The sequence below is a fragment of the Rhizobium sp. C4 genome, from assembly GCF_021026315.1.
Classification (GTDB): domain Bacteria; phylum Pseudomonadota; class Alphaproteobacteria; order Rhizobiales; family Rhizobiaceae; genus Ensifer_A.
In genome coordinates this window covers 170404-285746 of sequence record NZ_JAJNCX010000005.1, presented here as the reverse complement: position 1 = coordinate 285746, position 115343 = coordinate 170404, and the positions used below count along the sequence as shown (strand labels likewise).

The following is a 115343-nucleotide window of genomic DNA, read 5'->3' as shown; positions in this document are numbered from 1 at the left end:
GATGTCCAGCGGGTTCATCAGCGAAACGCCGGCACCGGCGCGCACGAACTGCTTGACCGCCTCGGTCGTGTTCGTCTCGATCACCGGCTCGACCGCAACGGACAGGGGCGCCAGCGCAAAGTCGATGACTTCGCGCAGGCTCAGCGATTTCATGACCAGCACGAGCCGTTCCTGGATCAGCTCGCCGAGGCCCACCTGGGCATGCTGCGTCAGTGGATGTCCTGGCGGCAGGACAGCGCCGATCGGCACATCGAAGACGGCCAGCGTCCGGATGCCGGGCGAGGCCGGAATGTTGAGGCCGATGCCGATATCCACCTCGCCCACGCTCACCGGATTGAGCGTCGTGCCCGAGCCGATGTCATTGCGCATGAAAATCTTGACGCGTGGATGCTCGGCAACAAATTTCGCGACGATGACGGGCATGGGACCGGCGGCAAGTCCGGTCGTCGTGACAATCCGCACCTTCCCCGCATCCGGCATTTTCAGGGTTTTGACGCGGGATTCAAGCCGGTGGTAGCTCTTCATCACATCGCGGATATGCTCGACATAGAGCTCGCCCGCCGATGTCAGCCGCAGGCCACGCGGCAGGCGCTCGAACAGTGCCGCACCCACCTCCTCCTCCAGCTCGATGATCTGCCGGTTGATGGCCGAGGATGCGACATTCAGCTTGGCCGCGGCCTTGCGGATGGAGCCCGTGCGGGCGATTTCGTCGATGTAAAGGAGTTTGCGGGAATGCAGCACCGTTGACCCTCTCGAAATCCTGCGTCGATGCATTCCGACATAGCGCAAAAAGGCATCAATGCGAACGAATTTTGATGCTTTTCAAAGAGCGAAACCCCAGCGCACTATCCTGTTGCAGCGCAAAAAGCGCCTTCCAGATAAAGCAGGGAACAGTCTTGATGTCGCACTCTCTCAAATCTCTTGCCGCTTCGGCGTCGCTTTGCCTCATGGCGGCAGCGCCCGCGCATGCACTCGACAAGGTCTCCTTCGGGACGAACTGGCTCGCAGAGCCCGAACATGGCGGTTACTATCAGGCCGTCGCAGACGGGACCTACAAGAAGCATGGCCTTGACGTGACGATCGTTCAGGGCGGTCCGAATGCGGCCAACAGCGCGCTGCTGATCTCCGGCAAGATCGAATTCTACATGGGCGGCGAAATGGGTTCGCTCAATGCCGTCAAGGCCGGCATTCCGCTGGTTGATGTCGCAGCCATGTTCCAGAAGGATCCGCAGATCCTGATGGCCCACCCCGACCAGGGCATCGAGAAATTCGCGGATCTCGCCAAGGCCAGCGCCATCCTGATGGCGAAAGACGGCTATCTCACCTATTTCGAGTGGATGAAGGTCAATTTCAAAGGCTTCAAGGACGAGCAGTACAAGCCCTACAATTTCAATCCGGGCCCGTTCATCGCTGACAAGAAGTCGGTGCAACAGGGCTACCTGACCTCCGAACCCTATGCCGTCGAGAAGCAGACCGGCTGGAAGCCCAAGGTCTTCCTGCTCGCCGATGAAGGCTACAGCCCCTATTCGACCACGGTGACCGTCAAGGCCGACCTGATCAAGAGCAATCCGGACCTGATCCAGCGCTTCGTCGACGCGTCGATCGAGGGTTGGTACAATTACCTCTACGGCGACAACAAGCCCGCCAATGATCTGATCAAGAAAGACAATCCGGAAATGACGGATGAGCAGATCGCCTTCTCCATCACGCAGATGAAGGAGCATGGCATTCTGGAATCGGGCGAGGCACTCACCAAGGGCATCGGCTGCATGACCGACGAGAAGTACAAGAAGTTCTTCGACGAAATGGTCAAGATCAAGCTTTTCGACGCCAGCATGGACTACAAGAAGGGCTTCACGACCCAGTTCGTCTGCAAGGGCGTCGGCATGGCGCTGAAGAAGTAACCTGCCAGAGAATGTCTCCGCTCCCGTCCACTCGGGAGCGGGGAGCCCATTTCCAAGCATAGAGTTGATGGCATGAACGCTCAGGCGGCCGACAAAACAGTCGCGACAATGGCACAGACCCGCCCGCTCGTTGCGATGGACCATGTGTCGAAAATCTTCTCCAACGGCACGCTTGCCCTTCAGGACATGTCGTTGACGGTTCGGGGCGGCGAGTTCCTCAGTCTCCTCGGCCCCTCCGGTTGCGGCAAGTCGACAGCGTTGCGCATCATCGCCGGGCTCGGTGGTGTCAGCAGCGGCTCGATCGACTGGCCGAGTTCCCGCATCAACTCGAAAGGCCTGCCGGAAGGCGATATCAGCTTCGTCTTCCAGGAGCCGACGCTGATGCCCTGGCAGACGGTGTTCGGCAATGTCTTTCTGCCGCTGCGTCTGCGCGGCGTCAGCAAGAAGGCCGCCGAAGAGCCTATCATGGAAGCTCTAACGGCCGTCGGTCTCGGTGACTTTGCGAAAGCCTATCCACGCGAACTCTCCGGCGGCATGAAGATGCGCGTTTCGATCGCCCGCGCCATGGTGACGAAGCCGCGCCTTCTCCTGATGGACGAACCGTTTGCCGCGCTTGATGAAATCACCCGGCAAAAGCTGAACGACGATGTCCTCAACCTGTGGCGGAGAACCGGCATCACCGTGATTTTTGTCACCCATTCGGTTTTCGAATCCGCCTATCTTTCCAACCGGATCGTCGTGATGAAGGCTCGTCCCGGGCGCGTTCATGCGGATTTCCCGCTTGTGACCGCCAGCGAGCGTGATGCGCTTTATCGCAGCTCCGAAGATTACCGTCAGGCCTGCGAAAAGGTCTCGGCCATGTTGCTGGAAGCCATGGGCGATGCCCCGGAGGGCCATTGATGACCAGCTCCGTACCTGAAATGAACGCTTCATCCGAACGTCGCAAGGACATTGCGCTGCGGATCGCCGTCCCGCTTGTGATGGTCGTCGGCCTGGTGCTGATCTGGCATTTCGGCGTCGTGATGTCGGGCGTCCCGCCCTATATCCTGCCGAGCCCCGGCGCGGTTCTCAGCGCGCTGATCGGGGATTGGAGCCTGCTGTTTCCGGCCCTCGTGGTAACGACGAAGATCACCCTGATGTCGCTGGCGCTAGCACTGATCGGCGGAGCCGGTTTTGCGATCTTTCTGGTCCAGTCCCGCTGGATTGAAATCGCCTTCTATCCCATCGCCGTCATCCTTCAGGTCACACCGATCGTTGCGATCTCGCCCCTTATTCTGATCTATGCGCCAACCACGCAGGTGGCACTGCTGATCTGCGCCTTTCTGGTCGCCTTCTTCCCGATCCTCTCCAACATGGTTCAGGGTTTGAAGAGCGTCGATCACAATCTCCTGAACCTTTTCGACCTCTACGGTGCGTCGCGCTGGCAGACATTGATCTATCTGAAGATCCCGGCAGCCCAGCCCTATTTCATGACAGGCCTGCGAATTGGCGGCGGGCTTGCCCTCATTGCTGCCGTGGTGGCGGAGTTTGCGGCGGGCTCGGCAGGAGCCTCCTCAGGCCTCGCGTTCCGTCTGCTGGAATCGCAGTTCCGCATGAACATCCCTCGCCTTTTCGCCGCCCTCCTGATGCTTTCGGCACTGGGTGTTACGATCTTCGCGGCGACCTCCTTCATCTCCTGGCTGGCGCTTCATCGCTGGCACGAGAGCAACCTCAAGCGGGAGAACTGAGCCGTGACGTCGGATCTGGAAATACCCTCCACGACAGCCTATGTCCTTGCCGGCGCCACCGTGCCGCTGAGTGCCACGCAGGCGAACCTGCCGGGGGCGAAGGAAGGTCTTGCCGCCGCCGATATCGTCGTGCGCGATGGCGCCATTGCAGACATCCTGCCGGCGGGCGCAGCGGCAACTGATCTGCCTGCCGTGGCTCTTGGGGGCCGCATGGTCTGGCCGTGCTTCACCGACATGCATACGCATCTCGACAAGGGCCATATCTGGGACCGCAATCCCAACCCTGACGGGAGCTTTCCTGGCGCGCTCGATGCCGTCAGGGCAGACCGCGAGGCGAACTGGTCGGCCGAGGATGTGGCCCGCCGCATGGATTTCTCGCTGCGCTGCGCCTATGCGCACGGCACGTCGCTGATCCGCACGCATATCGACTCGCTCAACCCGCAGCACCGCATATCCTTCCCCGTATTCCAGGAGACGCGGGAACGCTGGAAGGGCAAGATCGACCTTCAGGCAGCCGCACTGTTTCCGCTCTACGCCATGGCGGATGATGCCTTCTTCCGCGATCTTGTGGCCGTCCTCAAGGAGACCGGCGGCATCCTTGGCGGCCTGACGCAGGTCGGGCCGGACCTTGATCAGGAACTCGACAAGTTGCTGCGGACCGCCGCAGCGATGGGCGTGGATGTCGATCTTCATGTCGACGAAACCGCCGACCGCGAGGTCCTGACGCTCGCCTCCATTGCCGAGGCTGTGATCCGCAACGGCTTTGAGGGAACGGTGACCGTCGGCCATTGCTGCTCGCTGGCGCGGCAGGACGAGGAAACGGCAAAGCGGACGGTCGATCTTGTTGCCAGAGCCAATCTGGCCGTCGTGTCGCTTCCCATGTGCAACATGTATCTTCAGGATAGGCATTCAGGCCGGACGCCCAGGTGGCGCGGCGTGACGCTGTTCAACGAGCTTCGCGCGGCTGGCGTTCGCACCGCCGTCTCCTCCGACAACACCCGAGACCCATTTTATGCCTATGGAGATCTCGATCCGGCGGAAGTCTTCCGCGAAGCCGTTCGCATCCTGCATCTCGACCATCCGCTGACCGATGCGGCGTCAGTGGTGACCGCAACGCCTGCCGATATTCTCGGCCGGAAAGACAAAAGCCGCATCGCCGTCGGCGCGTCTGCCGATCTCGTCGTCTTCAAAGCCAGACGCTGGAGCGAATTCCTGTCCCGCCCCCAATCGGATCGCACCATCATCCGGGCCGGTCGCGTCATCGAGCGCGTCATTCCCGACTATGCCGAACTCGATGCCATTCACGGAGCATGAACATGGTTGATTACGTACAGATCAAGAAGGATCTCGAGGGGATTGCGGTCGAGGACCATCCGGCGCTCGTCAAGCAGAAGAGCCGGGATTTCTACTGGTATTCGCCGATTCAGAGGAGCCAGCTCGACAATGTCACGGCGGATCTCGTCGTTTCGCCGGTGACGGAGGAAGAGGTGATCCGCACGCTGAAGGTCGCCTACGCGCATGGCGCGCCGATCACGCCGCGCGGCGGCGGCACCGGGAACTACGGACAGGCCATGCCACTTTCCGGCGGCATCATCCTCAACATGGCCAATATGAACAAGGTCAAGCAGATCCTGCCCGGCCGCGTGATTGCCGAAACCGGCGTCATCATTTCCGAGCTCGACAAGCAGACCAAGGCGCATTCGGGACAGGAATTGCGCTTCCATCCCTCGACGGCGCAGACGGCGACGATCGGCGGCTTCATTGCCGGCGGCTCGGGTGGTGTCGGCTCGATCACCTGGGGCGGCTTGCGCGATCTCGGCAATATCCTGCGCCTGCGCGTGATCACCATGGAAGCCGAACCGCGCATTCTCGACCTGACCGGCTGGGACCTTCAGAAGGTCAGCCATGCCTATGGGACCAATGGCATCATCACGGAAGTCGAAATGCCGCTGGCGCCCGCCTATGACTGGGTCGATGTGCTGGTCGGCTATGATGACTTCATGGACGCCGTTCGCTTTGCTGACGCGGTGGCCCATTCCAACGGCCTGCTGGTCAAGGAAATCGCGCCTATCGAGGCGCCCGCCCCGTTCGACTATTTCACCCGGCACAAGCCCTATCTGAAGGAAGGCCAGTCGATCGTTGTGATCATGGTGGCGCCGCATTCCATGGGGCCGTTCGAAGCGCTGGTCTCGCGCTACAAGGGCGACATCCGCTTCCGCTCAGACAAGGTGGAAAGCATGAAGGGCATCCCGCATGCCTATGAACTGGCCTGGAACCATACGACGCTGCGCGCGCTGAAGATCGATCCGAGCATCACCTATCTTCAGGTTCAGTATTCAGCCCCCGACCATGTGGAAAAGGTGCGCAAGACGGTCGAGACCTTCCATGGCGAGGTGGTCGGCCATCTCGAGTTCACGCGCTTCGACGGCACAGTCCAGTGCGCCGGCCTGCCCATGGTCCGCTACACGACGGCGGAGCGACTGGAGGAAATCATCCGCATCCATGAAGATCTTGGCTGCCCGATCTTCAATCCGCATCGCTACACGCTCGAAGAGGGTGGAATGAAGCAGACGGATACCATCCAGCTTGCCTTCAAGAAGGAAACCGATCCGAAGGGCCTGCTCAATCCCGGCAAGATGATCGCCTGGGACAATCCGGATTTCGACTTCAAGGCGGGCAAGAACTATCTCTTTCAAGGTCTCGCAGCCTTCATGGAGGCGTGAATGCGCGTTCTCGTCCTTTATTCGCACCCGGTGGAAGACAGCTATGGCGCCGTCCTCCATGCCAAGACGGTGGAGAGCCTCAAGGCCGCTGGCCACGAGGTCGATGACTGCGATCTCTATGCCGAGGGGTTCAATCCGGTGCTGTCACGCCACGATCGGATCATCTACCACACCTATCCGGACAATACGGAACTGGTTTCCGGCTATGTCGAACGGCTGAAAAAGGCCGAAGCCCTGGTCATCTGCACGCCCGTCTGGAATTTCGGCTTTCCGGCCATGCTGAAGGGCTATTTCGACCGGGTCTGGCTGCCCGGCGTCACGTTCGAGCTGGTCGATGGCAAGGTGCAGTCGACGCTGCGCCATATCCGGAAGCTCGGTGCCGTGCTCACCTATGGAGCCGATCCGTTCCGCGCCTTCGTTGCCGGAAATCCGCCCAAGAAGATCATCAAGCGCGTGATCCGGGCTCAGATCAACCCGCTCGCCAAGGTGCGCTTTCTGGCCCATTACGACATGAACCGCGCCACCGAAGAAACCCGCAAGCAGTTTCTCGACAAGGTCGCGCGCGAAATGTCAACTTTCTGAGGCAGCGGCCCATGAGGCGATCCATCAATCCGGACACCGTGCGAAAACCATTCGGGAACTACAGTCACGGGCTCGCTTTGCCCGCGGGCGGCACGTTGCTCGTCACATCCGGCCAACTGGGCATCCGCCCGGACGAAACCATTCCCGAGAGCGTCGAAGAGCAGGCGGTGATCTGTTTCGAGACCATCGGGGCAATCCTCGAAGAGGCCGGAATGAGCTTCTCCGACGTCATTCGCATCGCAGGTTTCGTCACCCGGCGGGAGGATTTCGCTCCCTATATGGCGGTCCGCGACCGCTACACGGCTGCACCCCTGCCGGTCTCCACACTGCTGATCGTTAGCGGTTTCACCCGACCTGAATTTAAGGTTGAGGTCGAGGTCACCGCCCTGAAGTCGTGAAATGACGACAGGCGCCCAATATCGAGAGCGTGTTTGAGCCGCCCCGCTGCTGGTACCGAGCTGCCGGTGGCTGATCTCATTGTCGCGGGGTGGCAACCGGCTTGTCCACATCACCGGGCCGGACAGTTTCGTTGCGGCACTGGATCGTGTCGCTGCGTTTCGCCGGTTCGCCGGGCCGAGACGGTCCAGATGCGGGTTCGCTCCGGCCTCGGCGACAGCTTCAAGGAGACTGTCAGGGCCTTCAATGCCGGTCACACCTGCAAGGTTGATCTGACCGAAATACCGCAAGGCGCCCTCGTTCAGAAATATGCCTCTGTCATTGCCGGCGGTCAGGAGCCCGACGCGCTCGATGCAATTCGTCCATCTTCATAACAATTGGGTATATAAACTGACGGAAAAATCATCAAGTGTCCGGTTTCCGCCTGCTAGCATGAACGCGTGGGGGGAGCCATGGCAGAATTGTCGTTCAGCGAGAGCAATTCGGTGCAGCGCGTCGTAGAGCGCGTGGACCGTCATGCCGAAAGTCCGTTGCACGATTTCATGCTGCCGATCATCGAGCATGTCCACAAGCTTATCCGCGAGACCCGACCGACGCATGCCGACTGGCGCAAGACGGTAGAATTCCTGACCGAGGTTGGCCATGCCAGCGACGGCCGCCGACAGGAATGGGTACTGCTCTCGGATCTGCTGGGCGTCACCGCACTCATTGAAGAGATCAACACGAGCCGCCCGAAGGGCGCGACGCCAAACACCGTGCGCGGCCCCTTCTATCGCGCCGATGCCCCCCGACTGCCGCTGGACGCCAATATCTCGCTCGACGGGATCGGTGCACCGCTATGGGTGACCGGGAAGGTGTGCGATCTTGACGGCCAGCCGATTGCCGGCGCGACGATCGAGACCTGGCAGGCGAATTCGCAAGGCTTCTACGAAAACCAGCAGCCCGACCAGCAGCCCGAGTTCAACCTGCGCGGCGTCTTCACCGCGGATGCCGCGGGTTCGTTCCGTTACCGTACCGTGCGGCCGGCCGGCTACACGGTCCCCTCCGATGGACCCGTCGGACTGCTGCTCGGGGACCTCGGCTTCTCGCTTCGCCGCCCTGCGCATCTGCATTTCCTGATCAAGGCCGACGGTTTCGAGACGATCAGCACCCACATCTATGACAGTTCCGATCCGGAGCTCGGCCGTGACGCCCTGTTCGGCGTGAAGCAGGAGCTTGTCGCGACATTGAAGCCCAGGGGCAAGGCGGACGAGTGCTCGCTGGATTTCACCTTCGTCATGGTGCGCGCAAAGAAGGGACGCAGAGCCCCATGACACGGACATCAGACTTTCAGGGCAGTGCTGCTGCCCGCGGGCCCCAGGCCCTGACGAAAAACACCTGCAATCATGTGCGGCTGATCGAACGGGAGTCGATCAGCGCGCATGGACATGACGCCGTGGGAGGTCATCAACTGCCACGTTGAATTCTTTTGGGAGGAAGAAGGCAAATGTTTACCAGACGCGATCTTTTGAAATCCGCAGCCGCCACGGGAGCACTGGCGGCCACATCAGGCCTCGCCATGCCGGCGATTGCCAAGGGCGCTGCCATCAAGCTCGGCTATGTCAGTCCGCAGACAGGGCCGCTGGCGGCCTTTGCCGAGGCTGACAAATTCATCATCGACGGGTTCTTGGCGGCCACCAAGGCGGCCGGGCTGAACTACGAGGTCGTGGTGAAGGACAGCCAGTCCAACCCCAACCGGGCCGCCGAAGTCACCAAGTCGCTCATCGTCGATGACGAAGTGAATGCGGTGCTGGTTGCCTCGACGCCGGAAACGACGAACCCCGTGGCGACGACCTGCGAGGCCGAGGAAGTCCCCTGCATCTCCACCATGGCGCCCTGGCAGCCCTGGTTCATCGGCCAGCAGGCCAATCCGGGCGACCCCAACTCTTGGAAGCCGTTCAACAGCGCGTTCCATTTCTTCTGGGGCCTGGAAGATGTGATCGCCGTCTATACCAACATGTGGAGCCAGGTTGCGACCAACAAGAAGGTCGGCGGCATGTTCCCCAATGACGGCGACGGCAATGCCTGGGGCGACAAGCAGGTCGGTTTCCCGCCCGTGCTCGACAAGCTCGGCTATTCGCTGAACGATCCGGGCCGCTACCAGAACCTGACGGATGACTTCTCGGCGCAGATCAACACGCTCAAGTCCGGCCAGTGCGAGATCGTCACGGGCGTCATGATCCCACCGGATTTCACCACCTTCTGGAACCAGGCGCAGCAGCAGGGCTTCAAGCCGAAGGTCGCCTCCATCGGCAAGGCGATCCTGTTTCCACAGGCGGTCGAGGCACTTGGCAAGAACGGTCACAACCTGTCGAGCGAAGTCTGGTGGTCGGCAAGCCATCCGTTCAAGTCGTCGCTCACCGGCGAGAGCTCCAAGGATCTTGCCATGGGCTTCACCAAGGCGACCAACCGGCCCTGGACCCAGCCGATCGGCTTTGTCCATGCGCTGTTCGAAGTGGCCGCCGACGTGATGAAGCGGGCCGATCCGACCGACAGCAAGGCGGTCATTGCCGCGATTGCGGCAACCAAGCTCGACACGATCGTCGGCAAGGTTGCCTGGGACGGCGCCAACGTGCCGCCCTTCGCGGCCAAGAACATCGCCAAGACGCCGCTGGTCGGTGGCCAATGGCGCCTCAAGGACGGCGGCGGCTACGATCTCGTCATCGTCGACAACAGGACCGCACCGAACATTCCGACCGGCGGCAAGATGGAGGCGATCGTCTGAGCGCAAGCTCGGACGATACTCTATCTCTTTGTTTTAACGCAATTCCGGACGCGAAGCCGGTTTCGACTTTTGCTGGAATTGCTCTAATCCGAGGCGCCGATGCCCATACTCGTTCTCGACCAACTCTCGAAAAGCTTCGGCGCCCTCAAGGTCGCCGACCAGATCTCGTTCGCGTTGGACGAGGGCGAGGCACTCGGCGTGATTGGCCCGAACGGTGCCGGGAAATCGACGCTGTTCAACCTGATCACCGGCAACTTCCGCGTTGATTCCGGCCACATCCAGTTCGATGGCCGGGACGTGACGCGGCAGCCACCAATGGCGCGCTGCCTTGCCGGTATCGGGCGGACATTCCAGATCCCGCAGCCGTTCGAAAAGCTGACCGTGTTCGAAAATCTTCTGGTCGCAGCCTCCTTCGGCTCCAACAGGTCAGAACGGGAGGTCGGCGACCGTTGCGCCGACATCCTGGTGGAAACCGGCCTTTATCCGAAGGCGAACCAGCTTGCCGGGTCGCTCGGGCTCCTGCAGCGCAAGCGCCTCGAACTCGCCCGGGCGCTCGCCACCGACCCGAAGCTGCTGCTGCTGGACGAAATTGCCGGTGGGCTCACGGAAGGCGAGTGCCAGGAACTGGTGGAAACGATCCGGGCGATCCATCGCCGCGGCGTGTCGATCATCTGGGTGGAGCATGTGCTGAATGCGCTGACGTCCGTGGTCGGCCGGCTGGTGGTGCTGCATTTCGGGCGATTGATCGGCATCGGCGATCCCGCCACCATCATGGCCTCGCGAGAGGTCCGCGAAATCTATCTGGGGATCGAAGTCTGATGGCGCTGCTCGAAACCCACGGTCTGACGGCCTTCTATGGCGATTTCCAGGCTCTCTTCGGTGTCGATCTCGTGCTCAACGAGGGCGAGACGGTCGCCGTGATCGGCGCCAACGGTGCGGGCAAGTCGACCCTCTTGCGCTCGATCTCAGGCCTGCTGCGCAATGCGCCCGGCCATATCCGTTACGACAATGCCGAGATCGGCGCGCTTTCCGCCCCGGACGTCGTTCGCCTGGGGATCGCCATGGTGCCGGAGGGGCGAAAGCTCTTCCCCTCGCTGTCGGTCGAGGAAAACCTGCTGATCGGGAAATATGGCCGCAGCGTCAGCGGCACCTGGACGCTCGATGCGATCTACGATCTCTTCCCCGTTCTGAAAGAGCGGCGCTCAAGCCCCGGCACTGCACTATCCGGCGGGCAGCAGCAGATGGTCGCGATCGGCCGCGCGCTGATGTCCAATCCGCGCGTCCTGCTCTGCGACGAGATCAGCCTCGGCCTTGCGCCGGTGGTGGTGAAGGACATCTACGCCGCCTTTCCGAGGATACGGGCAACCGGCGCGTCCATCGTGATCATCGAACAGGATATCGGCCAGGCGCTGAAGGTGGCGGATCGCTTCTATTGCATGATGGAGGGACGGGTGACGCTGTCCGGCACGCCCGGCACGGTCAGCCGCGAGGATATCCACGCAGCCTATTTCGGAGCACACAAGCCATGAACTGGGCCGATACCATCATCCAGGGCGTCCTTCTGGGGGGACTTTACGCGCTCTTTGCCGCAGGCCTCAGCCTTGTCTTCGGCATCATGCGGCTGGTCAATCTCGCCCATGGCGATCTCATCGTGCTGGCGGCGTTCCTCATTCTGCTGCTGGTGTCGACGCTTGGCCTCAATCCGTTCGTTGCTGCGGCGGTGGCGCTTCCCGTCATGTTCGCGATCGGCTGGGTGCTGCAATATGTCGTGCTCAACCGCACGCTCGGCGATGATATCCTGCCGCCGCTTCTGGTGACATTCGGCCTCTCGGTCGTCATCCAGAACGGCCTGCTGGAGGGCTTTTCTGCCGACAGCCGCCGCATTTCCGCAGGCAGTCTCGAGACCGCCTCGATCCAGGTCGGTCCCATCAGCATCGGCACCATGCCGCTCCTGACCTTCCTCTCTGCCGTTGCCGTCATCGTCGCGCTCAATCTGGTCTTCTACCGGACCTCGCTCGGCCGGGCATTCCGCGCGACCTCGGACGACAGTTCAACGGCGGGCCTCATGGGCATCCGCTCGGAGCGCATCTTCGCAACGGCGACCGGCATTGCCATGATGGTGGTCACAATCGCCTCGCTCTATCTCGGCACGCGCGCCAATTTCGACCCGACGCAAGGGCCGGCGCGACTGATCTACGCCTTCGAGGCCGTCATCATCGGCGGGCTCGGCTCCTTCTGGGGGACGCTCGCAGGCGGCATCATCATGGGCGTGGCGCAGACCGTGGGGGCCGCGATCAATCCGGAGTGGCAGATCCTTGCCGGGCATATCGCCTTCCTGCTGGTGCTTCTCGTCCGCCCTCGCGGCCTCTTTCCTCGTGCGGTGGACTAAGATGACCGACCACGTTTCTTCCGCCTGGACCGTTACGACCCGCACACGCGGCACCTCCGTGGCCATTGCGCTCATCGCCGTGGTGATCGTCGCCGGTTTCGCGACCCCGTTCTTTGCTCCACGCGCGGTCATCCAGGACCTCTTCTTCATTCTGACCATGCTGGTCCTGGCACAGTGCTGGAACCTGCTGGCGGGTTATGCGGGCCTCGTCTCGGTCGGCCAGCAGGCCTTTGTCGGCTTCGGTGCCTATGCCATGTTCGCGGCCGTCAGCCTGCTCGGCATGGACCCGTTGCTGGCGATCGTCATCGGGGGGCTTGCGGCGCTTGTGCTGTCGGTGCCGACAGCCTTCTTCGTTTTCCGGCTGCAGGGCGCCTATTTCGCCATCGGCACATGGGTCATTGCCGAGGTGGTGCGGCTGTCTCTGGCGCAATGGAAGGCGCTGGGCGGCGGCACCGGCACGTCGCTGCCTTCCGGGGCGACGCGCGACATGCCCGGCGTGCGCTTGGTGGCAGATCTTCTCCACGTGCGTGGACCACAGGCAACCGACATCGTCTGCTATTGGCTGGCGCTTGTCCTCGCCATCGTCACGATCGGCCTGATCTACCGGCTGCTGCGCTCCAAGCAGGGCTTGGGTCTGGCCGCCGTTCGCGACAACAGGGAAGCGGCGCGATCCCTCGGCGTCGATCCGCTCTGGACGAAGTCCTTCGTCTATCTGGTCGCTGCACTCGTTACGGGGCTGACGGGCGCGCTGATCTATGTGCAGAAGGCGCGCATTTCCCCCGACGCCGCCTTCTCCGTTCCGGACTGGACGGCCTATGTGATCTTCATTGTGGTAATCGGCGGGATCGGCACGATCGAGGGGCCGATCGTCGGGGTGATCGTCTTCTATATTCTCCAGAATCTCTTGGCTGACTATGGGTCGCTCTACCTGCTCTTCCTCGGCCTCCTCGGCATTCTGATCATGCTGTTTGCGCCGCGCGGCCTTTGGGGCGTTTTCGCCAGCCGCAGCGGGATCCAGCTTTTCCCCATTCGCCGCATGCTTGCGGCCAGAACTGACACGAAAAACGACTGAGGAGGTGCCTGATGGCTGACATTCAAACCGACGTATTGATCATTGGCACGGGCCCTGCCGGCTCGGCCACCGCAGCGCTGCTCGCCAGCTACGGCATCGAGAACATGGCGATCAACCGCTATCGCTGGCTCGCCAACACGCCGCGCGCCCACATCACCAATCAGCGCACCATGGAAGTGCTGCGCGATCTGGGCCGGGAGGTCGAAGCCGAGGCTTATCTCCATTGCAGCCCGCAGGAGATCATGGGCGAAAACGTGTTCTGCACGGCCATTGCCGGCGAGGAACTCGGACGGCTCAAGACCTGGGGAACCCATCCCACATCCAAGGCCGAGCATCTACTCTCCTCGCCGACCGAAATGAACGACCTGCCGCAGACCTTCATGGAGCCTCTGCTGTTCAAGACCGCCTGTTCGCGCGGCACGCAGGCACGCATGTCGACCGAATATGTCAGCCATGTTCAGGACGCCGAAGGCGTGACCACCACCTGCCGCGACCGGCTGACGGGCAAGGAATTCACCGTCCGCTCGAAATATCTCGTCGGCGCCGATGGCGGCAATTCGCTGGTCGCCCAGCATCTCGGCCTGCCCTTCGAGGGCAAGATGGGCGTTGCCGGGTCGATGAACATCATCTTCAAGGCCGATCTCAGCCGCTATGTCGCCCATCGTCCCTCGGTGCTCTACTGGGTGCTCCAGCCGGGCTCGAATGTCGGCGGCATCGGCATGGGCCTCGTGCGCATGATCCGGCCCTGGAACGAGTGGCTGATCAACTGGGGCTATGACATCACGCAGGGCGTGCCCGATGTCGACAATGCCTTTGCCGAAGGGGTCGCCCGAGACCTGATCGGCGATCCCGACATCGAGATCGAGGTGACCTCGGTTTCTACCTGGACGGTCAACAATTGCTATGCGGCGCGTGCCCACAAGGGCCGGGTGTTCTGCATGGGCGATGCCATCCATCGCCATCCGCCGTCGAACGGGCTTGGCTCGAACACCTCCATCCAGGACGGTTTCAACCTCGCCTGGAAACTTGCGATGGTCCTGAAGGGACAGGCTGGTGCCGGTCTGCTCGAGACCTACACGGATGAACGGGCGCCGGTTGCCAAGCAGATCGTGACCCGCGCCAATCAGTCGATCGAAGAGTTCGGCCCGATCTTCGGCGCGCTTGGCCTGCTCGATTCCATCGATCCGGTGAAGATGCAGGAAAACATGGACCGCCGCTGCGATGACAACCCGACAGCGGAGAAGCAGCGCGCGGCGCTGCGCGAGGCGATTGCCTACAAGGTCTACGAGTTCGATGCGCATGGCGTCGAGATGAACCAGCGCTACAAATCCTCGGCCGTTGCCGCCGACGGCCAGCCGGAACCGGCCTTCACCACGGACCGCGAACTGCATTTCGAACAGACGACATGGCCGGGCGCGCGGCTGCCGCACACCTGGTTGTTCGGCGACGGCAACAAGAAGGCTTCGACGCTTGATCTCTGCGGTCACGGCAGCTTCACCATCCTGACCGGGATCGGCGGAAAGGCCTGGGTCGATGCCGCCGCTGCCGTCTCGTCCGAACTCGGCCTGCCGCTTGCAAGCCATGTCATCGGTCCGCGCCAGCAATGGCAGGATCACTACGGCGACTGGGCGCGGGCGCGGGAGGTGGATGACGCCGGCGTCGTTCTGGTGCGCCCCGACCACCACGTCGCCTGGCGCTCCAAGGGCATGCCGGCCGATCCCGCCGGCGAGTTGCGCCGCGTCTTGAAGCGCATTCTGGACAGGTAAGGCGATGGTTGAAGCGCGCCACGTCGCTTTGGCGCGCCTCAAGCCAGCATGAAATCACATCAAGGCCGAAGCCGACCAACGGCTTCGGCGCCAACACACGCTAGACAAGCCCATCCGCAGCCGTCTTGCGGTCGCTCATGAAAGGACCCGGCAGCCAGTTGATCGTCGTTTCATGTTTCTCGACGGCGCGGCGAAGCTCGGAGAATTCCCGGCGGAGATGTCCGAGGAACTTGCGACCGGCAGGGTTTGAATAGGGCTTCTTCCGCATCATGATGCCCAGAACCCGTTCCGGCTGGGGAATGTCGAGCGGGATGACGCTGATCTTATCTTCCCCGCGGAACGCATAGGCCACCGAATGGGGCAGGATGGCGAGCGCATCGGTGCCGGCCAGATAGTTCACCACGCTCAGCAGCGATCCGCCGGCATACCGCAGGCTCACCTCCTCCAGGCCGAGTGTGAGCAGGATGTTGTTCAGGTCGAGCACCAGTGGAGAGCCCGGCAGCGGCGTCACCCAGGGAAAGCTGACGAGGTCGCCCGTCGCGATGTTGCGTTTACGCAGAAGCGGATGACCCGCGCCGCAGGCCAGAATGTTGCGCGCCGGCAGGATGGGCTCGAAATGCAGATCGGCGCGAAGATCGACGGAGCCCGTCGGCGTCACTGCCAGGTCGATCTGACCGGAATCGAGCTCAGCCACGAGATCCGGATAGTTGCCGTAGGATTGGTGCACCATGATGCCCGGCTCGCTGCGCTGGAACGAGGCGATCATTCGCGAAACGGCCGCATCCATGAAGAAGGGCACGCCGCCGATGCGCACCCGGCCCGACGAACCGGACTTGAAGCTGCGGATGATTTCCATCGCCTTGCGTGACGAGGCGAGAATGGACTTGCCCTGCAGGCCGAGCTGTTCGCCGAGCGGCGTCGGCTGCATGGGCCGGCGGCCGGACACGAAAAGCGGCTCGCCGATGCGTCTTTCGAGAACCGACAGGGTGCGCGACACCGCCGACTGCGTCATGCCCAGCATGGCGGCCGCTTCGGTGACCCCGCCCGTCTCGATGACGGCGGCGAGCTGGACGAGATGCGCTTCCACGATCTTCATAGCAAATTGCTATATCTTGCATGAATATACTAAATCAACGGGAAATTGAATCGTCTATAGTCTAGGCGATCACGGACGATGCCCATGCGGCATCGCCAGTGGCTCCGGATGATCACGGCGGAGGAACCGCATCCGGGCTTTGGATCTGTTTCGGAGGAGAACACTATGGCTCTTGTCAGCGGCTATCACCACCTGACGCTCAGCACCGACGGCGTGCAGGAAGACTACGATTTCTACACGAAGGCGCTTGGCCTCTATTCGGTCAAGCGAACCGTCCTGTTTGATGGCGTGATCCCGGTCTACCATCTCTACTACGGCTCGCGAACCGGCGAGGCCTCGACCATCATCACCACCTTCCCCTTCCGCAAGCCCGCCGTCTATGGCCGCCGCGGAACCAACCAGTCGAAGATCATCCAGCAGGCTATCCCGGTCGGTGCCGCCGATTACTGGGTAGACCGGCTGAACGGCAAGGGGATCGAGGCTCACAAGATCGAGCGTTTCGGCATCACCCGCGTTGCACTCAAGCACCCCTGCGGCATTCCGCATGAACTGGTCGAGAGCCCGGCAGACAGCCGCCCGCCGATCGTCAACGAGGCGCAGGGTGTCACCGCCGAACATGGCATCAAGGGCATTTACGGTGCGGCCATTGCCGTCTTCGACCGCACGTCCATGGACGACTTCCTGTCCATCGGCCTGTCGATGAAGAAGGAAGCCGACAACCACGAGGGCCTGATGTTCTCAGTCCCGAACAATAGCGGCCCGAGCAGCATGGTGGAAATTCTGCATGAGGCGACCGGTCCGCAGGGCACCTGGACGCTGGCCGGCGGCACGATCCATCATCTCGCGCTCAACACGCTGAATGAGGAAAACCAGCTCAAGCTCAAGGCGCATATCGAGGGCCTGGGCTTCACGGACGTTTCCGACCAGAAGGACCGCAACTACTTCAAGTCCTGCTATGTCCGTTCGCCGGGTGGCGCGCTGTTCGAGATCGCATGGTCGGTCGAAGGCGGCTGGGCGCTTGACGAGCCCGCAGACCAGATTGGCACGACGCTGGTCTTCCCGCCATGGTTCGAGGACCGCAAGCAGGAACTCATCGCCGGTCTTGAGCCAGCGAATTTCTGAGCCGGAGCGATGGTGGCCCATCATGAACCGCTCCTCCTCGGCGCGAGCCCCGAGGAGGCCCTTGTTCACTGCATCTTCATCCACGGGCGCACGCAAACGCCCGAGGATATGCAGGAACAGGTGATATCCAGGCTCAAGGCAAAGGGTGTGGCTTTCATCATGCCCCGCGCCAGCGGCAACAGCTGGTATGCCGCGCGTGCGGTCGAGCCCTTGACCGATGAGACGCGCCGCGAACTGGAGAACTCGGTCAGTCACATCCGGGATCTGGTGAACGGGCTTTCAAGCGACGGTCCGCATCCCAAGGCGCTCGTCATCGGCGGGTTCAGCCAGGGCGCCTGTCTGGCACTAGAATATGCCATGCGGCATGGGCCGTGGCATGGCGCGATGGTGAATTTTACCGGCTGCCGCGTCGGCACGTCGGCCTGCGACCGCCCGTTCGCCGATCTCGATCAACTGCCGGTCTATCTCACCGGGTCGGATCGCGACCCCTGGATTCCTGCGGACGCCACCGCGAGCGCTGTCGAAGCCCTTGCGCGGGCCAGAGCCCGGCTGCGCTGCGACCTCCTACCGGATCGCGGGCATGAGGTGTCGGAGCCAGAGCTCGCCACGTTTGACACGATGCTGATGGATCTCGCCCGGCAGAACTGGTGGTGACTGAGCCGGACGCCTCGATTTGAGGCGCCTCGGCTCCCTCCATCATCCGCTTGCCAACCTGTTTGGCAACCTGAGCCACGGCCCTCCCCCAATTGCCATCATCGCGGACTGCGTATGATGCCGCATCCATGGAACGCGGCCCGGAATGCAACCGCCCGCTGCTGTGAGAACATCAAACTTTCGATGGAATGGTCGAGCTTCCAGGCTGCCGTACCCAGACGACGTCTCCTCTCCCATTTTAGCACAAGTCTCGCAGCGCCAGGTATCAGCATCTGCAACCTACAGTCGACAACAATATGCATCCGAAGGATGTTTCTCATAGAATAAGATGAATATAAAAAGACAAAATATGAGCCGCACGGCCCGGAAATATCTATAAGTTTGACCTAATAGGTTCCAGAAGCGACTTAACCTGAGGCTGCAAATTCGTAAACATGCGATTAACTATTTTCGATGTAAGTTATTAAACCAAGTACTTTGCTGATATATTCATGTATTCCTTGCAAAACGTAGACACAGCAGGGAGTTTCATGATGAAGAACGATGCCGGTATCAGCAAGGAAGCGCTCACAGGTAGCCTGAAGGATTACAGAGCCCCGACTGGGCTTGATCTGATTGGCCGTACCGACGCGTTTTTCGGCTGGCAGGACGAACGCCGCCGGCAGTCGGTCTGGCCTTACGCGCGCACGATCTCGAGCCCGCCCGCGGCGAACTGCGAAGCAGTCTCGGATTCGAACGAAACGCTGTCCGGCGTGAATTTCGGCTCGCAGGACTACATGTCGCTGTCGTCGCATCCCAAGGTCAAGCAGGCAGCGATCGATGCCATCGGCCGTTTCGGCGTGCACAGCGCAGGCTCGGCAGCACTGCTCGGCAACACCGCACTGTCGCGTGAGCTGGAACGGAGCCTGAGCGAATTTGTCGGAGGCCGCGAGATCGTTCTTTATCCAACCGGCTGGGCGGCTGGCTATGGTTCGATCCAGGGTCTTGTCAGACCGAAAGATCACATTGTCATGGATATTCTCGCCCATTCCTGCCTGCAGGAAGGGGCAAAGGCGGCAACCGCTAATGTGCATTTCAACCGGCACCTCGATTTGGGATCGGTGAAGGGAAAGCTGCAGCGCATCCGGCAGCAGGACAGCAAGAACGCCATCCTTGTCGTGACGGAATCACTCTTTTCCATGCATTCCAACACGCCGGACCTGAAGGCGCTGAGAGAGCTCTGCGATCGCTACTCGGCAGTCCTCCTCGTCGACTGCGCCCACGACCTGGGCTGCATGGGCGAGAACGGCCTGGGCCAGCTCGAAGCGCAGGACATGCTTGAGGGCGCCGACATCATCATCGGCAGTTTTTCGAAATCCTTCGCCTCGAATGGCGGCTTTGTCGCCGTCAAGACCCGTGCCGCGGCCGAATACCTGCGTTACTACAGCGCGACCACGACCTTTTCGAATGCCATGTCGCCCGCACAGGCCGCAGCGGTTCTCAGCGCGATCGAGATCATCCGCTCGCAGGAAGGCAAGAAGCTGCGCCGTGCACTCCTGTCGAATATCCTCAAGCTGCGCACCGATCTGTCGCGTGCCGGCCAGGAGGTCCTGGGCGTCGCCTCGCCCATCGTGCCTGTTCATGTCGGCGACGAGGCGCGGGGACGCATCATATCCAGGGAGATGTCGGCAATCGGCGCAATCGCCAATCTGGTCGAATATCCGGCCGTGCCGCTGGGTCAGTCGCGCTTTCGGCTGCAGGTGATGGCACAGCACACCGACAGCGATATCGAAACCATCGTGACAGCCTTCCGCAACTGCATGGATAACACTGCGGCCTCGGACGGCACGAATAAGCTCGCAGCCGACTTGAATGCGAAGAACCGAGGCGTAAGCGCCGCATAACGATCGCGCGGTAAGGTGTTGCGCAAATCACGAAGCATGTTGGGCAACGAGACTTCTGAAATCAGCAAGGGAAAGTGCAATGGCGATCAAAATGCTCGATGAATTGATTGACATCTTTGCCCCGCCGCAGCAATGGCCCGAACTCGATGCACGCAAGCGGGTTCGAATTTTCGTGCTGAGCCATCTCTGCGGCCCCTTCCTGGGTCTGCCGATCCCCCTCCTGCTGTTTTACGTTGATCCGAAGCCCTTTCCGCAGGTTCACATCCTGGCGGCTTCCGTTCTCGCGTTCTGGCTGTTTCCCTTCGTCCTGCGCCGCTGGCCGCAGCACTATAACGTCCTCTCCTTCGTTTCGATCCTCAATCTCAATTTTGCAGTCCTTTGGGGAGCATACAATTACGGAGCGGTGAGCTCGCCCTTCCTGCTCTGGTATATCCTGATCCCGCTCCTGGCGTTCTTCTACCTGGGCGGTGGCTTGAAGGCGCAGCTGCAGGTTTTCGGCCAGATTGTCCTTGGCCTTGGAAGTTTCAGCATTGCGTCCCTGATCAGCGGAAACAATCTGCCGGAGCATATCCCCGTCCATAGCATGATGACGGCCGGCCTTCTGTCAGTCTTCTGCTCGACCACCTATGCTTTCGTGATGGCGAGCTACTACTCCGCCATTGTCGACAATCAGTCGGAGCTCATCCGGGAGATCGAGAGGCACAAGGAAACATTGCATCAGCTCGTCGCGGCCAAGGACGAAGCCGAGAGCGCGACGGAACTGGCTGAGGCCCGCAATGCGGAGCTTGTGGAAGCGAAGAGCCGGCTGGAAATTACCGCGCTCCACGACTGGCTGACAGGCCTTCCAAATCGCCGGTACCTTGACGACATTCTGGCCCAGTACTGTTCGCATCTCGGAGAAATCGGCGGCTCGATCGCGGTCCTCCACATCGATCTCGACCTCTTCAAGCAGATCAACGACAGCATGGGCCATGTCGCGGGCGACGCAATGCTCATGCATGTCGCCAAGTTGCTGAGCGACAGCGCTGATGCGGACGATTTCGTCGCCCGCGTCGGGGGTGACGAATTCATCATCGTGCGCACGGTGGAGACGGATAATGACGGCCTTGCCAATTTCGCGGCAACCCTGATCGAGGAGATCTGCCTGCCTGTTCCCTATGGCGGAAAGATGTGCCGCTTCGGCGCCTGCATCGGCATTGTCGTGGAAAGCGGGCATTCGGTGCGCGCAGAAAACCTGTTGATCAATTCGGACGCCGCACTTTACCGCGCCAAGTCGCGTGGTCGAAACAGATACGAATTCTTCAACGAAGAGCTTCGGGCGTATCTGGAAGCGCGAACCCGCCTGTCCGAGGACCTGCTGCGCGGTATCGCGAACAAGGAATTCATTCCCTACTATCAGCCCCAGATCGATGCCCGGACACGGGAGGTCATCGGCCTCGAGGCTCTGGTCCGCTGGATGCACCCCACCCGGGGCGTGCTTGCGCCGGGCGAATTCCTCCAGGTCGCCGAAGAGCTGGGTGCTGTCGACCTGATCGACATGGCCGTGCTCGACTGTGCGGTCGACGATCTCAGGGAATGGCTGCGCAACGGGTACATTGTCCCGAAAGTTTCAGTCAACGTTTCTGCCAAGCGCATCACCGATGACAATCTGATTCACAATCTCAGCGCCATGAACCTGCCGAAGGGAGTGATCACGTTCGAACTGGTTGAATCGATATTCCTCGACGACACCGATGCCAACCTGGAGAACAACATCAAGCAGATCAAGGACATGGGCATCGATATCGAGATCGATGATTTCGGGACCGGCCACGCCTCCATCGTCAGCCTGCTGAAGCTCAACCCGAAGCGTCTCAAGATCGACCGCCAGTTCATCGAGCCCATTCTGCGGTCCAAGGAAAACGCCAAACTGGTGGAATCCATCATCGAAATCGGCAAGACACTTAACATCGAAGTCATCGCGGAAGGCGTGGAGACGATGGAACAGGCAGCCCTCCTGCAAAAGCTGGGATGCGACGCCCTCCAGGGCTATGTCTTCGCACGCCCCCTGCCGAAGCCGAACGTCGCCGCTCTGCTGATGAAGACACAGCACCAGGCGGCCTCGTAAGACGACTGTCATGGTTGCTGGCGCAGTGAGCATTCAGGACGCCGAAGCGTGGCGTCCCCATGCTCCTCTATAAGGCCTTCTCAATTCGGGGCCATGTGCACGCCGTGCAGCCGGAACCTGACCTCAATCAGCAACCTCGAACGCGGCCTTCACGAGCTTCTGCGTGTAGTCGGTTTGCGGCCGACTGAGGATATCGTCGACCGGCCCCTGCTCGACGATCTTGCCATGCTGCATGACGATGACGCGGTGGCAGAGCGCGCGGACGACCTTCAGGTCATGCGAGATGAAGAGATAGCTCAGCCCCCGTTCATCCTGCAGCTTGCGCAGCAGATCGATGATCTGCGCCTGTACCGAAAGGTCGAGCGCGGAGGTCGGTTCATCCAGAAGCACGAACTCGGGCTCAAGCGCGATGGCACGCGCGATCGCGATGCGTTGACGCTGACCACCGGAAAACTCGTGGGGGAAGCGGCCGGTGATATTGTCCGGCAGCCCTGAATCCCGCAGCGCCGCGCGCACGCGATCCTGCCGCTCCGCACTCGAAACGCCGATCCCGTTCACGACCAGCCCCTCGCCGATGATCTGGCCGACGGTCATGCGGGGATTGAGCGACGAGAAAGGGTCCTGGAAGACGATCTGCATGCGGGATCGCAGAGGCCGCATTTCTTCCCGGCTCTTGTCGTGGATCGGGACGTTGTCGAAAAGGATCTCGCCGCCCTCCTGGTCGATCAGCCGTGCGAGTGCCTGCCCGAACGTCGTTTTTCCCGAACCGGATTCGCCGACGAGCCCCAAGGTCTCATGACGGCGCAGACGAAGCGACAGGCTGTCGACCGCGACCAGTTCCTGATAGGCCGGCTTGAAGAAGCTGCCGCTGCGCAGTGCAAAGGACACGCGCACGTCACGCCCTTCCAGAAGGATCGGTTCCGCATCGCCGAGCGGCTTGGCGGTGCCACGGGGCTCGGAGCCCAGGAGGTGGCGGGTATAGGAATGTTTCGGGGCTGCAAACAGCGCCGCGGTCGTATTGTGCTCCTGCAGTGCGCCCTTCCGCATGACGTAGACATAGTCAGAAAACTTGCGCACCACCGTCAGGTCATGCGTGATCAGGATGACGGCCATGCCGTGCTTGCGCTGCAAATCGCGCAACAGATTGAGGATCTGCGCCTGCACTGTGACGTCCAGCGCCGTGGTCGGTTCGTCGGCGATCAGCACATCGGGATTGTTGGCAAGTGCCATGGCGATCATGACGCGCTGGCGCTGGCCACCGGACAACTGATGCGGATACTGGTCTATCCTCAGTTCCGGACTTGGAATGCGGACCTCATCGAGGAGTGCGATCGCCTGCCGACGTGCCTCGGCCCGGCCGACCCGCCGATGCGCGCGGATTGCCTCGGCGATCTGGTTGCCGACCGTGTAAAGCGGATTGAGCGAACTCATCGGCTCCTGAAAAATCATGGAGATGCGGCGGCCCCTAAGCTGGCGGCGCTTTTCTCGCGAATATTTCAGGATGTCCTGTCCGTCGAACAGAACCCGTGCCTCGGGGCTGATGGTCGCGCGTTTGGAGAGCAGCCCCATGATCAGCCGCGCCATCACCGATTTTCCCGAACCGGACTCCCCCACAACGGCAATGGTCTCGCCGCGATAGAGCTGAAGCGAGATATCCTTCACGGCTGGCACTTCGCCGTGCTCCGTCCAGAAGGTCACACCGGCATTGCGGACATCCAGCAGCGGCTTGTCCGCGTGAAGCGCCGCATCAAGCCTGAGGTCGGGAATGAGATTGTCTGTCATCGCGATCTCCTTCACCGCTCAATAGGGGTCGATCGCGTCGCGCAGACCGTCGCCCAGCGCATTGAAAGCGAAGACGGTGATCAGCACGAAGCCGACGGGAGCCAGGATCCAGGGATAGGACCCGATGACGGAATAGTTCGCGGTATCCTGGAGCATGAGACCCCAGGAAATCAGCGGCGGTTTCACCGCGAAACCCAGAAAACCGAGGAAGGACTCAAGCAGGACGATGTTCGGGATGTTGAGCGTCACCGCAACGATCACATGGCTCATCACATTGGGGAAGATGTGCTGGAAGATGATGCGCCGGTCGGTCGCGCCGATGGCGATCGCCGCCTTCACATACTCGATCCGCGCCAGAGCCAGTGTCTTGCCACGCACCTCGCGCGACATCTGCGCCCAGCCGAGCGCCGACATGACGACAATGACGAAGGCAATGAAGACATTGGTCGGCGCCGTCACCGGGATCAGCGAAGTCAGAGCGAGATAGAGCGGCAATTGCGGAAAGGCGAGAACGAGTTCCACAAATCGCTGCGCCCAGACATCGAAGGCGCCGCCGAGATAGCCCGAAACCATGCCGACTGTCGTTCCGATGATGGTCACGATCGTCACCACGGTCAACGCGATCACCAGCGAAATGCGGGACCCGTAGATGGCGCGCGAGAGGATGTCGCGGCCGAGCTTGTCGGTGCCGAGGAAATGGATCGGCTTGCCATCGGTCGAACCGAAGAAATGGATCGTCGTCGGAATGAGACCGAAGAGCCTGTATTCGAACCCGGAGACAAAGAAGCCGAGCGTGCGGGGGTTGTCGAAGTCCGGACCGCTGATGGGCTGGAAGGTAATAGGGTCGAGCTTCTCGGAATCGACCAGCGGGTAAACCCGCGGCATGACGAAGCCGCCGTCCTTGTCACGGATCGAGACTGACTCGGGCGGCATGAACGAGGCATCCGACTGGATCGGATCGACCGGCGCAAGGAACCCGGCAAACACGGCCATGATCAGCAGCATGCAGACGAGCACGAGACCCAGCATGCCGGTAAACGACCGTTTGAGGCGCCGCCAGACAAGAGCCTGGTAGCTTTCGCTGCCGGAAGGCGCGGATTTTACGGTTGGCTCGATTGTGGTTTCGGCTGGCACCAGCATCAATGTGCCCCTCCCAGTCTGACGCGCGGGTCAAGCGCCGCAAGCAGCATGTCCGCGATGATGTTGCCGATGATGAGCGTCGCGGCGAGCACCAGCATGAAGGTTGCCGTAACGTAGACATCGCCCACATGCATGGAGCCGACGATTGCCGGGCCGACTGTCGGCAGCGCGAAGATGATCGCGACCTCGATTTCCCCCGTCAGCATGTAGGGCAGCACCACGCCCTGATACATGATGAGCGGGTGGAGCGCATTCGGCACCGCGTGGCGCATGATCACCGCCCCCTCGCGCAGGCCCTTCGCGCGGGCCGTTTCGATGTACTGGGCGTTCAGCGTGTCGAGAAGATTGCCGCGCATGACGCGCATGTTGTAGGCGAGCCCGCCGAAGGTGGCGATGGCGACCACCGGCCAGACATGTTTCACCAGATCGACGAACTTGTCCCAGGACCAGGGCGCGCCGCCATAGCGGGAGGAGTAGAAGTTGCCGATATCGCTCATGTTGAACTGGAAGACGAGCAGATAGACCATGATCAAAGCCATGAGGAAGCGCGGCACGGTCATTCCGAGAAAGGCAACACCCGAGAGCAGCGTATCGACCCAGCTATATTGCCTGGTGGCAGCCAGCACGCCGAAGGTGATGCCAAGCACGGATGCGAAGATGTGGCAGACAAGCGCGAGAAGAAGCGTGCGCGGCAGGCGTTCGGCGACAATCTCGCCGACGGGCCTGTTGTAATACATGCTGTAGCCGAAATCGCCCTTCGTCACCATCGCACCGATCCAGTTGAAATACTGGACGATCATCGGCTTATCGAGGCCGTGTTCGGCCGCATAGGCCTTGGCCTGCGCATCTGCCTGCTCGTAGGACGCGCCACCGAGATTGATCAGCTGCGATCGGATGTAATCCGAATAGTTGCCGGGCGGCGCCTGGATGATCGCGAAGGTCACGATGCTGAGGATCAGCAGCACCGGAATTGCGGACAGGAGGCGGGTAACCAGAAACCTCAACATCAGACATTCTCCTCAGAAGGGCGGTGGCGGCTTCGGGCTTGCACGCCCCAAACCGCCACCTTTTGAAGTCCGCGCGCCGCCTTCGACAGTCAGAGCGCGGATCCGGGAGGATAAGCTTACTTCTGCGGACCCTCGCCACCCGGCTTGCCCGGCAGCGTGTCCTTGAAGAGCTGGTAGTCGCCCTGGTCAGCCGTCGGGACGTAGAGCCGTTCGCGGATCACCGAGTCTTCAGCCCAGTTGAACATGTAGATCGGCGTTCCCGGGGGCACGTTCTTGAAGCGCTTGTTGATGATGAGCGCACCGGGATACTCGACAAGGCCAACCGTGTTCACGTTGGAGGTGTAGATCTTCTGGTACTTCTTCATCAGCTCGGCCTGCTCCTTCGGGTCGCTCGAGACGATGAACTTGTTGACGGTGTCGGCAAGCTCCTTCTCGAACGGCATCAGGTCGAGTTCGTTCTTGTTGTTGGCGCGGTGGAACCAACTGGTGCGCGGTCCAGTCGCAGCCAGCTGCGGCGTGTTCTGAACGACGGAGGCGAGCTCTGCAGAGGTGCGCAGAACCATCCAGTCGAACTTGCCGGCCCCGGCGGCGTTGTCACGATCCTTGCCGGCCTGCGCGTTAAGCACGACGCGGATGCCAAGCTTCTGCATCTGGGCGACAACGCCTTCTGCAAGGCTCTTGTCCGTCGTGTAGTCATTGGTCATCAGCAGCGAGATTTCGACATCCTTGCCGCCATTGACGCCTGCCGGGAAGTTGACGATCCCGTTGCCGTCCGTATCCTTCAGACCGGCTGCTGCCAGTTCCTTCTTCGCCCCTTCGAGGTCAAAGGGATAGTACATGGTCGACTGGCGGTCGTAGAAGTTCGAGCCCGACAGGATGCCGCCCGGATAGGTCGCGACGAACGGCCCCTTGACGAGGGAATCGCCGAGTTCCTTGCGGTTGATCGCCATGGTGACGGCCTTGCGGAAGTGCTCGTTGCGGTTCAGATCGCGAACCGCCTGCGACCGCTCGTCCGGATCGCCCCAGCCATTGGCCGAGAAGTTCAGATTGATGTTGTAGCCGATCAGGCGCGAACCGAAGGCCAGCCGGGCCGGAGCATCCTTCTGCGCGGCGCGCTTCAGGGATTCGACAAAGTTTTCCGGCTGCTCGAGGTTCGAAAAGTCGCCCGAACCGGCAACGGCCTGAACGTCGCGATCAGCCCAGGTCGAGAGCTTGTAGTGCATCTCGTCCAGATAAGGCAGCTGATTGCCCTTCTCGTCGACCTTCCAGTAATACGGGTTGCGCCGCAGGACGATGATGTCGTCCGGACGATAGGCGACAGGCACCCAGGCCCCCATGACGGGGAAGTTCATGTAGGTCGGCGGGAACGCGTTCTTGTACTGCTCGTAGGTGTTCTTCGAGTACTTCGGATGCTGCGGCTTCAAGACATGCGACGGACCCGGGCAGAATGTGCCGTAGGCCATGTTGTAGATGAACTGCTTCGGGAACGCATCCTTGAAGGTCCATTCGACGGTGTACTTGTCGATGGCCTTGAGCGTCGTGCCGACGCCGAAGGTCTCCGGCGTCGCACCGTTGAGCGGCTTCACATTCGTGTCGAGAACGTTGTCGTTCCAATAGAACATCAGGTCGTCGGAGGTGAACTCGACGCCGTCGGACCATTTCGCACCTTCGATCAGATGCATGGTCAGCGTATGGCCGTCCTTGGACCATTCCCAGCTCTTGGCAAGGTTCGGAAGCGGCTGCAGGTCGTCAGCCTTGACCTGGAAGAGCGGGCCGGTACGCGTCAGGCATTCGCTGAGGCCGATGTCGATACCGCCCCACCCTTGCGTCTGGCCGGCCCAGTAGTTCCAGCCTTCAGGGCGTCCACCGATGACGTGACGCATGGTGTCACCATAGACACCGATGCCATCGGCCATGTTGCTGGTCTTGTAGACCATGGGCTCCTTGGGCAGACGATCCTTGACCGGCGGCAGCTTGCCCGCATCGACAAAGTTCTTCTTGACCCAAGCGGGTTCATTATATTGTGAAAGCGCCTTGTATTCGAGGATGGCCTTGCCATCCACATACTGCACCTTGGTCTGCGCCGGAAAATCCGGCGGCTGCGGAACGGCCGTCAGGTCCGATGCCACAGCTCCCGTCGTCAAGGCGGACACACCCCAAAGAAGGGCCGCCGTCTTCAAAAGATATCGGTTTTTCATCCTCACTCCCCTTTGAAAGGGCGGTCTCCTCACCGCCGTATAGTTTATGCTACCGAGCCTCCCGCCCGGTTTGACGGCGACCCTCAAGGCCGCCGCAATTCACGGCACGCAATCAGCTTGCCTGCTTGACCGCGCGCAGTTCCTCGATCGAGCGCACTTCGCGGCGGGCGGAGCCCTGCCAGTCGCGCGTCTTGACGGTAGACGTCTTCAGTCGTTCGCGTGCTGCGGGAATGGCGTCTGCAAATTGCGGCAACCATTGCGCCTGCGCGACCAGCATCTCGTCCACCATCTGCCAAACCTCCTCCGGTGTGCAGATCGCGCCGACCAGCGGGTCGTGAATCATGGCCTGCTTGAGCAGATCCACATCGCCGGTCACCGCCGCATGAACCGACATGCGCTGGACGTTGATCGAGGCCATGCAGGTTGCGGCCGCGGCTTCCGGAAGCGTGACCCCGGCCACCATGTTGATGCCGAAGCGATCGACGAAGCCGGGCGATTCAATGATCGCATCAGCCGGCAGGTTGGTGATCACGCCATTGTTCTTCTGATTGAAATGCCCACGATAGACGCGTCCCGTCTCGATGGCCTCCAGAATGTAGCTCGCATGCTCACTGGAGCGCTTATAGTCGGCAAGCGGCCGCTTGGCGCGTTCGAGCACGGTCGGGAATTCGGTTTCAAACCAGTTGCGGTTCTCCGTCGTGTAGCGCAGATACCCACCCGTCTCGCCATGGATCCAGTCGGACATGTCGATCCACTTGACGATCTCGTCCGGACGCTTGCGATACCAGGGCAGATATTCCGACAGATGACCGTTGCTCTCGGTGGAATAGACGCCGAAGCGCTTCAGGACGTCGATGCGAACCTTTTCCTGCTGGCTGATGACCGGATGGCGCTCGAAGGCGGCAACGAGTTCGTCCTTGCCGATCTTGCGGCCCTTGACGCGAACATCGACGTACCAGGTCTGATGATTGATGCCCGAGCAGACGAAGTCGAGGTCCTCATGGGCAACACCCAGAACCTCGGCGATCTGCTCGCCGCCGTGCTGGACGCCATGGCAAAGCCCGATCGTATCGACCTTGCCGTATTCGATCGCCGCCCAGGTGTTCATGGCCATCGGGTTCGCGTAGTTCAGGAACCTTGCGCCCGTCTCCGCGACTTCACGGATGTCCTTGCAGAAATCGAGGATGACCGGGATGTTGCGCTGACCGTAAAGAATACCCCCCGCACAGATCGTATCCCCGACGCATTGGTCGACGCCGTACTTCAGCGGAATGCGAATATCGTCCGCATAGGCCTCCAGGCCACCGACCCGGACACACGAGACGACGTAGCGGGCGCCTTCGACAGCCCTGCGCCGATCTGTCGTCGCGCTGATGCGGACTTTCAGACCATTGGCTTCCTTGATCGTGTTGAGAACTTTCTCAATGAGGGAGAGATTGTGCTGAGACGTATCCGTCAGCGCGAATTCGACGTCTTCGAATTCCCGAACCTTCAAAATGTCCGAGAACAGCTTTCGCGTGAACTCGACACTCCCCGCGCCGATGATGGCGATCTTGAAACTCATTGCTCTCTCCCATGGATCTCGGCACTTCGACACAACATGAACCACAACGCAGAGTATCCCTCTCGTTGCAGTGATCGCATTTGCCTGTGCTTCCTCGCTCCGTTGCACATTGATTAACCTGACAGCGCCGACGATGAAAAGAGCAGCGTTATGCTATTGAGGGTAAAATTGTGCTCAGGAAGGTGGCAACGTTTCCTGCCGCGGGTGATCGGCCTGAAATCATAGAGAACAAGGCGTTAGGGCGACTGCGGGGACCGACCGTCCCACCTCGGGCCCATGAAAATTTCTTCCGCAAGCCCCCATCGAAATGCCAAGCCGCGCGCTATCGAGCAGGCGGATTTATCAGCGGTCGGGTTGCGGCAACGTGGACGGGTCTAGCCGGTTTTGCATCGGCTAATGCACCGCCTCTTCACCAGCTCTCAGGAAATGCCGCTCAATCGCATAGAGTTTGCTGAAGAGCCGAGATGTCCGTCGCGCCGAGCCCGATATGGCGGAGGTAGGTCTCGCAATCACCGTAGCTACTGTCGATATGGGCCAATGCACGGGCCATGCTGGCAGGCTCGGATGCGAGAATGATATCGATCAGACCGTTGTCCAGGCCACGGGAGACGGCGCGGGCGCGCAGATGCGGGATCAAGGGGCCGGAAATCGATGCGGTCAGCACGTAGTCCTCGATGATCACCGATGCCTCGACACCGGCATTGGCGAGCAGGAGCGCAGCAATGATGCCTGTACGGTCCTTGCCCGCGCTGCAGTGAAAAAGCAGCCCGCCGTTCGAACTCTGTGCAATCGTGGTCAGCACCTCGGCGATCGCTGACTGGCAGTGATCGAGCGCATGACAATAGCGCTCCCCCATATCGAATTCCGGAACCGCCGCCGCCATCAGTTCGACCGGCGACAGGGCCTGAAACAGGGGAATGTTGACATAACGAACCTGATCATGCTGCGAAAACGGGTTCGCCTCGGCCGCAATTTCCTTCGCATTGCGCAGATCGATCACCGTTGCCAGCCCATGGCCGACAAGCGTTTCCATGTCCTGGGGCGTCAGGGCATGCAGTGCATCTCCGCGAAAAAGCCGACGCCAACGGGTATGCCCTCCTCGTCCTTTTGGATAACCGCCAAGATCGCGCACATTGTGAGCGCCCTCAAGCGCGATAAGCCGGTCATGGTTCTGAGGCATCAGCGGATTCCGGATTTCATGAAGGATTCGATGACATGGCGTTGCAGCACAAGATAGACGATGAGGATTGGCAGGCTGGCCAGGCACGCCGCCGCCATCAGCGGCCCCCACAGATTGCCTTCCTGTGTCATGAACATCTGCAGCCCAATCTGCACGACCGAGTTCTCCGGCTTGCGCGACAGCAGCAAGGGCCAGAAATACTCGTTCCAGGCAGAAATGAAGGCAATGATCGACAGGGAGGCGATCGGCGCGCCCATGTTCGGAACCACGATCTGCCAAAGGATTTTCGAACTTCCGGCCCCATCGATGCGCGCCGCCTCAAGGATCTCGTTGGGGAAGGAGCGCATGGCATGGTAGAGCAGGAGGACCGCAAAGGCATGCGACGCATTGGGAATGATCAGTCCTGCCAGGGTGTCGAGCAGACCGAGCTGCGAGGCCAGGACATAGTTCGGGATCATCGTCACCTGAAACGGCACGAGCCAGGACAGGGCAATCAGACCATGCACAACGCCTGAAAGCCGCATGCGCCAGCGCACCAGCGCATAGGCGGCCAGCATGCCCGTCACAACCTGCAAGCCTGCCGTCATGGCCGCCACGATCACCGTGTTGGCCAGCATCTGCAGCATCGGCACGCGCGTGAGAACGAAGATATAGTTCTCGAAGGTCGGCGCCGAAGGCCAAAGGGCGGTCGAGAAGATTTCGTTGGCGGGCCGAAACGAGGTCACGAACATCCAGTAGATCGGGAAGATCGACAGGACGGACAGCAGGATCATCACCCCATGGACGGCCAGCCGGCCCAGAAGCGGCTGAAGGAACATCCCGCCGGGATTTGTTGTCGGTGCGTCAATGTCAGTTGTCATAGACCGCCAACCTCTTCGTCAGCCACATGCAGCACGCTGCCAGAACCGCAAACCCCGCAAAGGCGATCATACCGGCCGCTGAACTCCAGCCCGCCGACATGGTCTCGAAGCCATATTGCCAGAGCAGATAGAAGATATTTGTCGTGGATTTCAGCGGGCCGCCATCCGTCAGCACGTTGATATAGGCGAAGCTCCATTGCGCACCGAACAGGATCGTCATCATCGACAGCAGGAGAATGGTGGGCGAAAGCAATGGCAGGCGGATATCGCGGATAATACCCCATCGGGTCGCTCCATCGATGCGAGCCGCCTCTATATAGGCTGAGTTGATGCCGGAATTTGCAGCGGAGAACAGAAGCGTCGAAAAGCCGATCAGCTTCCAGCCGGTGATCCAGGTCAGCGTTGCCAGCGCATAACGCGGATCGGTCAGGAAGCCGATGCGCTCCAGGCCCAGCCAGTCAAGGCCGCGCGTCACGATACCCTGATCCTCGTTGAGCAGCCAACGCCAGAGAATGGCCGCGACGACGGGTGCGACAATCATCGGAACGAAGATCAGCGCCCTGTAGATCTTTCTCGCCCGGCCAGTCAGATCCTGGGTCCAGATCGCGACGAACAGCGGGATGACGACCGACATCGGAAACAGGCCGAGCGTGTAATAGAGCGTGTTCCAGAGGGCATTGCGCATCTCCGGCAGGGCTATCAGCCGCTCGTAGTTCTTGAGACCAATATATTTCGGAACAGACGTCGGCAGCATGTTCCACTGGTAGAAGGACAGCCTGAACGCCTCGACCAGCGGGATATAGGTCCAGACCATCAGGAGCACGAGTGCCGGAGCCAGATAGATCCAGGGCGCGATGGTGATGGGTTCGCGCGGTCGCCGGACCCAGGCGCGACCTGCAGCCCTTGCCTTTGGCAATACAATGTCTGCCTCGATACTCGTCATCGGACCACTCCCTCATGAAATGGTGGCGGGCCGGAAACCCAGCCCGCCACCTGCCTGATCGCGTTCAGGGCATCAGGTCCTGAGCCTGGTCTTGCGCGCTCTTGAGGGCCGCAGCGGGGTCGCCCTTGCCGAAGACGGCTTCACGGACGGAATCCATCATCATCTTTTCAACCTGACGGTAGTTGGCGCCGGGGAAGGCCAAATTGGCCGTCAACCGGTTCAACTGCTCCAGATTGGCCCGGAACATCGGGTTTTCCTTCAGCCAGCCGCCGAGATAGTTGGGATCGTCGACGATATCGAGACGCAGCGGCAGGTAGCCGATCTTGCTGGTGATGATCGTATAGGCTTCGCGGCTCGTCAGGTATTTGAGAAGCTCATAGGACGCCCGCTGTTTCAGCGGATCCTTGCTGAAGATGAACAGCGCGCTGCCGGAGTTGGTCGGGGCCGTCGGCTTGTCGCCGAAGGCCGGCATGGCGGCCAGTCTGAGTTCAAACTTGCCGGCTGCAGACTTCTTCATGCTCGACAGAAGCGCACTCGTATAGAGGAACATGCCCATGTTGCCGCTGCCAAACGTGTCGGATGCGCTGGCAGGATCGATCTTTGCATGGGCGCCCGACGCCACCATGTCATGCAGCATCTTGACGGCGTCTGCCGCATTGGTGTCGGCAAATGTCAGCTTGTTTCCGTCCCGGACCTTGCCGCGATTGGACATGACGATCGACTGGTAGACGAAGGTTCCGTCAGTCGGGCCGTAGGCGCCCGGGAAAAAGCCGTTCTTGCCGGTCTTTTCCTTGATGGCCTTGCCGGCCGCTGCCACATCCGCCCAGGTCTTCGGCGGCTCATCCGGATTGAGCCCCGCCTGCCTGAAGAGATCGGCATTGTAATAGAGGATCGGCGTCGAGAAGGTATAGGCCAGTCCATAGGTCTTGCCATCGACCTTGCCGAGTTCCAGCCCCCGCGGGATCATGCCTGCCAGCTGCTCTTTGAGTTCAGCCGGCTTGACCATGTCTTCCAGCGCGTTGCCGCCGAGATCGCTTGCAATGTAGATCAGGTCGCGGAAGACGAGCTGCGCCACATCGGGCTGACGGCCGGCAACGATATCCGCCTGCACGCGCGACATGATCTCGTTCGACGGAACGGCGATCGGCTCGACCTTAACGTTCGGGAACTTCTTCTCGAAGCCCGCGATCAGCTCCTTCGTCGCGTCGGCGCCCGCACTCGCGGAAGCGAGATTGTAGTTGTAGAAGGTGATCGTGACCGGCTTGTCGACCGTTGCGGCCATTTCGGCAGAGGCGCCAAAGGGGACGAGGAGGCTTGCCGTAAAGGCCGCCATCAGCTTGAGAGAGTGTCTGCGCAGCATGTCTTTATCTCCGAGAGGATTATTCGGCGGCAACCGGCATGGCCCGCGCCAGAAGCAGTTCCAGAGGATAGGTGTTGAGTTCGGCGCGATCTGAAGGGAGCGGCACGAAGGCCATCGTCAGGCCGGAAGGGCGGATGGTGCCGATGCCGAAGGACGCACCGCGCACCATGCGCAGAATGTCTGTGCGCAGGATATCCGTTGCCGCATGTTGCCCCGTGCCGACGACCACCGGAATGCCATGCCAGACGGAGACGCGGTCATGATGAATATGCCCGCTCAGGATGCCGATGATGTTGCGGCCCTTCAGCATGTCGCGCAGCCGTTCGGACTGCGGGAAGTGAATGGTCCGCCAATGGGTGACATCCGCCTCTTCGCCCAGTGCCGGCGGGTGATGCACGACAATCAGCTTCGGCAGGTCCGGATGACGATCGAGGGCTGCCTCCAGCCAGTCGAACTGCTCCGGATCGATCGTGCCGCCAATCAGGCCGGGCGTGGATGAATCGAGCGTGATGATATGGATGTCACCAATGACGGTGTCATGGTCGTAAGGCGCGTTCTGGTCTTCGACTGCAATTCCCATGCCTTCATAGAAGCCGGGACGCGTGTCATGATTGCCCAGCGCATAGATGACAGGGACATGGATCCGGGCCTCCAGGATCTCCTTCAGCCGACGGAAGCTCGCCGCGTCACCGCGATTGGTCAGATCGCCGCTGGCGATGAAGAATTGCGGCTTCGGCGTGACCGTGTCGACCAGATCCAGGACCTGCAGGAGCGTCTCTGTCGTATCGCTGTAGAGATGATCATCGTCGGGCGTGCCAATATGCAGATCGGTGAGATGGATGAACGTGGTTTCCCGGCGCATGGAAGGCCTCCGTAACAGTGTTGTCCGTAAGCCTTGATAGAAGCGCTGTGTCTCGCGGGCGTGACGGAATTCAAATGCTGTTCGAAACAGGCTGAGCCTCAGCGGCGAAACATCGGGGCGATCACCTCGACCATCCGCGCAATGACGAGTTCGGGATCGTCCAGGTTCATCTGATGATCTGTCAGAAGCTCGGTTCGCTGGCGGCTGCGCGTCACCTGCGAGCGAATGCCAAGCGCGCAGTTCAGGCGCCAGCCGATATCGACCTCGTCAAGCCAAGGGGCGATCCGTTTCAGTTCGGGGATAAAGGCCTTGTGATGCTGCACATCCTCAATGATCCGGCGATAGTGGGCCGTGTCATCGCGGTGCGCATGCGCCATGGAAGTGAAATAGGACAATACCGGATAGCTTGACTGAGGGTCTGCCGCCCAACGGATCGAGGGACCGACAAGCGCAGCGATCACCTCGTCCAGATCCGCCGGCTCGGGAAAACGACGATCCACGGCCCTGCGCAACAGTGCAAGACGCTCGGCGTTCAGCCGGCGGTAGACGCGCTCGGCAACCGCAGTGATCAATTCTTCCCGAGAGCCAAAATGATAGATGATCGCTGACGGCGTCGCCTGCGCATGCTCCGCAATCCGGCGTGTCGTCAGCTCCTCATGCGCGTCGGTTTCGCATAGCAGGGCCTGGCAGGCATCAAGGAGACGGTTTGCGGTGACACTGGTTCGGGTGGACATGCGGCAATATCCTTCATTCCGATCATGAAGGAGGACTGTGTAGGGTCGATGACGATCATCGTCGTGTTTTTGCGACGTCCCATGCCTGTCGCTGGCTGCTGCCTTTAGAAGCCCGGAAGCCGTTGCGGACGCAACGGTCTCATGTCACAGCTTGATCAATCCGCGCCGGGGAGGTCGTGCAGGATCATCGCTGCCGCGCCGAAGGCCACGGCATCGGTCGCGGAACTCTGCGGCACAATGATTTCGGGTTGAAGAACCCGGGCACCTGCGAACGGGTCGGATTTTCGGAAATCCAGCCAATCAGCCAGCCGGTGTCGCACGACCCAGGGCAGAGTGCCGCCGAGATAGATCGCGGCTGGCGCAAGGATTGCGGCCATCATGAAGGCCAGTCTTGCTGTTTCAGGGCCGGCGCGCTCCAGCCAGGCTTCCAGCACCGCGCCATGGCGGTCGAAATAGCTGCTCCATTCTTCGCTGGAGCGACCTTCGGGAATATGGCCGACACGCGCCAGAGACCATGCAGCGAGATCTTCGAAGGATGGGCGGGGCAACCCCCGCGCCCGCAATGCGCCAACCTCCCCCGCATTGCCGGTATGGCCGCGATAGAGTTCCTTGTTGATGATCACGCCGCTGCCGATCCCTTCGGAGAGGTAGAGATAGACGAAGTTTTCGTGATCGGCGGAATTGCCCAGCGCCACTTCGCCCATCGCCGCCGCATTGGCATCGTTCTCGATGACGATCGGGCAGCCGAGCGCATGCTGCAGGGTGGACGCAAAGTCGACCTCGGCCCAGCCGATCACTTCATCGGCGAGATCGAGAAACCCCTGCCCCTGGCGGAAGCGCGTGGGCATGGCAATGCCCGCGCCGATCAGCAAGCGCTCATCGATCCTGTTCATGCCCAGAAGCTCGGACTTGAGCGCTTCAATGGCCGATGTCAGATCTGTAACGCTGTCGAACGGACCTTGCTTGCTCCGCTCATCGATACGCGCGCCGCGAAAGTCGAGCAGGACAAGGGTGGCGGTGAACCGGTTGGCGTGAATGCCCAGTGCGTAGCCAACCTTGTCGGCAAGCATAAGATCGACATGCGGCGCACCGCGCGCGCCTGACCGCCGCGCGCCTTCCACGACGATGCCGCGCTCGATCAGGTCACGCGCGAGCATGCTGACAGCCGCGGCTGTCACGCCACAGATATCCGCCAGATCGCCGCGCGAGGCAGCACCTTTCCTTCGCAGGTGCCTCAGCATTTCCACCTGTGTCCGTCCGATGCCGTCAAAGGGACGCTGTCTCGTCAGCATGCGATCGCTCCGATGATTTCACAGCCGATGTCATGAAAGTTTTATTTAAGCAACTTAATTAAAGAAAAATCATCAACCGGGATCGATCACCCATGACCAAGACTTTCGCCCTCTTCGCCACCGTTGCGCTTTCCGCTCTCGTCGCCGGAATGGCGCAAGCCGAAGACATCAAGATCAAGCTCTCGACGCTTGTGGACAAGACCGCACCGGCCCGCGTCACCAATATCGAGGCTGCCGCCGCCATCATCAATGACCAGTTCAAGGCCGCCGGCATCGACAAGCATATTGTCGTCGAGACGAATGTCAGCGCCGCCAAGGGATGGGACGATCTGGCGCTGGAAGACATGAAGGCATTTTCCGTCGGTCAGGGTCCCGACATCTACGTTCTGCCGCATGAATGGATCGGCAAGTTCGCCGAGGACGGCAATGCCCTGCCGATGGATAGCAAGATTGCCGCAAACCCCTGGGCCTATGCCGATATCCTGCCGGTTCTGTGGACCGCCGCCAAGGCGAAGGACGGCAAGATCTATGGCATCCCGCAGGACGCCGAAATCCGCATGTTCTTCTACAACAAGGACATGCTGCGCAAGATCGGCAAGGACGAGGCCTTCATCGAGAGCCTGCCGGCCAAGGTCGAAGCGGGCGAATTCACGCTTGATGATCTGACCGCTCTCTCCAAGCAGGTTGTCGACGGCAAGGCCGCCCAGTACGGCATGCTGCACCGTCCGAATGTCGGCATCGACTACCTGATGGTCTTCCAGTCCTATGGCGTGAAGTTCATGGACGACAAGACCGGCAAGCTCATGTTCCCCAAGGCCGAAATGTTGAAGGCGCTTGGCTGGTACGAGCGCAACGCGCGTCAGGGCGTCACGCCGGCCGACAATACCGCGATGAGCTGGGATGCCATCCAGGGCGCCTTCAAGCAGGAAAAGGCCTTCATCTTCCATCAGGGTGTCTGGGCTGTGGCCTGGCAGCTGGGCGACAAGAACGGCGCCACCTGGCCGACGGACAAGGACGGATATTTCCACAAGATCGGCTGGATCCCGGCGCCGGCTGCAGAAAAGGGTGGCAAGCCTGCGAACCTCTCGCATCCGCTTCTCTACACCGTCAACGCCAAGAGCAAGAACGCGGATCTCGCCGCCGATCTCGTTGCGCTGGCAACGCTGCCCTATTTCAACACCGAACATGATGTCGCCTCCTACCACACTGCCATCAGCAACGCTCAGACCGCCATGCCGAAATACAAGGAGAACTGGGTGCTTTCCGCAGCGTCTCCGATGATGGCGCATGCGCAGTTCGTCCCGAACCACACCCAGTTCGGCAGCTACAACAAGGTGCTGTTCAGCGGTCTGCAGGCCGTCGAGACGGGCAAGATGACGGCCGCTCAAGCCGTCGATTTCATTGCCGACGAGCTTGGCCTGCAATTCGGCGCCGATGTCGAGATCCGCGAAGCCGTCAGCAACTAAGCGCGTCTCTTTCTGCTGAGAAAAACGCTCTTCCGCCGGAAGCCAGAAGATGGCTTCCGGCATTCTTCAAGAAACTGCGGCGTCTCGCCGTCTCCGGATTGACAACTCATGGCCACACCGAACCTTCGGACGCATCGTCCAGCCAGGCCGGTCCTTTATCTTCTGCCTGCAATCGGCCTTCTAACGGTCTTCTTCCTCGGGCCGATCATCGTCAATGGCGTGATCGCTTTCACGGATATGGGCGAGAACCTGCGTATCGGGAAGTTCACGCTCCTGAATTTCGAGCGGATCGTTCAGCGCGACGCGCGCATCCCGACAGTGCTCCTGACAACGCTGATCTATGTCGGCGCCACCTTGTTCTTCTTCAATGTCGGGCTCGGCGCGCTGCTGGCCATCACGACGACCGCTATCCCCGAGCGGCTCGGCAGCTTCTTCCGCGGCCTTTGGCTGCTGCCGCGCATGAGCCCGGCCGTTCTCTATGGCATCTTGTGGATCTGGATTGCCGATCCGACACCGACAGGACTTCTCGCGCAGGTGACATCCGCTTTCGGCTTGCCGGTGCTCAATCTGCGCAACGACTTTCCGCTGTTTCTCATCATTCTGGCAAACGGCATCGTCGGAGCATCCTTCGCCATGGTGATCCTGACTTCGGCAGTGCGCTCGATCCCATCGCATCTGTCGAATGCGGCGCGCGTCGATGGCGCGAGCGAATGGGGCGTTCTGCGCCATGTCGTGGCGCCCGCCCTGTCGCAGCCCATCCGTTTCATCACCCTCTATCAGGCGCTCTCGCTGATGACGACCTATGAATATATCCTGCTGATCACCGGCGGCGGTCCGGTCTATGATTCCACGCCCTATGCGCTCTACATCTATCGCCGCGCCTTCGAGAACGGCGCTTACGCCTATGGCGCGGCGCTGGCGCTCGGCCTGATGGTGATCGGCATCGTCGTCACGCTGCTGCAATGGCGGCTCACCGACATGCGTTCGACCTTTGCCGCACCGAAGATCGAGGTGCTGTGATGGCTGTGGCTGAAACACATATGCCCGCCAACACCGATTGGGCACGTCTGGAACGGCGAGGAATGGTCAATCGGGCGGGGTTTGTCGCCTTCATTCTCGTCTTCCTGACGCTCGTCTCCATCCCGGTCCTACTGCCCTATCTGTGGCTGCTGGTTAAATCGCTGACGCTGTCCGACGACAAGGTCAGCCACATGGTGCTCTGGCGCAGTGGCGCGATTGTTGCGGTGGCCTATCTTGGTGCGCTGGGCCTGAGCCTTGTGGCGACGCGGATGCCGCGCGTGTGGCTTGCCTGGACCGTGCTCGGTGTTGCCATAACCATTCTGGTGGCACTCTTCGTTGCGCCCTATCTGACCTTTGTGAACTATCGTTTTCTCTGGAACAGCGACATCAACGGAACGGGGACGAACCGGACCGACCTGATGCCGTCTGTCTGGTCGGCGCTCAGCAGCTCACTGATGTTTGCCATCGCGCAGACCACGATCGTCACGCTGGTTGCGACACCCGCCGCCTATGCGCTCTCGCGCTTTGCCTTTGCCGGCCGCGAGACATTCCTGCGCGGTCTCCTGATCCTGCATGCGTTTCCGGCGCTCGCCCTCACCGTCGCGGTCTTCGTGCAGCTTTATTACATGGGATTGCTCAACAGCCTTGCCGGCGTCGTGCTCGTGCTGAGCGCGCTCGAACTGCCTTACGCGATCTTCGTGCTCAAGGGCTTTTTCGACAACGTGCCGTGGGACATCGAAATGAGCGCGGTGACCGATGGCGCGACGCGGGCACAGGCGTTTCGCATGGTCGTGCTGCCGCAGGTGCGCGCCGGGCTGATTGCGGTCGCCACCTTCACCTTTCTCAGGGGCTGGGAGGAATATGTCTTCGTCCAGACCCTGCTGATCGACAAGAGCCGGATGACGATGAGCCTTTATCTCTTCTTCGTCTCTCACGACAATATGGGCGTGGACTATGGAATGGTGGCCGCCGTCGGCGTCGTCTACCTCCTGCCTGTGCTCATCCTTTACACCTTCACGCAGAAATACATCACGCAGATGAGTTTCGGCGGCATCAAGGGATAATCGCCATGGCCAAGATTACACTGAACAATGTCACCAAGAGCTGGGGCGAGACCCATGTCCTGAAGCCGATGAACCTAACCATCGAGAATGGCGAATTCGTCGCCATTCTCGGGCCGTCCGGCTGCGGCAAATCCACCACGCTTTTCCTTCTGGCGGGCCTTTATGCGCCGAGCGCCGGCGAAATCACCTTCGACGGGCACAATGTCGGCCGGGTCGATGCGCGCGACCGCAATGTCGGCATCGTCTTCCAGTCCTATGCGCTCTATCCGAACCTGACGGTGCGCGAAAACATCGCGTTTCCGCTGCGCTTCAAGGCCATGGACAAGAACGAAGCGGCCAGACGCGTCGAAGAGGCCGCAGCCCTCGTGCAGATCGGCGCGCTGCTGGATCGGCGTCCATCGCAGCTTTCCGGCGGTCAACAGCAGCGTGTGGCGCTTGCCCGCGCGCTGGTCAAGGAGCCGAACATCCTCCTGCTGGATGAGCCGCTTTCCAATCTCGACGCCACCCTGCGCATCACAATGCGGGCTGAGCTGAAGGCTATCCAGAAACGTCTCGGTTTCACCACGCTGATCGTCACACATGACCAGATCGAGGCGATCACCATGGCTGACCGCATCATCTGCATGAACAATGGCGAGATTGCCCAGATCGGTACGCCGGACGATCTCTATCGCCGGCCGGCTAATCTTTTCGTGGCAGGCTTTATCGGCACGCCACCGATGAACCTGATCAAGGGCGAGGCCGCCGGCCGGCAGTTGCGCCTCGGCCAGGCCGCCCTCGATCTGTCCTCGGATCGCTCCGGGAGCCTGACGCTTGGCATTCGGCCGGAGGATATTGCCCTTGTCGCAGCCGACAAGGCGGCGCTTTCGGGCTCGATCACCGCAGTGGAGCCGATGGGCCGCGAAGTGTTCTACACGGTCATGACGCCGGCCGGGCCGCTTCACGCGCTCGAATATGGCGAGGTCGTCCGCCACCTGCCCGGTACAAGCGTCGGCCTTGTCTGCAAGCAGGAGCTTACGCTTCTCTTCGATCAGGACGGCAGGCGCATTGCCGACCTTCACGTCAATCTTTCGCATCGCGCCGACACAAGAGCCGCAGAGCTCGCTCCGGCAAACTGACAGGACATTCCCCTTGACCAAGATCGTCTCCCATCGCGGCGCAAACCATTTCGCGCCGGAAAACACCTTTGCTGCCGCCGATCTCGCGCTGGAACAGGGCGCAGACTATATCGAGCTGGACGTGCGCGAGAGCGCCGACGGCGTGCTTTATGTCCTGCATGACGAAACCTTCGAGCGCACGACCAATGGCAAGGGGCCGATCGGCCACGCGCTTGCCCGCGACATCGACATGCTCGACGCAGGAAGCTGGTTTGGTGCGAAGTTCAAAGGCGCCGTCGTTCCGCGCCTCGACGCCTATCTCGAACATCTGCGCGGTCGCGCCGGCGTCTATCTTGAGCTGAAATACTGTGATCCGGCCAAGCTGGTGGCGACCGTGCGCGATCTTGGCATGGTGCGCGAGACCTTCTATTTCTCCTTCTCCGAAGAGATGCGACGCGGTCTGGTCGAGATCGCGCCGGAGTTCCGCAAGATGATGACCCTCAACATCGCGAAGTCGCCATCATTGATTGGCGCAGTTCATCATGCCTCGATCATCGAGATGACCGTGGATCAGATGCGTCGTCCGGGCATTGTCGAGGCGAGCCGCAAGGCGGGCCTTGAGGTCATGGTCTATTATGGCGGGGACGACATGGCCGTCCATCAGGAGATCGCCGAGGCAGGCGTCGATTATGTCAATCTCGACCGTCCGGACATGTTCGATGCGGCGCGGCGGGCACTTCGCGGAGCCGCCGCCTGATGAAGAATATTGCCGTCGTCGCCGATATTCATCTGCACGATCTTCATGGCGGCTACGGGCTCAATGACGGACAGGGGCGTGCGTTTGCCTTTCGCACATTCGAGGACACGGTTGCCTCCACCCGCGTGTTCAACGAGAGCTATCCCGCCCTGATCGCAACTCTGGACGACATCGCCCGCCGCGGCCTGCGCGATGTCGTGCTGCTGGGTGATTATTCCGACGACGGACAGCCGGCCGCGGTCGCTGCCCTGAAGGAAATCCTGTCGCATTACGAAACTCGGCATGACTTGCGCTTCTTTGCCACCTTCGGCAATCACGATTGCTTCGGTCCCGCAGCGAGAGAACAGGCCAAGCGTCTGAACCTCGGAGAGGGTCGCAGTCGCACGCTCGTGACGAGCGATGAAGGTGCGGCCCCACCTGCCATCGCAAGCCCGTTCATGCGCGGCATGTCGACGGCTGAGGCCATGAAGGCGATGGCGGATTGCGGTCTGGTGCGGCCAAAGGAGGTGTTCCACTGGGAAACGCCTTTCGGCGACCGGACCGGACTCGATGAGCGCTATCCGCCGGGGGGCGATCCCACACAGCCGGATGCATCCTATCTCGTCGAGCCGCAGGAGGGGCTGTGGCTCCTCGTGCTGGATGCCAATGTCTTCTCGAAGGTCGAGGGCGGCTGGCAGGTCGAGGCGAATGCCGCCTGGGACCATGTCCTGGCAAGACGGTCCTATCTCCCTGGCTGGATCGAGGACGTGGCGCGCCGCGCCGCGCGACTTGGTAAGACGTTGCTTGCCTTCTCACATTATCCCGCGCTGCCGCTGGCTCTATCCGGCAAGGGCTCCGAAGTTGCCGCCATCGGCACACCGGAATGGCTCTCCCGCATGCCCTCGCTGGAAAGTGGTCGGCGTCTGGCAAAGGCGGGCCTGCGCTGGCATTTCAGCGGGCATATGCATGTTGCTGGCCATGTCACTCTCGATGGCCTGACCAATATCGCCGTCCCGTCACCTGTTGCCTATCCCGGTGGCTATGTCATCGTTCAGGTAGAAAATGAGACGGTCGACATCGAGACCGTGTCCATGCCCGACACGCCCGGCTTCAATGTCGCCTTCGCAGCGTATGCAGCCGAAACCGGCACCGCAGGGGCGCCTCACCCGATGCTTGACGCAACCACATACGAAGGTTTCCTCGAAGCGCATTTGCGCCAGCTCGTCATCACCCGGCATCTGCCGAAAGACTGGCCGGAGCTTGGCGACTGTCTGGACGCGCCGCATGGCAGCCCGTCACCGGTCCTCACGGCGCTCGAAGCCTACTATCTGCACCGCGCCCGCGGGTTGACGGCATCTGCCACAGATGAACTGGCGCTTCTGCATTCCCAAAAGATGGCATTCGGCGGGAACGCGTGATGCAGGGTTCCGATCTGTCGCCAGCGCACATCGTTTCGGACCGGTCTTTTCAGCCGTTAGACATGCTTTAGCTCCAGCGCATCACAAACGTTCCCGTTAGGCTTACGATAGCGCCGCGGCTCGCTAACTGTGCAACGCAGTTGCGCCTGAGACGCGGCTAAGGTCGGCTTGGGTGCGGGCGGTTGGCCGGACAGCCAGCCTTTCGTTGAGAAGCGCGCGAGCAAGGGTCTGCTGGCCTGCGCGTTCCGCCGCAACAATCAGCGTCTGCGTCAGGAGGTCGCGCTGCGCGTGGCTGCCGCCGATGCGGATGATCTTGTAGCGCACCGGCAGAAGCCGCTCGATTGCACGCGCATAGTCTTCTTCCGCGAAGGCGAGCACGCCATCGATAATACGCCGACCGACATCGATCGTGATCTCGTGATTGTCGCCCTGTCCATCACGGGCGTAGACGTCCAGCGAATGCCGGAGCTGTTCGACGCCGGCAGGATCGCCAGCCCGCGAGACGGCCAAGGCGATGTGCAGGTCATTGAACACCAGCACATGGTCGTCGACATGCGTCAGCCACTGTGCGGCGACCGGCCCCCAGCGATCGCCCACATCGCCGCCCGCCAGTTCGATGCGCCAGAGAAGCGCTGAGGCATCCACCAGATCCAGAAGCGAGTCCTCTGCGAGCCGGGGCGCGATGTAACGATCGTAATCGGCCAGCACCTCGGCGATCCGGCCTTCCTCGATCAGATAGAGCGCCAGATGCCAGCCATTATGGATCGAAAGCGCATGCGCCTTGCTCCAGGCCGGCTGGGACGCTTTCAGAAACGCAATGCCCTCGCTCTGCCGGCTTTCGGTCTCCAGCACATGGGCGACCGCATGAACGGCCCAGCCGTCCTCCGCATTGCGGCGAATGGCCTCCAGACCGACCTGCTCCGCCCGCTTCGTTTCGCCGGCCTCTTCCAGACCGAAGGCATATTGGCCGAGCACAAAGCCGTAGGTGTCGCTCTGCTGGTCCCATGCGGGCAGCACGCGCGCGACGGAATCGCGAATATTCAGGGAATGGCCGAGATAGAAATAGGTGTCATGGGCAAAGCGCAGAGCCAGGGCGTCGGTCGGATTGTCGAGGAGAATATCCTCCCAGATCCCGGCGGCGTCGATGATACGCCCGCCCGCCCAGGCTTTGGCGGCGGAGAGATGAAGGCGCTCGCGGCCGGTCGCCCCGCCGATGCTCGCCTCAGCGGCTGCGATCGCCTCTGTCACCAGAGGATTGTCGCCGCGAACGCCATTGAGGGTCAGAAGCGAAGCGATTGCGCTGTGACCGAGGCTGAAACCCGGATCGCGCTCCGTCGCTTCCCGCAGAAGGGCAATCGGATCGCCCTTCCAGGCGTAGTAGTCGGCGATGGCCCGATCGAGCAAATCCGTCGAGCCGGCTGTTCCTGTTACGACAAGTCCCTGTGCGTCCTTAGGCATTGGTTTTCTCAGCTCCCTTTGCAGCATTTGCTGGACGGTGATGCGTCAGCACGAAGTCCCTGATGTCCTCAGCGACGCGTGACGGAATTTCCCAATGGGGCGCGTGTCCGACATCAGGATAGGTTATTTCGGTATGCCGGGGTGCCGCCTGCGACAGCGCCAATTGCGCCTCGCGGTCGAAGATCGCGTCCTCTTCTCCCCACAAGGAGAGAACTGCGACGTCAGCGGGCAAAGCTGGAAAGTCGGAAGGCTCCTCGATCAACCCGTCGAGAGCACCGCGCCAGGTCTCCAGATCAAGCTTCGCGCTTTCGCCAACTAACACCGCCAGTTGCGTGTCCGACAACGGTGTATGTGTTGTGCTTGACTGAAACTGCTCGATGAAATCGGCCGGCACCGGATCCGCCAGTTGCTTGAGCTCTTCGCGGAACTCGAGAAGCCCGGGATGCGCCCTTGCCGTCCGTGTCGGGCCGATCAGGGTCAGGCTCGCCAGAAGATCCGGGCGTTTCTCTGCAACTCTCTGGGCAACGATACTCCCCAGAGAATGACCAATCAGATGCACGGGGCCGACCGCCAATTGCTCGATGAAGGCAATGCCATCGCTTGTGAAGTCTGCGATGCTGTAGCGCGCCGCGCGCCCGGACGTCCCGTGCCCACGCTGATCGGGCGCGATCAGACGAAACGCGGCAGGCAACAGGGAAAACAGAGGCTCGAAACTGCGCCAGCTGTCGGTATAACCATGCAGAAAGACGATGACCGGGCCGCCGGCACCGTTATCGACATAGCGCAGCGTCTGACCATTCGGGAGCGTTGTGACATGGCTTGCAATAGTCTGCGATGTTGCCGGCGCGCTCATTTCTGTACCTCACCGTCTGTGGCCAGCAGATCGGCCTCAAGGGCCGCGAGTTCCTGTGGCGCCGTGGTCTTGATGAAGACAAACCATGCCACGCCCAGAGCCAGCAGCGCCAGGAAAATATAAGGCAGGATCGAGAACGGCCATGCCGGCACGGGATAGATGCTGCCGATCAGCGGGATCAGCAGAAGCAGGACCGTGATGACGCTGACAAGCACATGCCATGGCTTCAGCACGCCAATGCGCTTGAGAAAGAACATGGTTCCGGCCGCTACAAGGATATAGGCAAACAGGAAGCCATAGGTGGCGATGGTGCCGAGCAGACCGAATGTATCAAGCAGACCATAACCGGATTGCGTCAGCGCAAGCGACAAGAAGGCCGCGATGATGGCGAGAATGGTCACGGCGACATGAGGTGTCGCATTGACCGCATGCGCGCTGCTGGCCGATTTGTGGAAGAGACCATGGCGCGACAAGGCGAAGAGCACGCGTCCACCCGCATTGAGGCTGCCCAACGTGCAGGCAAAGAAGCTGAGCGCAACGCCCAGATCGATCAGGCTGCCAACAAAGCTGATCCCGAGCTGGCCCGCAGCGGTGGTCAACGGCGCCTCGGCCTTGTCGAGCGAGACCGGCAGACCGTGAAACGCTTTCGTCAATCCATAGGAGCTGATCACGAAGAGCAGGCCGATCGAGACGACGCTGATGATCACAGCGCGCGGGATGGACTGATACGGCGACTTGGCCTCCGAACCCAGTGTCGTGGCGCTTTCAAAACCGACGAAGCTGAAAAAGGCGAGGACCAGACCCAGGCGCAATGTATCGGCGCTGACACCATCGAAATGCGTCTGCGCGGGATCGACGACAGGTCCGACGGTCAGGATCGAGCCGATCACGACGATGAGGATCAGCACAACCGTCGCCAGTTCAATGGCCAATATGGCCCGCGTTGAAAGGACGATATCGCGATAGGCAATCCACCAGGCGCCGAGGATCACGGCGAGGCTGATAACGATCGTGAGAAGTCTGTCGGCCCCGGCTATACCGAATGTGTGGACCAGAACGAGCAGCGAATTGACCGAACCGCCGATCACCGCCCCGGCGGTGAACAGATAGGCGATCAGCAGAGACCAGCCGGCAATCACACCCCAGAACCCACCGAGCCCCTGCCCTGCGAACACATAGAGAGCACCGGGATTGGCGGTGCGGCGGGCGAACTGGTTGATGTTCCAGGAGACGAACAGCAAGGCAATCGTGGCAAACAGGTAGGCGACCCAGGTCGCATTGCCGGCCACCGCGAAAACCACCGGAATGACCAATGCAGGCGTTCCGGATGGCGCGACCGTGCCAATCGACTGGGCGATCACCTCCGGCAGGGAAAGACGTCCGCGGGCGAGATGACCTCGCGCTTGCGCACCCTCCCGGATTCTTGTCGTTTCTGTAACAGGCGTCGTCATCTTCTCATCTCCTAAAAATATAAATCGGATGAAGAAGAGGCCTCTTCTTTAATAATATATAATATTTATAGATTTTATGTACAAAAGGTACATGCTTTCAACATTGCCGACCTGGCTGGAAATTCCTACCCGCTGATTGCAGACTTGAGAACCAAACAGCCCTGCGAGGCAGCGATCAGCCGATCGGCAACCCTCATCCGAATTCGGCAACGTCGACGCGGATGCTCTGAAGCGACGAGGGAAAGATCGATTAAGCCTCCCACGCCGTCCATTAGCGTATCCAGAAAGACTGCCCGACCCGACGATATAGGGGAGCGGATCATCGCACTCGTGCTTGATCACACCGATTGTTCAGATCCCCAGAAAAGGGACCGTGCATAACTGGGGTAATCCCACTTCACTGCTCCCCTGCCGTCCGGGCGAGAAGCGCGGTCTCCATCCGACGAAGGCCTTCTTCCAGCGACGCTCTGGAACATCCGAAATTCAGGCGAACATAGTCCCGGTAGGCAGAGCCAAACTCGGACCCCGCGCTGAATGCGACCTTCCCCTTTTCGAGGAAGAAGGATTGGGGATCGGGTGTCAGCTGAAGCGCGCTACAGTCGAGCCAGGCGAGGAACGTTCCCTCTGGCGCAACACAGCGGATGGCCGGAAAGCGTCTTGCAATCTCGCCCATCAGGAAATCACGGTTTGACTGAAGATAGGCCAGAAGCTCAGCTTTCCAGACCGTCGCACCACGAAAGGCCGCAAGTGTCGCCTCCAGCCCGAGAATGTTGACACTGTCGACCATGCCCAGTCTGGAAGACGCGAATTTTTCTCTGGTTTGCGGGTTTTGAATGATGGCGAAAGCGGTCTTCATGCCGGCAATATTATAGGTCTTGCTGGCAGCCATCAGCGTGATCGTCCGCTGCGCGGCGTCAGGCGAAAGGGTTGCGATCGGAATGTGCCGGCGGCCATCCAGAAGCAGGTCGCAATGGATTTCATCGGAAATGATGAGAGTGTCGTGCGTTTGGCACTCGCCCGCAATCCAGGTCAGCTCGTCGCGTGTGAAGACCTTTCCAGTCGGATTGTGCGGATTGCAGAACAGGAGCGCCTTCGACGAGGCAAGTTTGGAAGAAAAGGCGTCCTTATCGATCATCCATCCCGAAGGGGATGGCGCGAGCGCAGCGTCTTCACGAACAAGCCCCCAGTGGCCAGGGGCATTCAGGATGGGACGATAGATCGGCGTCTGGACGACGACGGAATCACCCGGCGACAGCATGGCCTTGAGCGCCATGTTGAAACCCGGCTCCACGCCCGGCAGGAAAACAATGTCGTCCCGCGTAATCGCCCAGCCATAGAGCATCGCCATGTCCGCGACGATCTGGTCGCGCAATTCATCGCGGGCCACGCCGTAACCAAGGACGGGATGCTCGAGACGTTTTTGAAGAGCCTCGATGATCGCCGGCGCGGCGGGAAAATCCATATCCGCAACCCACATGGGCAGAACGTCCTCGGCATAGCGGCTCCATTTGGAGCTTCCAGTGCCCAGACGGTTCGGTACGGTGTCGAAGCTCGTCATGTTTACAATCCCCGGATCATGCCGCCATCGACGCGGATGGTGGAGCCGTTGATATAGCTTGCCTGTGCGCTGGCAAGAAAGGCCGCAACGGCGGCAAATTCCTCTGGCCGCCCATAACGGCCGACCGGGATATCGTTTCTGGACGCTTCCTGGACGGCCGAGAGGCTGGCGCCGGTCTTTTCCGCCTTGATCGTATCGAGTTCGCGGACGCGATCGGTATCGATGCGCCCCGGGAGGATCATGTTGACCGTGATCCCATGCCGACCGACTTCGCCGGCCAGCGTCTTCGACCAGCCCGCAATGGCGGCGCGCACGCCGTTGGAGAGCGCGAGATTGACGATCGGCTGAACGACACCGGAGGAGCCGATCGTGATGATGCGGCCCCATTTCTTCTCGATCATGACCGGCAGAAGCGCGTCGGTGATCGCGAAAATCGAGGTGGCCATCATCTGGAAGGCCGACTGCCAGGCCTCGCGCGTCTGCCCCATCGCCGGACCGGCCTTCGGGCCGCCCGTGTTGTTGACAAGAATGTCCACCCCACCCTGCTCTCGAACAGATGCAATGAGGTCGTTCACGGATGTCTCGTCCGCCAGATCGACACGCATCGGCTTGATGTTGCACTGTGCGGGGATCGCATCCACGTTGCGGGCGGCGGCGAAAACGGTCACGCCCTCTGCGGCAAGCGCTTGCGCAATCGCGGCGCCAAGGCCACGGCTGGCCCCCAGAACGAGCGCCTTCTTTCCGGAAATATTGAGATCCATCAGGCCAGTGCCTCCAGCTTGCGCGTCTGACGCGCGATCAATCTGTCGATTTCCGCCATGGCGGCGGCGTTCAAAGACGCGCCGGGACGGCGCTGCGCGGCACTGGCGATGGCGCCGCGCTTGGCGAGAATGTACTTGCGCACGGCCAAGCCTACGCCCGGCTGCTGCTCATAGCGCACGAGCGGCAGATAGGCGTCGAACAGGTCCTGGGCGGCATCCAGCTTGCCATCATTGCTCAGACGCACGACATCCGCCATCATTTCGGGGTAAGCGAAACCCGTCATCGCGCCGTCGGCCCCGCGCTGCATTTCCTCAGGCAGGAACACGCCGGCATTGCCGCACAGGATGGAAATGCGGCGCCTTCCGTTTGCTTCGGCCTTACGAAGATCGGAAATCTTTTGCAGGCCCGGCCAATCCTCATGCTTCAGCATGACGATGCTCGGCTGCGCCTCGAAGATCACGCCGAGCGTCTTGGTGGAAATCTGTACGCCGGTCGACAGCGGAAAATCCTGCAGCACAACCGGCACGGCTTCGCCAACCGTTTCCACGACGTTGCGGTAATAGGCGATGATCTGCTCATCCGTCCGCAACGTCGAGGGCGGCGCAACCATGACCCCGGCAGCGCCGAGATCCATGACGGCCTTGGTGAGTTCGCCGATGGCGGCAAGACCGGGAGCGGACACGCCGACCACGACCGGCTTGCCACCGGCACGCGCCATGGTTCGCCGTGTCACCTCGATCGATTCCGCCTGCGTCAGCTTCGGCGCCTCGCCCATCATGCCAAGGATTGTCAGGCCATCAGCGCCCTTGTCCTCGTAAAAATCGACCATCCGGTCGATGCTGGCGTGATCGAGCGCACCGGTCTCCGTAAACGGCGTTACGGCAATCACGAAGACGCCTTTGGAATCTGCTGTGATGAGTGTCATTGCAAATCTTCCTATTCGAACCAGTGGGATTGGTCGCGGCGGACATAGCGCCCGTCGCCCGGCTTGTTGAGAACGGTCCGACCGTCGAATGCGAGGTGGCCTGAGAGATAGGTGCGCTCGACCGTGATGGTGAAACGGCGTCCGTCGAACGGGCTCCATTGCAACGCGTCATGGGCATTTTGCGCATCCCAGGTCTGGGCCGTCCGGCTCACAATCGCAAGATCCGCATCCGCGCCGACCCGGATCGCGCCCTTATGGGGCCAGAGACCGAAGAACTTGGCGGGACGCTCGCACAACATGTCGACCGTCAGGCTCGCGGCGTCCAGTCCGCGTTCCTCTGCTGCGGTCCAGAAGGCCGGGAGAAGGGTTTCCAGTCCCGGCACGCCGGCGCCGGCATCGAAAATGGAATCAGTCAGCTTGTTGTCGATTGGCCAGCTTGAATGGTCCGAACTGACGAAGGCGACACGGCCCGAGAGTATCTCATCCCACAGTGCATCGATCTGGCCCGGACGGATGGGCGGATTGACCTTCATGCGGGCACCCAGTGCCGCGCCGTCCCGATCAGGATCGAACCAGAGATAGTGGACGCAAAGCTCGCCCGTCGCCCGAAACCCGTCCGTCAGGTAATTGTCGACGAGCTGGAAGCCGCGCGCGGTCGTCAGATGCACGATATGAGCATGGGCACCGGCAGCGGCACCAAGTTCAAGGAAGAGTGCCGTGGCCGCGAGTTCGGCGGCGGGCGGGCGGCTCGCCGAATGGGCTTCTATCCCGTTCTGACCGGAAGCTCTTGCCGCTGCGATATAGGCACGGACGATTTCCTGGTCTTCATTATGGACGCCCAGCGGAACGGGCGTATCGGCGAGCGCGTGGAAAATATCGAAGATCTGATCCGATCCAATGCGGGGAAAGCGCGTCGGGCTGCTCTCGAAGGTCGAGATCTTGAAGGCAACCACGCCGCCGTCGATCAAACTTGCGATCGCATCCGTCGATTGGCCCGGCATGATCGTGCCGTAGAGCGCGACATGCGAATGCGCATGCTCTTCAATCGCCGAAACCTTGTCCGCCAGCCGCGCAGTATCGTTGAGCGGGGCCGGATTGTCATAGGGCATGTCCACGATCGTGGTCACGCCGCCGGCAATGGCCGAGCGGGTCGTTGAACGAATTCCCGGAAGCCCGCCATAGCTGCAGGCATGTGTTTGTCCGTCGATCACACCCGGCAGGATCAGATCCTCGCCGCAGTCATGCACAGCCGCCGCTTGCGGAGCATCGCCTGTGCCAATGGCACTGATCTTGCCGGCCGTGATGCCGATCCAGGCATCCTCCAGCGGTCCATCTGGCAGGACCGCGGTGCCGCGGATGACGAGGTCGAAGGACATGGGTGTTACCTCCAGTAGGACATATCAAGATGATTGGCGGCGAGGGATACGCCTGCCTGCACGGGATCGATAATCGGCAGTCCCAAGGCGTCCTGCAGCGACGCGCGATAAGAGCCCAGTCCCGCGCAGCCCAGAATGATTACATCAGCCTTGTCCTCATCGCGAAGAAGGCGCGCAGTGCGGGCAACCGTTTCCACGACATCGGTTGCCATCAACTGCACGACCGTCATGTCGATCGATCGATCGCCTGCCAGTCGGTGGTGAAGCTCAAGGCTTTGCAGATAGCGAAGATGCCGTGCGATCGAGGATGGGCCGAGCGAGATGATGCCGAAGCGCTTGCCGAGGGAAAGCGCCGCCAGATAGGCGGATTCCGCGATACCCGTCACCGGCTTGCCCGTGGCAGCCCGGACGCGGTCAATGCCCGGATCGGAGAAGCAGCCGAGGACAAAAGCGTCAGCATCGGACGACGCAACGGCTTCCAGAATATTCGGGATCACCTGCGCGACATGGTCGTCAGTTTCGATCCCGGGGGGCGATTTTGCCAGTTCCGTGCAAAGGATTTCGTGGCGGGTGGCCGCGCGTACCGGCGCAAGACACGCCTCCATCGATCGCGTGACGGATACGGAGCTGTTGGGATTGATGACGAGGATTTTCGACATGTTGCGCTCCAAGGGGCTGGCCGCCATAGCGTTCTGGAACTAAATATATTACGTAGTATATCACAGGAAGCAACGTGTCAAAGCGGATGAAGCGCCCGCGCCAAGCGGAAAGATACGAAACTTTTTGACATCGGCCCGATTGATCGTAACAAGAGAAGACAACGCCCGGTTCGGGCCCAAGGAGACTGAACGTGAGAGGCATGGGGCAAGCTTACGCGGGGGCTGAAAAGCGCACCAAATCGCTGACGGAACAGGCCTATGCGATCTTGCGCGAGCGAATCATCACCGGCGATCTGGCACCCGGCACCGAGGTCTCCGAGCCGGAACTCGCCGAACATTTGGAGATGAGCAAGACGCCGGTGCGCGAAGCGCTGGGGCGGCTTTGCGTTGAAGGCTTCATGGAAGCCTATCCGCGTCGCGGCTACCGCGTCAGCCCGGTGACGATCAAGGACATGAACGACCTCTTCTCGGTTCGCGGCGTGCTGGAGGGCACGGCTGCGGGGCTGGCCGCCGAAAATCTGACGGTCGAAGAGCTGGACCAGCTGGATGAACTGGCCGACGCCAGCTATGTGATGGGCGAGGAAGTCAGTACGCGCACCTTCGTGTCGCGCAACGAAGGCTTTCACGCGCTGATCGCCCAAGGGTCGCGCAATCAACGGCTCTACGCGCTGGTGATGAGCCATCTCGAGGAATGTGCCAGGCTCTTCTACATGGGCACGCGGCTTCGCGACATCAATCCGGAGACCAGCAACGACCATCACCGCATCCTTGCGCATTTGCGGGCGCGCGATGCGGAAAAGGCGCGACTGGCGATCATGGAGCATAACGAAAACACCCGCAAAGGGCTGTTGGCGGCGCTCATTGCCAACGGTCGCGCCGAACTGACCCTGTGAAGACAGGTCAAGGGCGGGCGCCACCTTCATTCAGTTCTGCTTCACCAGATGGCCGGGCGCATGCTCCCGGTAGCTGGCTTTGACCGGGACGAAATCCGCCGGACGCACAGCACTGCCCAGCTCGAATTCGGCCCGGACCCGACGGTTGCTTCTGCGCGACGGATCGGCAATCGGAACCGCGTCCAGAAGCCGGCGCGTATAGGGATGCTGCGGGTCGCCAAAGATCTGTTCACGCGCCCCGATTTCCACGATCTCGCCGAGATACATGACAGCCACCCGGTGGCTGACCCGCTCCACCACGGCCATATCGTGGCTGATGAAGAGATAGGCGATCCGAAGGCTTTCCTGCAACTCCAGCATCAGGTTGACGACCTGCGCCTTGATCGAGACATCGAGAGCCGACACCGCCTCGTCGGCGACGATCAGACCGGGATTGAGCGTCAGGGCGCGCGCAATGCTGATGCGCTGACGCTGGCCTCCCGAAAACTCGTGCGGAAAGCGCCGCCCCATATCGGCCGTGAGCCCCACCTTCTCAAGGAGTTCCGTCGCCTTCGCCATGGCGTCGCGCTTGTTGGCCAACTTGTGAACAATCATCGGCTCGGCAATGGCCTCGCCCACACGCATCCGGGGATTGAGGCTGGAAAACGGATCCTGAAAGATCATCTGCATCTGCTTGCGGCGATCCTTCAGCTCCGTCTTCGACAGGGCCTGGATATCTTCGCCATTGACGCGGATCGTGCCGCTCGTCGGATTGACCAGCCGGAGCACCGACCGGCCTGTCGTGGACTTCCCGCAGCCGGATTCCCCCACAAGCGCCAGGGTCTCCACTTCCCGCAGGTCGAAGGAAACGTCCTCGACGGCGTGGACACGGCTCTTCACCCGGCCGAGCAAGCCGCTCTTGTTGTCAAAGCGAGTCACGAGATTGCGGACTTCAAGAACGGTTCGGGTTCCGGCGGCAGGCATCTCGCGCTCCGGCACGGCGGATGCCGTCTCGGTATCCAGCAGAGCGAAGGTCGCCGGATTGGTCCGCCCCTCCATGGAGCCGAGCCGGGGTACGGCTGAAAGCAGAGCGCGGGTGTAGGGATGCTGCGGCGCCCTGAAAATCTCCTCCGTCGCCCCCGTTTCCAGCGAACGGCTCCGGAACATGACGGTGGTGCGATCCGCGATCTCGGCGACGACACCCATGTCATGCGTGATGAAAAGCACCCCCATCTCCTCCTCGTCCTGCAGTGACTTGATCAGCTGCAGGATTTCGGCCTGAACGGTGACGTCGAGTGCGGTTGTGGGCTCGTCGGCAATCAGCAGGCGCGGCCGGCAGGCGAGCGCCATCGCGATCATCACGCGCTGCAAGGTGCCGCCGGACAGCTGATGCGGATATTCCTCGAAGCGGCTCGCGGCGGATGGAATGCGCACCCAGTCCAGAAGGGCGATGGACTGCCGGCGCGCCTCATCGACGGAGACATTGCGATGTCGGCGAATGGCTTCCGAAATCTGCCGCCCCACCGTCATGACGGGGTTGAGCGATGTCATCGGCTCCTGAAAGATCATGGCGATCTGGTTGCCGCGGACATCTTCCATCTCGCGGTCGGTGAGGCCCAGAAGGTCCCGTCCCTCCAGTCTGACCTCGCCGGTGACACGCGATGTCTTTTCAGGAAGCAGGCGCATGATCGACATGGCGGTGACGCTCTTGCCCGAGCCGGATTCGCCGACGATCGCGACGGTTTCGCCGGTGTTCACCTCCAGGCTGACATCGTTCACCACCGCATGCCACTCGCCGTTGCGGCGGAAGGACGTCGTCAGATTGCGGACCGAAAGGATGTTCATGGCTGATAGATTCCAAAGACTGCGATTGCGGGCGGTCAAGGCAATTTTTTCTAATATACTACGTAATATATTTTAACTTGCCAAGCGCCTTGTTGTGTTCGAAGCTACACTGCTGAAACCTGAAAATTGGGAGGCGGCATGACGCCTGAGCAAATCCGAAGCAGCGCCTTGCTAACTCCGCAGCAATTGCACGAGCGTCTGCAGAACCGTGATGATGTCACGATCCTCGCCGTGCAATCCATCAATCCCTATACGGGCAGGCCGTCGTTTACCGGTGAGCGTATCCCCGGCGCCATAGACACACAAGCCTACGAGGACTTCCAGTCGCCCGGCTCACCTGAGCACGGGCAGAGGCCCTTGCCGCAAATCGACGTCCTGCAAGCCAAAGCGCGCGCATGGGGCCTGAGGCGCGAGGGCATGATCGTCATCTATGATGCAGATCGCAGCATGACCGCGGCGCGCGCCTGGTGGGTGTTGAAATGGGCGGGGCTCCCCGATGTCAGGGTTCTGGATGGAGGGCTTCCGGGCTGGATCGCCGCCGGACTGCCCACGACGACGGAGACTGTCCAGCCGTCGTCAAGCGACATTGTGCTGAGCGCCGGGCATATGCCGGAATTTGGCGCCGAAGACGCCGCGCGCTTTGCAAGCGAAGGTGTGCTGCTCGATGCACGGATCCGGCCGAACTATATCGGAGGGCCGGTTGGCCAAGGGCTCCCGCCGCGGGGTCATATTCCAGGCGCGGTCAGTGCGCCGGCGCCCGATAACGTGACGGACTATGGCAATTTCACCGATGCTGCGACGCTTCGGGAAATGTACGCCGCACTCGGCGTGGATGGGCAAAGGCCGGTTGGCGTCTATTGCGGAGCGGGCATGTCGGCCGCCCATACCGTGCTGGCCCTGGCATCCATTGGCGTGACCGCATCCATGTATCCGGGATCCTGGTCGGCATGGGTCCATGATCCGGGACGCCCGGTCGTGACCGGCGCGCAGCCGCACGGATACAGCACAAATTCTAGGCAGTAGGACATCGTGGCCAAATTAACGCCAGACAGGCTTTACAGCACGATCCGCCATGATATATTTCGTGATATACTACGAATTTCGCCACCCGTCCGCGGGCTCAGCGTTCCTTGATCGAAGACATAAAGGGGTGAAGCAATGAAGATTTGGAATGGAATTGCCATAGCCGCGGCGGCCTTGCCGTTGCTGTTCTCCGGCGCTTATGCAGACGATAGCGCAAAGCTGAAAACGCTTGTGGTCGCCGTTCCGTCTGACCCGGTCAGTCTGGAGCCCGGCACCAACAAGGCCGAGCCCATCGGCAGCGAAATCATCCTGAACGTCTTTGATACGCTGGTGGCGTGGACCGCGCCGGACTTCAAGGTTCTGGAAGGTCGACTTGCCAAGAGCTGGACCGTCTCCAGCGACGGCAAAGTCTTCGATTTCACATTGCGTGAAGGCGTCAAGTTCCAGGATGGTACCGCGTTCGATGCGGCAGCGGTCAAGTTCTCGCTGGAGCGGACCAAGGCGACCAATCCTTACGTGAAGGCGACATTCGATCTGATCAAGGAGATCACGGTCGTCTCGCCGACGGAGTTGAAGATCACGCTTTCGGGATCCTACCCGGCCTTCCTGTCGATCCTTGCCCAGCCGCAGGCAGGCATTGTCAGCCCGGCCGCTGTTGCAAAATACGGCGACAAGTTCGCCGCCCATCCGGTCGGAACGGGACCGTTTGCGTTCAAGAGTGCGCAGGCCGATACCAATGTCGTTCTGGAAGCAAACCCGGATTATTTCCGTGGCGCTCCGAAGCTTTCGCAGATCATCTATCGCGTCATTCCCGACGCCTCCACGCGCCGTCTCGAACTGGAAGGCGGCGGCGTTGATATCGTGCAGCAGCAGGGCCAGCTTTCTGCGATCGCGGCAGAAGATATCGAAGCGCTCAAGGCTAACAAGGACGTGAAGGTCCTGGAATCCTCCAGCCAGATCATCCGCCAGCTGGAATTCAATAACAGCAAGACCGACGGCCCCTTTGCAAACGTGAAGGCGCGCGAGGCCATCACCCACGCCATCGACTATGACGGGCTTCTGAAGGGTGTGTTCGGAGGAACGGCCGAGCGTGTCTATGGTCCGCTGCCGTCCAACAACTGGGCCTTCAACCCGAAGATGAAGGACCTTGCGCCGAAATACGATCCGGCGCTTGCCAAGAAGCTGCTGGCCGAGGCAGGCGTCAATCCGTCGTCCTTGAACCTCAAGCTCTACAGCTTCCAGGGTCCGCTCTGGGGCGCGGTGGCAACCTTCGTCCAGGCAAACCTCGCCGATATCGGCATCAATGCCACGATCGAGCAGACCGAGTTCCCTGCCCTTCGTACGCTCCAGACGTCTGGCCAGTTCGACGTTGCGCTGGACGGCCGCCAGCCGTGGTATAACGATCCGGACGCCCACATCACCATCGGCTATCTGTCGTCGCTCGCCAACACGGCCATGACGTTCCGCATGCCTGCCGACAAGCAGCTTGACGACCTCATCCTGAAGGCACAGCAGACGCCGGACTTGGAGGCGCGCAAGCAGCTCTATTTCACGATCCAGGAAGAGATCGCCAAGCGTGTTCCGGGCGCCTATCTGTTCAGCCCGAAGCTGATTGTCTTCACCCGCTCGAACGTCGAGGGCCTCGTCGTCAACAGCGCACCGCCGCTGAACGAATACTGGTCCGTTTACAAGAAATAAGATCAGATAGGAGCGCCGGCGGCCGCGAGGCCGCCGGCGCATTCCTGCATTTGGCATTCACGCAATCTAATCCTGGTCATTCATGGCCCAGCACGAAGAGAAAGGTTGAGGACGGGATATGGCGAGTTTCATCATACGTCGCCTGATTGCCTTGATCCCGGTCATGTTCATCGTGCTTGTGATTGTCTTTTCGCTGGTGCGGATCATCCCCGGCGATCCGGCCACGACCCTGTTGGGGCCCGGCGCAACGCAACAGCAGATTGATGCCTTGCGGGCGCAGCTCAATCTGAACGAACCTGTGGTCCTGCAATTTTATCATTATGTCGTCGGCCTGTTCATGGGCGACTTTGGCTATTCGCTGAAAACAGGCCAGCCGGTTGCGGCGGAAATACTGGCGCGGTTGCCGGCCACCATTGAGCTTTCGGTTCTGGCCATGATCGCTGCCATCATTGTCGGCATCCCGATCGGCGTTCTCTCGGCCACACGTCCCAACTCCTTTTTTGACCACGTCACCCGTGTCGTCTCGCTGCTCGGGGTCTCCATGCCGGCTTTCCTGCTGGCGCTTGTGCTGCAGCTTGTCTTCGCGAACTATCTTGGCTGGCTGCCGGTCTCCGGGCGTTTCAGTCCCTATATGCCGGTCGAAACGATGACGGGTTTTGCAATCCTCGATGGTCTCCTGACGCATAATTTCCAGGGAGCACTCGGCGCCGTCCAACATCTCATCCTGCCGACTGCGGTTCTGGCCGCGTTTCTCGCAGCAACGCTCGGCCGCTTCGTCCGCAACACCATGCTCGACGTCATGGGCGAGGATTTCATACGGACCGCCAAGGCCAAGGGTCTGCGTCGGCACGACATCGTGCTGAACCATGGCCTGCGCAATTCACTTCTGCCGGCCGTCACCATCATCGGCCTGAAATTCGCGGAAATGCTGGGCGGCGCGATCCTGACGGAAACGATTTTCGCGTGGCCTGGGATCGGACGCTACATGTTCGAGGCGATCAAGAACCGTGATTACCCGGTCATCCAGGGCACGACCCTCGTCTTCGCGCTGCTCTTCGTGCTGACATCCATCCTTGTGGACGTTCTTTACAGCGTTCTTGATCCGCGCGTGCGCCGGAAGATGGGATGAGACGATGCGTGAGATCCTGCTTTTCCTGAGACGCAACACGCTGGCTGTTGTCGGCCTTGTCATTCTGCTTCTGCTGGTCGGCTTCATCGCCATCGGCCCCCTCGTCACCAGCTACTCCCCGACCAAGCTCGACATTCTGCACAAGCTGGCAGCGCCAAGCCTCGATCACTGGCTCGGAACCGATGCTTTCGGGCGCGATGTCCTGACCCGCATCATGTATGGCGGACGCGCCACCCTGGCGATCGGCCTGGGTGTCGTCGTCCTCGCCTTCGCGGTCGGCGTGTCCTTTGGCACGGTGGCAGGATTTGCCGGGGGCTGGATCGACAGCCTGATCATGCGCATCGTTGACGCGATCCTCGCGTTCCCGGCTCTGGTTCTTGCAATTGCGCTTTCGGCCGCCTTTGGTCCGAGCCTGCAAAACGCCATGCTGGCGGTCGCCATCACACTTGCCCCGCAATTTGCCCGTGTCGCCCGCAGCCAGGCCCTCAGCATCTCGGTCAAGCCTTATGTCGAGGCCGCAAGCTCGCTCGGGCTGCCGGCGCACCGGATCCTGATATCGTATGTTTTCGTCAATGGATTGGGTCCGCTTCTCGTGCAATCCACATTGGCCCTGGGCAGCGCCATCTTGCAGACTGCCAGCCTCGGCTTTCTAGGTCTCGGTGCCCAGCCGCCACTGCCGGAATGGGGCGCCGACGTCTCCGCCAACCTTCAATATGTTCGCAGCGCCGCCTGGGTTGCCCTTGCTCCGGGCATGGCCATCCTGCTCGCTGTTCTCTCCTTTAACCTGATCGGTGACTCGCTTGCCGACTGGTTCAATCCGCGCCGCCGCAGCGAGATCGACTAGGACATCATCCGTGGAAAGCCTGCATATCACGCTCGAGAAGATCGACTTCCTGCCGCCGGATCGCGTGACCGACGACACAAGCGTGCTGACATTGAAGAACCTAGTCTTCGAACCGCTGCTGCGCTGGAATGACGGTCTGGTGCAGCCAGCCCTGTTTCGCGCCTGGACGCATTCTCCCGATGGCCGTGTCTGGCGTTTCTTCATCCGCGAGGGGGCGATGTTTCACGATGCCAAGCCCTGTATCGCCGCCGATATCCTGGAATTCATCGACGGCATCCTGCAGGCCGTCGATACATTCGGGATGAAATGGTCCTATGCGCGTTATCTTCAGGACGCGGTGATCAGCGCCGTGGCTCCTGATGTCGTCGAGGTTCGAAATCCGCGACCCTTTGCCGACATCCTAGATATCTTCTCCGAATTCTATATCTGCCGCCGCGACGCGGATGGGCGGCCCATTCTTGGAACCGGGCGATACCGCGTGGCGGAGATCGACAGCGGTCAAAAAGCCGTTCTGGAAAAAATGCCCCGGATGCAGGGCCCGGATCGCATCGTTGCGACCGCCTGCAAGAATGCGGATGCGCGATACGACCTGCTGAAAGCGGGAACCGTCGATGCAGCGCTCAATCTGGAACGCACGGAGCATCGCCTTCATTTCGAGGAGCAATTCCAGTGGGGGCGAGCGGTGAACACCCTCTCCGTCATGTATTACCTCAATTGCGGAAGCGGACTCTTCAGCTCGGCCGCAGCCCGCCTGGCGGTCAACCATGCCGTTGACACGGCAGCGATCGCTGCGGACATCTATCATGGGCTTGCCGTACCATCGGCGACGATCGTCAGCCCGTTTCATCTGGGTGCCGCCAAGGCGGATTTGAAACCCATCGCTTACGATCCCGATACCGCCCGCCGGCTGCTCGACACGGTCGATATCGGCAGTGGTGCCGTGCGCTTGCGGACGCCGACCTTCATGCCGGAACGCGCACCGGAGGTCAGCCGGTTCGTCGCCTCATCGCTGGAGGCGATCGGGCTGACGGTTGAGGTGGAAACGGAAACCGATCGACCGGAATATGCGCGCCAGATCGGCCGCAAGGAAATGGGCGACATGGCGATGTTTGATTCATCGCCGCAAAGCACCTATCGGGTGCTGAACGACAAGATTTCCAGCGGCCCCCGCGCTGTCTGGTGGCAGGGCTATGAAGATGCCGAGACCGAAGCGCTCATCACTGCGGCCAACGAGGCGATCGATGATAGCGCGCGTGAGGCCGCCTATGCGCGCTGCCTGACGCGTCTGCAGGTCAATCCGCCCTGGCTCTATATCGTTCATCCGATCGATGTCTTTGCGGCCAAGCCGAACATTGCGGGCCTTGCGATCGACCACAAGGGCACGCTGAACATTCTCTAGGGAGTCTCCATCATGGAACGCGACTACGCGATCACCTTCTTCTACTACGACGACATCCACGCCGTGGTCCCGTTCTACGAGAACGTTCTCGGGTTCGAACTGGTCCTCGACCAGGGGCTCGCCCGCATCTACCGCATTGCCGGCCAATGCTATTTCGGCATCGTGGATGGCAATCGCGGTCACCTGAAACATCAGGAAAAGAGCGCAGTTCTCCTGACGATCGTATCGCAGGATGTCGAGGGCTGGCATGCGAGGCTGAAGGCTGCCGGCGTTCCGGGTCTTTCCGATCTGCTGCGCGGCCGGTTCTGCGAGCATTTCTTCTTCGAAGATCCGGCAGGCTATGCCATCGAGATCCAGCGCTTTCACAATCCCGACGTCGCCAAGCTTTTCTGAGGAGACAAGCGGATGAACACCTCTCTGGACAGCTTGCGCAAGGCTCTCGTCGAGGAGGCACTCGCTTATGGCGCAATGCCCTTGATGGCGCGCCCCGATGGAAGCCCGGCTTCGCTTGATGAAAGCTATATTCCGCTGCTCGTGAACTTCACCGCAGAGGACAAGGCTGCGAAGGGGCTTCGCAAGCTGAAGGACAGGGCCGAGCCCGAACCCCCGGTCTATTTCTCAGCCCTTGAAATGGTGCGCGACTACCCAGCCCTCTTGCTGATCGGCGAGACCGGGAGCGGCAAGACGACGTTTGCGCGACATCTGGCCTGCAGGCTGGCAAGGCAAGCCGACGGGCCGCAGGCAGTGGCCCGCAACGAGTTCGGCGCGCGTCAGGATGAGATCTGGGACGCCGGTCGGGTGATCCCGCTTTATCTCAAGGTATCGAAAGACCAGGGCTTTCAGGGCTTGATAGACGCTGCTGCGCCCGGAATGACCGCCCTGCTCGCCTCACGCGCGTGGGCAGATTCGGACTGGACGCTCGTTATCATTCTCGATGCGCTTGAAAACGCCGGCCGTGATGCACCCCGGCTGCTTGCCGAGGCCGTGCATCTTCAGGAGACATATCCGCGCATACGTCTGACTGCCCTGGCGGAGCAGGATGCCACGGTGGGTCTCGTTCCTCCCGCGCCCTTCGCGCGCTTTTCACTTCTGCCCCTTCTCAAGGCGCAACGGGTCGATGCCGCGCAAAAGATTGCGGGCCTCGATATCCAGCAAACCGGCGTGGGTTTGGGGAAAGCAGCCGGCAATCCGGCGCAGTTTGCCATGGCCCTTGGCGCTGCGGTCGACGGCAATTCGCCGGAAGAGATCGTTGATGCCTGGCTGAAGAAGGTCGCGGGCGATCCGCAGATGTCGACGTTTCTATGTGGGCTCGGACATGACGGCCTGACCGGTGCTCTGGACGATCTCGAAGTGCTGCCGGTCACGCGGGTGCGCCAGCTTCTAGCGGCTCGCCATCTGGTGGGTGAAGCGCCAGCATCGGTCGCGAGCTCCTTCCGCACCAACCCGCCGCTCTGGGCTCCCGTGATCAGGAGCCTTGCGGTAAGACTTGCCGGCACTGCGGCACTCGCCGCTCTTGTCGAAAGCCTGATCGACGGCGATGGCGATGCGGCCCTTCGCGGCGCGCTGCTGGCATCGGAATTTGCAGTCGATGACGCTTCGCGACAGCGGCTGGCTGAAAACTTGCTGCGAATTGTGGAGACCGGCGCATTGACGCCAAGCGAACGCGAACAGGCGGGCCGGTCGCTGGCCGCATGGGGCGACCAGCGCGATCTGGAGGCTCTCGCCTTCGTGCCCGGCGGCACCTTCACAATGGGCTCGGATACGCATCCGAATTCCGCGCCGCCGCATGAGGTGACTGTCGAGCCCTTCCGCATCGGCCTCTACCCCGTGACCAACGGTCATTACGCGGAATTTGTGCACGCCACCAACCGCATCTGGCTCGGCCCGGATGGCCTCGTTCCCGAGCGCCGCAGCGCGCCGGCGACCGACCTGACCTGGCGCGACGCCAATGCCTATTGCGCATGGCTGACGGAGCAGTGGAAACGGGATGGCCGCCTTGCCGACACGGAGATCGTGCGTCTTCCGACAGAACCCGAATGGGAGCGCGCCGCGCGCGGCGACCAGCCGGATGAAGGAGACGTGATCATATACCCTTGGGGTGGCGAATGGCTGGAGGATGCCTCCAATTCGGAAGAGGCCGGCTTCAACAACACCTGCACCGTGGGGCTTTTTCCGAAGGGGCGCTCTCCCTATGGCTGCTACGACATGACCGGGCAAGTCTGGGAATGGTGCACGACGCTCTGGGGAGAGGACATGGCAACACCCAGCTTCCTTTATCCCTATCGCTACGACGGGCGCGAAGCGCAGGATGCGCTACCGGCAGTCCGTCGTGTCCTGCGCGGCGGCTGTTTCAGCAGTGGCCAACAAAAGGCATGCTGCACCTATCGCGGCAGTCTTGAACCGGACGGCTTCTGGCGCGGCAATGGATTCCGGATCGTAGTATCCCCCTCCCCGGATCGACGCCCCTGACGCAGAAATCCATGCGTGCTTCGGCGTGAAATGTCGGATCTGACAGGCCTTGGCGCATGTGTCTCGGAAAGAGCGAATTTCCGTCTTTGATGCTGCTTTTGATCTTGCGGCGGATGGATTTTGGGCGGGCGCATGTCAGCACTCGATTGAGGATGGCGCAGCCGGCGGCAACGTCATCCTTCCAGCCGCACCATCACCGTTGCCCAGTGAATCGGTGCCAAATTTGCCCCACACACCAACGATCTACCTGCACTAGACTTCTCTATATCCTTACGATACCGAGATAAAAATCCATATTGAAAGCCATCTGATGTTTTACTTTCCGTATGTGGACGCTTACCTCCCTCGACAAACTATTCTCCGCCCCCTAAGAGGCCGAAGAATGGAGCCCAAGACACCCTCCACATGCAATTTTCTACGCCCAATGCGCATCCGCCAGACCCGCTGGCGCGGCATCTGAGACAAAGCAGCACCCGCTGAGGCTCGGCAAATGCCCTGGCTGCAAGCGTGCACAAGCCCCTGCCCCGTCCCCAGACAAGACCCGCCGCTCACGAAAGCACGCAGCGTCTTAAAACCCTTCCCAACGCCATCCCGCGTTCTAACACACCGCTTCCTGAGCTGGGTAGGCAACGGCGGAGTTCGATGGCAGAGAAAAACCAAACCACCTCGAAATTCGACGTCCTGCGAGGCCCCAGAACGGATCGATTTCAGCGGCGTTGATTTCGCACAGAAGGTCTCTCCATCCGGTACGTCAACACGCTCCATTGAGACCAACCTCGGGAGACGCCACCCACGACCGGCACACCAAACGCACGACTTATCGACACATTGACGCCCCTCCGCGATGTGACCCCTGCCCGCACCGCCATGGATCCAATGGAGTCCACGGGAAACCGGGCTAACCCTGCAGACGCAGCGAGCCATCAGCAGGGCTTCCACAGGCGGAAAGCAGCCGCCTAGTGCTCCCCAGCCCACCTGCCGCCGCGAACAAGGTCGTCGTCCGTGGGCATACGGAGACAGTCCATGGAGCAGCTTCTGGAGCCACCAGGAGCAAGAGGTCACAACATCTTCAGGATCAAGCACATTAGGCGTCTGTTGACCATATATCGAGCGGAGAGGGGCGCCGGGCACATGGTCGCCGTCAACGCACCCGGGACGCGACAGGGCAGCCTTAAGCGCCGGGCGGGCAAGCCTCTCGTTCTGACGAGAACGCCCCTCCCCTTCCCTGGAACATAAGGAAATCATGCCGCCGGCGCCCGGCATCAGATGATGCCGCGAACCCGGATCTTCAAAAAAAATAGTCCGCATCGGCATGAAAACCGATGCGGACTCTTGACGCCTAATCGAGGACGTGCGACCCATAAGCTGCGACACTTAGAGAGGGGCTTCCACGACGGCGACGTCTGGGGGCCTTTCTTTTTACCGGCCTCGCCTTCCCGACAGATATTCCGAATAGAGACGGTCCAGATTTTCGGTAACGTAACGGCCGAACTCCGGTGCCGCCTTCGCCTTCAGGGTCAACGAGAACGCATTGGCTCCTTGCGAAAACTGAGCGGTAACCAGCTTGTCCTTTGCCTGCCACGTGTCGAGCTTCGTCGCAGGCTTGCTTTTCTTGACCGGCTTGCCTCCCTGCTTCAGCGCAAGATAGAGACCGTTGAAGCGCTCATCGCTCGACTGTGCCTTGAACGACGGATCTGAAACAACGTCTTCGATCCGGGATGCATTCGATTCCTTGCCGGCTAACAATGAAAGCTCGACCCACCGCTCGCGACCTACGCCGCGGGCTGGGCCAATCGCGAAAAGGACGTCTTCGTTGATCCGCGACGTCACCGACACCATCTTCGAAAGAGCCGCAGCATTGGCCGCCAGTGCCGAACCGATGACATCACGGCCATAGCCGAGGTCTTCCAGCCTCTTGGCAAAGAGCGCGCGCTCAATGAAGCTGAGATTGGCGCGGGCTGAATTTTCCTGCCCCTGGGCAATCACATGCGACCGATCATCGATCGCCTTGACGACCGCACGAACGGAGCGCCCCAGCTCCCGCGCAGCGCGCACGCGACGATGACCGAACACGATCTGATATCGGCCGGCACGATCCGGATGGGGCCGGAGCAGGACAGGCGAGTCCTGACCACGCTCCGCGATCGCCGCCTTCAGCGCCTCGAACTGCTCGGCGTCATCCTCCAGACGATCCGAAACGAAGGACCCATCGATGTCTGACGGATCGATATCGATGACGGCCTCACCCTCAAGAAACTTGTCGGCCTGACGCGCAAGCTCGTCGAGAGACCGGATCATGGTCTTCGACGCGCCCCGCATGGGATAAGCTGCCGCCGCGGCGGGCGCTGCTTCCTCGGAATCGGCCAATCCGGCAAGGAGATTCTTACGCGCCATTGTTTGTCACCCCTATATCACTGGAAATATTCAATATTTCCCTGTTTTTGTCAGCCGACAACTTCAGCGACCCCAAGCCCCGTGAATGAGCTCCGTCACTTCGGCATTCACCGACTCCAGTGCCTCCATGGCACGGTCATAGGTCGAGCGCGTCATCTGCGTCCGCTCAACTTCATAAAGCGTCTGCTTGGTAATGCCGGCGTCTGAAATCGCCGTCGACTTCAGCATCTGGTTCTTCAGCATGAACTCGTTGAACAGTGTCTGCATGAACCCGACCATCTGCGCCTGGGGCACGTCCGTCGGCTCATAGCGCGTCACGAGATAGCGATACCATGCGAGGTTCACCTCGGCGCCGGCCTGACGGATCGGCTTCAGAATCCCGCCCAGCATCAGCAGAAACTGCCCCATGGACATCACGTCAAGCATCTGCGGATGAATGGTAATCAGCACGCTCGTCGCTGCCACCAGCGCCGTAATCGTCAGGTAACCCAGCTGCGGCGGGCAATCGATGACGACAACATCATATTGATCGTCAACATCGGCCAGCGCGCGGGATATACGTGTGAAGAAGGTCTTGCCTTCGTTGGAGTTCCGGTTCGCCATGGCGAGCGGCGTGTCGTACTCGAATTCCTGCAGTTCGAGATTGGCAGGTACGATGTCCAGGCCCGGAAAATTCGTCTGCCGAATGACGTCCTTGATCGGCTTGCGCTCCTCGTCATAGCGGATCGCTTCATACAGCGATTGCGTCTGATCGAGCTCGGGCTGGAAGCCGTGCAGAGAGGTGAGGGAGGCCTGCGGGTCTAGATCGATCGCAAGCACGCGATGACCAGTCAGCGCGAGATGCTGCGCAAGGTGCGCGGCAGTCGTTGTCTTCGCGGAGCCACCCTTGAAGTTGACGACGGCGACCACCTGAAGCTTGTCCCCGGGTCGCCGGCGTGGCGAATAATCCTTCACGTCCGATCGGCCATGCTGGCTGAGATAATCGCGAAGCTCCGCCATCTGCTGCGCCGAGTAGGATCGGCGTCCGGACGGCGATGTCTGGGGCAGGGGGCCTTTGCCCTCCAGATGCAGTTTCTTCAGCGTACTCTGGGAGACACCGAGGAAATGCGCAACTTCTGCCAGCGAAAACGTCCGCAGGGTCTTGTGGGCCGTTGGCGGAAAACGCTGCAGGCTGAGCAGGTGAAGCTTCTTCGAGATCAGGTCGCCCTGTTCGAGAATCTCGTCCTCAAAGTGAAAGGCTGCGCGGTCTGTCGCTGCTGAGGTAACGGCGTTCATCGAGTCTGAATTCCAAATAACGATTTTCGGGCGAGGCGGTTTGAATAATCGTTATTATTGCAGATTCGCGGGATTGCGCAAGGCAACACCGTTAATGATCGGTGAAGGCCCGCCGACGGGCCAACACCTTATCCGGCTTACGATCGAAAGTCCGTGCTTCCGACGCCGTCACATCTCCCCTGACGGGAGAGACCCTTTACTTGATGACACCCTTCTTGAGGATGATGTTTCCATAGAGTCTGCGTTCGCCAGTCTGAACCACGGCAAATGCATTGCTGGCCCGATCATAGAATTCAAACCGCTCCAGGCTGCCAATGTTAGCCGGATTATCAGCGACGCGATCGATGATCGACTGGAACTCGCTGACCACCTCCGGAACAGCCGTCGGATCACCGACAACCTGCATGACCAGAGCCGGATCGGGAACAAAGCTGTCGAGCGGAAGCAAGGAGAGAATCGCTTCCAGCGCATCCGTGGCTGAAATGCCATCGAGCCGGATGCAGGGCACACCGGAACTTTCAGCCGGAAAATTGGCGTCCGCAATCACGATGTCGTCGCCATGGCCCATGGCGGCCAGCGCGTGAAGCAGGTCGGGGGAGAGAATCGGTGGGATGTTGCGGAGCATGTCAGTTATCCTTTGGCACGGGTGCGTCAGCCCGGATAAGACCCTCACGCTTCAAGTCCGTCCAGAGGCCTGCAGGGATATCCACTTCCAAGAGCCTCGCATTGGCCAGAAGCTCTCCGCGACTAACGGCACCGGGAATCACCGTCTTCACGCACGGATGTCCGAAGACGAACTGCAGGGCGGCGGCGATCAATGGCGTGCCATGCGCCTGACAGACTGATTCGATCTTTCGAACCCGCTCCAGGATCGGGGCAGGGGCGGGCACATAATTGTACCGTGCCCCCTCAACCGCACCTGTGGCCAGAATTCCGGAATTATACGGGCCGCCCAGAATGATCCCGACATCGCGGCGTTCGCAGAGCGGCAGAAATGTTTCCAGCGCTTCCTGCTCAAGAAGTGTATATCGGCCGGCGAGCAGAAAGCAGTCGAAGTCGCCAAGACCCAGAAGCGTCTCGCAGACCTGCCACTCGTTGACCCCTGCACCAATCGCCGAAATGTCACCGGCGTCCCGCAACTCGACCAGTGCCCGGTATCCGCCACCGTCGAAAAGCTCCCGCACCTTCACGTCACTCGCCTCCTGCGACCCTTGCGAAAAGGCGCAGACGTCGTGGACGAGGAGGATATCTGCGTGATCGATATTCAGCCGCGACTTGCTGGCTTCATAGCTGCGCATCACTCCGTCATAGGTATAGTCGAAGACGATCCGCTTCTGCGGGACATCGACAAAGCTCTCGGGTGTCACTTCGTCCGGCTCGCAATCGAGAAGGAGACGACCGACCTTTGTTGAAAGAACAATGTTGCCGGCACCGAACATCTGCATGGCGCGACCGAAACGCTCCTCGGAGCGGCCAAGCCCATATTGCGGCGCCGTGTCGAAATAACGGATGCCCACATCAAAAGCGGAGAGGAGAGCATCCTGCGCATCCTCATCGCTCACCTTGCGATAAAGGTTGCCGAGTGGCGCACCGCCAAAGCCCATGCGGGTGAGATGAACAGGGCGCTTCGTTCGCCCGTTCAACGGGATGAGGTCTGTCAGTTTCATGAAGAGGCTCTCTCTATATATAAAGAGGGGAGGGCGCTTAGTGGGATTGCCTGGAGCGGAAGAACTCCGGATGTTCCTTCTCCAGCGGATCAAAGCGGCTGACCAGCTGGGCGAGGTGATAGCGCATGGCCGAGCGGGCTTCGTCCGGGTTCCGATCACGAATGGCTTCGACGATGGCCAGATGCTCGCGCACCGCGTCATCGTTGCGACCAGGCTCCGGCAGAAGAAGCATGCGCGGCCGCTTCAGTTTCAGCGCAATAGTGGCAACCGTGGCAGCCACACCGGGGAAGCCGGTAAACTCCATCAGCAAGGCGTGAAACTCTTCGTCCGCCTGATAGAAGCCGGCCGTGTCGTGATCTTCGACCAGCATGGCCTGCAACCGAACATTGCGCGCCAGTTTGGCATATTGTTCGGACGTATGGTCGCGCGCCACCTTTTCGACAGCCGCCACTTCGAGCGCCTCGCGCATGAAAGCAGCCTCGCGAATTTCCTCGATGGAGAACCGCGCCACACGCGTGCCGCTTTGCGGGATCACATCAACAAGGCCCTCGGATGCCAACCGTGTGATCGCTTCGGAGACGGGCGACCGCGACACGCCGAGCTCGTCGCAGATGGCGCCTTTGCGGATCAAAGCGCCCGGCGGGAACGTCAGCGACATGATCGCTTCCTGAAGCGATTGATAGACACGCTGCGACAGCGACCCCGGTAAATCATCAATTGCGGTCAATGCTCGTGCGTTAAAAGCCTGCGTCATCCCCGTCGAATCTCCTCGATCAATGTCTAACATGTTAGTTGACACTGTGTACTAGTCAAGATAGAACTCTATTTAACATCTGATGTCAGTAGACGCCAGAGGCCAAGAAAACCAAGAATTCAAGGGGGAGGATGTACAGGAATGGACCGAGGCGCTAGATTGATTCGCCTGCATTCGAATGACAACGTGGCCATCGCATTGCGCGATCTGGCCGCGGGCGAACGCCTCGACGAGATTTCCATGCCCCTCAAGCTTGCAGTTCCGCGCGGCCATAAAATAGCGACCCGGGATATCTCCGCGGGCGAAAACGTTTATCGATACGGACAGATCATCGGGCAGGCAAAGGCAGATATCCACGCCGGCGACCATGTGCACGTTCACAATCTCGGCATGGGCGAACACCATCAGGATTATGGTCACGCGACACAAAGTGAGCGTCTTGCCCCTGCCAACGAACAACGTACGTTCCAGGGCTACCGTCGCGCCGATGGCAAGGCCGGCACCCGTAATTACATCGGCATCCTGACCACTGTGAACTGTTCCGGCTCGGTCGCAAAATTCATTGCGGAAGCAGCGGAGAAGGCGGGTTTTCTCAACCAATACGCGAACATTGATGGTATCGTTCCGATCGTTCACTCGACCGGCTGCGGCATGTCAGGGGAGGGCGAAGGCTATGCCACGCTGTTCCGGACCCTGTCAGGCTATGCGCAGAACCCCAATTTCGGAGGCATCCTGCTGCTCGGCCTCGGCTGCGAAGTCATGCAGATCCCCGAGCTCGTAGGCGGCCGTAAAATCCGCGCAGATGGCGCTCTGCAGTACATGACGATCCAGCAGGAGGGTGGAACGCGCCGCACGATCGAACGCGGCCTGGAGGCCCTTAGAGGCGTCGCAGAATACGCCAACAAGGCCGTACGGGAGCCAATTTCCGTTTCTGAGATCACAATTGGGCTGCAATGTGGCGGTTCTGATGGATATTCCGGCATTACAGCAAACCCCGCATTGGGCTATGCATCCGACCTTCTGGTCCGCCATGGCGGCACCACAATCCTGTCGGAGACTTCCGAAATCTACGGTGCAGAACACCTGCTGACGCGCCGTGCGGAGACGATCGAAATCGGCGAAAAGCTCATCGAGCGCATTCGCTGGTGGGAGGATTACACGGCCCGCAACGGCGGTGAAATGGACAACAATCCGTCTCCTGGAAACAAGCGTGGCGGCTTGACGACCATCCTCGAAAAGTCCCTCGGCGCCGTCGCCAAGGGCGGCACGGCCCCGCTGAGCGGTGTTTACAAATTCGGTGAGAAAATCGACGCAAAGGGTTTTGTCTTCATGGATAGTCCGGGTTTCGACCCGTGCTCCGTGACCGGCCAGGTCGCCTCCGGCGCCAACCTCATCGTCTTCACCACAGGCCGCGGATCTGTGTCGGGCTACAAACCGACCCCCTGCATCAAGCTCGCGACGAACTCGGAGATGTACGCGAAACTGGCAGAGGATATGGATCTCAACTGTGGGGATATAGTCACCGATGGGGTCAGCATTGAGGAGAAGGGGCAGGAGCTTTTTGAGCTCATTATCCGTGTCGCGTCCGGCGAGCGGACTAAGAGCGAAGAACTAGGCTTCGGAGGTGCAGAGTTCGTTCCATGGCAAATTGGTGCCGTGATGTAACACTCTCGCGTGACAAATTACTTTAATTTAATGCACTGCTTCAAGAATAGCTCGTGTAAAGGTTTAGCTATGCGCCTCAAAGGCTTGAATATATTGGTGACGGCGGCAGGGCAGGGGATCGGACGCGCTTCCGCGCTCGCCGCAGCAGCAGAGGGCGCGACCGTCTACGCGACGGATATCAATACTGAAGCCCTGGAGTCACTTTCTGCTGAGAATTCAAGCATTAGCACATCGCGCCTTGATGTCACGAAGCAAGCTGAAATCGACGATTTGGCAGCGAAACTGCCCAAACTCGATGGTCTGTTTAATTGCGCAGGTGTCGTTCACAACGGGACGGTGATCGACATCGCAGATGCGGATTGGGCCTTCGCCTTCGAACTCAATGTCACGGCGATGATGCGCATGTGTCGCGCATTCCTGCCAGGAATGATCGACCGTGCCGCCGAAACCGGCACGGCCTCGGTCTTGAACATGGCCTCGATGGCATCCTCCATCAAGGGTTTCCCGAACAGGGCGTCCTATGGAGCGACCAAGGCGGCGGTCATTGGCCTGACCAAGTCCATCGCAGCAGATTTCGTCAAGCAGGGCATCCGTTGCAATGCACTCTGCCCAGGAACGGTTGATACGCCTTCGCTGCGCGGCCGCATTGCAGCTTCAGCCGATCCGATCCAGGCCGAGAAGGACTTTATCGCACGCCAGCCCATGGGGCGCCTGGCGAGTGTCGACGACATCACGCCAATGGTCATCTATCTCTTGTCGCCGGAGAGTCGCTTTGTGAGCGGGCAGGCCATGTTGGTCGACGGAGGCGTCACCATCTAACCTCGCAAGCGTCTGTGCGGCTTGGGAGGGCTGCCGAATGAAGACAATCATCGAGATGAGGGGGATCGAAAAGCGATTTCCGGGTGTCCATGCCCTGAAGTCCGCACGCTTCGATTTACGTGAGGGAGAAGTTCATGCCCTCATGGGCGAGAACGGGGCAGGCAAGTCCACACTCATGAAGATTCTTGCGGGCATCTACCAGCCCGACGCAGGTGAAATCTTCATGGAAGGCGAGCAGCTTGAGCTGACGGATCCGCGCAGCGCCCAGACCGCCGGGATCGGCATCATTCACCAGGAACTGAGCCTGATGAATGATCTCACCGCAGCACAAAACATCTTCATAGGCCGCGAACCCCGCAAGGCGTTCGGCCGCCTCGATGAACGCCTTCTCAATCAACAGGCAGCCGAGATCTTCCAGGCAATGCGGCTCAAGATGGATCCGCAGGTGACCGTCGGTTCCCTGACCATTGCCAAGCAGCAGATGGTCGAGATCGCCAAGGCTCTATCCTACAAGTTCCGTGTCCTCATCATGGACGAACCGACGGCGGCACTGAACGACGCGGAAATTGCCGACCTGTTTTCGATCATCCGCGACCTGAAGGCGCAAGGCGTCGGCATCGTCTATATCAGCCACAAGATGGATGAGCTGAAGCGCATCGCCGACCGGGTGACGATCATGCGCGATGGCGAATATGTCGACACCGTACCTGCGGCCAACACACCCATCAGCACGATCATCACCAAGATGGTCGGGCGAGAAGTGAAAGACGAGCCGCTGCAGGTCCCTGACACCTCCAAGAACCCGATTGCCTTGGAAGTACGCGGACTTAGGCGCGGACGTGAAATCAAGGATGTAAGCTTCACGCTCTCTCGGGGCGAAATTCTCGGCTTCGCCGGCCTCATGGGTGCGGGCCGGACCGAAGTTGCGCGCGCCATCTTCGGCGCAGACCCGCTCGAAGCAGGCGAGATCTTCGTGCACGGTAAGAGCCTGACGATCCGCACGCCGCATGACGCAGTCAAGGCAGGGATCGGCTACCTGTCGGAGGACCGTAAGCATTTCGGCCTCGCGCTGCCCATGGATGTCCGCAACAACATTGCTCTTGCGTCATTGAAGTCTTTCACGAAGTTTTCGGGCCTTCTTGATGAAAATGCGATGAAAAAAGTGGCGCAGGAATACATCCAGAAGCTCGGTATCCGCACCCCCTCAGACACCCAGGAGGTGAAGCTGCTCTCAGGCGGAAACCAGCAGAAGGTCGTCATCGCCAAGTGGCTGCTGCGAAACTGCGACATCCTGATCTTCGACGAACCCACCCGCGGCATCGATGTCGGGGCGAAATCGGAAATCTATCAGCTGCTGATGGACCTCTCAAAGAGCGGGAAGGCGATCATCGTCATCAGCTCGGAGCTGCCGGAGGTCATGCGCCTGTCGCACCGTATCGCCGTCATGTGCGAAGGCCGCCTCACCGGGATCCTGCCCGGCGGAGCAGCGACCAAACAGGAAGACATCATGCATCTCGCCACGCAGCGAGAATCGATGGTCATAGAGACCGATACGGACACGCAGAGGAGGGTAGGGTGACCAACACCGATATCTCGGCCCCTATGGCCGCCACGACCACCAAAGGCCGGTTTTCTGGCGCCCAGCAGAAGCTTTTGGCTTTCGGAACACTGATCGTCCTGTTGATCGGCTTCAGCCTGGCCTCGCCGAACTTCATGCAAACGTCAAACATCCTGGCCATTCTGCAAGCAACCAGCGTGAACGGCATTCTCGCCGTCGCCGCAACGCTTGTCATCATTACCGGCGGGATTGACCTTTCGGTTGGCACATTGATGACGTTCACCGCCGTTATCGCCGGTGTTGTCCTCACCTACTGGGGATTGCCGCTGCCAATTGGCATTGCTGCAGCCATCCTGACCGGATCGGCCGTCGGGCTGACATCTGGCGCGATCATCGCCAAGATGAAGATCCCGCCGTTTATCGCAACGCTCGGCATGATGCTGATCCTGAAGGGCCTGTCGCTGGTCATTTCCGGCACCAAGCCGATCTATTTCAACGACACCCCATCCTTCCCGGTCATCTCGACTGGCTCGATCGTGGGCGATGTCATTCCTGGCGTACCCGTGCCCAACGGTGTTCTGGTGCTCTTTCTCGTTGCAGGACTTGCATCTTATATCCTGGGTCGCACTGTCCTGGGCCGCTATTGCTTTGCCTTGGGGTCGAATGAGGAAGCCGCACGACTCTCAGGCGTCAGTGTCGATAACTGGAAAATGGCGGTCTATTCTCTGTCCGGCGGGATCTGTGGCATTGCCGGACTGGTCATCGCGTCCCGCCTCAATTCCGCACAACCGGCGCTCGGCCAAGGCTATGAGCTCGACGCGATTGCAGCAGTGGTCATCGGGGGGACCTCACTGACCGGCGGTCGCGGCACCATTCTCGGAACAGTCATCGGCGCGCTCATCATGTCCGTTCTGCTCAACGGATTGCGAATTCTGTCCATGCCACAGGAATGGCAGACAGTCGTCACTGGCTCAATCATCATCATCGCCGTCTACGCGGACATGATGCGAAAGCGGAAGGCCTAGGCCGTCCGAGATAAAGAACCGCGAGGGTGGAGGAACCCCGGGGGAACTGAAAGACTAATTATAGTGAACTAACCTGAGGAGGAGATCATGTTCACAAGACGTACATTCCTGGGCGCAGTCAGCGCCACGGCCGTGGTTGCAGCGACCGGTGTCGCCAAAGCCGCAGATAAGATCTACATTCCGCTGATTTCCAAGGGCTTCCAGCACCAGTTCTGGCAAGCCGTGAAGGCTGGCGCCGACAAGGCGGCAAAGGAATTCGATATCCAGGTGACCTTCGAGGGGCCGGACACCGAGGCACAGGTCGACAAGCAGATCGACATGCTGAGTGCAGCACTCGCCAAGCATCCATCTGCCATCGGCTTTGCCGCACTCGACAGCAAGGCGGCCATTCCGCTGCTGAAGAAAGCCCAGTCCGAGAAGATCCCGGTGATCGCCTTCGACTCCGGCGTCGACAGCGATATTCCGGTCACCACCTGCTCGACGGACAACGTAGCCGCCGCAGCCCTGGCAGCTGACAAGATGGCTGCCCTGATCGGCAATGAAGGAAAGGTCGCCCTCGTCGTTCACGACCAGACATCGCGCACCGGCATCGACCGTCGCGATGGCTTCGTCAACCAGATCAAGGCGAAGTATCCGAAGATCCAGATCGTCGACATCCAGTATGGTGCCGGCGACCAGCTTCAATCGACGGAAATCACCAAGTCGATCATCACGGCTCATCCAGACATCAAGGGCTTCTTCGGTGCAAACGAAGGCTCGGCAATCGGCGTTGTCAACGGCGTCAAGGAATCCAAGAAGTCGAAGATCGTCATCATCGGCTATGACTCTGGCAAGGCTCAGAAGCAGGCGATCATGGATGGCATCATGTCTGGCGCCATCACGCAGAACCCGGTCGGCATCGGCTACGAAACCGTCAAGGCTGCTCTTGCTGCCGTGAAGGGCCAGCCGGTTCAGAAGCATATCGACACCGGCTTCTATTGGTACGATAAGAGCAACATCACCGATCCCAAGATCGCGGCGGTCCTCTACGATTGATCGGCCCCGCCAATCCTAAGATGGCCCGGTGCTAGCTGCGCCGGGCCTATTGCGTTAAACAGGAGAAAGACCCCCATGAAATTGCTGCGCTACGGTCCCGCCGGACAGGAAAAACCTGGTCTCTTGGATGACCGCGGACAAATTCGCGACCTGTCAGCTGTCATACCCGATCTGGCCGGTTCTTCGCTCCTGCCGGAAACCATGGAGCGCCTCATGGCGCTGGACATAAACGCCTTGCCTGTCGTTGCCGGCGCGCCTCAGAAGGATGTCCGGATCGGGCCTTGTGTCGGACAGGTCGGCAAATTCATCTGCATCGGTCTCAACTATGCAGACCACGCGGCCGAGACAGGTGCAACCGTTCCGCCGGAGCCCGTCGTCTTCAACAAATGGACCTCGGCGATTGTCGGCCCCGATGACGACGTGAAAATCCCGCGCGGATCCGTCAAGACCGACTGGGAAGTCGAACTCGGTGTCGTGATCGGGAAGGGCGGAAGCTACATCGACGAAGCGGATGCCATGTCGCACGTCGCGGGCTTCTGCGTCATCAACGATGTGTCCGAGCGCGAGTATCAGCTGGAACGGGCAGGGACCTGGGACAAGGGCAAGGGCTGCGACACGTTCGGCCCACTTGGTCCCTGGCTGGTTACGCCTGATGAAGTCGGCGATTTCGATGACCTCAAGATGTGGCTCGATGTCGATGGGCATCGCTACCAGAACGGATCGACGAAGACCATGGTCTACAAGGTTCCGTTCCTCATCTCCTATCTCAGCCGGTTCATGAGCCTGCAGCCGGGTGATGTCATTTCCACAGGCACGCCCCCGGGTGTCGGCATGGGCCAGAAGCCGCCGAAATACCTGAAGGGGGGCGAGGTGATGTCGCTGGGCATCGAGCGCCTCGGTGTTCAGACGCAACGGGTCATTGGCTGACCGGATCCGGTCTCCTTTCAGAGCCGCATCGAAACAGCCGACGCCGCGATGGATCATCGCGGCGTTTTTCATGCGCGCTTCACCCCGATTTCGCCATTTGCCCGCAGCTGCGCCATCAGCATCGGCCCGAGTGAGAATTCACCACGCTCGGCTCGACGTGTCAGATCTCGCAGATAGCCGCCCGCCGAATTGATGTGGCCTGCCCGTTCCAGGATGCAGGCAATGGCCGTCGCCGCATTTTCAGGACCCATCACGGCGCATGCCTCTTCAAAGGCGCTCGGAGAAACGCCCAGCATCGACCTCACGACAACCGCCGCACCGAGGAATTCACGCCAGCTCGAAATAGCGCCGCCCGGACCATAGTCGCAAATCTCCGGGCAGGCCGACAAGACCATCGCGAGCGGGAAGGGCTTCATCATGGCCTCAGCGGATGGCCCACTATCCGGGTAGCTGACAGGCTGTCTCATGGCTGCCCGCATTGTACCTGGCTGTCCGTCCATCGGTTCATCCAATTGGACCTTCGGCGAATTTGCCGCAACCGGATTTCGCTCCTGCTTCTTTTCGAAGCTAGGTTCAAGTTCATATTGAGGTTGTGTATTTGAATTCTGTTTGTGCCGCTCAGAATGATCGTGATTGCCGCTATAATTTGGAGAATTCTGACGCTCCGTCATGAACTTGGCCAGGTTTTCGCGAAGGGCGTCGAGCACGATCAGGATCGCGTCGAGTTCTGCTGCCTCAGGATGACGAGGAAGGCTCGACATCACATCACGATAGAGATCGCGCATCTGGGCAATGTTCTCGTCTTCATCGCCTCCATCCTCATCAATCGCAGCCTGAAGCAATTTGACAATGTCGCGCCTGCAGATCGTCAACCGCTCCTTCAGCGCCTGATATTGAAGCCTTTCCGCAACCACGGCAGCGGCCAGCGCTTCGAATTCTGCAGCACGCTGGAGAAGGGGGGCAAGCGAAAAGCCAAATGCCTGGCCGATATCGCCCTCGCTGTCACGGCGTGCGAAGCGCTTCCCATTGGCGCTGTCTCGGCGGATCAGCAAACCAACCTCGACGAGCGCGGCGATGTGACGGCGGATCGTCGCCTCGGCCATGCCATGAGCCCGCAAAGAGAGCTGTGCATTGGAGGGAAAGACGATGAGGCTGTCACCGCCTCGCAACTCTGATTTCGGATAAAAGCTGAGCAATGCGTTGAGCAACGAAAGCGCCCGGTCCGAGATATTCAACCTCGGACGGGCCTCGCAAAGCCAGCGATAGAGCTTCCATTTGTCAACACACGCATTTTCGTCGATTGCCTGGGCCGCCAGCTGATCTGCGAGCATGCCATAGGTCATCGGCCGCCGCCCAAAGGGCGTCGTCACATTCCCCGTGTACATCTTTCTACCTTTCTAAAAGGCAAAAGAACCCACCCGCCATGAATGGCGCCAAAAACTCTTGACTGTGATTCGGGGAAATGCGATTCTCAAGTTGCGACACTTAGAGAGAGGCTTCCGCGACGGCGACGTTCTGGGAGCTTTTCTTTTACCGGATTGAATTCCTTTCGGTATTGTCCACTTCGACCCGGAAACCGGGCGTTCGTTTATCCTATTGACTGTCAGGTGACAGGTTCTTCGGCGTTACGATATCGAGCGCGCTGAACTCGTCGAGCAGGCGAGGCAACTCTGTCCGGACGAAATCGGCAAAGGCTCTGCCACGCTCATTGGCGGCAACGATACGCAACTCTTTACTCGTATACTTGATCTCTCCGAGCCCAAATCCGTCAGCCTCGCGCAGCGGCGAGTTACCGGTTCCCAGGGCACGGGATTCAGCAATGAGTTCGTGAACCCAAGAAAAGCGGGCGTCTGAACCCATCTTGCGAATCCGTTCGGACTGCAGCATGTCGCGGATGTTTTGGACCGCATTTGAATTTTTTGCAAAGGATTTCGCCAGCGCCACCCAGCGCGGTCGGCCGATCTTCGGCGCCCGCCCGATCGCTTCGATGATATCGATCGGGACATGCCGGCAGACACCGCGCATGCGGGCGAGTTCGGCATCATCAATCGAAAGAGCCGTATAGATATCGCGAGGGCGAAATTTGGCATCATCCATGCGCCGAGCGAAGAGCGCTCGCTCGATCCACGAGAGATCCTGCCGGGCGCTGTTTTCTATACCCTGTGCGACGGCCAGTTCGCGATCACCGATCTCGAGGACATGAGCATTTACAGGAATTTTCAGCTTTTGCGCAGCCGCGAGCCTTCGATGGCCATAGACAACCTGATATCGGTCTGGCTGATCCGGGTGAGGTCGAACACGGATCGGAACCTGCTGACCGTGCTCTGCGATGCTCTTCACAAACGCCTCAAACTGCTCGTGATCGTCATCCGTCAGCCGGTCGGCAAACGGCGACGGCTCGATGAGCGCCGTATCAAGCTGGAGAAGCTCGTCGATGTGTGAAACGCTGGGGGAAGGGGACGCCGCCAACTCGGGCTTCTTCGGCTTCGAGCTTTGCTGCTTGGCCGAGTCTGGTGCCGGAACAAGGCTGAACGCGGAGCCCGCGAGTTTTCGACGGCTCATTGCGCACCTCGTGAATAAAGCACATTGCGGCCTGAGGAATGGAGCGCCATGAAATCTGAACGCACAAGTACGGCTCGGTCAAAAGCCGCCACCGCGTCGTTCCCAGATTTTACGCGACTCCATCGCATCCGTATAATGCACCTTGATCCTGACAGCGCCAAAAAAGGCACAACTATCAGATAGGCCACGATTCTTGTCCCGCGTCCAGCCCGTCGGCGACAAAGCGACGCGATCGAGTGTATACTTAGTCAGGCAGACATTCGCAGCGCCTGATCTGATTGTTCCATAACATACCTTATGAGATTTGAATATGGTGCGGGGCAGATTCCATTTTCAAATGCAACGAAGACGATAATGGCCATATTTCCGGATGGAAGCCCGGCACTCGCTGCCATGGAGAATGCACACCATCGTCCGATGCATCATTGAACGGCCGGATTCGAAGAGATCGTATCCCAAAACGCATTGCGGCCCGCGCAGTGCGCGGGCCGCAATCAATATATGTATCGATTTATGATATGTATCGATTTATGTTCAGACCGGCAGCGCTATCCGCTGGTCGCCGACACTCTTTCGCGGCAGCGCGCGAATGCGGCCGTTTGCAGTGTCGTGCGCCGAAGCGAGAATGCCTGCCTCAAGCGCAGCGGCCATGAAGGCTTCCCGGGCGTTTTCCGACCTGCCCAGCTCGTGGCATGCGAGCTTGCATTCATGCACGGCAGCCTGATGATGCTTGCCGCCAGATGAAGGCCAATCGTCATGCAGAAGCGCGAGCGCCTGCGTAGGCCCCTCGACGACCATGGCATCGTCGGAAAAGAGACCGATGCGAATAGGTGCAATCCATTTGATATCGAATGTGAGCATGTGCGCTACCTCCAACCCTCAAAACTCGGCCCGCATAGAAAGGTTCCCCAGCATGTGGAACTTCGGGCGCCAAATGTCATTGATCAGGCGCAACGAGCGGTAAGATGACACCGAGGGCAGGTGAACCGCTCAGAATCGCGCGCGGCCCCTCATTGGGATACCGACCTGTCATATCTTCAATGACGGTGTAGAGGCTCTCGTTGAGAAAGGCCGCTGCCCCGGTCGTCAAAGTCCCCTCACCTTTTTTCACACTTTTGCCCTGAAAGTCCGCCTCTGCTGTCGTCGCGACGGTCCGAGCATCGCTTCTGCTTTTCGCACGGACAACAACTTCTCCCTGGCAGGGAGACACTGCCCAGTTGGGATCCTCCGGATCTGCGACGGGAAACAGCCGGTAAATGCGCATGATCATTTTGCTCCTCTTCAACGGCTGGCAGCCTTGGGATCAACAAATGGCGCGCCGCACTTGTTCCACGCGCTGTTTAAGGGAACCGAACCTTGACCAAGGCGTTCCGGATTGAGCGCACAGGCATCGACATGCCGCGCTTTGACGCCACTCAAGGAGGACAGACATATGACCCCGAAGATTGCCACAAGCCGCCTCGCCGATCCCGGCGACAACTGGCACGGCCCGGTAGTCGAGTTCACCACCGACGACCACATGACGTTGATCGTCAACATGCCGTTGTCGGCATCGGAAGCAGAGGTGGACCCCATCAATCGGGCGCTTTCCGCCCTGACCGCCCTCTCCGGCTCCGCTGAGGCGGAACGCGCCAGCCGGGGACTGGATGGTGGTGCGTCCAGCGCTCGCACTGCGCAGAACCTCGCAGAACTTGAGGACCAGCTGAACCAGGGGCTGGAGGATTCATTTCCCGCCAGTGATCCGGTTGCGACCATCGTGACCTCGACGCTTCCCAAACGCGGAACCGAGACCGGCTGAATGCAAGGTTGTTCGACGCGATCAAGGAACGAGGAAGACAAGCAAAAACCCGGCGGGGACATCCGCCGGGTTCTTCTTGATCAATCAACGATCAGACCGACTTAAGCAGCAGTCAGGCAGCCTTCTTCTGAGCCGCCTGATTGACTGCGGTTTCGGCCAGCTTGGTCAGGGCCTGGTCGGTCTTGGTCTCCTCTGCAAGGGTCTGTTCGAGCAGCGTGACCGCGTCCTTCAAACCCAGCTCGCGCGCCCAGCTGGCGAGCGTGCCGTAGCGGCTGATCTCGTAATGCTCGACGGCCTGGGCGACCGCGAGAAGCCCTGCGTCGAGCGCCGGCGATCCCTTGAACTCGTCCATGATCTCTTCCGCCTCCTCGACGATGCCGTCGATGGCCGCGCATGTCTTGCCGCGGGCCGCCTTGCCGATGATTTCGAAGACCTGCTGCAGTCGTTCCACCTGCCCTTCGGTCTCGTCGCGATGCTTCTGGAACGCACCCCTGAGCTTCTCGCTCTGCGCGCTACGCGCCATTTTCGGCAGCGATTTCAGGATTTTCCGCTCCGCGTAATAGATGTCGCGAAGTGTCTCGTGGAAGAGGTCATTGAGGGTCTTGTCTGCCATGGGAAGGTTCCTTTGTTTTATGTTTCTTGCCTCCGTCGAACTGGTGGACCAACCAATTGTTCCAGCCTCACGGTTGCCCTCGTTCCGCAAACGCCGACAGCACCGCAAAGGGGTCCACATGGCCGTCATCGCTAGGACTGATTGAACTTCGGCATCCTCTGGAACCTTGCCATACCTGCCGAGTTTGAACTCCGAACAAGGTGCATTCCGCAACGATCGGCCAGGCGGTTTCACGACAGCCTGCACCGCGAGGAATACCATCTTGAAGAAATGGAGGACCACAATGCCAAAAGCACAACAGACAACGGACCACCAGACGATCCGGGACTGGATCGCGACCCGCAAAGGCCGGCCTTCAACGGTCGCCGGCGACGGCAAGAGTGGAATTCTGCGTGTCGATTTCCGGGAGAAGGATGAGGATCTGACCGAAGTCGACTGGGACGACTTCTTCAGGATCTTCGAGGAGTCCCACCTCGCCTTCCTCTACCAGGAACAAACGGCGAGCGGAGAAAGAAGCCGCTTCAACAAGTTCATCGAGCGCGGCTAGGCCGATCGTGTCGGTGAACTTGGGCCACAGCTGCGGACGCGGTTATATGAAATTTCTGGTACTCATCACCAAGAGCGGGCACCGTGCACCCGCAGCGCGATCGTCGGTCATCGCCCGCCGACCCAAGCTCGCCCGGCATGAGCCGCCTTTCTAGGATGCCGTCTCCAGAGTCCCCCCCTCTGATCTCATACGTCAGGGCAAATGCGGCTCGGTCCTTGTGGATGGTTCGTCGATCAGCGTCTGAAGCTTAACGGCAAGCATGTGGATCTCGTCAGGCATCTCCGCGGCACCGATTTCGGAAGCCAGTTCTTTCACGAGCCGTTCAACCTCGGCATGTTCGGCGCATTCGGTGTTGTCATCGGATGATTGAGCCAATTCGGCCTCGCGCTAACACGTTTCGTGTTCCTTTACTCGACATTGGTTTTACGGCCGTGTTCATGCGGCAGATCAATCAGCGCCGCAATATCCAGCATAATTTTAGTCACCCCTAAATATAGACGGCATCGACGCGGAACAATGGCATCCGCACGGGCATTACCGGACATAGCTCGACATTCATCACGTGAGCACAAAGAGGAGGAACTGCGCCATGCGCGAGTTGGAGCCCCACCCTTTCCGGTTTCCACCAGCGAGCCTCCGTCAATCGGCGGACAACGCGTTTGCTGCGCGTCTCGCGAACTCCCGCACGTGACCGTCAGAGCACGTATTGAAGTCCTAACAGTTGGCACGGGTCGTTCTTGCCAATGCTCGATCAATACCAGGCGTGGAAACCGACATGAGCCGTGAACAAGTTGTCGAGCTCATTCCCGCATTGCGGGCCTTCGCGAGAATTCTGTGCCCCCAGCCGGAAAATGCGGATGATCTCGTGCAGGAAACGTTGATCAAGGCGATCGCAAATCTCGACCAATATACCGAAGGCACACGGCTCAAGTCGTGGCTTTTCACGATCATGCGAAATACCTTCAACACGCGCTACCGCAAGCGCGAGCGGGAGGTCATCGGGCTTCCTCCGGACAGCGCCAACACGCTTGTATCGCAGCCCAACCAGGAATGGTCGGCGCGTGCCAAGGAGGTCTACACCGCACTCATGCGCCTGCCCGACCAATATCGCGAGATTCTGGTTCTGATCGTCATTCAGGGCGAAAGCTACGAAGACGCAGCAGTGATCTGCGATTGCGCCGTCGGCACGGTCAAGAGCAGGCTGAACCGGGCGCGCCAACGGCTGAAGGAAGAGCTGGGCGAGGTTGCAGAGGAATAGCAAAGCTTGGCTGCTGCCGGCAGCGCGCGCGAGGCCAAGCGAACCCCTGCCATCAAGCGGTGCGCGATGATCTGCGCATCTCCGTGATACTAGCCTCGCGTGACCAGGTCCCGCCGCTTTCGGAACACGATGGAACGGTCAGTGCGCTTCGGATGACGGGACCTGCGATGGCCCCACCGAGATCCATCGCAAGGCTTCCGTCCTTGCCGGTGCCGTCAGCGTTCTTCGCGCTCCCGCTCCTCGACAATCCGCAGAGCCGTCCGCGCTTCCTGGAGCAGAGGTTCGAGATCCTGGCCGCGCGAACTTGCGTCCATTCGCGCCTCGATCTCCTCAATGAGTTCGATGAGGCGCTGCTGGCGGTCTCCAAATGGCTCTCCTCCCATCGCGATCGCGTTGATGTCGGGCGAGGTGATATCGAGCGCCACGCTCGTTACGTCGGTCTCCGAGCCGACAGGGGCGTTGATGACATCCGGGTTTTCCTGTTTGCGGCGGTGATTGATATGGCTGTCCGACATGGTGCGTCTCCTTGCTGAAATAACTGTCTCCTGATCTCAACGCGGAAGCTTGCAGATTGTTTCGATGCAAGGCCTCGGACGCGGTGGAACAAGCCCGGTGCCCAAGAGTTTCCTTTCAGTAACTTCACTTCCGAAAACACTTGGAGAAGGTCATGAAATACCTGCTCGTTATTCTTCCGCTGATGGCGCTGGCATCCTGCACGGCGACTGAGAGAGGTGCCGCCATCGGTGGTGCCGGCGGTGCCATTGTTGGCGGCGCAGTCACCGGCGATGTCGGAGGCGCAGCCGTTGGCGGCGCAGTGGGTGCTGTCGCCGGTGCACTGATCGGTTCAGCCAGCGAGCCCGGCCGCTGCTACTACCGGGACCGCTACAGTCGCCGCATCGTTGACGACTGCCCCGGCGACTACCGATGGGGTAACCGCCGTTACTGATCTCTCGGATGCAACAACGCATTCAGGAGACTTCGGGAGGGCGCGCGCCGCCCTCCGGTTCGCACAGCAAGAGTGTAACCGCAACAGCGCGACGTGACTTCCTCTTCTCACCCATGCGCAAGAGTGGGCGTTCTTTGCCCCGGAACGAGGAGACTGCCATGCCAGCCAGATCCAGGGCGCAGCAGAAGGCAGCAGGCGCTGCACTTTCGGCAAAGCGCGGCGATACGAAGAAAAGCCAACTCAAGGGCGCCTCACGCAGCATGGAGAACTCCATGACCGAGAAGGAGCTCACGGCGCTTGCCTCTACAAAACACAATGGCAAACCCGAGCACACGTCCGATTGAAGGGGGGCACACTCCAATGGTTTACAAGCCCAGACGAAACCATGACACAATATCGGAAGTCGAAGTCCTGCATCCCGTGAAGGCTGATCTCGAGATGCACGTTGCAGACCTTCTTGCCACCAGCGGATCTGTTGACGCCTCCGGCGTGAAGGTGATCGCCAAGGGAAACCGGATTCATCTCGCAGGCCATGTCCATAGCCTGGAGGAAGTCGAACGCTGCAAGGAAATTGCCCTTTCTGTGGAGGGGGTGGCGTCCGTTGAGAGCGACATCGGGCTCCAGGGCAACGAAGAAACGCCGGATCAGCATTGATCCGGCGCCTCCGTGCAGCATTCCTACTGAGCGTCAGTCCGCGATTGTTCGGATTGCCGCTCTTGCGGTCCGTCGATTGCAGTATCTCAGATATCGGAGTCCGAAGGGATGTGGCTGTCGGCACCGATCAGCACCAAGTCGTTTCTGCACCGACGCACTCCGCGGACTGAGGTCGTCAGTCTGCTCGCGAGAACTCGTGCATGTTCCGTTTCAACATCTCCTGAAAGCACTGCAACACCTTCATGCACGGTAACCGTGATCAGGCGCATGTCGAAATTTTCGTTCTCCGACAGGAGTTCTGTAATTTTCTCCTCGAGCACGTCATCTTCAATCACACCACCCTCGCCAGCATCCGAAATCTCCGGGCCGCCGTGACTGCTGATATTCGGGCGGTTCCCGATCTCGACGCCGGCGCGTCCGGATTCGTCGAAATTCGAACCGGTGGTGCCATAGGGCGCATTGCGATCGGCCGGCAAGCCATCCTCATCGGCATAGGGCCAGCCCTCACCGATGTTACGCTTGTCGTAGTCGCGATAGTCCTCTTCGCGGTCTGTCTCAGGCGGGCTTTTTCGTTCGGCCATGGTCGCTCCTTGGGTTGGAAGTCGTATCGGGCTCAGGGTTGTCGCTCGGGAAGAACGAGGCCGGCACGCGAATATCGGTGCGGCGCGACCTCGGCAAAGGTGGAAGATTGAAGGCCGGAGTTGCCTCCGGAAGCGCCCAGGCAATCACTTGGCGCCGGATTTCTTCTGCGAATTTTTCAACGTCTTTGGGGCGTTCGGGATTCTGGGTCATGGAGAGGAAACCACCAGTGCCGCATTAGGTTCCACACGGCCTATGATTTCCGGCCCCTAGCTTCCATGCGCGCCCGTGCCGCATCGAAAATAGCGCGGACTTCCACTGCATACTCCGCCTGCTCGGCATATCCGTCTGTCGGAATGCCGCCCGGATCCTCCTCCTGATCATAGACGGCGAGGTCCTCACCCGGTCCGCCCTGTGCACCTGCGGGAACGTGACCACGCTCCGCCATCAGCAGCGATGTCAATTCGATCAGAAGTTCCCGATGGGCATTCAACCGCCCCCGAAGCTTCGTCATTTCGGCGTCTTCCATGGCAACCTTCCCAAGTTGTTTCCCAGGCGGAAGAACGGCGGCAGATCGCCAAAGTTCCACGGCGAGCGCGTCTCGAAACATCTGGGAAGTCAGTTAGTGAAGGCTGGAAGGACTGAAGACAAAGGAGAGGAACAAACCTCATCGAGCGGTTCATCCTCGACTTGCATCAACGCAAGCCACGCCGGACGCGTTTCCGATCCGGCATGGTTGATGCTGTCAGGTTTGGTGGCCGAGATGGCAAACCCGGTCAGGCGTCTCCGGGAACTGTGTACCCGCAGGTTTAGCGATGCTTGAAACTCGGCGGCCGCTTCTCGGTGAAGGCGGCCATGCCTTCCTTCTGGTCTTCCGTCGCAAAGAGCGGATAGAAGACACGCTGCTCGTAGTGCAGTCCTTCGGTCAGGGTCGTCTCGAAGGCGCGGTTGACCGCCTCCTTCGCCGTGACCACGGTAGGCCGAGAATAGGAGGCAATGGCTTCTGCCGCCGCCAGCGCGGTTTCGAGCAGCACCTCTCCCGGCACAATGCGCGCGACAAGCCCGGAGCGTTCGGCCTCCTGCGCATCCATCATGCGGCCGGTCAACACCAGGTCCATGGCCTTCGCCTTGCCGACAGCACGCGCCAGCCGCTGCGTGCCGCCCATACCCGGAATGACGCCGAGCTTGATTTCCGGCTGGCCGAATTTCGCGCTCTCGGACGCGATGATGAAATCGCAGATCATGGCGAGTTCGCAGCCACCACCGAGCGCAAAGCCCGAGACGGCGGCAATCATCGGCAGCTTCGTCGCGGTAAGAGCGCTGAAGCGGCGACCGAAATAGTCGGCATTCTTCATATCGATATAGGTCTTGCCGGACATTTCCTTGATATCGGCACCCGCCGCGAACGCCTTTTCCGAGCCGGTGATGACAACGCAGCCCACACTTTCGTCGTCGTTCAACGCGTCGAGATGCGCGCAGAGCGTTGTCAAAAGCTCCGCATTCAGTGCGTTCAGCGCCTGCGGACGGTTCAGCGTCAGAAGCGCCACACGGCCCTTGCGTTCCAGAAGAACAGTGTCACTCATCGGTATTCCTCCAACTCAGTTCATGTTTGAACAGAGTGCTAGCATGCAAGCGGGGCGCCGGGAAGTCATCCGAAGGTCAGATGCAGCGGCCGCCATCCACTTCCATGGCGACGCCGGTGATCATCGAGGCTTCGTCTGAGCAGAGGAAGCAGGCGGCGTTGCCCATGTCTTCCGGCGTCGAGAAGCGTCCGATCGGAATGGAGGCGAGAAACTTCGCCCGCACATCGGGGGTATCCTCGCCCATGAAGCTCTTGAGCAGCGGCGTTTCACCGGCCACCGGGTTGATGGCATTGACGCGCACGCCAGCAGGCGCAAGCTCGATCGCCATGCCGCGCGTTGCCGTGATCATCCAGCCCTTTGAGGCGTTATACCAAGAGAGCCGCGGCCGCGGACTGACGCCGCCGGTCGAAGCCACGTTGAGGATTGCGCCCTTCCCGCGTGCCTTCATATGCGGCACGAGATGACGCGCTGTCAGATAGACAGACTTTACGTTGACCGAAAGAACCCGGTCGAAATCCATCTCCGACACATCTTCCATTGCCGCCGGCAGATGCGTGACGCCAGCGTTGTTGACGAGGATATCGACCTGACCAAACGCCTCAAGCGCCGCTTTCGCCATGGCCGCCACGCTTTCATCCTTCGAGACATCGACCTGGTGGCCGATGGCAAAAGCACCAAACTCCTTGGCAAATGCCTCTGCAGCAGCGCCATTGATATCGGCGACCATGACCCTGGCGCCCTCGGCGATGAACTTGCGCACAATGCCTGCGCCGAAACCCGATGCCCCGCCCGTGACGATGGCCGCCTTGCCTTCCAAACGCATGATTGTCTCCTTACCCATGCAGCGCGGCCACGGTCTTCAGGACCGAAAAGCCATAAAGCGCCTCAAAACCCTTTTCCCGCCCGTGGCCGGACTTACCGGTGCCACCGAAGGGCAGTTCGACGCCGCCACCGGCGCCGTAATTGTTGATGAACACCTGACCGGCGCGCAGCCGCTTGGCGAGACGCATCTGCCGCGCGCCTTCACGCGTCCACACACCTGCAACCAGACCGTAGTCCGTACCGTTGGCGATCCGGATGGCATCTTCTTCCGTGTCGAAGGGAATGACGGCCTGAACTGGCCCGAAGATCTCGTCCTGAGCCAGCCGGTGCGACGGATCAAGGCCGGCAATCAGGCGCGGCGCCACATAGTTCCCGCCCCTCGGGGCATCGGCAACGACGATGCCGCTTGCCGCGACGCTTGCCTCATCGGCCAGCGCGATGAAACCTTCCACAATCTCCTTCTGCCGCGCCGAAATCAGCGGCCCGACATCCAGATCGGCAATCGCAGGTCCGACCTTCAGCGAGCGATAGCGCTCGGTCATCCGGGCCACGACCTCCTTGTAGACATCCTTCTGAACCAGGATGCGCGAAGCGGCAGAGCAGGTCTGGCCAGCGTTCTGGATGCCGGCATTGACGAGGAAGGGCAGCGCTGCATCGAGATCGGCATCGGCAAAGACAACTTGTGGCGATTTGCCACCGAGCTCGAGTGTCACCGGCACGACATTGCGCGACGCCGCTGCCTGGATCTTGATGCCAACGCCCACGGAGCCCGTGAATGAAATGTGGTTGATGCCCGGATGACCTGACAGGGCCGCCCCCGCCTCTTCGCCGAGACCCGGCACGACATTGAGGGCACCCTTCGGCAATCCGGCCTCGTGGCAGATCGCGGCAAATGCAAGCGCCGTCAGGCAGGCCTCCTCGGCCGGCTTCAGCACCGCGGCATTGCCCATGGCCAATGCCGCGCCAACCGAGCGTCCGAGGATCTGCATCGGGTAATTCCAGGGAATGATATGCCCGGTCACGCCATGCGGCTCACGCAATGTATAGACAGTGTAACCATTCAAATACGGTATTGTTTCACCATGGAACTTATCGCAGGCGCCGCCGTAAAACTCCAGATAACGCGCCAATGCGACCGCATCCGCGCGTGCCTGCTTCAGCGGCTTGCCGACATCCGCAGCCTCAAGCCTGGCAAGCTCCTCAACTTTCTCAAGCACCGCGCGCCCGATCCTGGCCAAAAGCCTGCCACGCTCGAAAGCTGGCATGAAACCCCACTCGCCTTCAAGCGACTGGCGGGCGGCATCCACCGCGCGATCGACATCGGCAGCGCCACCGCGCGCAATCGCGCCGATCACCTCACCGTCGGAGGGGTTTTCCAGCGGCAGCGTATCGCCGCTCTCAGGTGCGACCCAGGCGCCGTCAATGAAGCACTTGTCCGTTGGAAACCACGGCGAAATCATCGGAACTCTCCTTATGGGATCAGGCAGCCGCGATCTCGCGGCGCTTCAGCGCCGCTTCTAGATCGGGCGTCGCGGCAATGAGCTGCCGCGTATACTCGTGTTGCGGATTGGAAAAAACAGTCTCGGTCTCGCCCGTCTCGACGATCTTCCCAGCCTTCATCACCATGACCCGGTCGGTAATGGCGCGCACCACCGACAGGTCATGCGAGATGAAGAGATAGGACAGGTCGAGCCGGTCGGAGAGACCAGCGAGAAGATCGAGAATTTGTGCGCGGATCGAAACATCGAGTGCGGACACCGCTTCATCCAGCACGATGAGCGATGGATGTGTGATCAGCGCGCGGGCGATCGCAACGCGCTGACGCTGCCCGCCGGAAAACTCGTGAATATATTTGTCAGCATCGCTGGCCCGCAGTCCGACATTCTCCAACGCCTCGGCAATCCGTGCGTCGAGCGCCGAACCGGTCGGCGCATCCGACCCCATGAGATAGAACGGCTCGGTCACAAGCCGACGGACCTTGTGGCGCGGATTGAAAGAGCCATACGGATCCTGGAAGACAACCTGCATCTTCCGCCGGGCGGCGGCACTTGCACCAGCCTTCGTCGTCACAAGCTCTCCACCGACGCGGATCTCCCCTCCCTGCGTGGCTTCGAGGGCGAGGATGGCGCGGGTGAGTGTCGACTTGCCGCAGCCACTTTCCCCGACAAGGCCGACATTCTCGCCCTTGTGGATCCTGAAGCTGACATCGTTGACGGCACGGAAGGCACCGGCCCGGACAAACAGAGATTTGCGGGGCAGCGCGTATTCGCGAACAACCGAGGAAACCTCCAACACGGGAACGGCGTCCAAAGCCACCTGCGGCGGCTTGCGCACAGGCTGGTGGCTGGTCGCGGCCATCAGCGCTCTGGAATAGGGATGCTGCATGGCCCTGAAAAGCTGGACGGCCTTTCCGGCCTCGACAACCTCGCCCGACTTCATGATGACGATGCGGTCGGCGATGTCGGCCACAACGGCAAGATCGTGCGTGATGAGGATGAGGCCCATTCCGTCCTCATCAACCAGCTTCTTCAGAAGTGCGAGGATCTGCGCCTGCGTCGTTACATCGAGTGCGGTCGTCGGCTCGTCGGCGATCAGCAGTTTGGGGCGGAGCGCGATTGCCATGGCGATGACGACGCGCTGGCGCTGCCCGCCGGAAAGCTCATGCGGATAGCGCGTCAACGGAAACCGCTCTTCCGGCAGTCCGACACGGTTCAGCGTTTCCCTGGCAATTGACAGGGCTTCCGCCCTGCCCGCGCCACGATGGATCATGACCGTTTCCGCGACCTGATGACCAATGGTCTTGACAGGGTTGAGCGCGGTCATCGGTTCCTGAAACACCATCCCGACATCGGCCCCGCGCACGGCGCACATCTGGCTTTCGGTTTTGGTCAACAGCTCTTCGCCGTCGAGACGGATGGAGCCGGAAACTTCCATGCCATGCGGCAGAAGCTGCATGACCGAAAGCGCCGTCATGGACTTGCCGGAGCCACTTTCACCGATGACGCCGACCACCTCGCCACGGTCTACCTCGAACCTGACATCTGACAGGATTTTCAGGCCAAGGATGTTCAGACTCAGATTTTCGATCTGGAGAAGCGTCATGAGCGGCTCCTCCTGAGCTTGGGATCAAAGATGTCCCGCAGGCCGTCGCCCATCAGGTTCAGCCCCAGCACCGTGAGCACGATGGCAGCACCCGGAAACAGCGCCATATGGGGCGCAAGGCTGATCATGGTCTGCGCATCCGACAGCATACGGCCCCAGCTGGGCGTCGGCGGCTGAGCGCCGAGACCGACATAGGAAAGAGCGGCATCGGCAAGAATGCCCAGCGAAAACTGGATCGTCCCCTGCACGATCAGCAGGTTCATGATGTTGGGCAGGATATGTTCGGCGGAAATCCGGACAGCGCCCTTGCCCGCGACACGCGCCGCAAAGATGTATTCCCGGGTCCAGAGTGTCAGTGCGGCACCGCGCGCCAGGCGGGCGAAGACAGGAATATTGAATATGCCGATCGCGATAATGGCGTTGATCGCGCTTGGTCCGAACACGGCCGTGATCAGAATGGCGATCAGGAGCGCGGGGAAGGCAAAGACAAGATCATTTGCGCGCATGATGACTTCGTCGACCAGCGATCCCTGCTTTGCCGCAGCCCAGAGGCCCAGCGGCACGCCAGCGGCGATGCCGATCCCGACGGCGACGAAGGCGACTGCAATGGAGGTTCGCGCGCCGACCATGATCATCGAAAAGATGTCTCGTCCGAAATGATCCGTCCCAAACCAGTGGACAGCAGACGGTGCCCGCAGTTTCTCAGATACCGCAAGCGCTGTCGCATCATAGGGCGTCCAGACGAAGGACACGAGGGCTGCCAGGATGAAGAGGGCCGTCAGCGCAAAGCCCAGCGCAAAGCTCTTCGACTGGAAGGCAGCGCTGACAAGGCCGCGATTTGCCTCAGGCAGGGAACCGACATTCATCAGGCGCGGCTCCTCAGGCGCGGATCGACCAGCGCATAGGCGATGTCGACCAGAAATGTGATCAGGATGACCGCAAAGACGAGCAGCATCACTACCGACTGAACGACGATGAGGTCGCGCTGCGTGATCCCCTGGAACACCAGCCGGCCGAGCCCGGGGAGATAGAAGACATTCTCGATGATGATCGCACCCGCAAGCAGAAAGGAAAATTGCAGCCCGATGATCGTCAATACCGGGATCATGGCATTGCGCACCGCATGGCGCACCAGCGTCTGCCCCCGCGTCAGACCCTTTGCCCGGGCCGTCCGGATATAGTCCTCGGAAAGCGTATCGAGCAGCGCTGAACGCATGACGCGCGCCAGGATCGATGCCTGCGGCAGCGCCAGGGCAATGGCGGGCAGCGTCAGCGCCTTCAACGCAACGAAGAAGCCTGCGTTCCAGCCCGGAAACCCGCCGGCGGAAAACCACCGGAGCGTGATCGAAAAGAGAAGGACCAGAAGCATGGCGAACCAGAAATTGGGCACCGCGATTCCCAGCTGCGTGACCCCCATAATACCGTAGTCCGCAGCAGAATTGCGCTTCGCTGCCGAAATGATGCCAATTGGCAGCGCAATCGCGGTCGACAAGATCAGAGCGTAGAGTGCCAGCGGCAAGGACACCCATAGCCGTTGTGCAATCAGTTCGCCCGTCGGAACCTTGTAGGTGTAGCTGACCCCGAAATCACCATGCGCGAGGCCTGCGACCCAGGTCAGATAGCGCCAGACCACCGGCTCGTTCAGGCCCATCTGCTGTCTCAGCGCCTCCACCGTCTCCGGCTGCGCATTCATCCCGAGCATATAGGATGCGGGGTCTCCAGGAACGATCTGAAGCACGAGGAAGATCACGACGCTTGCAGCGAGCAGGCTCAGCACAAGGGAGATCAGACGTTTCAGGAGATAGGGGGCCATATGGGTGCCAAGCGATCGGCATGGCCGGAGGCGAAAGCCGCCTCCGGCCAACGCGGATCAATCCTTCCAGTAAACTTCGGACATGTCGTTCGACGGGGTCGGCTGGTTCTTCCAGAGCCCCATGATCTTGGCATTGGCAACGCCCAGCCTCGGCAGTTCGAAGAGGAACGCGTTGACATAGTCGTCTGCAATGCGCTTCTGCGCGGCCTTCAGGAGTTCGCTGCGCTTGGCCGGATCGGTCGTGCCGGAAAGGTCCGCCATGATCTTCTTGAAGACATCGCTCTTGTAGTTGAAGTAGTAGTTGTCGCGGCCATAGATATCGATATCCATCGGCTCGGTATGCGACACGATCGTCAGATCGTAATCCTTGCCCTTGAACACCTGCTCAAGCCACTGCGCCCACTCGACATTGGTGATCTCGGTCTTGATGCCCACCTTGGCGAGCTGGGACGCGATGATTTCACCCCCGCGACGCGCGTAAGGCGGCGGCGGCAGCTTCAGGGAGACGGTGAAGCCATCGGGATAGCCGGCTTCCTTGAGGAGCGCCTTCGACTTTTCCGGATCATAGTTCGACTGCGCGGTCAGATCGACATAGTCGGGATTATGCGGCGCGAAATGCGTGCCGATCGGCGTGCCGTAGCCGAACATGGCACCATCGATGATTTCCTTGCGGTTGATGGCATGCGCCACCGCCTCGCGGACCTTGATGTTGTCGAACGGCTTCTTGCCGTTGTTCATGGCCAGAAGCGTCTCGCCCTCGGTGTTGCCGGCAATCACGGTGAAGCGCGGGTCGGCCTTGAACTGCTCCAGCGTTTCAGCGGCCGGGAACAGCGGGAACGCATCGACATCACCCGCCATCATCGCAGCAAAGGCAGCGGACGGATCAGAGATGAACTTGAACGTCACCTTGTCGAGCTTGGCGGGCGTGCCCCAATAGCCGTCGAACTTGCCCAGTTCCACATGGTCGCCCTTGACCCAGTTCACGAACTTGAACGGGCCGGTGCCCACGGGCTTCGTCGCCTCGGTGGCAATGCTCTTCGGCGAGAGGATGACGGCATCACCCCAGGCCATGTTGAACAGGAAGCTGCCATTTGGCTTTTTCAGCGTCACCTTTACCGTTGCGGGATCCACAACGTCGACAGAGGCGATATCTGCGAAGAGACCCTTCTGGGCGTTAGTGGAGTCCGGCGCACGCGCACGATCGAGCGAGAATTTCACATCGTCGGCGCTGAACGGCGAACCATCGTGGAACTTCACACCGGTGGCCAGGTGGAACGTGTAGGTCAGTCCATCGGCGGAAATGTCCCAGCTCTTGGCGAGATCCGGAATGATGGCGCCGTTGGCGTCGAAGCGCGTCAGCCCCTGGAAGATGTTGGCATAGGTGACTTCGCGGATCGCCGCTGCGGCACCGGAGGTCGGATCAAGATTCGGCGGCTCCAGAACCATTCCGACCGTGATGGCGGTATTCGCCGCAAATGCAGGCGTGAGCGCGCTGGACGCAACCAGAATGGCCGCCGTCGTCACCAGTTTCAACATGTTGTTCATAGTCTTCCTTCCCCTCGATAGCGTTTGAAGTTCCGCATATCAGCCGACCATTACCCCTAGCCGGCAATTCGCCATTCCTCAAGCGCCATCGGGCGGCATGAGCAACTGCAGCAAGGACAGCGCCATAACCTTGGTGCTGTCAACCATGTCATCGATGCCAACATATTCATCGGGTTGGTGGGCAAGGTCCAGAATGCCGGGCCCATAGGCGATGCAATTATACATCTTGCCGATACGGGCGATGTGCTTCTGGTCGTAGGTGCCGGGAGACGCGACATATTCAGGCTCGCGATCGAATACCGCCTGGATGGCACTCGCCACGGTCCTGACCACCGGCGCATCGCGCTCCGTCATGGTCGGGGTCACGCCCCACAGTTCCTTCAATTCGTAGTCGAAGCTCGGTCGCTGCGCCTTCACCCGCTCCAGCAATGCGACGATTTCGCCCTTCACGCCGTCAGGGCTCTCCTCGATCAAATAGCGCCGGTCGAGCACCATGCGCGCGCTGTCGGGAACGAGCGGCGAAGGAAAGCCCGAGAAGCCATCCTTCGGCTCGTCGAGGCCACCATGAAGCGAATTGATGTTGAGCGTCGAACGACGCGCCAGCGGCGGCACGACCGGCATGTCGGTCTGTCGCGCGGCGAGCGCCGGAAAAAGGCTTTGCTCCATCTCTGCGACAACGGCACCCATGTGGCGCACTGCGCAATCGCCCAGGAAAGGCATGGAACCATGGGCAATGTGTCCAAAGGTCTCGATCTCTCCCCACCAAACACCACGGTGGCCGAGACAGATGCGATCCTTGTTCAACGGCTCGGGTATGATGACATGCTGCACGCGCGATGGCGAGAAATATCCCTTTTCCGCCAGATAGGCGACGCCACCGAAGCCACCGGTCTCTTCATCCGCCGTGCCGGAAATCTCGATCGCACCTGAAAATTCGGGGAAGAGATCGACAAAGGCTTCCGCAGCAACGATCGAGGCGGCAAGGCCGCCCTTCATGTCGCAGGCGCCACGGCCGTAAACCTTCCCGTCCTTCACCTCACCGCCAAAGGGATCAAGCGTCCATCCCCTGCCAGGTTCGACAACGTCGGTGTGCGAATTGAAATGGACGCACTCGCCGGCATAGCGCCCCTCGCGCCGTGCAATGACGTTCCAGCGTGGATAGCGATCGCTGTCGCCCGGTGCGTCGACCGCACGGATCATCTCGATCGCGAAACCCTTCGGCTGAAGGCGTCGTTTCAGATACTCGCAGACTTCCAGATAGGCCTCGCCCGGCGGGTTCAGCGTCGGAATGCGGATGAGTTCGGATGTGAGCGTGACGAGATCGTCGCGACGTGCCTCAATTTCCCGCAACAGCCTTACAGAAGCTGTATCGTCCGGAAATTGCCTTGATTTACCAATAGTTTCGCTATCTACTTGCATGACATCAGCTTCACGAAAGAATGGGGCCGACACAATTCTGTAAAAATACGGGTCTGAAGAACGACGGAAATGCACATGAATGTGGCGGGGGCCATGGACGACGCGGACGATCTGGAGAAATTGGCGTTTGAATTTGCGCCGATCGGCATCGTCCTGACTGAAGACCGGGTGATCCGGCAATGCAACCGGCAATTCGCCAGCATGTTCGGCTATCAGCGCGACGACCTGATCGGTCATTCGTTTCGCATGCTCTATGCCTCGAGCCGCGAGTTCGAAGCGATCCGTGAGGTCGGCTTCAAGGCGTTGCGGGAGGCCGGACGCTACATGGACGAGCGACTGATGCCGCGTCGTGACGGCTCCATCTTCTGGTGTCGGGTGCGCGTCTTCACCTTCGATGCCGAAGCGCCGCTGGCGCGTGCGATCCTGTCCTTTGCCGATATCTCCGACATCCGTCCGGCGATTTCGATGACCAATCGCGAGCGCCAGGTCGTCAAATGCCTCGCCAAGGGGATGACAAGCAAGGAAACGGCGCGCGAACTCAGTCTGTCGCCGCGGACCGTTGAAGATTATCGCGCACGCCTGATCAAGAAGTTCGAGGTCCGGAACTTTTCCGGCCTGATGGCGCGCCTTGCAGGTTTTTCGATTTAATTCAAAGGAATGTCGACTTAGGCACCCGGACTAGCCTAAGCGTATCGGCAGCGTCAGAGGTTGAGCGCTTCCCGCAGCGTCAGGCTTTCACCCGTTCTCAGATCGAGATCCGCCTCGATGTGACCAATATGGTGCAGCATCATCTCGGTCGCGCGTTCGACATCGCCCGATTGCAGCGCTTCAAGGATCAGCGCGTGATCGTCGTGGCCGCAGCTTGAGACGCCGGAGCGGCCATAGAGCGCAATGACCAGCGACGAGCGGGCGACGAGCTCATCCATGAACTTCTCCAGCACGGCGTTTCCGGCCACGCGCGCCAGCATGATATGGAAATCGCCGGATGCCTTGATCTCGGCCCGCCGTGCATCCGGGCCACGGCTTGCCTTGTAGCGGTCTTCCTCCTCAAGATGACGGCGAAACGCCTCGACATCCGCCTTCGTCAGCCGCCGTGCAGCTTCCGCGACAATCCCGGCCTCGATCAGACGCCGGGATGCGAATACCTGTCGCGCATCTTCCGGTGTCGGATTGGATACAAAAGCACCCCTATTTCGTTCACTATGCACCAGACCTTCGAATGCCAGCATCTGCAGCGCATAGCGAACGACCGTGCGGCTGACATCAAAAAGCGTACCGACTTCGGCTTCCGAGAGCTTCGTACCCGGCGCCAGGCGCCTGTCGACGATGGCATCGCGCAGCGCATCGCGAATGGCCTTGGCACGATCTTCCTGATTGGCATCCATGGTGAGTGCAGACTTGGCGGACAGTGTCATGATGAAGCTTCCTGTTACCTCATGTTGTAGCGCCTGCCTGCCGGAAAGAAAATAGCGTCACGAAGTCAGGCTACCGAATTTTAGCGCACAAAATTGCAGCCAGATTGCATACACTAGCCTATTTTTTAATCATGCATGAAATTGAAGCAGCTCCTCGATTCAGCATACCAAGATATTCGCAAGCGAATCCAGATTGTTAGCGGCGCGCACCCGGAACTGGCACGAAGCATGCATTCATGTTCGCATCCACGAACGAGGATGATGCATGTCACAAGCCGCAGAAATTGAACTCGCTTCCGTTTCCAAAGTCTACGGAACGACCACCGCCGTGCATGCAATCAGCCTCAAGATCCCCGCCGGCAGCTATTGCTGCTTTCTGGGCCCTTCTGGCTGCGGCAAGACGTCGACGCTGCGGATGATCGCCGGTCACGAGACAGTTTCCGAGGGAGACATTCTGCTCGGCAACACGATCGTGAATGATCTGCCGCCCGCCCGGCGCGGCACGGCCATGATGTTTCAATCCTACGCGCTCTTCCCCCATCTCGATCTCGTCGACAATGTCGCCTTCAGCCTGAAGATGCAGGGCGTCGACAAGACGGAGCGACGCAACGCTGCTCTTGCGATGCTGAAGCGCATGCAGCTCGAGCCCTATGCCACACGGCGGCCCGCGCAGTTGTCCGGCGGTCAGCAGCAGCGCGTCGCGCTGGCCCGCGCGCTGATTACCCGGCCGCAGGCACTTCTGCTCGATGAGCCGCTTTCCGCGCTCGATCCCTTCCTCAAGATCCGGATGCGGGCAGAACTGAAGAGCCTGCAGACGTCGCTCGGCATGACCTTCGTGCATGTGACGCACAGCCAGGACGAGGCCATGGCGCTGGCAGACCTGATCGTCGTGATGAATGACGGACGGATCGAACAGGCGGCGAACCCGCGCACGGTTTTCGAACGGCCGGCCACCGCCTTCGTCGCGCAGTTCATGGGCAATCACAACGTGATTTCCGGGCGCATTGTCGAACGCTCGGGTGATCTCACGACCATTGAAGTAAATGGTGGCGGGCGCTTCAGCGCCGTCGGCGTTCCCGAGCACGAGGATACGCATGCCGATTTCGCGTTGCGCACCGACCATATCCGCATGGCTGCATCTGACACGTCCGGCTTCGGCTTCACGGCCGTTGTCCAGAACGTCGAGGACCTCGGCGCGAGTGTGAAACTGAGCGTGGCGGGGGCTGGTGTCGAGGAATTCACCGTCGTCCTTCGAGACGCCGATTTTTACCGCAGTCCGGTCAAGGCGGGCGATGCCGTGCCGCTGTCATGGGGCAAGGACGATGCGATCATTCTGGGACGCGTCCCGAAGTAACAACAAGAAAATGATGAAAAATCATGACCAAACAAACCTCTGAAGGAGAACTCAGCATGACCACGAAGTCTCAAGGAATTACGCGGCGTACGCTGTTGAAGACCGGCGCGGCAGCCACCGGTCTGGCAGCAGGCACGGGCGTGATCACCGGTTTCCCGACGATCTGGGCGAAGAACCCGATCACGCTCCGGCAGATCGGCACGGGCGTTTCGAATATCAATGCGATTGCCGAAAAGTGCAAGGCGGACCTCGGCATCACACTGGAAATGACGGCTCTGGACTCCGACGCCGCAGCCCAGCGCACCGTCACGCAGCCGAACTCCTACGACATCGCCGACATCGAATACTGGATCCTCAAGAAGGTCTACCCGGCCGGTGTCATCCAGCCGATGAACACCAAGAAGCTGAAATATTTCGACAAGATCGTGCCGCTCTTCATCACCGGCAAGCTGAAGCCGGATAGCGTGATTGCACAGGGCACGGCACCGCATACCGTCGGCTTCGTCGAAAAGCCCGGCGACAAGAAGTTCGCCAAAGCTCCGACCGAGTGGTTCACGATGGTTCCGACCATCTACAACGCAGATACGCTCGGCATCCGCCCTGACCTCGTCGGTCGCGAAATCTCCTCCTGGGCCGACATTCTCGACCCGGCCTTCAAGGGCAAGACGTCGATCCTTAACATCCCGTCGATCGGCATCATGGACGCCGCCATGATCATGGAAGCGGCCGGCAAGCTGAAATATGCCGACAAGGGCAACATGACGAAGGCCGAGATCGACAAGACGATCGATTTCCTCATCGAAACCAAGAAGGCCGGGCAGTTCCGCGCCTTCTGGAAGTCGTTCGACGAGTCCGTCAACCTGATGGCCTCGGGCGAAGTCGTCATCCAGTCCATGTGGTCGCCGGCCGTTGCCGCCGTCCGCTCCAAGGGCATCGCCTGCAAGTATCAGCCGCTGAAGGAAGGCTATCGTTCGTGGGGCGGCGGTCTCGGCCTTGCCGCACACCTCAAGGGCGCTGAACTCGACGCGGCCTACGAATACATCAACTGGTACACGTCGGGTTGGGTCGGCGGCTATCTCAACCGCCAGGGCTACTACTCGGCCTGCATGGAAACCGCCAAGCAGTTCATGACCGAAGATGAATGGGGCTACTGGATCGAAGGCAAGCCGGCCAAGGGTGACATCATGTCTCCGGAAGGCAAGGTCATGGAGAAGGCCGGCGCCGTGCGCGACGGGGGCTCGTTCGACGACCGCATGGGCAAGGTCGCCTGCTGGAACTCGGTCATGGATGAAGACCGCTACATGGTGAAGCGCTGGAACGAATTCATCGCTGCCTGATGCTATCCGCGCCGCCCTCACCATCGGGGGCGGCGCATCTTCCTACGCGGACAAAACCGGAGTTCGGCAACCATGGTGACTGTGAGGCTGATAGGCGCAGGCGACGGCAAGCCCAAGCGGGAGATACGCCTGCCCGGCTGGCTGCCACCCTATCTGCAGGCCACGCCGCTGGCCCTCATCCTGGGTGGTTTCCTCCTCCTGCCGATCCTGATGATCATCGTGGTGAGCTTCTGGGACTACGATTTCGCGCAGATGTATCCCGATTTCGTCAGCATGAACTATGTTGACACGCTGGGTTCCTGGGTGACCTGGAAGACCTATCTCAATACGCTGAAATTTGCGGCCATCGTCTGGCTGCTGACCCTCGTGATCGGCTTCTGGGTGGCCTATTTCCTGGCCTTCCATGTCCGGACAGCCGCCATGCAGATGGTGCTTTTCCTTATCTGCACCGTCCCGTTCATGACATCGAACATCATCCGCATGATTTCGTGGATCCCCGTACTCGGCCGCAACGGCCTCGTGAACACCGCCCTTGTGAAGGCAGGAATCGTGCCGCAGCCGATCGAATGGCTGCTCTATTCCGATTTCGCCGTCGTGCTCGCCATGGTGCATCTCTACACGCTCTTCATGGTGACCCCGATCTTCAACACGCTGATGCGTATCGACAAATCGCTGATCGAGGCCGCCCGGGACGGCGGTGCGTCCGGTTGGCAGACGCTGACAAATGTCATTATTCCGCTTGCAAAGCCCGGAATGGCAATCGGCACGATCTTCGTCGTCACGCTGGTCATGGCGGATTTCTCAACCGTTCAGGTCATGTCCGGCGGCCAGAGCGCCTCGGTGGCGCTGATGATGAAGAACCAGATGTCGCTGCTGCAATATCCGGCCGCCGCCGCCAACGCCGCGGTCCTGCTGGTTGTCGTGCTCCTCATGGTTGCGGCGATCCTGCGCGTCGTCGACATTCGCAAGGAGCTCTGAGCCATGCACACCGAAAAGCGCCCGCGCGAATTCTACATCCTAGCAGCCTTCTTCACCGTCTTCGTGCTCTTCCTTTATGGCCCGATGTCGGCAATCTTCATCCTCTCCTTCCAGGGGCCCAATGGCGGCCTGACCTTCCCGATGAACGGCACATCGCTGCACTGGTTCGGCAATCTCTTCGAAACCCAGGCGGTCGGCGATTTCGGCGGGGCGTTCCAGCGTTCGTTCACGCTGAGCTTCATGGTCATGATCGTGACCGTCGTTGTTTCGCTTCTGGCCGGCCTCGCCTTCCGGCGGAAGTTCTATGGCGCAACGGCGCTCTTCTATCTCGCCGTCGCAAGCCTGGTCGTGCCGTCAATCATCATCAGCCTCGGTATCGGCGTCCTCTTCCAGCAGCTGGGCTTTGCGCCAGCATGGTACACGTCCGGCTTCGGCGCGCACCTCACCTGGACGCTGCCCTTCGGCGTGCTGATCATGTTCGCGATCTTCAACCGGTTTTCTCCGTCCTATGAGGAGGCCGCGCGGGACCTGGGCGCCACCTCGTGGCAGACCTTCCGCTTCGTCGTCCTGCCTATGATCCTGCCAAGCCTCATCGGCGTCGGTCTCTTCGGCTTCACTCTTTCCTATGACGAATTCGCACGCACGCTGATGACGGCCGGCACCTACAATACACTTCCGCTCGAAATCTACGGCATGACAACCAATGTGACGACGCCGGTTCTTTACGCGCTCGGCACGCTGACCACGCTTTTCTCCTTCATCATCATCGGCAGCGCGGTGGGCATCATCGTCTTCATAAACCGCCGTCGCGGCAACGCATGACAGGCCACGCATGAAACTCCTCGTCGTCAATCCCAACACGACGGTCTCGATGACCGAAAAGATCGCGGACGCCGCCAATCGCGTTCGCAATACCGCAACCGACATTGTCGCCGTGACGTCCAGCATGGGGCCTGCCTCCATCGAAGGCTATTATGACGAGGCACTTGCCCTTCCCGGCCTGCTGCTCGAAATTGCCAAGGGTGAAAAGGCGGGTGCAAGCGCTGCCATCATCGCCTGTTTCGACGACACCGGGCTCGATGCTGCAAGAGCGCTGGCGCATATTCCCGTGCTTGGCATCTGCGAAGCAGCCCTCTCCGCCACAGCCTTCATCGCCCAGCGCTTCACGATCGTGACGACCATGGAGCGGTCGCGCCTGCCGCTGGAGGCACTGGTTCATCGCTATGGCATGGCGGGTCGCTGCAATGTCCGCGCGGCCGACATTCCGGTCCTGTCGCTGGAGGACCCGCAGTCCAACGCGAGAGACCGTCTGCGCAACGAAATTGCCGCGGCCCTGCGCGAAGACAAGTCGGAAGCCATCGTGCTCGGCTGCGCCGGCATGGCAGACCTGACGATGGACCTGCGCCGCGAATTTGGCATCCCCATCGTTGACGGCGTCGCTGCCGCCGTCAAGCAGGCGGAGGGGCTGGTTGCACTCGGCCTCAGCACCGCCAAACGTGGAGCCTATGCCACGCCCGTTCAAAAGCCCTATACCGGAACCCTCTCGACCTTCGCGCCTCAGGATCTTCTCGCCAGATGACCCAGCATGTCGATGTCAGAAACCTGACACTGCAAGAGACCGGTCGACTGATTGAATGGGCCGGCAAAGAAGGCTGGAATCCCTCGCCAAACGATGCAAACGCCTTTTACGCTGCCGACCCGCAAGGGTTCATCGGCTGCTTTGTGGACGGTGAACTTGCCGCCGGCATTTCCGCGGTTTCCTATAGCGACACGTTCGGCTTCATCGGGCTCTATATCACGCGGCCCGATCTCCGTGGCAAAGGCTACGGCCTGAGCGTGTGGGATGCAGGTCTCGCACGACTTTCCGGCAAGACGGTAGGGCTCGACGGTGTTCCCGCGCAGCAGGCCAACTACGAGACGATGGGCTTTCGCCGCGCCTACGGAAGCAGGCGCTGGAGCGGCTTTCTGCCGAGAACAGGGCCGAAAGGGAACATTGGGGTAGCCGAATTGCATGAGCGCGCTGAAATCATGCAATTTGACCGCATATACTTTCCAAGCGCACGCCTAGAATTTCTGGACTTCTGGCTGTCTTCACCACGCACCGCGTTTGTCGCCAGGCAAGATGGGCGCGTCACCGGCTATGGTGTGATGCGGGAGTGTCTGGATGGCCTGAAGGTTGGTCCCCTTTTCGCTGAGAACGCCTCCACCGCCATCGACCTGTTCAAGTCATGCGGCGAGGCGGCGGCCGGCGCACAGGTTCATCTCGATGTTCCGGACTCCCAGGCAGACCTCATCGATCACCTGAGAGAACTCGGTTTCCGGAGCGGATTCGAGACGGCCCGCATGTATCTGGGATTGCCGCCGGCCGTGGACATGACCGGCGTCTTCGCGGCAACGACGCTGGAACTCGGCTGATCAGGTCTTGTCGATCGGCTTGCTGCGCATGCGCTTGACGGTCTCGCGCTCCGCCCGCCGGCAGGCCACCGGCGGCAAACCGCGCCCGATCAGGTCGACGTCCTCCAGCACCCGCTTCCCGATCTCCTGAAGGGCAGATGTCAGGGCACCGGCTCGATGTGGAGAGAACAGAACATTCGGCAATGCGCGGATGGGATCAGCGGCGGCCACAGGCTCTTCCGGGAAGACGTCAGTCGCAAACCGGATCCGGCCAGTCGGTGCAATCTCCTTCAATGCGTCAAAATCCAGAACCGCAGCACGGCTCAGGAGAACCAGGGACGCGCCGGGCTGCATCAGTTTCAGATTGTCGCGATTGAGCAGGTGCCGGTTTTCAGTCGTGATCGATGCCACGACAAAGACAATCCGGCTCTCAGAAAGCACCTCTTCAAGCGATGCCGGCTGGACGCTTAGGCGCTCTAGATGTCCATTTGGCAACCATGGGTCGAAGACCCTGACGGCCTTGGGACGAAATCCGGGTAGCAACGCATTCAGTGCGCGTCCCAGATCCCCGAAGCCGATAAAGCCGAATGTCGAGCCAGTCAAAAGCTCGGCATCAAGGTTGCCATCAAGGCCATAGCGTTCAGTTCCGTGCAGAAAGCGGGCATGCTCGCTGTGGATCCCTCGCGCGAGACTGATCGCCATTCCGAGGCCCATCTCTGCCACCGCCAGGGCAAAGACGCCGCTCGGCGCCAGAACATGAATGCCGCGCTGGAAACAGATGTCGTAATCAATATTGGGCAGGAAGTTCGTCTCGACATTGAAGATTGCCTTCAGCCTGCCAGCCTTAGCAAGACGTTCCGTATCCATCGGTTGCTGACTCATCAGGATTTCGCAATCCGGCAGGTGCCGGTCATAGAAGGCATCCCGGTCGCCGCCGTCATAGATCGCGACATCATGATTCTTGACGAACGCTGCGTAATCCTCCGGGCTGAACATCTCCGCTGCCGTCCGTGGCGCCGGATCGTAAATGATCTTCAATGTCTTCCTCCCATCGAAACTGACTTTCGTCATGTCATTTGGCAACTTTGATGGCAATATATGCCAAACCGCGGCACTTGAGGGCATCTGGACTATGCCCGCCCGGCAGAAACAACCTCTTCCTGCACCAGTTCCTCCTGGTCCGGCAAAGACATGTCATAGGCTGCCAGTGCCTTCAAAACGGCCCCCTGACGCATCAGTTTGGGGGCATCCGGGTAGACATCGACGATATCGGGTTCCACCCGGCGTCCAAAGCTCTGATTGGCAAACGCCGCCCGGATCTCGTCCATCATGAACTCGAGCGCAATCGTCGAAGCACCGGCCATGATGAGCGGTACACTGTCGAAGAGCGTGAAGAGATTGACGAGCCCGTTGCCAAGCGCCCGGCCCGCTTCCCTCAAGGCTTCCCGCTCCGGCCCGTCCACCCGCCGCGCCTTTTCGACGATGTCGACCAGCGTGTCGTTTTCCGGAACATCCTCGATGACGATATTGGGGTCCTCGCCCGCAACCGCGCGGCGGATCGCATAGATGCCCGCATAGGCCTCCACGCAGCCACGGCGGCCGCAGCGACACAGCGCCCCACCCGGCTTGTAGATCATATGCCCAAATTCCATGCCGGAGGACTTGGGACCCGAAAGCATCTTGCCATTGATCGCCAACCCGAGGCCGACGCCATTGGCCATCAGCAAGGCTGCGAAATTCTCTCCCGAAGCTTCTGGAGCGGTCCATGTCAGACCTTCGGCGACGGCATTGCAGTCGTTCATGACTTCCGCGCTGGCACCAAACTCCGCCTCCAGCAGCGAGGCTATGTCCATTTCGTGGACATCAGCAAACGGCGTGCTCAGCAAAAGCCTCCCGGCGCTATCGACGATCCCCTCGACGGCAACGGCAATCCGCACGATCGAGGCGCGGCTGCGCCCTGTCTCCTCGCCCAGCCCGTCTATCAACTCCACCATCAGCCGCACAATGCTCTCGGGCGCCAGCGACAGCGTCCGGCGGCGCAGCTCGCGCCGGCCCAGTTCGCGACCGGCATAGTCAAACAGTGTTGCCTCCACCAGACCGCGCGCCAGGCGAATGGTGGCAACTGTCGCATGCTTGCCATTCGGCGCAATCAACACCTGCGGCCGCCCGCGCTTGTTGACGGTGGACGTCTCCGGCAGCCGGTCGGTCAGCACACCGCGCTCGATCAGGCTGTTTGTGATGACAGTGACAGTCGACGGCGAAAGACCGGTCAGGGAACTGAGCGCGGTTCGCGACAGCGGCCCGTGCCGCCTGAGCGCCCGCAGAATTCCGAATTGATTCAGCCGCCGGACGTCGTCCTGGCGTACAATGCTCGACATGCTTTCCTCCGAGCAGCCCTCCAAGGGCCGCTCCTCCCCCAAGCGCCAGAAGCTCTCGCAATGCAAAAATCTATTGCATTGCAGCAACTTAGCGAGTTGTGTTTTTATCTTGACATACCAAAATAAGCGTGTCACTTATTTTTTTGAGGCTAAAAAAAAGTCTCTGCGAAGGCCGGGGTCGGGAGTCCCTGTGCCATTCTTGCTTTTGATGCTTGAGAGCATTTGGGAGGACGTCATGAAGAAGTTTGCTGCTGCGCTTGCAGGCGCAGTGTTTGTCATGTCTGCGGCAAGCCCGGTTTTCGCCGCTGGCAAGACCATCGCCGTATCCTGGAAGATCTTCCAGGAAGAACGCTGGAAGCGCGACGAAGCCGTCATCAAGAAGATCGTCGAAGCCGCTGGCGACAAGTACATTTCCGCCGACGCGCAGGGGTCTGCTGCCAAGCAGCTGACGGACATCGAATCCCTGATTTCGCAGGGTGCCAACGTTCTGCTGGTTGTTCCGTGGGACTCTGAAGCCATCATGCCGGCCGTCCAGAAGGCCAAGGACGAAGGCATTCCGACGATTGCCTATGACGTTCAGATCGAAGATCCGAGCGTTCTCTACATGACCTTCAACAATGTCGGCGTCGGCAAGATGATGGCCGAGGAAGTCGTCAAGGTGAAGGACAAGGGCAACTTCGCCATCATCAAGGGCGACCAGGGCGACCCGAACTCCGCGTTCCTGCTGAAGGGCATGATGGAAGTCATCAAGCCGAAGGTTGACTCCGGTGCGATCAAGATCGTCGGCGAAGCCTCCTCGGATGGCTGGAAGCCGGAAAACGCCCAGAAGAACATGGAGCAGATCCTCACCGCCAACAACAACAAGGTTGACGCCGTTCTGTCGCAGAACGACGGCATGGCCGGTGGTGTTGTGGCAGCGCTGTCTGCCCAGGGCCTCGCTGGCTCCGTTCCGGTCACCGGCCAGGACGGCGACGCAGCCGCCATCAACCGCGTTGCGCTCGGCACCCAGCTCGTCTCGATCTGGAAGGACTCGCGCGAACTCGGCAAGGCCGCAGCAGAAGCAGCCCTCATGCTTGCCGACGGCAAGGATGCCTCGTCCGTTCCGAACGTTCAGAAGTTCAAGGACGGCGCACACAAGGTTGAGATGAACGCTGTTCTCCTCAAGCCCTTCGCCGTTACCAGGGACACGCTGGGCGACGTCATCAAGGCTGGCTGGATCGACAAGGCAACCGCCTGCGCAGGCGTCAAGGCCGGCACCGTTAAGGCTTGCGATTGATCGCCTGAAACGATCGTCATGATCGGAAACCGCGTCGCTCCAGCGGCGCGGTTTTTTGAAGGCAGAGACGTTTGCTGGCGGCTCGCCCGAAATGGATGCCAGATCGGGCATATCGCGCCCGGATGCGACAGCAATTCCATCACAAGAACGATAAGCTTGAGAGGCAGGGGCAGTGACACAGACTCAGACCGCCGTAACGACACAGACACAAGGCAAGGAAGGCCTTTTGACCGCCTTCCTCCGGGCCACCGAAATCGACGCGCGCATGCTCGGCATGTTCGGCGCGCTGATCCTCATCTGGGTCGGTTTCCATGAATACGGCGCGATATTCAACAATAACGGTGCCTTCCTCACCTACCGAAACCTCTGGAACCTCTCGGTACAGACTGCGTCGATCGCCGTCATGGCGACCGGCATGGTTCTGATCATCGTCACGCGCCATATCGACCTGTCGGTCGGCTCCGTTCTCGGCGTGACCGCCATGATCACCGGCGCCGCGCAGGTCTGGATCTTCCCGAAGGTTCTCGGCCTCGGCCTAGGGCATCCGATGATCTGGATTCTCGCCGTCATCGTTGCGCTCGTCGTTGCAACCGCCATCGGCGCCTTCCAGGGCTTGCTGGTTGCCTATCTGCAGATCCCCTCTTTCATCGTGACCCTCGGCGGCATGCTCGTCTGGCGCGGCGCTGCCTGGTGGGTCACGCGCGGCGAGACGATTTCGCCGCTCGACCCCAATTTCAAGCTGATCGGTGGCGGACCCTATGGCGCGATCGGCGTGACCGCGAGCTGGGTCGTGGCCATTGTCGTCTGCGTTCTGATCATTCTCTCGCTGATTGCCGGCCGCAGGCAGCGCCAGCGCTTCGGCTTCCCGCTGCGTCCGGTCTGGGCAGAGGTGTTCATCGCCGTGCTCGGCTCCGTTCTCGTCCTTGGCGCGGCCTACATTGCAAACAATTATCCGTGGCCTGCGGGCATCGTGAAGGAATATGCGACCAGCCACAACATCCCCGTTCCACCAGGTGGTCTCTTCATCGGTCACGGTTTCGCCATTCCGGTTCTCATTGCCGGCGCCGTTCTGATCGTCATGACCTTCATTGCCAACCGCACCCGCTTTGGCCGCTATGTCTTCGCCATCGGTGGCAATCCGGAAGCGGCGGAACTCGCCGGCATCAATACCAAGCGCATGACCGTCATGGTCTTCGCGCTTATGGGCACACTGGTCGGCATTTCCGCGATCATCGCCTCGGCCCGCCTCAATTCGGCGACAGCCGACCTCGGCAAGGTCGATGAACTCTACGTCATCGCAGCAGCCGTCATCGGCGGCACGTCGCTCGCCGGCGGCTCCGGCACCATCTGGGGCGCCATGCTCGGCGCGCTCGTCATGCAGTCGCTGCAGTCTGGCATGGTCCTGATCGGGTTCGAGGCTGCCATGCAGCAAATGGTGGTTGGCGGCGTGCTCGTCGTCGCCGTCTGGCTCGACACCGTCTATCGCCGTCGCATCAAGTAAGGAGGATGAACATGAACGCCAACATCGGAAATCCTCACAATGGTGCGACGCCGCTTGTCGAGATGCGCGACATCTCGATTGCATTCGGCGGCATCAAGGCCGTCGACCACGCGAGTGTCGACCTCTTCCCGGGCGAAGTCGTTGGCCTCCTCGGCCACAACGGCGCCGGCAAGTCGACCCTGATCAAGATCCTCTCCGGCGCCTATCCGCGCGATTCCGGCCAGATCCGGATCAATGGCGAGGAAGTGCAGATCGGCAACCCGCGCGACGCCAAGGCCTATGGGATCGAAACGATCTACCAGACGCTCGCGCTGGCAGACAATGTCGATGCCGCCGCCAATCTGTTCCTGGGCCGCGAACTGCTGACAAGCTGGGGAACGCTGGACGACGCGGCCATGGAGGCCGAGGCCCGCAAGGTCATGGGTCGGCTCAACCCGAACTTCCGCCGTTTCAAGGAGCCGGTGAAGGCGCTTTCCGGTGGTCAGCGCCAGTCGGTGGCGATTGCCCGCGCCATCCTGTTCAATGCGCGCATCCTCATCATGGATGAGCCGACAGCTGCTCTCGGCCCGCACGAAACCGCACAGGTCGGCGAGCTGATCAAGGAACTGAAAAAGGACGGCATCGGGATCTTCCTGATCAGCCACGACATCCACGACGTCTTCGATCTCGCCGATCGCGTCGCCGTGATGAAGAACGGCCAGGTTGTTGGCTATGCCAAGACGACCGAAGTCACAAAGGACGAGGTGCTCGGCATGATCATTCTTGGCAAATGCCCTCCGAACGCCATCCGCGGACCCGGTGCGATCGACTGAGTACGGACCAGAAGGCAAAATCATTCGATAATAATAGCTTTATTATCGAATGATTTCTTGCTTTATGCCGCCGGCGATGCCAGATCTTCTGCCTGATAGGCATCGTACCGTCCTCGGAAATGTTCAAACAGATTGATGGTCCGACGCGCAATGCCCGTCCAGCCAAAGGCGCGGCGGGCAAAGCGTGCGCCCTCAACCGACAGGGTTTCCCGCATCCAGGGGTATTGCAGCGGCAGGTTCAGCACTGCCGCAAATTCCTCTGCCCGTTTCGGATCGGCGACCAGCGCGTGACGGCCGAATTCGATCTGCTCGTGAAGCCCGCCATGGACGGTCATCACTGTCGGCGTGCCACAGGCCATCGCCTCGACCGCCGTCATGCCAAAAGGCTCGTAGCGCGACGGCAATGCGAAGACGCCGGGCGCGCGATAGCAGTCGGCGAGATCCTTGTCCTCGACATAGCCACGCCAGTCGATCCGGTCCTCGACCCCGATTTCGGTGGCGATCGCCTTGTATTGATCGAGAAGCGCTATATCACTGTCCGAGTTTGCGCCCGCGGCCAGGACAAGACGCGCCTCCGGCTGCAGGGTCTTCAGATGTGCCATGGCGTGAATGGCGAGGTCGTAACCCTTGTTTTCGGCCGCACGACCGACGATGTAGATGTCCTTTTCCGACATGCCGAGCCTGTCGCGTGCCCGGCGCACCATATCCGGCGTCGCGGGCGTGAAGCGACCCTCATCAATCCCCGGCGGGATCATCGTGATGTGGTCGCGGGGTAGCTCGTATTGTTCCGCAATCAGATCGACCTGCTGCTCGCTGGTCGCGATCACATGATCGCAGCTGCGGTAGAGAACGAATTCGCGGCGAATACGCTCATCGAAGCGATAGCCGGTAATTTCGTCCGGATCGGCGCCGACCATGTCATGCTGCTTCCACCAGCCAAGCGAATGCGGCGTGTGGACATGCGGGATCTGGAGCTCTTCGGCGATCTTCTGTCCGCTGACACCGGCATCCCAATAGTGGGAGTTGATCACATCGTAGTGGAGCTTGCGTTTGCGGATATAGGCGAGCGCATTGGTGACGAAGTCGCCGTACCAGTCGTGCATGTCCTCCTTGCGAATGAAGTGGCGGCCGCCGAACGGGATGCGAATGATCTTCAGATTGTCATTGATCTCGTCCTCTGCCGGCTGGTCCTCGAAGCGACGGGTCATGACGTCGACCCGGTAGCCGAGACGCGAAAAGCGCTTGGCCAGTTCGAGCACGAAGACCACCTGCCCTCCCGTGTCCGGCTTTCCCAATTCAGGTGAACCCGCCACATATCCATGCAGCGAAATCATCAGAAGCGAACCGACATGTTGTCCGGCCATGGTCGTTTTCCCTCTTGTTCAACAGCTGAGACTTGAAGTTTTAACGCCTGTCAGATGGCAAGGTTCCGAAACAGAAGGTTACGACGCGAGCACGCCGTAAGCCTGCAGGCCTTCCAACACGCCAGCGGCATGCGGAGCCCGGGCAAAATACGTCTTGTATCTGGGCGCCGTATGAACCAGCTCCGGTCGCGCATTGCCGACAGCGATGGCGCGATCGGCAGCTTCGAACATGGCAAGATCGTTGCCGGAATCCCCGGCAGCAATCACCCTTCCCGCCGGGATCCGCAACTGCCGCGCCAGGAATAGCAGCGCCAGATCCTTTCCCGCCTCCGGAGCAATCAGATCGAGATCGCTTTTGCCGGTATAAAGCGCCTGCGCCGGAAGTCGGCGCGCGGAAAGCTCAGCGAGCACGGCCTCGACAGAAGCCCGGTCAGGCACGGAGAAACTGGCCTTCCCCGGCGTCTGAAACTCGTCGGCATGCGCCTGATGGCCGAACCGCCGCACGACATCAACGATCTCCTGCCGCGGCCACGCCGCGAAGCGATGTGCCCATTCGGGGACAAACTGGCCGTCAATCCGGATCTCGGTTCCAAGGCCGGTAATGATCGCGCGCGGCGTGAAATCACTCGGAAAATACGACCGAATTGTCCTGTCGACGCTCTCGGCCGGCCGACTGGAGTTCAGCGCCAGGCAGACCGTCATTCGTTGCCGACGCACCGCCAGCCAGAGACTTTCCAGCGCCTCTCTGTCACCTGTCAGGGTATCGTCAATATCGCTGACGATCAGCCACTTGCCTTCCTCCGGGGCGGACATCAGCGCACCGCCTCGCGGTCCGTGTTGTCCGGGCGCGTTGCCGTGTAAACCATCTCGGACGCATGTTCCGAGACGGGCCGCGCCAGGCTCTCGATCTGCAGCTCGGCAATGCCAAGAGCGGCAGATTCGGCGTAGAACCCCACCGCACCCTCGGCATATGTCTCGTCCACAAGGCTGAGAACGACATAGCCACCGATCGAGACCTCAAGATACATGCCATGGGCGACAACTTCGACCAACCAGCTTTCCCGCTGCTCTTCCTGAAAATGCGCATCCTGAAGCGGATCGTAGCGGAAGGAATGCTCAAACACCGGGGTCGGATTGGCTCCCCACGCCCGGATCTGCGCCACGCCTTTCACCAGATCCAGCGCGAGATAGTAGCCGTCGCCGTCTTCGTTGGTCCGAAGGACCAGGCCGCACTTTCCAGATCCATGGAGTGTCATGACGCATCGCAGCCGGAAATCATCGTGCCGGCCCGGCAGCAGAACGGCCTCGTAACCACTCCGACACGCGAAGCTCAAACCACCTTCCTGGTCGCTCAGGCTCGCATGCGAGTTTCCGTAGAGAAAACGACATTGTGAAGCGGTGGTAATTTTCTCCGCACCTGTGACCAATCCATTGAATGCGCCGGAGGATTTCAGCCTCAACCGGCCCCCCTGCCCCTGCACCAGCTCCTTCGGTGGTGGCAGAACCTTCTTGGTCACCTCACGACCATTGATCATCTCCGTCCGCGCAAAGAAGCAGAACAGGAGTGGCCGACCACCATTCTGGCAGACGCGCCCTGCATAGTTGCCAAATGGCAGAAGAACATTTTCGAAGAAGTTCTCGTAAGGCCCTTCAAGACGCTCGGAATACCAATAGTGGATCTTGATGTCTTCACGGATCGAGCCGATCAGATAATAGCGATCGCCGAGCCAGAAGAGGTTGGGAACCTCGACGTCGTCGTAAAGGCCGGGCTTGTGCAGCGGAGAGAGGAATTCGAATGTGTCCGGCGCAATCTCCCGCGCCATGGCGACGCAGCCGCGCCGGATCACCGGCCCGTTCTTGACGCGTCCTGAGGCGAGCAACAGGCGCGCGCCGGTCTTCTCATCGATATAGAAGAAGGGATCGCGGAAACTGACCCATTGCCGACCTTCGTCGACGCTCGACTCGTAATAGGGACCACGAATTTCGAGCGGATAGTTCCCCTCGGCGCAACGTTCCCAATGATAGAGATCCTTGGAACGCGCGAGGCCTACGCGCTGCACGCGGCCGAACTCCGCCCGCGAGAGCCCGGTGTAGAACATGCGCCACTCCCCTGGTCGATCCGGGTCAGCGGTGACATGCATGGTCCATAGCATGTCGTCGTCCCAGCTGCCGGGATCGCCGACGAAAAGCGCGTTCTTCACGCGACGCCATGACATGCCGTCGCTGCTCACCGCATGTGCGATGAAGTCGTGATTGGGCAGGACAAGGTGAAAGAGGTGATAGAGCCCGTCGTGAAAGATCACGTCGACGTCACCAATGTCCGATCTCAGAAATCCGTGCGATGCGTACATGCCCAAAAGTCTGCCCGCGAGAGCAGGATGAGGCAAGCAATATATTTTTCAAAAAAGACGGAACTTCAGGCCAGCTTGAGGAGTTTAGCCGCGTTGTCCTTAAGGATGAGAGGCCGCACTTCGTCCTTGATGTCGATCTTTTCGAAGTCCGCCAGCCAGCGCTCCGGCGAGATCATCGGCCAGTCAGAGCCGAACAACATCTTGTCCTTCAGAAGTGTATTGGCATAACGCACCAGAAGCGGCGGGAAATACTTTGGAGACCAGCCGGACATGTCGATATAGACGTTCGGCTTGTGTGTCGCCACCGCCAGCGCCTCTTCCTGCCAGGGGAAGGACGGGTGGGCCATGACGATGGGCATATCCGGAAAGTCGACCGCAACATCATCGAGATGGATGGGGTTGGAAAACTTCAGGCGCATGCCGTTGCCGCCACGCATACCGGACCCGACGCCCGTCTGGCCGGTGTGAAACAGCGCGATCGCGCCGTATTCCGCCAGAACTTCATAAAGCGGATAGGCGAGCCGATCGTTCGGATAGAAGCCCTGATAGGTCGGATGGAACTTGAAGCCCTTGACCCCATAATGCTCGATCATACGGCGGGCTTCGCGCACGCCCATCTTGCCCTTGTGGGGATCGATCGAGGAAAAGGGAATGAGGACGTCGTTATACTCGGCCGCGAGCTCGGCAACTTCCTCATTGCTGTAGCGGCGGTAGCCGGTCTCGTGCTCGGCATCGACCGGGAAAATCACCGCAGCGACATTCTGCTTGCGATAATGCTCGGCCGTTTCCGGTACTGTCGGCGGGTGCTCCCAGGCGGCGCGGAAATAGCGCGCCATCGTTGTCTGCAGCTCGTCATATCCGTCATCGGCATGACAACCGCAGGCCTCTTCAGCATGGGTGTGAAAATCAATGGCGCGGATTTTGGCGAGATCGATCATGGCATCCTCCCGAGTTCGACGCATCGGTTTTAGGAGGCCATATAGTTATAGTCAATAACTATATGCGCGACCGCGCACAAACCGTGGCGCGCGGTCTGGACAGACGGGTCTGGTTAAAGGGCGCCGAAATCCGGAGCAGACAGTCCGGACTGCTGATAGGCGGCCGTCACCGTATTCGCCATCAGCATAGCAATGGTCATCAGGCCAACGCCGCCCGGGACGGGCGTAATCGCGCCGGCGACTTCCGCGGCTTCCGGATAGTTCACGTCGCCAACAAGGCGTGTTCTCCCCTCACCGCGCTCCGGCGCATCAATCCGGTTGATACCGACATCGATCACAGTCGCGCCGGGCTTCACCCAATCGCCGCGAACCATCTGCTGCCGTCCGACAGCAACGACAAGAATATCGGCCATTCGGCAAATGGATGCGAGGTCCTTTGTGCGCGAATGCGCCATGGTAACGGTTGCATTGGCATTGAGAAGCAGCTGCCCCATCGGCTTGCCAAACAGGTTCGAGCGGCCGACGACAACGGCATGAAGACCCGAGAGGTCCTGTCCATGCACCATGCGAACCATGATCATAGCACCCGCCGGCGTGCAGGAAATCAGGCCTGTCTTGAGGTCGCCGGTTGCAAGCTTGCCGGCATTGACGACATG

The 115343-nt window shown here is 60.4% G+C and carries 108 protein-coding genes and 1 pseudogene (2 of these 109 only partly in view); 55 read left to right on the top strand and 54 right to left on the bottom strand.

What is annotated here, in order from left to right; all coding sequences use genetic code 11:
- Positions 1–741 carry the 5' portion of a LysR family transcriptional regulator gene (locus tag LQK84_RS11710; RefSeq protein ID WP_230828901.1) on the bottom strand. The gene continues 240 nt to the left of window position 1, outside the view, so the window shows 741 of its 981 coding nt (coding positions 1–741); it begins with the start codon at positions 739–741; its stop codon lies beyond the left edge, outside the window.
- Positions 742–899: 158 nt separating this feature from the next.
- Between LQK84_RS11710 and LQK84_RS11705 the strand changes: the two genes are divergently transcribed.
- From LQK84_RS11705 to LQK84_RS11635, 15 genes and pseudogenes are all read left to right on the top strand, one after another.
- A complete protein-coding gene (locus tag LQK84_RS11705; protein ID WP_230828900.1) occupies positions 900–1904 on the top strand; it encodes an ABC transporter substrate-binding protein in 1005 nt (334 codons plus the stop codon).
- A 108-nt stretch (positions 1905–2012) separates the two neighbouring features.
- The gene (locus LQK84_RS11700) at positions 2013–2804 is read left to right on the top strand and encodes an ABC transporter ATP-binding protein (RefSeq protein WP_230828899.1); all 792 of its coding nucleotides are present in this window, start codon (positions 2013–2015) and stop codon (positions 2802–2804) included.
- Positions 2804–3631, top strand: coding sequence for an ABC transporter permease (locus tag LQK84_RS11695; protein ID WP_230828898.1), 828 nt, complete (start codon positions 2804–2806; stop codon positions 3629–3631). Before LQK84_RS11700 ends, LQK84_RS11695 begins: the two co-directional genes overlap by 1 nt.
- A 3-nt stretch (positions 3632–3634) precedes the next feature.
- Positions 3635–4945 (top strand): cytosine deaminase, encoded by a 1311-nt coding sequence (locus LQK84_RS11690; protein WP_330166409.1) that lies wholly within the window; start codon positions 3635–3637, stop codon positions 4943–4945.
- 2 nt (positions 4946–4947) lie between these two features.
- Positions 4948–6354: an FAD-binding oxidoreductase gene (locus LQK84_RS11685; RefSeq protein WP_230828897.1), complete on the top strand. Its 1407-nt coding sequence runs from the start codon at positions 4948–4950 to the stop codon at positions 6352–6354.
- Entirely contained in the window at positions 6355–6936 is a 582-nt protein-coding gene (locus LQK84_RS11680) for an NAD(P)H-dependent oxidoreductase (RefSeq protein ID WP_230828896.1), read from the top strand.
- An 11-nt stretch (positions 6937–6947) separates the two neighbouring features.
- Entirely contained in the window at positions 6948–7334 is a 387-nt protein-coding gene (locus tag LQK84_RS11675; protein WP_230828895.1) for a RidA family protein, read from the top strand.
- A gap of 156 nt (positions 7335–7490) precedes the next feature.
- A pseudogene (locus tag LQK84_RS11670) lies at positions 7491–7682 on the top strand (sugar ABC transporter substrate-binding protein); the annotation flags it as partial.
- A 102-nt stretch (positions 7683–7784) separates the two neighbouring features.
- Positions 7785–8645, top strand: a complete 861-nt coding sequence (locus LQK84_RS11665; RefSeq protein ID WP_230828894.1) for a dioxygenase family protein — start codon at positions 7785–7787, stop codon at positions 8643–8645.
- 173 nt (positions 8646–8818) lie between these two features.
- Positions 8819–10096, top strand: a complete 1278-nt coding sequence (locus tag LQK84_RS11660) for an ABC transporter substrate-binding protein (protein ID WP_230828893.1) — start codon at positions 8819–8821, stop codon at positions 10094–10096.
- A 99-nt stretch (positions 10097–10195) separates the two neighbouring features.
- Positions 10196–10915 (top strand): ABC transporter ATP-binding protein, encoded by a 720-nt coding sequence (locus LQK84_RS11655; protein ID WP_230828892.1) that lies wholly within the window; start codon positions 10196–10198, stop codon positions 10913–10915.
- On the top strand, positions 10915–11625 hold the full coding sequence (locus tag LQK84_RS11650; RefSeq protein WP_230828891.1) for an ABC transporter ATP-binding protein: 711 nt from the start codon (positions 10915–10917) through the stop codon (positions 11623–11625). Before LQK84_RS11655 ends, LQK84_RS11650 begins: the two co-directional genes overlap by 1 nt.
- Positions 11622–12485: a branched-chain amino acid ABC transporter permease gene (locus LQK84_RS11645; RefSeq protein ID WP_230828890.1), complete on the top strand. Its 864-nt coding sequence runs from the start codon at positions 11622–11624 to the stop codon at positions 12483–12485. Before LQK84_RS11650 ends, LQK84_RS11645 begins: the two co-directional genes overlap by 4 nt.
- Before the next feature lies 1 nt (position 12486).
- Entirely contained in the window at positions 12487–13557 is a 1071-nt protein-coding gene (locus tag LQK84_RS11640; RefSeq protein ID WP_230828889.1) for a branched-chain amino acid ABC transporter permease, read from the top strand.
- Positions 13558–13568: 11 nt separating this feature from the next.
- Entirely contained in the window at positions 13569–15323 is a 1755-nt protein-coding gene (locus LQK84_RS11635; RefSeq protein WP_330166408.1) for an FAD-dependent oxidoreductase, read from the top strand.
- A gap of 100 nt (positions 15324–15423) precedes the next feature.
- On the opposite strand, the gene LQK84_RS11630 is transcribed toward LQK84_RS11635, so the two are convergent.
- Positions 15424–16419: a LysR family transcriptional regulator gene (locus LQK84_RS11630; protein WP_230828888.1), complete on the bottom strand. Its 996-nt coding sequence runs from the start codon at positions 16417–16419 to the stop codon at positions 15424–15426.
- A 165-nt stretch (positions 16420–16584) separates the two neighbouring features.
- Between LQK84_RS11630 and LQK84_RS11625 the strand changes: the two genes are divergently transcribed.
- The 4 genes from LQK84_RS11625 to LQK84_RS11610 all read left to right on the top strand — a co-directional run bounded on the left by LQK84_RS11625 (position 16585) and on the right by LQK84_RS11610 (position 22185).
- A complete protein-coding gene (locus LQK84_RS11625; RefSeq protein WP_230828887.1) occupies positions 16585–17541 on the top strand; it encodes a VOC family protein in 957 nt (318 codons plus the stop codon).
- Positions 17542–17550: 9 nt separating this feature from the next.
- On the top strand, positions 17551–18195 hold the full coding sequence (locus LQK84_RS11620) for an alpha/beta hydrolase (protein ID WP_230828886.1): 645 nt from the start codon (positions 17551–17553) through the stop codon (positions 18193–18195).
- Between the two features lie 530 nt (positions 18196–18725).
- Positions 18726–20078: an aminotransferase class I/II-fold pyridoxal phosphate-dependent enzyme gene (locus LQK84_RS11615; protein ID WP_230828885.1), complete on the top strand. Its 1353-nt coding sequence runs from the start codon at positions 18726–18728 to the stop codon at positions 20076–20078.
- A gap of 79 nt (positions 20079–20157) precedes the next feature.
- Complete coding sequence (locus LQK84_RS11610; RefSeq protein WP_230828884.1) at positions 20158–22185, top strand: putative bifunctional diguanylate cyclase/phosphodiesterase; 2028 nt, start codon at positions 20158–20160, stop codon at positions 22183–22185.
- 123 nt (positions 22186–22308) lie between these two features.
- Here the strand turns inward: LQK84_RS11610 and LQK84_RS11605 are convergent, their stop codons facing one another.
- From LQK84_RS11605 to LQK84_RS11550, 12 genes are all read right to left on the bottom strand, one after another.
- The gene (locus LQK84_RS11605; protein ID WP_230828883.1) at positions 22309–23967 is read right to left on the bottom strand and encodes an ABC transporter ATP-binding protein; all 1659 of its coding nucleotides are present in this window, start codon (positions 23965–23967) and stop codon (positions 22309–22311) included.
- Between the two features lie 18 nt (positions 23968–23985).
- Positions 23986–25107 carry an ABC transporter permease gene (locus LQK84_RS11600; protein ID WP_230828882.1) on the bottom strand — a complete coding sequence of 374 codons (1122 nt, stop codon included), beginning with the start codon at positions 25105–25107 and terminating at the stop codon, positions 23986–23988.
- Positions 25107–26114, bottom strand: coding sequence for an ABC transporter permease (locus LQK84_RS11595; RefSeq protein ID WP_230828881.1), 1008 nt, complete (start codon positions 26112–26114; stop codon positions 25107–25109). Before LQK84_RS11595 ends, LQK84_RS11600 begins: the two co-directional genes overlap by 1 nt.
- Positions 26115–26230: 116 nt before the next feature.
- Positions 26231–28312, bottom strand: a complete 2082-nt coding sequence (locus LQK84_RS11590) for an ABC transporter substrate-binding protein (protein WP_230828880.1) — start codon at positions 28310–28312, stop codon at positions 26231–26233.
- Positions 28313–28424: 112 nt separating this feature from the next.
- Complete coding sequence (locus LQK84_RS11585) at positions 28425–29876, bottom strand: alpha-glucosidase/alpha-galactosidase (protein ID WP_230828879.1); 1452 nt, start codon at positions 29874–29876, stop codon at positions 28425–28427.
- Positions 29877–30309: 433 nt separating this feature from the next.
- Positions 30310–31056 (bottom strand): tyrosine-protein phosphatase, encoded by a 747-nt coding sequence (locus LQK84_RS11580; RefSeq protein ID WP_269071996.1) that lies wholly within the window; start codon positions 31054–31056, stop codon positions 30310–30312.
- Positions 31056–31916, bottom strand: coding sequence for a carbohydrate ABC transporter permease (locus LQK84_RS11575; RefSeq protein ID WP_230828877.1), 861 nt, complete (start codon positions 31914–31916; stop codon positions 31056–31058). Before LQK84_RS11575 ends, LQK84_RS11580 begins: the two co-directional genes overlap by 1 nt.
- Positions 31906–32859: a carbohydrate ABC transporter permease gene (locus tag LQK84_RS11570; RefSeq protein ID WP_230828876.1), complete on the bottom strand. Its 954-nt coding sequence runs from the start codon at positions 32857–32859 to the stop codon at positions 31906–31908. Before LQK84_RS11570 ends, LQK84_RS11575 begins: the two co-directional genes overlap by 11 nt.
- Before the next feature lie 64 nt (positions 32860–32923).
- Positions 32924–34219, bottom strand: a complete 1296-nt coding sequence (locus LQK84_RS11565; protein WP_230828875.1) for an ABC transporter substrate-binding protein — start codon at positions 34217–34219, stop codon at positions 32924–32926.
- A gap of 19 nt (positions 34220–34238) precedes the next feature.
- Positions 34239–35081 carry a metallophosphoesterase family protein gene (locus LQK84_RS11560; RefSeq protein ID WP_230828874.1) on the bottom strand — a complete coding sequence of 281 codons (843 nt, stop codon included), beginning with the start codon at positions 35079–35081 and terminating at the stop codon, positions 34239–34241.
- 98 nt (positions 35082–35179) lie between these two features.
- The gene (locus LQK84_RS11555) at positions 35180–35815 is read right to left on the bottom strand and encodes a TetR/AcrR family transcriptional regulator (protein ID WP_230828873.1); all 636 of its coding nucleotides are present in this window, start codon (positions 35813–35815) and stop codon (positions 35180–35182) included.
- Positions 35816–35970: 155 nt separating this feature from the next.
- Complete coding sequence (locus LQK84_RS11550; protein WP_230828872.1) at positions 35971–37107, bottom strand: ROK family transcriptional regulator; 1137 nt, start codon at positions 37105–37107, stop codon at positions 35971–35973.
- A 92-nt stretch (positions 37108–37199) separates the two neighbouring features.
- Here LQK84_RS11550 and LQK84_RS11545 point away from each other — a divergent pair, with 92 nt between their 5' ends.
- The 6 genes from LQK84_RS11545 to LQK84_RS11520 all read left to right on the top strand — a co-directional run bounded on the left by LQK84_RS11545 (position 37200) and on the right by LQK84_RS11520 (position 43908).
- On the top strand, positions 37200–38573 hold the full coding sequence (locus LQK84_RS11545; RefSeq protein ID WP_230828871.1) for an ABC transporter substrate-binding protein: 1374 nt from the start codon (positions 37200–37202) through the stop codon (positions 38571–38573).
- Between the two features lie 108 nt (positions 38574–38681).
- On the top strand, positions 38682–39593 hold the full coding sequence (locus LQK84_RS11540; RefSeq protein WP_230828870.1) for a carbohydrate ABC transporter permease: 912 nt from the start codon (positions 38682–38684) through the stop codon (positions 39591–39593).
- Entirely contained in the window at positions 39593–40657 is a 1065-nt protein-coding gene (locus LQK84_RS11535) for a carbohydrate ABC transporter permease (protein ID WP_230828869.1), read from the top strand. Before LQK84_RS11540 ends, LQK84_RS11535 begins: the two co-directional genes overlap by 1 nt.
- Before the next feature lie 5 nt (positions 40658–40662).
- A complete protein-coding gene (locus LQK84_RS11530) occupies positions 40663–41775 on the top strand; it encodes an ABC transporter ATP-binding protein (RefSeq protein WP_230828868.1) in 1113 nt (370 codons plus the stop codon).
- Between the two features lie 13 nt (positions 41776–41788).
- Entirely contained in the window at positions 41789–42511 is a 723-nt protein-coding gene (gene ugpQ, locus LQK84_RS11525; protein WP_230828867.1) for a glycerophosphodiester phosphodiesterase, read from the top strand.
- Entirely contained in the window at positions 42511–43908 is a 1398-nt protein-coding gene (locus LQK84_RS11520) for a metallophosphoesterase family protein (protein ID WP_230828866.1), read from the top strand. The genes ugpQ and LQK84_RS11520 overlap by 1 nt, the downstream gene beginning before the upstream one ends.
- Before the next feature lie 123 nt (positions 43909–44031).
- Here LQK84_RS11520 and LQK84_RS11515 read toward each other — a convergent pair whose 3' ends face one another.
- The 8 genes from LQK84_RS11515 to LQK84_RS11480 all read right to left on the bottom strand — a co-directional run bounded on the left by LQK84_RS11515 (position 44032) and on the right by LQK84_RS11480 (position 52950).
- Positions 44032–45366: a tetratricopeptide repeat protein gene (locus LQK84_RS11515; protein ID WP_230828865.1), complete on the bottom strand. Its 1335-nt coding sequence runs from the start codon at positions 45364–45366 to the stop codon at positions 44032–44034.
- The gene (locus LQK84_RS11510) at positions 45359–46219 is read right to left on the bottom strand and encodes an alpha/beta fold hydrolase (protein WP_230828864.1); all 861 of its coding nucleotides are present in this window, start codon (positions 46217–46219) and stop codon (positions 45359–45361) included. The genes LQK84_RS11515 and LQK84_RS11510 overlap by 8 nt, the downstream gene beginning before the upstream one ends.
- Positions 46216–47670 carry an APC family permease gene (locus tag LQK84_RS11505; RefSeq protein ID WP_230828863.1) on the bottom strand — a complete coding sequence of 485 codons (1455 nt, stop codon included), beginning with the start codon at positions 47668–47670 and terminating at the stop codon, positions 46216–46218. The genes LQK84_RS11510 and LQK84_RS11505 overlap by 4 nt, the downstream gene beginning before the upstream one ends.
- A gap of 397 nt (positions 47671–48067) precedes the next feature.
- A complete protein-coding gene (locus tag LQK84_RS11500) occupies positions 48068–49228 on the bottom strand; it encodes a MalY/PatB family protein (protein ID WP_230828862.1) in 1161 nt (386 codons plus the stop codon).
- Positions 49229–49230: 2 nt separating this feature from the next.
- A complete protein-coding gene (locus tag LQK84_RS11495; RefSeq protein WP_230828861.1) occupies positions 49231–49989 on the bottom strand; it encodes an SDR family oxidoreductase in 759 nt (252 codons plus the stop codon).
- On the bottom strand, positions 49989–50915 hold the full coding sequence (locus LQK84_RS11490; protein ID WP_230828860.1) for a dihydrodipicolinate synthase family protein: 927 nt from the start codon (positions 50913–50915) through the stop codon (positions 49989–49991). The genes LQK84_RS11495 and LQK84_RS11490 overlap by 1 nt, the downstream gene beginning before the upstream one ends.
- 11 nt (positions 50916–50926) lie before the next feature.
- Positions 50927–52291 carry a dihydroorotase gene (locus LQK84_RS11485; protein ID WP_230828859.1) on the bottom strand — a complete coding sequence of 455 codons (1365 nt, stop codon included), beginning with the start codon at positions 52289–52291 and terminating at the stop codon, positions 50927–50929.
- 5 nt (positions 52292–52296) lie between these two features.
- Positions 52297–52950, bottom strand: a complete 654-nt coding sequence (locus LQK84_RS11480; RefSeq protein WP_230828858.1) for an aspartate/glutamate racemase family protein — start codon at positions 52948–52950, stop codon at positions 52297–52299.
- A gap of 200 nt (positions 52951–53150) precedes the next feature.
- On the opposite strand from LQK84_RS11480, the gene LQK84_RS11475 reads away from it, so the two are divergent.
- The gene (locus LQK84_RS11475; RefSeq protein WP_230828857.1) at positions 53151–53843 is read left to right on the top strand and encodes a GntR family transcriptional regulator; all 693 of its coding nucleotides are present in this window, start codon (positions 53151–53153) and stop codon (positions 53841–53843) included.
- Positions 53844–53873: 30 nt separating this feature from the next.
- Here the strand turns inward: LQK84_RS11475 and LQK84_RS11470 are convergent, their stop codons facing one another.
- Positions 53874–55667: an ABC transporter ATP-binding protein gene (locus LQK84_RS11470; RefSeq protein WP_230828856.1), complete on the bottom strand. Its 1794-nt coding sequence runs from the start codon at positions 55665–55667 to the stop codon at positions 53874–53876.
- Between the two features lie 138 nt (positions 55668–55805).
- On the opposite strand from LQK84_RS11470, the gene LQK84_RS11465 reads away from it, so the two are divergent.
- The 7 genes from LQK84_RS11465 to LQK84_RS11435 all read left to right on the top strand — a co-directional run bounded on the left by LQK84_RS11465 (position 55806) and on the right by LQK84_RS11435 (position 64229).
- Positions 55806–56690, top strand: coding sequence for a sulfurtransferase (locus LQK84_RS11465; protein WP_230828855.1), 885 nt, complete (start codon positions 55806–55808; stop codon positions 56688–56690).
- 135 nt (positions 56691–56825) lie between these two features.
- Positions 56826–58388 (top strand): ABC transporter substrate-binding protein, encoded by a 1563-nt coding sequence (locus LQK84_RS11460; RefSeq protein WP_230828854.1) that lies wholly within the window; start codon positions 56826–56828, stop codon positions 58386–58388.
- Positions 58389–58506: 118 nt separating this feature from the next.
- Positions 58507–59517, top strand: coding sequence for an ABC transporter permease (locus LQK84_RS11455; RefSeq protein ID WP_230828853.1), 1011 nt, complete (start codon positions 58507–58509; stop codon positions 59515–59517).
- Between the two features lie 4 nt (positions 59518–59521).
- Positions 59522–60361 (top strand): ABC transporter permease, encoded by an 840-nt coding sequence (locus LQK84_RS11450; RefSeq protein WP_230828852.1) that lies wholly within the window; start codon positions 59522–59524, stop codon positions 60359–60361.
- A 10-nt stretch (positions 60362–60371) separates the two neighbouring features.
- Positions 60372–61760, top strand: a complete 1389-nt coding sequence (locus LQK84_RS11445; protein WP_230828851.1) for an ABC transporter substrate-binding protein — start codon at positions 60372–60374, stop codon at positions 61758–61760.
- A 12-nt stretch (positions 61761–61772) separates the two neighbouring features.
- Entirely contained in the window at positions 61773–62153 is a 381-nt protein-coding gene (locus LQK84_RS11440; RefSeq protein WP_230828850.1) for a VOC family protein, read from the top strand.
- Positions 62154–62165: 12 nt separating this feature from the next.
- Positions 62166–64229: an SUMF1/EgtB/PvdO family nonheme iron enzyme gene (locus LQK84_RS11435; RefSeq protein WP_230828849.1), complete on the top strand. Its 2064-nt coding sequence runs from the start codon at positions 62166–62168 to the stop codon at positions 64227–64229.
- A 1419-nt stretch (positions 64230–65648) separates the two neighbouring features.
- On the opposite strand, the gene repB (LQK84_RS11430) is transcribed toward LQK84_RS11435, so the two are convergent.
- The 5 genes from repB (LQK84_RS11430) to LQK84_RS11410 form a co-directional block, all read right to left on the bottom strand.
- Positions 65649–66623: a plasmid partitioning protein RepB gene (repB, locus tag LQK84_RS11430; RefSeq protein ID WP_230828848.1), complete on the bottom strand. Its 975-nt coding sequence runs from the start codon at positions 66621–66623 to the stop codon at positions 65649–65651.
- 63 nt (positions 66624–66686) lie between these two features.
- Entirely contained in the window at positions 66687–67898 is a 1212-nt protein-coding gene (repA, locus tag LQK84_RS11425; RefSeq protein ID WP_230828847.1) for a plasmid partitioning protein RepA, read from the bottom strand.
- Between the two features lie 196 nt (positions 67899–68094).
- Positions 68095–68523 carry an RbsD/FucU family protein gene (locus tag LQK84_RS11420; RefSeq protein WP_230828846.1) on the bottom strand — a complete coding sequence of 143 codons (429 nt, stop codon included), beginning with the start codon at positions 68521–68523 and terminating at the stop codon, positions 68095–68097.
- Between the two features lies 1 nt (position 68524).
- Positions 68525–69565, bottom strand: a complete 1041-nt coding sequence (locus LQK84_RS11415; RefSeq protein WP_230828845.1) for an aldo/keto reductase — start codon at positions 69563–69565, stop codon at positions 68525–68527.
- A 37-nt stretch (positions 69566–69602) separates the two neighbouring features.
- A complete protein-coding gene (locus LQK84_RS11410) occupies positions 69603–70319 on the bottom strand; it encodes a GntR family transcriptional regulator (RefSeq protein WP_269071989.1) in 717 nt (238 codons plus the stop codon).
- A gap of 141 nt (positions 70320–70460) precedes the next feature.
- Between LQK84_RS11410 and LQK84_RS11405 the strand changes: the two genes are divergently transcribed.
- The 6 genes from LQK84_RS11405 (at position 70461) to LQK84_RS11380 (ending at position 77348) form a co-directional block, all read left to right on the top strand.
- Positions 70461–71984: a UxaA family hydrolase gene (locus tag LQK84_RS11405; RefSeq protein ID WP_230828843.1), complete on the top strand. Its 1524-nt coding sequence runs from the start codon at positions 70461–70463 to the stop codon at positions 71982–71984.
- A gap of 69 nt (positions 71985–72053) precedes the next feature.
- The gene (locus LQK84_RS11400; protein ID WP_230828842.1) at positions 72054–72803 is read left to right on the top strand and encodes an SDR family oxidoreductase; all 750 of its coding nucleotides are present in this window, start codon (positions 72054–72056) and stop codon (positions 72801–72803) included.
- A gap of 37 nt (positions 72804–72840) precedes the next feature.
- A complete protein-coding gene (locus tag LQK84_RS11395; RefSeq protein WP_230828841.1) occupies positions 72841–74382 on the top strand; it encodes a sugar ABC transporter ATP-binding protein in 1542 nt (513 codons plus the stop codon).
- A gap of 23 nt (positions 74383–74405) precedes the next feature.
- Positions 74406–75386: an ABC transporter permease gene (locus LQK84_RS11390; RefSeq protein ID WP_230828952.1), complete on the top strand. Its 981-nt coding sequence runs from the start codon at positions 74406–74408 to the stop codon at positions 75384–75386.
- Between the two features lie 87 nt (positions 75387–75473).
- Positions 75474–76421, top strand: coding sequence for an ABC transporter substrate-binding protein (locus LQK84_RS11385; RefSeq protein WP_230828840.1), 948 nt, complete (start codon positions 75474–75476; stop codon positions 76419–76421).
- A gap of 75 nt (positions 76422–76496) precedes the next feature.
- Positions 76497–77348, top strand: coding sequence for a fumarylacetoacetate hydrolase family protein (locus tag LQK84_RS11380; protein ID WP_230828839.1), 852 nt, complete (start codon positions 76497–76499; stop codon positions 77346–77348).
- Between the two features lie 68 nt (positions 77349–77416).
- Here the strand turns inward: LQK84_RS11380 and repC are convergent, their stop codons facing one another.
- The 4 genes from repC to LQK84_RS11360 all read right to left on the bottom strand — a co-directional run bounded on the left by repC (position 77417) and on the right by LQK84_RS11360 (position 81180).
- Entirely contained in the window at positions 77417–78733 is a 1317-nt protein-coding gene (gene repC, locus LQK84_RS11375) for a plasmid replication protein RepC (RefSeq protein ID WP_230828838.1), read from the bottom strand.
- Between the two features lie 208 nt (positions 78734–78941).
- Positions 78942–79910, bottom strand: coding sequence for a plasmid partitioning protein RepB (gene repB / locus LQK84_RS11370; RefSeq protein ID WP_230828837.1), 969 nt, complete (start codon positions 79908–79910; stop codon positions 78942–78944).
- A 534-nt stretch (positions 79911–80444) separates the two neighbouring features.
- On the bottom strand, positions 80445–80771 hold the full coding sequence (locus LQK84_RS11365; RefSeq protein WP_230828836.1) for a DUF982 domain-containing protein: 327 nt from the start codon (positions 80769–80771) through the stop codon (positions 80445–80447).
- A 76-nt stretch (positions 80772–80847) separates the two neighbouring features.
- On the bottom strand, positions 80848–81180 hold the full coding sequence (locus tag LQK84_RS11360) for a hypothetical protein (protein WP_230828835.1): 333 nt from the start codon (positions 81178–81180) through the stop codon (positions 80848–80850).
- 162 nt (positions 81181–81342) lie between these two features.
- Between LQK84_RS11360 and LQK84_RS11355 the strand changes: the two genes are divergently transcribed.
- Positions 81343–81708 (top strand): hypothetical protein, encoded by a 366-nt coding sequence (locus LQK84_RS11355; protein ID WP_230828834.1) that lies wholly within the window; start codon positions 81343–81345, stop codon positions 81706–81708.
- 112 nt (positions 81709–81820) lie between these two features.
- On the opposite strand, the gene LQK84_RS11350 is transcribed toward LQK84_RS11355, so the two are convergent.
- The gene (locus tag LQK84_RS11350; RefSeq protein WP_230828833.1) at positions 81821–82321 is read right to left on the bottom strand and encodes a YciE/YciF ferroxidase family protein; all 501 of its coding nucleotides are present in this window, start codon (positions 82319–82321) and stop codon (positions 81821–81823) included.
- A 283-nt stretch (positions 82322–82604) separates the two neighbouring features.
- Here LQK84_RS11350 and LQK84_RS11345 point away from each other — a divergent pair, with 283 nt between their 5' ends.
- Complete coding sequence (locus tag LQK84_RS11345; protein WP_230828832.1) at positions 82605–82868, top strand: hypothetical protein; 264 nt, start codon at positions 82605–82607, stop codon at positions 82866–82868.
- A gap of 192 nt (positions 82869–83060) precedes the next feature.
- Here LQK84_RS11345 and LQK84_RS11340 read toward each other — a convergent pair whose 3' ends face one another.
- Entirely contained in the window at positions 83061–83243 is a 183-nt protein-coding gene (locus LQK84_RS11340; RefSeq protein ID WP_230828831.1) for a hypothetical protein, read from the bottom strand.
- 400 nt (positions 83244–83643) lie between these two features.
- On the opposite strand from LQK84_RS11340, the gene LQK84_RS11335 reads away from it, so the two are divergent.
- Entirely contained in the window at positions 83644–84126 is a 483-nt protein-coding gene (locus tag LQK84_RS11335; RefSeq protein ID WP_230828830.1) for a sigma-70 family RNA polymerase sigma factor, read from the top strand.
- Positions 84127–84341: 215 nt separating this feature from the next.
- Here LQK84_RS11335 and LQK84_RS11330 read toward each other — a convergent pair whose 3' ends face one another.
- Complete coding sequence (locus LQK84_RS11330; protein WP_230828829.1) at positions 84342–84641, bottom strand: hypothetical protein; 300 nt, start codon at positions 84639–84641, stop codon at positions 84342–84344.
- 152 nt (positions 84642–84793) lie between these two features.
- Between LQK84_RS11330 and LQK84_RS11325 the strand changes: the two genes are divergently transcribed.
- The 3 genes from LQK84_RS11325 to LQK84_RS11315 all read left to right on the top strand — a co-directional run bounded on the left by LQK84_RS11325 (position 84794) and on the right by LQK84_RS11315 (position 85726).
- Positions 84794–85072, top strand: a complete 279-nt coding sequence (locus LQK84_RS11325) for a glycine zipper domain-containing protein (RefSeq protein ID WP_230828828.1) — start codon at positions 84794–84796, stop codon at positions 85070–85072.
- 158 nt (positions 85073–85230) lie between these two features.
- Positions 85231–85416: a DUF3008 family protein gene (locus LQK84_RS11320; RefSeq protein ID WP_230828827.1), complete on the top strand. Its 186-nt coding sequence runs from the start codon at positions 85231–85233 to the stop codon at positions 85414–85416.
- A gap of 76 nt (positions 85417–85492) precedes the next feature.
- The gene (locus LQK84_RS11315; RefSeq protein WP_230828826.1) at positions 85493–85726 is read left to right on the top strand and encodes a BON domain-containing protein; all 234 of its coding nucleotides are present in this window, start codon (positions 85493–85495) and stop codon (positions 85724–85726) included.
- Between the two features lie 86 nt (positions 85727–85812).
- On the opposite strand, the gene LQK84_RS11310 is transcribed toward LQK84_RS11315, so the two are convergent.
- From LQK84_RS11310 to LQK84_RS11260, 11 genes are all read right to left on the bottom strand, one after another.
- Complete coding sequence (locus tag LQK84_RS11310) at positions 85813–86307, bottom strand: BON domain-containing protein (RefSeq protein ID WP_230828825.1); 495 nt, start codon at positions 86305–86307, stop codon at positions 85813–85815.
- On the bottom strand, positions 86282–86518 hold the full coding sequence (locus LQK84_RS11305; protein WP_230828824.1) for a hypothetical protein: 237 nt from the start codon (positions 86516–86518) through the stop codon (positions 86282–86284). The genes LQK84_RS11310 and LQK84_RS11305 overlap by 26 nt, the downstream gene beginning before the upstream one ends.
- A 40-nt stretch (positions 86519–86558) precedes the next feature.
- On the bottom strand, positions 86559–86834 hold the full coding sequence (locus LQK84_RS11300; protein ID WP_230828823.1) for a hypothetical protein: 276 nt from the start codon (positions 86832–86834) through the stop codon (positions 86559–86561).
- 280 nt (positions 86835–87114) lie between these two features.
- Positions 87115–87888 (bottom strand): enoyl-CoA hydratase, encoded by a 774-nt coding sequence (locus tag LQK84_RS11295; RefSeq protein WP_230828822.1) that lies wholly within the window; start codon positions 87886–87888, stop codon positions 87115–87117.
- 76 nt (positions 87889–87964) lie between these two features.
- On the bottom strand, positions 87965–88711 hold the full coding sequence (locus tag LQK84_RS11290) for a glucose 1-dehydrogenase (protein WP_230828821.1): 747 nt from the start codon (positions 88709–88711) through the stop codon (positions 87965–87967).
- 10 nt (positions 88712–88721) lie between these two features.
- Complete coding sequence (locus LQK84_RS11285) at positions 88722–90170, bottom strand: aldehyde dehydrogenase family protein (protein WP_230828820.1); 1449 nt, start codon at positions 90168–90170, stop codon at positions 88722–88724.
- Positions 90171–90189: 19 nt separating this feature from the next.
- Entirely contained in the window at positions 90190–91812 is a 1623-nt protein-coding gene (locus tag LQK84_RS11280; protein ID WP_230828819.1) for an ABC transporter ATP-binding protein, read from the bottom strand.
- On the bottom strand, positions 91809–92678 hold the full coding sequence (locus LQK84_RS11275) for an ABC transporter permease (protein ID WP_230828818.1): 870 nt from the start codon (positions 92676–92678) through the stop codon (positions 91809–91811). Before LQK84_RS11275 ends, LQK84_RS11280 begins: the two co-directional genes overlap by 4 nt.
- Positions 92678–93625: an ABC transporter permease gene (locus tag LQK84_RS11270; RefSeq protein WP_230828817.1), complete on the bottom strand. Its 948-nt coding sequence runs from the start codon at positions 93623–93625 to the stop codon at positions 92678–92680. Before LQK84_RS11270 ends, LQK84_RS11275 begins: the two co-directional genes overlap by 1 nt.
- 57 nt (positions 93626–93682) lie before the next feature.
- Positions 93683–95170 (bottom strand): ABC transporter substrate-binding protein, encoded by a 1488-nt coding sequence (locus LQK84_RS11265; protein WP_442966950.1) that lies wholly within the window; start codon positions 95168–95170, stop codon positions 93683–93685.
- A 78-nt stretch (positions 95171–95248) separates the two neighbouring features.
- Positions 95249–96520 (bottom strand): acetylornithine deacetylase/succinyl-diaminopimelate desuccinylase family protein, encoded by a 1272-nt coding sequence (locus LQK84_RS11260; RefSeq protein ID WP_442966949.1) that lies wholly within the window; start codon positions 96518–96520, stop codon positions 95249–95251.
- A gap of 144 nt (positions 96521–96664) precedes the next feature.
- Here LQK84_RS11260 and LQK84_RS11255 point away from each other — a divergent pair, with 144 nt between their 5' ends.
- Entirely contained in the window at positions 96665–97237 is a 573-nt protein-coding gene (locus LQK84_RS11255) for a PAS and helix-turn-helix domain-containing protein (protein WP_230828815.1), read from the top strand.
- A gap of 53 nt (positions 97238–97290) precedes the next feature.
- Here LQK84_RS11255 and LQK84_RS11250 read toward each other — a convergent pair whose 3' ends face one another.
- On the bottom strand, positions 97291–98004 hold the full coding sequence (locus tag LQK84_RS11250; protein WP_230828814.1) for a GntR family transcriptional regulator: 714 nt from the start codon (positions 98002–98004) through the stop codon (positions 97291–97293).
- Positions 98005–98269: 265 nt separating this feature from the next.
- Here LQK84_RS11250 and LQK84_RS11245 point away from each other — a divergent pair, with 265 nt between their 5' ends.
- From LQK84_RS11245 to LQK84_RS11220, 6 genes are all read left to right on the top strand, one after another.
- The gene (locus LQK84_RS11245; RefSeq protein ID WP_230828813.1) at positions 98270–99358 is read left to right on the top strand and encodes an ABC transporter ATP-binding protein; all 1089 of its coding nucleotides are present in this window, start codon (positions 98270–98272) and stop codon (positions 99356–99358) included.
- Between the two features lie 56 nt (positions 99359–99414).
- The gene (locus LQK84_RS11240; RefSeq protein WP_442966948.1) at positions 99415–100695 is read left to right on the top strand and encodes an ABC transporter substrate-binding protein; all 1281 of its coding nucleotides are present in this window, start codon (positions 99415–99417) and stop codon (positions 100693–100695) included.
- 72 nt (positions 100696–100767) lie between these two features.
- A complete protein-coding gene (locus LQK84_RS11235) occupies positions 100768–101673 on the top strand; it encodes an ABC transporter permease (protein ID WP_230828810.1) in 906 nt (301 codons plus the stop codon).
- Positions 101674–101676: 3 nt separating this feature from the next.
- Complete coding sequence (locus LQK84_RS11230; RefSeq protein ID WP_230828809.1) at positions 101677–102495, top strand: ABC transporter permease; 819 nt, start codon at positions 101677–101679, stop codon at positions 102493–102495.
- Between the two features lie 10 nt (positions 102496–102505).
- Entirely contained in the window at positions 102506–103252 is a 747-nt protein-coding gene (locus LQK84_RS11225; protein WP_230828807.1) for an aspartate/glutamate racemase family protein, read from the top strand.
- Positions 103249–104088 carry a GNAT family N-acetyltransferase gene (locus LQK84_RS11220; protein ID WP_230828806.1) on the top strand — a complete coding sequence of 280 codons (840 nt, stop codon included), beginning with the start codon at positions 103249–103251 and terminating at the stop codon, positions 104086–104088. The genes LQK84_RS11225 and LQK84_RS11220 overlap by 4 nt, the downstream gene beginning before the upstream one ends.
- Here LQK84_RS11220 and LQK84_RS11215 read toward each other — a convergent pair whose 3' ends face one another.
- Positions 104089–105105, bottom strand: a complete 1017-nt coding sequence (locus LQK84_RS11215; protein WP_230828805.1) for an NAD(P)-dependent oxidoreductase — start codon at positions 105103–105105, stop codon at positions 104089–104091.
- 92 nt (positions 105106–105197) lie between these two features.
- Complete coding sequence (locus tag LQK84_RS11210) at positions 105198–106445, bottom strand: ROK family transcriptional regulator (RefSeq protein WP_230828804.1); 1248 nt, start codon at positions 106443–106445, stop codon at positions 105198–105200.
- Positions 106446–106680: 235 nt separating this feature from the next.
- Between LQK84_RS11210 and LQK84_RS11205 the strand changes: the two genes are divergently transcribed.
- The 3 genes from LQK84_RS11205 (at position 106681) to LQK84_RS11195 (ending at position 110034) form a co-directional block, all read left to right on the top strand.
- Entirely contained in the window at positions 106681–107721 is a 1041-nt protein-coding gene (locus tag LQK84_RS11205) for a substrate-binding domain-containing protein (RefSeq protein WP_442966947.1), read from the top strand.
- Between the two features lie 172 nt (positions 107722–107893).
- Positions 107894–109222: a sugar ABC transporter permease gene (locus LQK84_RS11200; RefSeq protein ID WP_442966946.1), complete on the top strand. Its 1329-nt coding sequence runs from the start codon at positions 107894–107896 to the stop codon at positions 109220–109222.
- Between the two features lie 11 nt (positions 109223–109233).
- A complete protein-coding gene (locus LQK84_RS11195) occupies positions 109234–110034 on the top strand; it encodes an ATP-binding cassette domain-containing protein (RefSeq protein WP_230828803.1) in 801 nt (266 codons plus the stop codon).
- A gap of 62 nt (positions 110035–110096) precedes the next feature.
- Here LQK84_RS11195 and LQK84_RS11190 read toward each other — a convergent pair whose 3' ends face one another.
- The 5 genes from LQK84_RS11190 to LQK84_RS11170 form a co-directional block, all read right to left on the bottom strand.
- Positions 110097–111398, bottom strand: coding sequence for a glycosyltransferase (locus LQK84_RS11190; protein ID WP_230828802.1), 1302 nt, complete (start codon positions 111396–111398; stop codon positions 110097–110099).
- Positions 111399–111476: 78 nt separating this feature from the next.
- Positions 111477–112211, bottom strand: coding sequence for an HAD family hydrolase (locus tag LQK84_RS11185; RefSeq protein WP_230828800.1), 735 nt, complete (start codon positions 112209–112211; stop codon positions 111477–111479).
- Complete coding sequence (locus tag LQK84_RS11180) at positions 112211–113701, bottom strand: glycosyl hydrolase (RefSeq protein ID WP_230828799.1); 1491 nt, start codon at positions 113699–113701, stop codon at positions 112211–112213. The genes LQK84_RS11185 and LQK84_RS11180 overlap by 1 nt, the downstream gene beginning before the upstream one ends.
- A gap of 113 nt (positions 113702–113814) precedes the next feature.
- A complete protein-coding gene (locus LQK84_RS11175) occupies positions 113815–114687 on the bottom strand; it encodes an amidohydrolase family protein (RefSeq protein ID WP_230828798.1) in 873 nt (290 codons plus the stop codon).
- A gap of 113 nt (positions 114688–114800) precedes the next feature.
- Positions 114801–115343, bottom strand: partial view of a bifunctional methylenetetrahydrofolate dehydrogenase/methenyltetrahydrofolate cyclohydrolase gene (locus LQK84_RS11170; RefSeq protein WP_230828797.1) — the 3' portion only. 366 nt of this gene lie beyond the right edge of the window; the window shows 543 of its 909 coding nt (coding positions 367–909); its start codon lies beyond the right edge, outside the window; the stop codon is at positions 114801–114803.

Bases quoted from the DNA above. Each gene is read 5' to 3' on its own strand.
- LQK84_RS11705 (WP_230828900.1), top strand. From the start codon at position 900: ATGTCGCACTCTCTCAAATCTCTTGCCGCTTCGGCGTCGCTTTGCCTC.
- LQK84_RS11700 (WP_230828899.1), top strand. From the start codon at position 2,013: ATGGCACAGACCCGCCCGCTCGTTGCGATGGACCATGTGTCGAAAATC.
- LQK84_RS11695 (WP_230828898.1), top strand. From the start codon at position 2,804: ATGACCAGCTCCGTACCTGAAATGAACGCTTCATCCGAACGTCGCAAG.
- LQK84_RS11685 (WP_230828897.1), top strand. From the start codon at position 4,948: ATGGTTGATTACGTACAGATCAAGAAGGATCTCGAGGGGATTGCGGTC.
- LQK84_RS11680 (WP_230828896.1), top strand. From the start codon at position 6,355: ATGCGCGTTCTCGTCCTTTATTCGCACCCGGTGGAAGACAGCTATGGC.
- LQK84_RS11675 (WP_230828895.1), top strand. From the start codon at position 6,948: ATGAGGCGATCCATCAATCCGGACACCGTGCGAAAACCATTCGGGAAC.
- LQK84_RS11665 (WP_230828894.1), top strand. From the start codon at position 7,785: ATGGCAGAATTGTCGTTCAGCGAGAGCAATTCGGTGCAGCGCGTCGTA.
- LQK84_RS11660 (WP_230828893.1), top strand. From the start codon at position 8,819: ATGTTTACCAGACGCGATCTTTTGAAATCCGCAGCCGCCACGGGAGCA.
- LQK84_RS11655 (WP_230828892.1), top strand. From the start codon at position 10,196: ATGCCCATACTCGTTCTCGACCAACTCTCGAAAAGCTTCGGCGCCCTC.
- LQK84_RS11650 (WP_230828891.1), top strand. From the start codon at position 10,915: ATGGCGCTGCTCGAAACCCACGGTCTGACGGCCTTCTATGGCGATTTC.
- LQK84_RS11645 (WP_230828890.1), top strand. From the start codon at position 11,622: ATGAACTGGGCCGATACCATCATCCAGGGCGTCCTTCTGGGGGGACTT.
- LQK84_RS11640 (WP_230828889.1), top strand. From the start codon at position 12,487: ATGACCGACCACGTTTCTTCCGCCTGGACCGTTACGACCCGCACACGC.
- LQK84_RS11635 (WP_330166408.1), top strand. From the start codon at position 13,569: ATGGCTGACATTCAAACCGACGTATTGATCATTGGCACGGGCCCTGCC.
- LQK84_RS11630 (WP_230828888.1), bottom strand. From the start codon at position 16,419: ATGAAGATCGTGGAAGCGCATCTCGTCCAGCTCGCCGCCGTCATCGAG.
- LQK84_RS11625 (WP_230828887.1), top strand. From the start codon at position 16,585: ATGGCTCTTGTCAGCGGCTATCACCACCTGACGCTCAGCACCGACGGC.
- LQK84_RS11620 (WP_230828886.1), top strand. From the start codon at position 17,551: ATGGTGGCCCATCATGAACCGCTCCTCCTCGGCGCGAGCCCCGAGGAG.
- LQK84_RS11615 (WP_230828885.1), top strand. From the start codon at position 18,726: ATGATGAAGAACGATGCCGGTATCAGCAAGGAAGCGCTCACAGGTAGC.
- LQK84_RS11610 (WP_230828884.1), top strand. From the start codon at position 20,158: ATGGCGATCAAAATGCTCGATGAATTGATTGACATCTTTGCCCCGCCG.
- LQK84_RS11605 (WP_230828883.1), bottom strand. From the start codon at position 23,967: ATGACAGACAATCTCATTCCCGACCTCAGGCTTGATGCGGCGCTTCAC.
- LQK84_RS11600 (WP_230828882.1), bottom strand. From the start codon at position 25,107: ATGCTGGTGCCAGCCGAAACCACAATCGAGCCAACCGTAAAATCCGCG.
- LQK84_RS11595 (WP_230828881.1), bottom strand. From the start codon at position 26,114: ATGTTGAGGTTTCTGGTTACCCGCCTCCTGTCCGCAATTCCGGTGCTG.
- LQK84_RS11590 (WP_230828880.1), bottom strand. From the start codon at position 28,312: ATGAAAAACCGATATCTTTTGAAGACGGCGGCCCTTCTTTGGGGTGTG.
- LQK84_RS11585 (WP_230828879.1), bottom strand. From the start codon at position 29,876: ATGAGTTTCAAGATCGCCATCATCGGCGCGGGGAGTGTCGAGTTCACG.
- LQK84_RS11580 (WP_269071996.1), bottom strand. From the start codon at position 31,056: ATGCCTCAGAACCATGACCGGCTTATCGCGCTTGAGGGCGCTCACAAT.
- LQK84_RS11575 (WP_230828877.1), bottom strand. From the start codon at position 31,916: ATGACAACTGACATTGACGCACCGACAACAAATCCCGGCGGGATGTTC.
- LQK84_RS11570 (WP_230828876.1), bottom strand. From the start codon at position 32,859: ATGACGAGTATCGAGGCAGACATTGTATTGCCAAAGGCAAGGGCTGCA.
- LQK84_RS11565 (WP_230828875.1), bottom strand. From the start codon at position 34,219: ATGCTGCGCAGACACTCTCTCAAGCTGATGGCGGCCTTTACGGCAAGC.
- LQK84_RS11560 (WP_230828874.1), bottom strand. From the start codon at position 35,081: ATGCGCCGGGAAACCACGTTCATCCATCTCACCGATCTGCATATTGGC.
- LQK84_RS11555 (WP_230828873.1), bottom strand. From the start codon at position 35,815: ATGTCCACCCGAACCAGTGTCACCGCAAACCGTCTCCTTGATGCCTGC.
- LQK84_RS11550 (WP_230828872.1), bottom strand. From the start codon at position 37,107: ATGCTGACGAGACAGCGTCCCTTTGACGGCATCGGACGGACACAGGTG.
- LQK84_RS11545 (WP_230828871.1), top strand. From the start codon at position 37,200: ATGACCAAGACTTTCGCCCTCTTCGCCACCGTTGCGCTTTCCGCTCTC.
- LQK84_RS11540 (WP_230828870.1), top strand. From the start codon at position 38,682: ATGGCCACACCGAACCTTCGGACGCATCGTCCAGCCAGGCCGGTCCTT.
- LQK84_RS11535 (WP_230828869.1), top strand. From the start codon at position 39,593: ATGGCTGTGGCTGAAACACATATGCCCGCCAACACCGATTGGGCACGT.
- LQK84_RS11530 (WP_230828868.1), top strand. From the start codon at position 40,663: ATGGCCAAGATTACACTGAACAATGTCACCAAGAGCTGGGGCGAGACC.
- LQK84_RS11520 (WP_230828866.1), top strand. From the start codon at position 42,511: ATGAAGAATATTGCCGTCGTCGCCGATATTCATCTGCACGATCTTCAT.
- LQK84_RS11515 (WP_230828865.1), bottom strand. From the start codon at position 45,366: ATGCCTAAGGACGCACAGGGACTTGTCGTAACAGGAACAGCCGGCTCG.
- LQK84_RS11510 (WP_230828864.1), bottom strand. From the start codon at position 46,219: ATGAGCGCGCCGGCAACATCGCAGACTATTGCAAGCCATGTCACAACG.
- LQK84_RS11505 (WP_230828863.1), bottom strand. From the start codon at position 47,670: ATGACGACGCCTGTTACAGAAACGACAAGAATCCGGGAGGGTGCGCAA.
- LQK84_RS11500 (WP_230828862.1), bottom strand. From the start codon at position 49,228: ATGACGAGCTTCGACACCGTACCGAACCGTCTGGGCACTGGAAGCTCC.
- LQK84_RS11495 (WP_230828861.1), bottom strand. From the start codon at position 49,989: ATGGATCTCAATATTTCCGGAAAGAAGGCGCTCGTTCTGGGGGCCAGC.
- LQK84_RS11490 (WP_230828860.1), bottom strand. From the start codon at position 50,915: ATGACACTCATCACAGCAGATTCCAAAGGCGTCTTCGTGATTGCCGTA.
- LQK84_RS11485 (WP_230828859.1), bottom strand. From the start codon at position 52,291: ATGTCCTTCGACCTCGTCATCCGCGGCACCGCGGTCCTGCCAGATGGA.
- LQK84_RS11480 (WP_230828858.1), bottom strand. From the start codon at position 52,950: ATGTCGAAAATCCTCGTCATCAATCCCAACAGCTCCGTATCCGTCACG.
- LQK84_RS11475 (WP_230828857.1), top strand. From the start codon at position 53,151: ATGGGGCAAGCTTACGCGGGGGCTGAAAAGCGCACCAAATCGCTGACG.
- LQK84_RS11470 (WP_230828856.1), bottom strand. From the start codon at position 55,667: ATGAACATCCTTTCGGTCCGCAATCTGACGACGTCCTTCCGCCGCAAC.
- LQK84_RS11465 (WP_230828855.1), top strand. From the start codon at position 55,806: ATGACGCCTGAGCAAATCCGAAGCAGCGCCTTGCTAACTCCGCAGCAA.
- LQK84_RS11460 (WP_230828854.1), top strand. From the start codon at position 56,826: ATGAAGATTTGGAATGGAATTGCCATAGCCGCGGCGGCCTTGCCGTTG.
- LQK84_RS11455 (WP_230828853.1), top strand. From the start codon at position 58,507: ATGGCGAGTTTCATCATACGTCGCCTGATTGCCTTGATCCCGGTCATG.
- LQK84_RS11450 (WP_230828852.1), top strand. From the start codon at position 59,522: ATGCGTGAGATCCTGCTTTTCCTGAGACGCAACACGCTGGCTGTTGTC.
- LQK84_RS11440 (WP_230828850.1), top strand. From the start codon at position 61,773: ATGGAACGCGACTACGCGATCACCTTCTTCTACTACGACGACATCCAC.
- LQK84_RS11435 (WP_230828849.1), top strand. From the start codon at position 62,166: ATGAACACCTCTCTGGACAGCTTGCGCAAGGCTCTCGTCGAGGAGGCA.
- repB (WP_230828848.1), bottom strand. From the start codon at position 66,623: ATGGCGCGTAAGAATCTCCTTGCCGGATTGGCCGATTCCGAGGAAGCA.
- repA (WP_230828847.1), bottom strand. From the start codon at position 67,898: ATGAACGCCGTTACCTCAGCAGCGACAGACCGCGCAGCCTTTCACTTT.
- LQK84_RS11420 (WP_230828846.1), bottom strand. From the start codon at position 68,523: ATGCTCCGCAACATCCCACCGATTCTCTCCCCCGACCTGCTTCACGCG.
- LQK84_RS11415 (WP_230828845.1), bottom strand. From the start codon at position 69,565: ATGAAACTGACAGACCTCATCCCGTTGAACGGGCGAACGAAGCGCCCT.
- LQK84_RS11410 (WP_269071989.1), bottom strand. From the start codon at position 70,319: ATGACGCAGGCTTTTAACGCACGAGCATTGACCGCAATTGATGATTTA.
- LQK84_RS11405 (WP_230828843.1), top strand. From the start codon at position 70,461: ATGGACCGAGGCGCTAGATTGATTCGCCTGCATTCGAATGACAACGTG.
- LQK84_RS11400 (WP_230828842.1), top strand. From the start codon at position 72,054: ATGCGCCTCAAAGGCTTGAATATATTGGTGACGGCGGCAGGGCAGGGG.
- LQK84_RS11395 (WP_230828841.1), top strand. From the start codon at position 72,841: ATGAAGACAATCATCGAGATGAGGGGGATCGAAAAGCGATTTCCGGGT.
- LQK84_RS11390 (WP_230828952.1), top strand. From the start codon at position 74,406: ATGGCCGCCACGACCACCAAAGGCCGGTTTTCTGGCGCCCAGCAGAAG.
- LQK84_RS11385 (WP_230828840.1), top strand. From the start codon at position 75,474: ATGTTCACAAGACGTACATTCCTGGGCGCAGTCAGCGCCACGGCCGTG.
- LQK84_RS11380 (WP_230828839.1), top strand. From the start codon at position 76,497: ATGAAATTGCTGCGCTACGGTCCCGCCGGACAGGAAAAACCTGGTCTC.
- repC (WP_230828838.1), bottom strand. From the start codon at position 78,733: ATGTACACGGGGAATGTGACGACGCCCTTTGGGCGGCGGCCGATGACC.
- repB (WP_230828837.1), bottom strand. From the start codon at position 79,910: ATGAGCCGTCGAAAACTCGCGGGCTCCGCGTTCAGCCTTGTTCCGGCA.
- LQK84_RS11365 (WP_230828836.1), bottom strand. From the start codon at position 80,771: ATGCTCACATTCGATATCAAATGGATTGCACCTATTCGCATCGGTCTC.
- LQK84_RS11360 (WP_230828835.1), bottom strand. From the start codon at position 81,180: ATGATCATGCGCATTTACCGGCTGTTTCCCGTCGCAGATCCGGAGGAT.
- LQK84_RS11355 (WP_230828834.1), top strand. From the start codon at position 81,343: ATGACCCCGAAGATTGCCACAAGCCGCCTCGCCGATCCCGGCGACAAC.
- LQK84_RS11350 (WP_230828833.1), bottom strand. From the start codon at position 82,321: ATGGCAGACAAGACCCTCAATGACCTCTTCCACGAGACACTTCGCGAC.
- LQK84_RS11345 (WP_230828832.1), top strand. From the start codon at position 82,605: ATGCCAAAAGCACAACAGACAACGGACCACCAGACGATCCGGGACTGG.
- LQK84_RS11335 (WP_230828830.1), top strand. From the start codon at position 83,644: ATGAGCCGTGAACAAGTTGTCGAGCTCATTCCCGCATTGCGGGCCTTC.
- LQK84_RS11330 (WP_230828829.1), bottom strand. From the start codon at position 84,641: ATGTCGGACAGCCATATCAATCACCGCCGCAAACAGGAAAACCCGGAT.
- LQK84_RS11325 (WP_230828828.1), top strand. From the start codon at position 84,794: ATGAAATACCTGCTCGTTATTCTTCCGCTGATGGCGCTGGCATCCTGC.
- LQK84_RS11320 (WP_230828827.1), top strand. From the start codon at position 85,231: ATGCCAGCCAGATCCAGGGCGCAGCAGAAGGCAGCAGGCGCTGCACTT.
- LQK84_RS11310 (WP_230828825.1), bottom strand. From the start codon at position 86,307: ATGGCCGAACGAAAAAGCCCGCCTGAGACAGACCGCGAAGAGGACTAT.
- LQK84_RS11305 (WP_230828824.1), bottom strand. From the start codon at position 86,518: ATGACCCAGAATCCCGAACGCCCCAAAGACGTTGAAAAATTCGCAGAA.
- LQK84_RS11300 (WP_230828823.1), bottom strand. From the start codon at position 86,834: ATGGAAGACGCCGAAATGACGAAGCTTCGGGGGCGGTTGAATGCCCAT.
- LQK84_RS11295 (WP_230828822.1), bottom strand. From the start codon at position 87,888: ATGAGTGACACTGTTCTTCTGGAACGCAAGGGCCGTGTGGCGCTTCTG.
- LQK84_RS11290 (WP_230828821.1), bottom strand. From the start codon at position 88,711: ATGCGTTTGGAAGGCAAGGCGGCCATCGTCACGGGCGGGGCATCGGGT.
- LQK84_RS11285 (WP_230828820.1), bottom strand. From the start codon at position 90,170: ATGATTTCGCCGTGGTTTCCAACGGACAAGTGCTTCATTGACGGCGCC.
- LQK84_RS11280 (WP_230828819.1), bottom strand. From the start codon at position 91,812: ATGACGCTTCTCCAGATCGAAAATCTGAGTCTGAACATCCTTGGCCTG.
- LQK84_RS11275 (WP_230828818.1), bottom strand. From the start codon at position 92,678: ATGAATGTCGGTTCCCTGCCTGAGGCAAATCGCGGCCTTGTCAGCGCT.
- LQK84_RS11270 (WP_230828817.1), bottom strand. From the start codon at position 93,625: ATGGCCCCCTATCTCCTGAAACGTCTGATCTCCCTTGTGCTGAGCCTG.
- LQK84_RS11265 (WP_442966950.1), bottom strand. From the start codon at position 95,170: ATGAACAACATGTTGAAACTGGTGACGACGGCGGCCATTCTGGTTGCG.
- LQK84_RS11255 (WP_230828815.1), top strand. From the start codon at position 96,665: ATGAATGTGGCGGGGGCCATGGACGACGCGGACGATCTGGAGAAATTG.
- LQK84_RS11250 (WP_230828814.1), bottom strand. From the start codon at position 98,004: ATGACACTGTCCGCCAAGTCTGCACTCACCATGGATGCCAATCAGGAA.
- LQK84_RS11245 (WP_230828813.1), top strand. From the start codon at position 98,270: ATGTCACAAGCCGCAGAAATTGAACTCGCTTCCGTTTCCAAAGTCTAC.
- LQK84_RS11240 (WP_442966948.1), top strand. From the start codon at position 99,415: ATGACCACGAAGTCTCAAGGAATTACGCGGCGTACGCTGTTGAAGACC.
- LQK84_RS11235 (WP_230828810.1), top strand. From the start codon at position 100,768: ATGGTGACTGTGAGGCTGATAGGCGCAGGCGACGGCAAGCCCAAGCGG.
- LQK84_RS11230 (WP_230828809.1), top strand. From the start codon at position 101,677: ATGCACACCGAAAAGCGCCCGCGCGAATTCTACATCCTAGCAGCCTTC.
- LQK84_RS11225 (WP_230828807.1), top strand. From the start codon at position 102,506: ATGAAACTCCTCGTCGTCAATCCCAACACGACGGTCTCGATGACCGAA.
- LQK84_RS11220 (WP_230828806.1), top strand. From the start codon at position 103,249: ATGACCCAGCATGTCGATGTCAGAAACCTGACACTGCAAGAGACCGGT.
- LQK84_RS11210 (WP_230828804.1), bottom strand. From the start codon at position 106,445: ATGTCGAGCATTGTACGCCAGGACGACGTCCGGCGGCTGAATCAATTC.
- LQK84_RS11205 (WP_442966947.1), top strand. From the start codon at position 106,681: ATGAAGAAGTTTGCTGCTGCGCTTGCAGGCGCAGTGTTTGTCATGTCT.
- LQK84_RS11195 (WP_230828803.1), top strand. From the start codon at position 109,234: ATGAACGCCAACATCGGAAATCCTCACAATGGTGCGACGCCGCTTGTC.
- LQK84_RS11190 (WP_230828802.1), bottom strand. From the start codon at position 111,398: ATGGCCGGACAACATGTCGGTTCGCTTCTGATGATTTCGCTGCATGGA.
- LQK84_RS11185 (WP_230828800.1), bottom strand. From the start codon at position 112,211: ATGTCCGCCCCGGAGGAAGGCAAGTGGCTGATCGTCAGCGATATTGAC.
- LQK84_RS11175 (WP_230828798.1), bottom strand. From the start codon at position 114,687: ATGATCGATCTCGCCAAAATCCGCGCCATTGATTTTCACACCCATGCT.